This window comes from Streptomyces sp. NBC_00358 (assembly GCF_036099295.1).
In the GTDB taxonomy this organism is placed as follows: Bacteria; Actinomycetota; Actinomycetes; order Streptomycetales; family Streptomycetaceae; genus Streptomyces.
Window position 1 is genome coordinate 6547053 of record NZ_CP107976.1, and the last position, 115343, is coordinate 6662395.

Here is a 115343-nt window from a genome sequence, read left to right on the forward strand (position 1 = left end):
GAGCAGCGCCGCGACCAGGAACGCGGCGATCAGGACCGCGATGGAGAGCCACTTGCCGACGCTCGTCGCGAGGTTCGAGGCGGTCGACAGCGAGCCGGAGACGGTGCTCGCGAGGTCGGCGGAGGTGGTGACCGTCGTCCCGGAGATGTTCTTCTGGATGGTCGACTTGACCGTGGCGATCTGCTTCGAGTCGGTCGCCTTGACGTAGATCGTGGTGACCTTGTTCTTGGCGTCACCGAGCGTCTGGGCCTGCTTCAGCGGCAGGTAGACGTCGGTGGTCGACTCGCTGCTGTCGGGCGTCGCGATGCCGATGACCGTGTACTTGGTGCCGGAGATCTTGAAGGTCTTGCCGACCGTGTACTTGTTCTGCTTGGCGTACGACTTGCTGACCACGGCGACCTTCGCGCTGGTCTGCGCGGCCGTGAACGTCCTGCCTGTGGTGATCTTCGAGGTGGCCAGCGGGCCGAGGTCCTGGTGGGTCACGTCGACGCCGGCGACGGAGTAGGAGTTCACATCGAAGGAGGCGCCGCCGCCCTGCACCTGCGGCGCACCGGTGCCGCCGCTGCTCTGGCCGCCGGGTCCGCCCTGCTGGCCGGAGCCCGACGTCGTGGACTTCGCCTTGCCCTGGGTGAAGGAGCCGTTGACCTTGGTGACGTTCAGGCTGAGCGCGCCCACCGCGCTCGACACGCCCTTCTGCGCGGCGACCTCGGTGACGAGCGAGGACTTCAGGGACTGTCCGCCCTGGGTCATCACCCGGTCCGAGCTCTGTGTCTTGCTGCTGCTCGACTTGGCGTCGAAATCGAACTTCGGGCGGCCCGAGGAGTTGCCCGTCGGAGCGGTCCGGGCCTTGGTGACCGTCATGTCCGTGCCGAGCCCGTACAGCGACTTCAGGACCTTGCCCTGGGCCTGCTGCATGCCGGCCGACACCGAGTTGACGGTGATGACCAGCGCGATTCCGAGCGCCAGACCCAGGGCGATCACCAGCGCCGCCTTCTTGCGCCGGCTCAGCTCACGCTTGAGATAGATGCCAAACATCCCGTTCCTCAAAGGTTCTTGGCGCCCCAGTGGGCGCGGCCACAAGCTATGGAGAAACCTTTGAGCCGGGCTGAGCAAGAGATGTGTGAGGGCTGAGAATCCGGACCCCGGAATCAATATTGGGTCAGACAGCCCGTTCTCAGGCTTTCGAGGGCTCATTGCCAGGAAACGTCTGTTGGGTGGGCCCGCGGGGCAGAACGGCGGGCCCGCCTCGGCGCATCTCCCGGTGGGACGGTGGACGGTGTCCAGCGAGGCGGGCCCGTCCCCGCACGCCCTGTTTTGCCGCCGTTTTGGAATCGGCGTTCCTTCTCTTTATGACCCCGCTGTCAGGCTTCTCGGAGAGACTTTGTACGGTCCCGGGATGCGTGATTCTTCCGGGCTCTCCCGCCGTGCCGCTCTTGGCCTCGCCGCCGCCGTGCCCCTCGCCGCCACGACGGCCACGACCGCGTACGCCGCGACGACGATCGGCGGTGCGAGACTGGCCCGCGCCGGGATCCAGACGAACGGGGCGACGGGGCTGCCCAAACGGCTCACCGCCCGCTCCTGGGTGGTCGCGGACCACACCACCGGCGAGGTGCTCGCCTCGTACAACGCGCACCGGCGTCTCGCGCCCGCCTCCACCCTGAAGATGCTCTTCGCCGACGTCGTGCTGAAGAAGTTCGATCGCGCCGAGACGTACAAGGTGACCGACGCCGACCTCGCCGACGTTCCCTCGGGCTCCAGCCTCGTCGGTGTGAAGCCCGGCATCACGTACACCGTCGAGCAGTTGTGGCAGGGCGTCTTCCTGCGCTCCGGCAACGACGCGGTGCACGTGCTCAGCCACATGAACGGCGGCATCGCGGCCACGGTCGCCGAGATGCAGGCCCTGGCCAAGGACCTGCAGGCCCTGGACACCCATGTGATCAGCCCCGACGGCTTCGACCACAAAGGCCAGCTGTCGTCCGCGTACGACCTGACGCTCTTCGCCCGGCACGGTCTCGCGGACGCCGACTTCCGCGGCTACTGCTCGACGAAGACCGCGGACTTCCCGGCCGGGGGCAAGAAGACCTTCCAGATCCAGAACACCGACCGCCTGCTGACGGGCGCGTGGGGCGTGCGCCCGTACGACGGTCTCATCGGGGTGAAGAACGGCTACACCAGCCACGCCGGCAACACCTTCACCGGCGCCGCGACCCGCGACGGGCGGACCCTGCTCGTGACGGTGATGCACCCGAAGAGCGGCGGCAGCGGTGTCTACGAGGAGACGGCCCAGCTCTTCGACTGGGGCTTCGGGAAGGGAGCGCACGCCGAGCCGGTCGGCACGCTGGTCGATCCGCTGAGCGAGGGCGGCGCGAGCGCGAAGCCCACGCGGAAGGCGGCGAAGGCCGCGGCGGGAGCTCCGGCCGCGGCCTCGGCCACGAAGACGGACGGCCCGCCGTGGGGGCTGGTCGGCGGGGCGGGGGCGGCGGTCGCTCTCCTCGCGGGCGGCGCGCTGGCGCTGCGCAACCGCAGGAGGCGGTCCGCCCGGGAGGCCGTGGAGGAGCCGGTCGAGGCGGAAGGCCACCGCGGGCGCCGATGACGGGGACAGCCGCTCCGCGGTCCGGTGCACACCTCGCGTGCGAGGTCCGCCCCCACCCGGGCCACGGAGCGACTGCCACCTCCCCCTCGGTGTGGACCGTGGTCGTACCGAAGTCGTGTGCTCCAAGTGTGAAGCTCTGACGGGGGAGATGCCGAGCATAGGCGCATCAACGGCTTATATGGTCCGGAGATTCAGCTTCCGTTTGTGAGGGTTGAGCCGTTGACCAGTTCTTGGTGAACCACGGGCGCTCGCCGTACGTATCCGTCAGCCGCGTCCGACGTAGGGCATGGCCGTCGCCAGCACCGTCGCGAACTGCACGTTGGCCTCCAGCGGCAGCTCGGCCATGTGCCGCACCGTGCGCGCCACGTCGGCCACGTCCATCACCGGTTCGACCGCCAGCTCACCGTTCGCCTGGGGGGTTCCGGTCCGCATCCGCTCGGTCATGTCGGTGGCCGCGTTGCCGATGTCGATCTGCCCGCAGGCGATCCGGTACGGACGCCCGTCCAGGGACAGCGACTTGGTCAGGCCGGTCAGCGCGTGCTTGGTCGCGGTGTAGGCGATCGACCGGGGGCGGGGCGTGTGCGCCGAGATCGAGCCGTTGTTGATGATCCGGCCGCCCTGCGGGTCCTGCTCCTTCATCTGCCGGTACGCCGCCTGCGCGCACAGGAACGCGCCGTTCAGATTGGTGTCGACGACATGCCGCCAGGCCTCGTACGACAGCTCTTCGAGGGGCACACCACCGGGACCGAACGTTCCGGCGTTGTTGAACAGCAGGTCGAGGCGCCCGAACCGGTCGCGCGCGGCGGCGAAGAGGGCGGCCACCTCGTCGGGGCGCGACACGTCCGTGCGGACGGCGAGCGAGGGGGCCCCGGGCACCAGGGCCGCCGTCTCCTCCAGGGTCTGTGTCCGGCGCCCGGCGAGCACCACCGACCAGCCGGTGCGCAGCAGTTCGGCGGCGACCGCGCGGCCGATGCCGGAGCCCGCCCCGGTCACCGTCGCGATCTTCGTCTGCGGGGGATTCTTGGCGTTCATGCGCCCGCAGCGTAGGGGAGGGGAGCCGCCGCGTCCGGCATCGGACGCATCGGACGCGGCGGGGCCGGCGGAGGCCGGCGGGGGCCGCCGGGAAACGGCGGCCCGGACCGGTGCGCGTCCTACGCGTTCGCCTCGCCGGGGTAGCGGACGCCGATGCCGTCCCGGATCGCGTCGAGGGTCCGCATCACGGCGAGCGTGCCGTCGAGCGGGACGAGCGGGGACTCGGTCTCGCCTGCGCGCAGGGCCCGCATCACCTCGGCGGCCTCGTGCTTGAGGCTGTTGCGCGGACCCGAGGCGGGGTCGGCGCGGAAGGTCTCCGGCTCGCGGCCGTCGCGGTGCAGGACGAAGTGGTCCGGGAAGAAGAAGCCGTCCGGGAGGTCGATGCGGCCCGCGGAGCCCGTGACGGAGGCGGCGACGGGGGTGCCGCCGTTGATGGAGCAGTGCACCGAGGCGAGAGCGCCGCTCTCATAGGAGAGCAGTGCACCCGTCTGGAGATCGACGCCCTCGTCGGAGAGCACCGCTCTCGCGACGATGTCCGAGGGCTCCCCGAGCAGCAGTTGAGCGAACGACACCGGGTAGACGCCGAGATCGAGCAGCGCGCCGCCGCCCTGCGCCGGGTCCCGCAGCCGGTGCGAGGGCGGGAACGGTCCCGCGAGACCGAAGTCGGCCTGCACCGTGCGCACTTCACCGATCACACCGTCGTCGACGAGCGACTTCAGCCGCCCGACCAGTGGATTGCAGTACATCCACATGGCCTCCATCAGGAAGCGGTCGTGCCGCCGGGCGAGGGCGACCAGCTCCTCGGCCTCCCGCGCGTTCAGCGTGAACGCCTTCTCGCACAGCGCATGACGGCCCGCCTCCAGGCACATCCCGGCGGCCGCCCGGTGCGCCGAGTGCGGGGTGGCGACGTACACGATGTCGACGTCCTCGTCGGCGGCCAGCGACGCCCAGTCCCCGTACGCCCGCGGAATCCCGAACCGCTCCGCGAACGCCTTCGCCGAGGCGTCCGTCCGTGAGGCGACGGCCACCACCTCGGCGTCCGGCATGTCCACCAGATCCGCGGTGAACGCCGCGGCGATCCCGCCGGTCGCAAGAATTCCCCACCGCACGCGTTCGCGCTCGCCCGTCATGCCCGCCCCTTGATCCGTGACCCCGAACACGCTGTTCGAACTGAGAGCATAGGGGGCGCGTCTTCAGGAGAGGGGGGCACATGCCCGAGCGTGGCCGCATCACGCGGGACCAGGAAGGCCCGCGAGGGCACATACCGAACGCGGAAGCCGGCGACACCACGGCCGTGGTCGCCCGGACCGCGCGACCGGCCACCGAACCGGCATCCGCCACCACCCCGCGGCCGCGGGTCGCCGCCGCCGCACGGCCGGACGGTGCCGCGAGCCGACCGCAGCCCGGTGCCGCGACGGAGCCCGGTGCCGCGAGCCGACCGCAGCCCGGTGCCGTGACGGAGCCCGGTGCCGTGACACGGCCGGCGGCCGGCCCCGGTGCCCCGGGCCGCACCGGACTCCTCGTCACCCTCGTCCTCGGCGGGCTCACCGCCACACCCCCGCTCGCGATGGACATGTACCTCCCCTCGCTGCCGGAGGTCACCGGATCGCTGCACGCCCCCGCCGCCACCGTGCAGCTCACGCTCACCGCGTGCCTCGCGGGCATGGCCCTCGGACAGCTCGTCGTCGGGCCGATGAGCGACCGGTGGGGCCGCAGACGCCCGCTGCTCGCCGGTCTCGCCGTCTACGTCGTCGCCACCGTGCTGTGCGCCCTCGCGCCCGGCATCGGCCTGCTCGTCGCCTTCCGCCTGGTCCAGGGTCTCGCGGGAGCGGCCGGGATCGTGATCGCCCGAGCCGTCGTCCGCGACCTCTACGACGGCGTGGCGATGGCCCGCTTCTTCTCCACCCTCATGCTCATCTCCGGCGTCGCCCCCGTCGTCGCGCCGCTCATCGGCGGACAGATCCTGCGCGTCACCGACTGGCGGGGCGTGTTCGTGGTCCTCACCGCGGTGGGCATCGCGTTGACCGCGGTCGTCTGGGCGAAGCTGCCCGAGACCCTCCGGCCGGCGGACCGGCACGGCGGCGGCGTCGGCGAGGCGCTGCGGGCCATGCGCGGACTGCTCGCCGACCGCGCCTTCGCCGGGTACATGCTCGCGGGCGGCTTCACCTTCGCGGCCCTGTTCGCCTACATCTCCGCGTCCCCCTTCGTGATCCAGGACCTCTACGGCGCCTCCCCGCAGACCTTCAGCCTGCTCTTCGGCGTGAACTCCGTCGGCCTGGTCATCGCCGGACAGATCAACGGCAAGCTGCTGGTCGGCCGGGTCGCCCTCGAAAAGGTCCTCGCCGTCGGCCTTGCCCTCGTCGTCCTCGCCGCGAGCGCGCTGCTGGTCATGTCCACCGGCGTACTCGGCACGGTCGGGCTCGCGCCGGTGGCCGCCGCGCTGTTCGTGCTGATGTCGGCCATGGGACTCGCCCTGCCCAACACCCAGGCGCTCGCCCTCATGCGGGTGCGGCACGCGGCCGGTTCCGCCTCCGCGCTGCTCGGCACCTCCTCCTTCCTCATCGGCGCGGTCGCCTCGCCGCTCGTCGGCATCGCCGGGGAGCACACCGCCGTTCCGATGGCCGTCGTCCAGCTGGTGGCCGCACTGGTGGCCGTCGGCTGCTTCGTGGGACTGTGCCGTCCCCGGCGGACGGGACGTACTGCGAACGGAAAGGCGGCGGAAAGCTGAGCGCACCACGACTGCGGACCGGGACACCGGAGCGGGCCGGACTCGACCCCCGTGAACTGCGGCTGCTCGTCCACGAGGTCCGCGCCCTCACGCGGGGGGCCGACCCATGGGCGGCGGGCGTCGTGGTGGTCGCCGGGCGCGGTCCGGTCATCGCCGTCGAGGAGGCGGCGGGCTGGGCGGTGCGCTACGCGGCCCACGATGCGGAGAAGGGCACCGGGGTCGAACTGCCGCCGGACGCCCGGGTTCCGGCGACCGTGCGCACGCCCTTCGACCTGGCCTCCCTCACCAAGCTGTTCACGGCGGTCGCCGCCGTGCAGCAGTTGGAGAGGGGCACGCTGGGCATCGAGGCGCGGGTCGGCGCGTATCTGCCGGAGTTCCGCGCGGCCCGCGAGCACGGCATCACCGTACGGCAGCTCCTCACCCACACCTCCGGGCTGCGCCCCGAACTCCCGTTGTACGACTGCCCGGACGACACGGCCCGGCTGGCGATGCTGCGGGCGGAGGCCCCCTCGTCCGAACCGGGCGAGTACCGGTACTCCGACATCAACCTGATCCTGCTGCAGTACGTGCTGGAACGCGTCACCGGCCGGGGGCTCGACATCCTTGTCAGGGACGGCATCACCCGCCCGCTGGGCATGCACGACACCGCCTTCGGGCCCTGCCCCGGCGCGGCGGCCACGGAGGACCAGCGGCGGCCGTGGGCCAAGGCGGACCGGGGCATGCTGCGGGGTGTGGTCCACGACGAGAACGCCTGGGCGCTCGGCGGGGTCGCCGGTCACGCCGGGCTCTTCTCCACCGCCCGCGATCTGGCCGTGTTCTGCCGCACCCTGCTCGCGGGCGGCTCCTACGGTCCCGCGCGCATCCTCGGCCCCGACTTCGTCGAGCTCCTGCTCACCCCGCCCGGCCTCGGATTCGCCCTCGACCAGCCCTGGTTCATGGGCACCCTCGCGGGCCGCGGAGCGGCCGGGCACACCGGGTTCACCGGTACGTCCCTGGTCCTGGACCCGGCCACGGACACGTTCCTGGTGCTGCTCGCCAACACGGTCCACCCCCGGCGGCGTCCGGCGGACAACGCGCCCCGGGTGGCAGCGGCCACCCGGCTGAGGCGGGCGGTGCGCGGCACCTGAGAGAATCGGGCCGTGAACGCCCCCGTACCCCCCGCCGAGACCCTGCGCGGCGCCCTCGCCGGGCTCCTCGACGGTCTGCCGCCCAAGACCGCCGCGCAGGCGGTCGAGCGGCTGATCGTGAACTACCGGGGGACCACCCCGACGCACGCCCCGATCCTCCGGGACCGCTCGGACGTGGCCGCGTACGCCGCGTACCGGATGCCCGCGACGTTCGAGGCGGTGTGCGCGGCGCTGGAGGCGTTCGCGGACGCGGTGCCCGGCTGGGTGCCGGGCAGCCATGTGGACGTCGGCGGTGGCACCGGCGCGGCCACCTGGGCGGTGAACGCGACCTGGGCGGGCTCCCGTCCGGTGACCGTGCTCGACTGGGCCGAGCCCGCCCTCGCGCTCGGCCGGGAGATCGCCGCCGCCAACCCGGAGCTGACGGATGCCGCGTGGCAGCGCTCTCGCATCGGAGCGGCGCTCACCATCGAGAGCACTGATCTCGTCACCGTCTCCTACGTCCTCGGCGAGCTCACCGACGCCGACCGCGCCTCGGTCGTGGACGCCGCCGCGAGCGCCGCCCAGGCCGTCGTGATCATCGAGCCCGGCACACCCGACGGCTACACCCGCGTCCTCGCCGCCCGGGACCGGCTCGTCGGCGCCGGCTTCCACGTCGCGGCCCCCTGCCCGCACAGCGCGGCCTGCCCCATCGTCCCCGGCCAGGACTGGTGCCACTTCTCCGCGCGGGTCGCCCGTTCCTCGCTGCACCGCCAGGTCAAGGGCGGTTCGCTGCCCTACGAGGACGAGAAGTTCAGCTATGTCGCCGCGACCCGCTTCCCGCCCGTCCCGGCGCCCTCCCGCATCGTGCGCAAGCCGCAGATCCGCAAGGGACAGGTCCTGCTCGACCTGTGCGAGCCGGACGAGGCGCTGCGCCGCGAGACCGTGACCAAGCGCCTGGGACCGCTGTACAAGGCGGCCCGCGACGCGGAGTGGGGCGACGCCTGGCCGCCGCCCCAGGACGTCCCCGGCTCTCCCGCCTAACCTCTCAGCTCCTGAGTGCAGCACTTGACGCTTCCGCCGCCCTTGAGGAGCTCCCCGAGGTCGACACCGACGGGTACGAAGCCGCGCTCCCGGAGCGGGTCGAACAGGCCCGCCGCCTCCTGCGGCAACAGCACGTGCAGACCGTCCGAGACCGCGTTCAGGCCCAGCGCGGCGGCGTCCTCGGCCGTGGCGGTCAGCGCGTCCGGGAACAGCCGGCGCAGTACCTCGCGGCTGCCGGGGGAGAACGCCGGCGGGTAGTACATGACGTCGTCCGCGGTGTCGTCGAGGACGGCGAGGGCCGTGTCCAGGTGGTAGTAGCGGGGGTCGACCAGGTCCAGGCCGATCACCGGACGGCCGAAGAACTCCTGCGCCTCCCCGTGCGAGAGCGGGCTGGCCCGAAAGCCCCGGCCCGCGAGCAGATACGACCCCGTGACGACGAAGTCGCCCTCTCCCTCGTTGATGTGCGCCGCTTCGTGGATCTGCCCGAAGCCGCGGGCACGGAACCACTCCAGGTGCGCCGCCGCCTCCGGCTCGCGCTGCGGGTAGGCGAACCGGGCGCCCAGCACCCTGCCGTCCACGACCGTCGCGCCGTTCGCCGCGAAGACCATGTCCGGCAGGCCCGGACGGGGGGTGAGCTCCTCGACCGTGTGGCCGAGGGAGCGATAGCGGTCCCGGAGGTCCTCCCACTGGGCGAGGGCGAGCGGCACGTCGACCGGTTTGGCGGGGTCCATCCACGGGTTGATCGCGTATGTCACGTCGAAGTGCACCGGTGGGCACATGAGGTAACGCCGGGGCGTGGCACGGCGGAGAGGGTGCAAGGAAGGCTCCTTACGCAACCGCAGGGGCAGTTGATGCTCATGGTGCGGTGCGCGGGGCCCCGAAAGCGGGATCCGAAGAGGCCGTGTCCGCCAACCCACTCCGCCCGGCCTGGCCCGCCCGGCCTGGCCCGCCCCGCCCGTCCCGGCACGCCCCACCCCGCCCGTCCCGGCACGCCCTGGCCGTCCCCACCCGTCCCGGCACACCCGGCACGCCCTGTCCGGTCTGGCTCGTCCGGCCCGCCCGGCCCGGTCCGGCATGCTCGCCCCGCCTCGTCCGGGCTGGCACGTCCGGTCCGTCCGCCCGGTCCGTCCGGTCCAGCTCGACTGGTCCGGCCCGCTCGGTCTGGCCCGACCTGACCCGATCCGGCCCGACCTGGCCCGCCCGGCCTGGCACACCCGGCACGCCCTGTCCGGTCTGGCACGCTCGACTCAGCCCGTCCGGTCTGGCCGCTCGGCCTGGCCCGCCCGGTCCGGCCCGCCTGCCTGGTACGCCGGTCCGGCATGCCGGCCTGGTGTGCCCGTCCGTCGGCGTCGGCGGACGGCCTCCGTCGTCCCGTGCGACTACGCGGACACGTCCGTCGACTACGCGCTGCGAGGTCCCGCTCCCCGCCGGGGGTGAAGAAATCTCCTCACATCGCGTAATAACACCTGATCAGGGTCGGGCGAACGCATCGCCCCACCTACCCCGGTTGTCGGCTCCGGCCACCCGGGGCGCAGGATGGTGGGACGATGGGGCAAGGACGAGTGCACTACGGCGAGGCGAGGGGATAGATGAGCGCAGAGTTCGGCCGCCGCTCCGGCACGCGGGGCAGGATCTCCCAGTGGCTGCGCGGACGCCGGCCCAAGGCCCCCGCGGAGACCTCCGCCGGCGGGCGTGAGGCCCTGCTGCTCGCCGCCGCCGCCGCCGGGCTGCCGCTCGCGCAGGCCGCGTACCCCTCCGGCTACCGCTGTTCGTGTGACCGCGTCGGCTGCCCCACGCCCGCGCGCCACCCCGTCTCCTTCGCCTGGCAGACGCAGTCGACCACCGACCGCGCGCAGATCGAGCGCTGGGCCAGGCACCAGCCGAAGGCGAACTTCATCACCGCGACCGGCATGGTGCACGACGTCCTCGACGTGCCGCTGGACGCCGGGCGCGAGGCGCTGGCGCGGATGCTGGCCTCCGACATCGAGGTCGGCCCCGTCGCGGAGACCGGCGACGGCCGCATGCTCTTCTTCACCCTCACCCGCGGTACGCCCGAGGACGAGGACGAGTGGTGGCCCTGCGAGCTGGACTGCCACCCGGAGACGATGGACGAGCACCCCGGCTTCCGCTGGCACTGCCGCGGCTCGTACGTGCTCGTACCGCCTGCCCAGCTGCCGGGCGGCCTGAGCGTCGACTGGGTGCGCGGCCCCGAGCATCCGCTGCCGGACCCGCTCACGCTCCTGGAGATCCTGACCGACGAATGCGCCCGCTACGCCGGGGAGAACGGCGCGGACCAGCTCGCCGCCTGGCCCCACCGGGGCTGAGCCCCGCCGGCTCGGGCAGGTCGAGCGCGCGCCCCGGGAACGGGTGGGCGCACCCGGCGCGGGTAGCCACGCCGGGTCACTCGCCCTCGGCTCCCGTCAGCCCCTCGATCCGCCCGAGGACGGACACCTGAGGCTTGCCCGAACCCTTCAACGGGTCCAGGACGGCCTGGTTGGAGACGAACTCCAGGGTCAGGGACTGCTTGATCTCGCCGGTCGTCAGGGCCCGAACGTCCGCGCCGGGGGCGGGAATCCCGATGCCCGCGGCGGCGGTCTCCTTCTCGTAGCGGTGCGTGGCGAAGAACACCAGCGCCCCGCCGTCCGAGGTGCGCAGCCCCACCGGCGCGTAGTCGCCCGAGGTCAGCGGCTGATCGATGTACTGCCGGGCGAGGCCGGGCTTGCTGGCGGAACTCTCGCGCTGGGTCCGCCACTGCGAGGTGTGGATGCCCGGGGCGAAGGTGTCGCCACCGGCCTTCAGATAGGTCGCGTACGACCGGCCGAGCCTCGCCGGCTCGATCGCGAGCGCCGGGTCGTCGCCCGTGACCGGCTGCGCCCAGCCGCCCTCGTCCTTCGTGAACTTCGGTACGTCACCGGCCCCGAGGACCGTCAGATACGAGGCCTGCCAGAGCTCGTCGGCACTGCCCCGGGTGAAGACGAGCAGCCAACGGCTGCCCGGCGCGCCCTTGTTGGCCGCGGTGTTCGCCACGAACCAGCGCGGCCAGCCCGCCTTCGCGGGGATCGAGAAATCGGCGTCGCTGAACTCCAGCGCCGAATGCGCGGGATTCCCGGACGGGTTGTTCACCCGTCCGGCCTTCAGCTTGGCAGCGTCGATGGCCGCCAGCGGACCGGCCACCCGGTCCGCGTCCGCGGAACGGTCGTACGTCGCGTCCGCCTTGTTGTAGGCGGCGGTGAAGTCCTTGAGCGCGCGGGCGGCTTCGGTGCGGGTCGCGGCGGGGACGACCTCCCGCTCGCCGTGCACCACCACGCAGCCGCCCGCCGCGGACGACAGGACGGTCACCGTCACCGTCGCCAGGGCGAGACGGCCCAGGGCGAAGCGGATGGGACTACGAGGCCTTCGTGGGCTGCGACCCGTGCGAAGTCTGCTCATCAGGTGCCTTCACCTTCCCCTTCCCGGAGGCGAACCCTACCGGGGCGAGGAAGATCGTGAGCGTAGGGACCAAGTACAGCGCCCACACCGTGACCTGAAGGACGGTCGGGTCGGGCTGGAAGTTGAAGACACCCTTGAGCAGGGTGCCGTACCAGCTCGTCGGATCGATCGTGTTGCTGATGTCGAACGCGAGGTTCGTCAGGCCGGGGATGAAGTCGGCCTCCTGGAGGTCGTGGACGCCGTACGCGAGCACGCCCGCGGCGACGACGACCAGCATGCCGCCGGTCCAGGTGAAGAACTTGGCGAGGTTGATCTTCAGGGCGCCCCGGTAGAAGAGCCAGCCGAGGAGGACCGCGGTGGCCAGGCCCAGCGCCACACCGATCAGCGGGCGGGGGGTGCCGTCGCTGGCCGCGTGCACCGACGCCCACACGAACAGGGCCGTCTCCAGTCCTTCCCGGCCGACCGCCAGGAACGCCGTGGCGACCAGCGCGCCCGTTCCCATGGCGAGCGCCGCGTCCAGTTTGCCGTGCAGTTCGGACTTCAGGTGCCGGGCGGTGCGCCGCATCCAGAAGACCATCCACGTCACCAGACCCACGGCGAGGATCGACAGCGAACCGCCGAGCCCCTCCTGCGCCTGGAACGTCATCTCCTGGGAGCCGAATTCGAGGAGGCAGCCGAAGGCGAGCGCCACGGCGATGGCGACGCCGATGCCGATCCAGATCGGCTTCAGGGCGTCCCTGCGGTCCGTCTTCACCAGGTAGGCGATGAGGATGCAGACGACGAGGCTGGCCTCCAGGCCCTCGCGGAGACCGATCAGATAGTTGCTGAACACGGCTACGCCTCCTTGGAGAACAGCGTCCGGCCCCACCAGTCGTCCTTGTCCCGGACGCCGGGCGGGACGGCGAAGACCGCCGAACTCACGTGCTGGATGTACTCGTTGAGCGCGTCGGAACGCGACAGGCTGCGCTGCAGGGGGATGAACCCCTTGCGCACGTCGCGCTGGTACGCGAGGAAGAACAGGCCCGCTTCGAGCCGGCCGAGGCCGTCCGTGCCGTCCGTGAAGGAGTAGCCGCGGCGCAGGATCGTGATCCCGTCGTTGGAGTCGGGGTGCGCGAGCCGGACGTGGGCGTCGGGCTTCATGGCCTTCAGGAACGGCTTGTCGTGCTCCTTGGCCTTGCCGGCCGGAGCGCCCTCGCCCTTGTCGCGGCCGAAGACGTCCTCCTGCTCCTGGAGCGAAGTGCGGTCCCACGTCTCGATGTTCATCCGGATGCGCCGGGCGACGAGGTAGGAACCACCGGTCATCCAGGACGAGTTCGTGCCGCCGTCCTTCCCGTCGGCCCACACGAACTTGTCCAGCCGCGCGGTCTCGGTGCCCGCGATGTTGCGGGTGCCGTCCTTGAAGCCCATGAGGTTGCGCGGGGTCTGCGCGTCCGGGGTCGTCGACGAGGTCTTGCCGAAGCCGAGCTGCGACCAGCGGATGGCGACCTTGCCGAAGCCGATGCGGGCCAGGTTGCGGATGGCGTGCACCGCCACCTGCGGGTCGTCGGCGCAGGCCTGGACGCACAGGTCGCCGTTGCTGCGGGCCTTGTCGAGGTTGTCGCCCGGGAACTCCGGCAGGTCGACGAGCGCCTCCGGCCGCCGGTCCGCCAGACCGAACTTCTCGAACAGCGACGGACCGAAGCCGATCGTCAGCGTCAGCCGCGAGGGCTTGAGCCCCAGCGCCTCACCGGTGTCGTCCGGCGGTGCCTCGGCCAGACCGCCGTACGCGCCCTCGCCGACCGTGTGCCCGGCGGTCATCCGGGCGGCCGCCTGTGTCCAGTCCTTGAGGAGCTGGACGAACTCGGCGCGGTCGTCCGTCTTCACGTCGAACGCGGCGAAGTGCAGCCGGTCCTGGACCGCTGTCGCGATGCCCGCCTGGTGCGTGCCGTGGAAGGGGACGGCGGCGCCGGTGTCGGCGCCGGCCGGATCGACGTCGTTGCCGGCCCGGGTCATCGCGACGGCGCCGCCGGCCGCGGCGGCACCGAGCGCGAGCCCGGCACCGCCCCAGCCGATCAGGGAACGCCGGGTCGGCGCCGGGCCGGTATCGGCGGACCTGACGGCTCGCGTGCCGTCCGTGCCCTCCGTGCCGTCCGTGGCGTCCATGCTGTCCGAGGTGTCCGAAGTGTCCGTCATGGCGTTGCTCCTACTTCACGACGGCGGCGGCGAGCTTGGAAAGGGGCTCTGCGAGCGCGTTGACCGCGTCCGAGAGCTCCTTGCGGTCGGCCTTGCCGACCTTGTCGTACGACACGAAGCCGTCCGAGGTCTTGTCCGTCCGGTACTTGTCCAGCAGCTTGTTCAGCGCGGCGAACTGCTTGTCGAGCTCCGTCGTCAGCGCCGCGTCGTTCTCCGCGGCGACCGGCTTGAGCAGCTCGTACGCCTTCTGCGCGCCGTCGACGTTGCCCTTGAAGTCGCTGAGGTCGGTGTGCGAGTAGCGGTCCTCCTCGCCGGTGACCTTGCCGGTGGCGACCTCGTCGAGCAGTTCCTTGGCGCCGTTGGCCATGGAGGTCGGGGTGATCTCGGCCTTGCCGACGCGCTTCTGCCAGTCGGTCAGGTCGGTGACGAGCTGGTCGGCGAGGGTCTTCTGCTCGTCACCGATCTTCTTGTCCGCCCACAGCGCCTTCTCCAGCGCGTGCCAGCCGGTCCACTTCTGGCCCTTCTCCAGGCCGTCGGCGCGGGTGTCGGTCTTGGGGTCGATGTCACCGAACGACTCGGCGATCGGCTCGGTGCTCTCCCAGCCGACGCGCGAGGGGGCGTAGGCCTTCTTGGCCGCCTCCAGGTCGCCGGCCTTGACGGCGTCGGCGAACGTCTTCACCTTCGGCATGGTGGTGTCGGCCTCCGCCTGGGCCCAGGCGCGGTAATTGGCGACGGCCTTGTCCAGGCGCGGGTCCCGCTTGGCGACCTTGCCGCCGGTCACGGTGAGCTTCTGGCGGACGCCGCGGCCCTTCATCCCCGGGCGGCAGGCGATCTCGTACGCGCCGGCCTTCACCTCGGCGGTCAGCGTGTACTTGGTGCCGGGGCCGATGTTCTCCTTCTCGGAGACGATCCGGTCGTCGGGGAAGACGATCTCGACCTCGGTGGCCTGGGACCCCTTGTTCTCGATCTTCAGCGTCACCTGGCCGGACGGCACGGTCTTGGTCGAGGTGTCGCACTTGGAGTCCGCGGCCGTCACCTGGATCGCGTCGCCGTTCTTCGCGTCGCTCTTCTGGGTGCAACCCGTGACGGCGGCCAGAGTCGCCGCGGCGGCGGCAGCGGTGACAACGGAGAGTCGGACGGCTCGCATTCAGGCTCCAAGAGAAGTCGGACAAGCCGCACGGCAAGATCCGTTCGGCATGGTGAGGCTGGCCTAACTTATCTGAGGCTTGCCTCACTGATACCCAGTCGTACGGTGATTCAGCTCTCACAGATGCCGGACAGGAACGGCTTGATCACGGTGACTCAAATCGGATCCCATGGAATCGTCAAGGGATGGTCAAGCCTCGGCTTGGTGGTGAAGAGCGCGGCCCCGGTCCTGGGGTGTGGGAACACCTCGACCTGTTGTCGGTACACGTCCGTCAGCGGCCGGTCGGTGAAGACCTCGGCCGGTCCGCCGTGGGCCGCGACACGACCGGCGCACAGAAGCGCGACCCGGTGCGCGTAGGCGGCCGCCAGACCCGGATCGTGCGACACCACGACCACCGCGCCACCGGCGTGCGCCCTTTCGCGGCACACCCGTAGCGCCAACTCCTGGTCTCGCAGGCCGAGTGCGGCCGTCGGTTCGTCGAGCAGCAGCAGCGGGGCGCGCTGCGCGAGCACCCGGACCGGCGCCACCCGCGCCCGCTCCCAGCCGCTGGGCGCGCCGAACGAGCGCGCCGCGAACGCGGTGACCTCGGTGACCGCCTCGTCGTCCCCGTCGTCGCCCCGCGGGGCGTGGGCCCAGGGTGCCCGGCCCATCCGGACGACCTCCTCGACGGTGAACGGCAGTCATGGTCTCGACCTCACCTTCAGCGGCCCTCAGCGACGACGCCCAGTTGGCGGAGTCGGCGGGAACGGTGGAAACGGCGGCTCCGGCCGCCCGTTCACGACACCGTTCCCTGGACCAGTGGGCGTCCGGGGGCGGGCGGGGCAGGCGGGTCGGGCCTGCGGGGCACCGATCGCGCGGATGGTGTTTGAATGCCGGAGTGACTGACTACGACGTGCTGCGGGTCTTCTGCGGACCAGGCGGCGGGTATGGCAATGAGCTCGGTGTCGTGCGCGAGGGCTCCGTGATGCCGGACCGCGCGGAGCGGCAGGAGTTCGCCGCGAAGCTCGGCTTCAGCGAGACCGTGTTCGTCGACGACCCCGAGCGCGGGGTCATCGACATCTACACCCCGACGCTGCGGCTGCCGTTCGCCGGTCACCCCTGTGTCGGGGTGGGCTGGCTGCTCGACGTGCCCGAACTGGTCACGCCCGCCGGTGTGGTGGGAGTCCGGCTGGACGGCGAGTTCAGCTGGATCGAGGCACGGTCCGAGTGGGCGCCGCCGCGCACGCTCCGGCGGCACGGGTCCGCGGCCGAGGTCGAAGCGCTCGACGTGCCGCCGTCGGGGGAGTGGATCTACGCCTGGGCCTGGGAGGACGAGGCCGGCGGGCGGGTGCGGGCCCGTGCCTTTCCCGGCCGCAACGACGGCATCGAGGAGGACGAGGCCACCGGGGCGGCGGCACTGCTGCTGACCCAGCAACTCGGCCGGGCCCTCAACATCACCCAGGGCGTCGGCTCGCAGATCCTCACGGCCCCCCAGCCGAACGACTGGGTCGAGGTGGGCGGCCGGGTCCGCCTGGAACGCTGAGAGCGTCCGGACGCACGGAACCGAGCAACGGGCCCCGCACACGGACGTGACGGCCCCCGTGGGGGCGCGGGAAACCGCGCGGCCCGCCCCCACCGGTCCGCGACCGCGCGGACCGCGTTGCCCTCCCGGACGGTGATGGGGCAGGGGGCAGGGGGAACCCGGGCCCCGGAGCGGACGGTCACGCGGTCAGCGGGAACTCCTCGCCGAGGGCCCTGAACACCCCGGTGTTCAGGGCGAAAGCCCGCTTGCACTCCGCCACGATCCGCTGCTTCTCCAGGTCGTCGGCCGGGACACCGTCCAGCAGTTCGCGATAACCCCGCTTGAACGCGGCCGGGTTGGCGATGTCCTCGAACACGTAGAAGCGGACGCCGTCCCCCTTGCGGCTGAAGCCCCAGGTCTGTTCGGCCTTGCCGCGGATGATCTGGCCGCCGGACAGATCCCCGAGATACCGGGTGTAGTGGTGGGCGACATAGCCGCCCGGCCACTCGCGGGCGCACCGCGTGACCCGGTCCGCGTACGCGCGGGTCGCCGGCAGCGCGGTGAGCGTGTCACGCCAGTCGGGGCCTCGCAGATGGGCGAGGTCGCGTTCCAGGGCGGTGCGGCGCAGCAGTTCGGGGCGCAGGAAGGGCCCGGCCACCGGATCGGCGGCCAGCCGCCCGGCTTCCGCCTCCAACGCCTCGTACACGAACCACAACTGCTCCGTGTAGCGGGCGTACGCCTCGACGCCGAGCCGGCCGCCGAGCAGGTCGCCCATGAACGTCGAGGTCTCCGCCTCGGTGTGCTGCTCGTGCGACGCGGTGCGGATGAGCGTCGAGAAGGGTGTGCCCGCCGGGTTCGAGGCGGCGGGCGCGCTCATCGCGGCCGACGTGTCCGACGCGTTCATGGGGCCTCCGGAGCCGATGAGGAAGGGCGGGAGCGGTGCAAGATCAATCGCATCTTCTATAGTTAGGCTTACCTAAGTCAATAGCCTTCCCGACATCCTGTCGGTAAAACCGTACCCCGGTTCCCCGTCGCGTCCACATGAGAGAACCCGCCCTGTGGACAGGACGGGTTCAGGGGGCTCGGAGAGCCCGGGAACTCAAGGCCGCCGGGCGGCGCGGGGACTTTGGACGGCTACGGCAGGGTGAGGATCTCGGCGCCGCTCCCGGTGACGACGAGGGTGTGCTCGAACTGCGCCGTGCGCCTGCGGTCCTTCGTCACGACCGTCCACCCGTCGTCCCACATGTCGTACTCGTGCGTGCCGAGCGTGAGCATGGGCTCGATGGTGAAGGTCATCCCGGGCTGCATGACGGTGGCCGCGTTCGGGTTGTCGTAGTGCGGGACGATCAGACCGGAGTGGAACGAGGAGTTGATCCCGTGGCCGGTGAAGTCCCGGACGACCCCGTACCCGAAGCGCTTCGCGTACGACTCGATGACCCGCCCGATGATGTTGATCTGGCGCCCGGGCCTGACCGCCTTGATCGCGCGGTCGAGGGACTCCCGGGTCCGCTCGACCAGGAGCCTCGACTCCTCGTCGACGGCGCCGACCAGGTAGGTCGCGTTGTTGTCGCCGTGCACACCGCCGATGTACGCCGTGACGTCGAGGTTGATGATGTCGCCGTCACGCAGGACCGTGGAGTCGGGGATGCCGTGGCAGATGACCTCGTTGACCGAGGTGCACAGCGATTTGGGGAAGCCGCGGTAGCCGAGGGTCGACGGGTAGGCGCCGTGGTCGCACATGTAGGCGTGCGCGACCCGGTCCAGCTCGTCGGTCGTGACACCGGGCGCGATGAGCTTCGCGGCCTCGGCCATCGCCTGCGCGGCGATCCGCCCGGCGATCCGCATCGCCTCGATCGTCTCGGGTGTCTGCACCTCCGGTCCGGTGTACGGCGTGGGGGCGGGCTTTCCCACGTACTCGGGACGCCTGATGTTTCCCGGTACGGGACGGGTGGGAGAAAGCTCCCCTGGTACGAGCAGCGACTGGCCAGACATGGCAGCGAGTCTAACCAGCGGGCATGGGGGAACATGTCCTAGGCGAAAGGAGCTGGTGATGGCCCTGTTCAAGAAGCGGACGGTCGGCAAGCCCGGCGAGTGGTACTACTGCCTGGAGCACAAGAAGGTCGAGGAGGGCCCCGAGTGCCCGGCCAAGGACCGCTTCGGCCCGTACGCCACCCGCGCGGAGGCCGAACACGCGATGGACCTCGCGCGTGAGCGGAACCTGGAGTGGGAGACGGACCCGAAGTGGCACGACGCGTCGGGCAAGGCACCGGGCAGCGAGGACGGCTGAGGCACGGGGTTCCGGGGCCGGCCTTGGCGCCGGGTCCCGGTGCGTGACCGTACGGTCGGGCCAGGACGCCGTGACCGGGGGCGCCGGAGGGCGGTCCTCGGGCCGCGCGGAGCGCGTCCGCGGGGCGTGCTCGTTCGTGCGGCCGTCGTACGGCAGCGGCTTCGGGAGGCCGGCGGCGAGCGGCCCCACCGCTCCGACGTGAAGCGCGCCGCCGGCCCGGACCGGCGCCCGTACGTCTACCACCGGTACGACGGTGGGGCCGTCAGTTGGTCCGCGATGCGGGACAGGCGGTCGCGGAAGCGGTGCCGGCCCCGGGAGGAGGGCAGCGAGTTCTCCCCGGCCGCCGCGCCGACCAGATGCTGCACGGTGTCGAGGTCGAGCTCGGGATCCGGCGGCACCGCGAGCGACTCGTGGGCCAGCGCCGACAGCTCGCCCTCGCCCCCGGACAGGGCCATGACCGTCGCCCCGGCCCTGCGGGCGTCGTGCACCCGCTCCAGCAGCGCGGCCCCGGGCGCGTCAGGCGCCACCACCAGCAGCGTCTCCCCGCGCCTGGCCGCCTCGATCCGCCCGAGCCCCACCGCCAGATGAGCCGGATCGGACTCCCGAGCCCCGTGCCGCACCAGCGTCGGCGACAGCTCCGGCGTCCCCGACCACGCCGCCTCGTCCACCAGATGCGCCGCGAGGTGCCAGGGCTCGTACTCCTCCGAACCGACCAGCAGCAGCCCGCCGCCGTACGCCACCACCGATCCCCGCAGCGTTCCCCCGAACCGCCGTGTCGCCCCCAGCCATTCGGTCCCGGCGAGCACTTCACGCAGCAACGCGACCCGTACGGCATCCATGACCGCATCCTGCCGCAACCGGCCACTCGTGACCCGGAGTTCACCACGAATTCGCCCGAGTTGGGCAGAAACCCACACCACTGACCCCACCAGCAACCGCAGCAGGGAGCCCGGCCATGACACAGTCGAGCGCAGACCCCGGCACCGTTACGGACACCGGCGTGGAGACGAGCACGAGCACGGACACGGGTACGGACGCCGGCGTCGGGACGGGCGCGGCTGCCGGAGTGAGCGTTCCGTTCCGTGCCGGGCGCGAGGGGTACGCCAGCTTCCGCATCCCGGCCGTCGTCGCCACCCGGACCGGCACTCTGCTGGCCTTCTGCGAAGGCAGGGTCGGCTCCGCGAACGACCACGGACACATCGCCATCGTGCTCAAGCGCTCCGCGGACGGCGGCCGGACCTGGGGCCCGCTCCGGACCGTCGCGGACAACGGGGCCGACCTCGCCGGCAACCCCGCGCCCGTCGTCCTCGACACCGGCCGCGTCCTGCTCGTCCACGTCCGCAGCGCGGCGACCGCGTCCGAGGACGCCCTGCTGCGCGGCAAGGTGAAACCGGCCGACGGGCGGCGCGTGTGGGTGCAGCACAGCGACGACGACGGGCTCACCTGGTCGGCCCCGAAGGAGATCACCGCGCAGGTGAAGAAGGCGGCCTGGCGGTGGTACGCCACCACGCCGGGGCACGCCCTCCAACTGGGCTCCGGCCGGGTGGTGGTCCCCGGCAACCACACACTGCCGCCCACCGGGACGGACAACGGCACCGAGGCCAAGTACAACAGCGGCCACTGCCTGCTCAGCGACGACCGCGGCGCGACCTGGTACCTCGGCTACATCGACGAGAACACCAACGGCTACATCAACGCCAACGAGACCACCGCCGCCGAACTCCCGGACGGCCGCGTCTACTTCAACACCCGCAACGACTCCCCGTCGCCCGGCAACCGCGCCGACGCCCACTCCCTCGACGGCGGCAGAACCCTGGCCAGACCGTTCCGGCCGCAGGCCGGGCTCGTCACCCCGGTCGTCCAGGGCAGCCTGCTCCAGCTCCGCGACCCGGACCTGCTCCTGTACTCGGGGCCCGCGGACCCGGAGTACCGCGCCCTGATGACGGTCCGCGCCTCGGCCGACGGCGGCACCACCTGGCGTCCGGTGCACACGGTGGACGGGCTGCCCGCCGCGTACTCCGATCTCGTCCGCGTCGACACCACCACCGTCGGACTCCTCTACGAGACGGGCGACTTCGGGGCGTACGAGACGATCACCTTCCGTCGGGTTCCGCTGACCGCCCTCGGGTGACCGTCGTCACCCGGGACGCTCGGTCACCTCACGCGTGTTGCCGCGCCGAGCGCACGTAAAGTCGGCCCATGACCTCTACTGACAGTGCACAGAAGGCCCCCGCCAAGGACCCCTGGGACCTGCCCGACGTGTCCGGGCTCGTCGTCGGCGTGCTCGGTGGCACCGGTCCGCAGGGCAAGGGCCTCGCCCACCGCCTCGCCAGGGCGGGACAGAAGGTGATCATCGGCTCGCGCGCCGCGGACCGCGCGCAGGCCGCCGCCGAGGAGCTCGGCAACGGTGTGGAGGGAGCCGACAACGCGGAGACCGCGCGGCGCAGCGACATCGTGATCGTCGCCGTGCCGTGGGAGGGCCACGGCAAGACCCTCGAATCGCTGCGCGAGGAACTGGCCGGAAAACTGGTCGTCGACTGCGTCAACCCGCTCGGTTTCGACAAGCAGGGCGCGTACGCGCTGAAGCCGGAGGAGGGCAGCGCCGCCGAACAGGCCGCCGCCCTGCTGCCCGACTCCCGGGTCACCGCGGCCTTCCACCATCTCTCCGCCGTACTTCTCTCGGACCCGGAGATCGAGGAGATCGACACCGATGTGATGGTCCTCGGCGAGGAGCGGGCCGATGTGGAGATCGTCCAGGCGCTCGCGGGCCGCATCCCCGGCATGCGGGGCGTCTTCTCCGGCCGGCTGCGCAACGCCCATCAGGTCGAGGCACTCGTCGCCAACCTGATCTCGGTGAACCGGCGCTACAAGGCACACGCGGGCCTGCGGGTGACGGACGTCTGAGTCGCGTGGGGGACACTGGTGCGAAGCAGTGTCCCCCCGACAGGAGCCGACCCCATGCCCCGCCTCGCTCTCTACGCCCTCGCCGTCTGTGTCCTCTCCGTGGCCGCGGCCGTCGTCTCGTTCGTCCAGGGGAGCTGGCTGGGCGTCGTATGGGTGCTGTTGGCGGGCCTGTCGTCGAACATGACCTGGTACTACGCGCGGCGCGGCAGGGCGTAGCGTCCGGTCAGGACTTCAGGCAGATGTCGTTGTTCTCCTGCCAGAAGCGGTAGAGCCACTGTCCGCAGTCGGCGTCGCCGGTGCCGATGCCCAGACCGCGCAGGATGGCGTCGATCATGTCGAAGAACTCCCGGTTCACCGGCGCGAGCCACAGCAGCCCGAACACCGCGAGCAGACCGAACGGCGCGAACGGTTCGACCTGACGGCGCACGCCGTACGACAGCCAGGGCTCGATCACGCCGTAGCCGTCCAGGCCCGGGACGGGCAGGAAGTTCAGGATCGCGGCCGTGACCTGGAGCAGCGCGAGGAAGGCCAGCGCGTAGCGGAAGGCCGCCGGGACGCCGTCCACGGCGTGCAGCCAGAACGGCGCCGTGCACACGACGGCGAACAGGACGTTGGTCAGCGGGCCCGCCGCCGAGACCAGGCTGTGCTTCCAGCGGCCATGGATCCGGCCGCGTTCGATGAAGACCGCGCCACCCGGCAGACCGATCCCGCCCAAGATCACGAAGATCACCGGCAGCACGATGCTCAGCAGGGCGTGCGTGTACTTCAGAGGGTTCAGCGTCAGATAGCCCTTGGCGCCGATCGAGATGTCTCCGCTGTGCAGCGCGGTGCGCGCGTGCGCGTACTCGTGCAGGCAGAGGGAGACGACCCAGGCCGCTGTTACGAACAGGAAGACGGCCACGCCGGGCTGCTCGGCGAACCCGGTCCAGGTGGCCCAGCCGGCCACCGCCATGACGGCCACGATCCCGACGAAGACGGGACTGATCCTCCGGTCGCTGCGGCGGGTCGCGGCGGTGGTCATGGGACTCCCTGGACTGGCGGGGCTGGTACATGTGTGCTCGGGCCTGCCCGACCGTACCGGGCTCACGCCGAAAACGTCTCGCCATCGGGCATTGGTTCCGGGGAGGGTGGGGGGATGGGGCGATGGCGGGTGTTCTACGCGGACTGGCAGATGGAGTGCTGCGGCACCCCCTTCTCGGTCGGGGACCAGGTGACCTGGCTGCTGGTGCTGAACGACCCGGACGAGGTGCTCGGCGGCGGCTGGTCCGCGGAACTCGGCGAGATCACGGCGACGGTGGACCTGGTGCCCGGCGAGGACGGACCGGTCCGGCTGCTGCGCGCGGACGACGGCCTGGCCGCGGCCCTCGCCGCCGACCCGTGTGATCCCGACGCCCCCGACGCCCCCGACGCCCCCGACGCCCCCGACGCGGCGGGCGGCCAGGGTGGGCCGGGTGATTCCCGGGGCCCGGGCGGCTCTCGCGATGATCGCGGGAATCCGGGTGATCTCGGGGGACCGGGCGATGGCGATGGCGGGAACGTGGGTGAGGATGGGGCCGGGGCCGGGCTGGGGCGACGGGTTCGTCGGACCGGGCTGCTCACCGTCGAGCGGCACAGTTCCGGGTGGCCCGGGACGACGGGCATTGTCCGTACGATCCACCTGGTGCGCCGGGACGTCACGGACACCGCCCCCGGATCGCGTACCGGGGAACGGGCGCCCGCGACCCTCTCGTCGGAGGCCGTGGACCGCAGCCCCAAGTGGTTCGGCGAGGACGGCGCCGGAGTCCTGGCCGAACTCGACGTACCCGACCCCCGCACCTGACGTCACCGGAGACAATGGACCCCGTGCGCTATCGCATTCTCGGTACCACCCAGGCACTCCGCCCCGACGGCACGCCCGTCCCGGTCGGCGGGGCGCGGCTGCGTGCCCTGCTCACCGTTCTCGCGCTGCGGCCCGGACGGACCGTTTCCGCGGCGGTCCTGGTGGACGAGGTGTGGGACGGCGACCCGCCCGCGGACGCGCCCGGCGCGCTGCAGGCGCTGGTCGGGCGGCTGCGCAGGGCGCTCGGCGCCGACGCGGTGGAGTCGGTCGAGGGCGGCTACCGGCTGGCGGCGGCGGCCGACGACGTCGACCTGCACCGTTTCGAGCGGCTCGCGGGCGAGGGCACCCGCGCCCTCACCGACGGCGACCCCGCCAAAGCGGCCGCCGCCCTGGAGGACGCCCTCGCCCTGTGGCACGGACCGGCCCTCGCCGATCTCCCGGACCGCGCCGCCGAGTCGGCCCGTTGGGAGACCCGGCGTCTCGACGTGCGGCGCGCCCGCCTCGCCGCGGCCCTCGCCCTCGGCCACGCCGAACAGGCCCTGCCCGAGCTCACCGCCCTCTGCGATCTGCACCCGCTCGACGAGCCGCTGCACGTCCTGCGACTGCGTGCGCTGCGCGACGCGGGCCGGGCCGCCGAGGCCCTCGCCGCCTACGAATCCGTACGGGCGCTGCTCGCCGATCGCCTGGGTTCGGACCCGGGCTCCGAACTGCGCTCCCTGCACGCGGAACTGCTGACCGGTCCCGGACCCGGGGACCACCGGTCCGGAACCCGGAGCCCGGACGGTGCCCGGTCCGGGCTCGGATCGCCGGCCGCTGCCCCCGCCTCCACCGAAGGTCTCCTCGCCCCGGCCGGACACACCGGGACCGGGACCATGACCGCGGTCGGCCCCGCGAACGGGGCCGCGACAGGGACCCCGACAGGGACCCCGACCGGGACCGCGGCCGAGCGCGCCGGCGCGGGCGTCGGTACGGACGGCTCGGGTGTCCCGGGCACCGCCGCCCGCGCGGCCACCGGGCGGCAGCCCGCCCCGGCCACCGGTCACCCGGCTCCGGACGCCCCCGCCGGAACCTTCCAGGCCCCGGGACCGGCGTCCGCCTTCCACGACAACCGCCCCGCGCCACCGTCCCCCGGCAACCTCCGGGCCCGGCTCACGTCCTTCGTGGGACGGGAGAAGGACATCGATGCCATCCGGGGCGATCTCGCGGGGGCCCGGCTCGTGACGCTGCTCGGGCCGGGCGGGGCGGGCAAGACGCGGTTGTCGCAGGAGGCGGCCGAGGCGCTGGCCCCCACCCTGCGGGACGGGGTGTGGCTGGCCGAACTGGCCCCGGTGGACGACCCGAAGGCCGTGCCCGAGGCCGTGCTGACCGCCGTCGGCGCCCGCGAGACCGTGCTGCGCGGGGCCGGTGCCGAGGAGATGCGGGCCGTGGCCGACCGGCACGACGACCCGCTCACCCGGCTCGCCGAACACTGCGCCAAGCGCCGCATGCTGCTCGTCCTCGACAACTGCGAGCATGTCGTCGACGCCGCCGCGCGTCTCGCCGAGGCACTGCTGGAACGCTGCCCGGGACTGACCGTTCTGGCCACCAGCCGTGAACCTCTCGGCGTGCCGGGGGAGTTGCTGCGCCCGGTGGAGCCGCTGCCGGAGCCCGCCGCGCTGCGGCTGCTCGCCGACCGGGGAGCGGCCGCCCGGCCAGGCTTCCGTGTCGAGGACGACCCCGCGGCGGCCGCGGAGATCTGCCGGCGCCTCGACGGCCTGCCGCTCGCCATCGAACTCGCCGCCGCCCGGCTGCGGATGCTCACTCCGCGGCAGATCGCCGACCGGCTCGACGACCGGTTCCGACTGCTGACCTCGGGCAGCCGCACCGTACTGCCCCGGCAGCAGACCCTGCGAGCCGTCGTCGACTGGTCCTGGGACCTGCTCGACGAGGCCGAACGGGACGCCCTGCGGCGGCTGTCCGTGTTCGCGGGCGGCTGCGACCTCGCCGCCGCCGAGGCCGTCTGCGGTCCGGCCGCGCTGGACGTCCTCGGCTCGCTCGTCGACAAGTCCCTTGTCGTCGCGGCCCCTTCGGGCGAAGGTGAGGGCGAGCCGCGGATGCGCTACCGGCTCCTGGAGACCGTCGCCGAGTACGCGGGGGAACGTCTCGACGAGTCCGGTGCCCGGCACGCCACCGAGCGCGCCCATCTCAAGTACTACCGCGAACTCGCCCGCACCACCGACCCCGTTCTGCGCGGCCCCGGACAGCGTGCCGCGATCGATCTCATCGAGCGCGAGTACGAGAACCTCCGCACCGCTCTGCGGCGCGCGGTCACCGAACGCGACGAGCAGGAGGCGCTGTGCATGGTCCTCTCGCTGGCCTGGTACTGGCAGATCCGCGACCAGCGCGTCGACGCCCGTGCCTGGTCCATGGAGGTGATGGGTCTCGGCCCCGACCCCTTCGCACCGCCCGTGCGTCCGGCCGTCCCCCTGTACGAGCGCTGCACGGACTCGCCGCCGCCGATGCGCGAGGAGGTCCTCGAAGAGGCCCGGCGAGGCGTCCACCTCATCCATCTCGCCTATATGGACATGGACATGGGAGCCTGGCAGACCCCGGAGGCGCAGGCGAAACTCCGTGTCATCGGCGCGACCTACGAGCCCGGCATGCCGCAGATCTGCCGTACCCCCGGCTATCTCTGGTTCTACGCCGTGCTGCTGACCGGCACGATGGAACGCTTCACCGAGGTGATCAACGAGACGGTCAACACCTGCCGCGAACTCGGCTACGACTGGGAGCTGGCGACCGCGCTCCAGATGCGCGCCAACATCCTCGCCAACCGCACCGACATGGCGGGCGACGCCACCGTGGACGCCGACGAGGCGCTGGAGCTCTTCGGACGGATCGGTGACGCGTGGGGCGCCGCCGAATCGCTCTCCGCACGCGGCGAGGCCCATGAACGCAAGGGCGACTTCGAGGCCGCCGCCGCGGACTACAGGGAGGCGGGGAAGTACGCGGACCGGCTGGGGGCGCGCGCCCAGACGGCGGTGCTGAAGGTCCGGCTCGGCAGCATGTACCTGGAGCTGGGGGAACCCGAGCTCGGCGAGCGGATGATGCGCGAGGTCCTGGCGGACGGACACGGTGCCCACAACGAGGCCATGCCGGCGGCCCACCTCCTGCTCGCGACCTGGCTGGGCCGCAGTGGCCGGGTCGCCGAGGCCCGCGAGCAGATATGGCTGCTGCGCGAGGACTTCGGGGCCGGTTCCTTCGTCCTCTTCGACGGGTTCATGCTCGGCATCGAAGCGTGGCTGGACGCGATCGACGGGCAGAGCGAAAGCGCCCTGGACAAGGTGCGCGTGGCGCTGGAACGGTCCAGCGACCGGCTGTCGCGGATGATCGCGCCGCATATGCCCTCCGCCCATCTGACCACGGCCGCCATCGCCCTCACCGGTCTGGACGGCGGCCGTCGGGCCCGGGACGCGGCACGGCTGCTGGGTGCCGCGGACGCTCTGCTGCCGCCGGGCCACTTCGCCGGTCCCATGGAGGTGGAGGTGCGCAGGCAGGCCGAGACGGGCGTGCGGGCGCTGATCGGCGACGGGGTGTACGAGGCGGCGTACGCGGAGGGCGGCGGCCTCTCCGTGGAGGAGGCCGCCGCCCTCGTCTGAGGCGCGGACGCGAACCGGCGCCCGATGGTCCCGGTGCGCGGGACCCGGGCCGAACGTCAGCTCTTGGTACGGAACTTGTGAATGGCGACGGGTGCCATCACCAGGGTCAGGGCGAACGACCAGCCCAGCGTCACCCACAGGCCGTGCGCGACCGGGCCGCCCACCATCAGCCCGCGTGCGGCGTCGGCCAGGGCGGAGAGCGGGTTGTACGCGGTGAAGTTCTGCAGCCAGCCCGGCATCGACTTCGTCGGCGCGAAGATCGACGATCCGAACTGGAGCGGCATCAGCACCAGGAAGCCCATCGCCTGCACGGACTGCGCGCTCTTCATCATCACGCCGAGGGTGAGGAACACCCACATCAGGGCCGAGCCGAAGAGTGCGGACAGGCCCACGGAGGCGAACAGGCCGGGCCAGTTGGTGATGTCGAAGCCGACCAGGACGCCGACGACCATGAGGACCGCGGTCGCGATGAGCATCCGCATCACTTCCACCGCGATCTTGGCGAACAGCACCGAGCCGCGCCCGATCGGCAGGGACCGGAACCGGTCCATGACACCGGAGTTGAAGTCGGTGTTGAAGCCGGTGCCCACCCCCTGGGCCATGTTCATACCCATCATGGCCATCAGGCCGGGCACGACGTACTGCACGTAGGCCTGCTGCCCGCCACCGAGCGACTGCCCGATGGAGCCGCCGAAGACGTAGACGAACAGCAGCGTGAAGATGACCGGGAACAGGATGGCGTCGAACATCGACTCCGGGTCCTGGCGGATCCACAGCAGGTTGCGACGGATCAGCGCGCCGGTGTGGCGCAGATGGGAGCGCAGCGGGATCGGCGCGTCGGAGACGACGTCGGACGGGGTGACGGTGGCGGCGCTCATACGGCGACCTCCTCGCGGGAGTTGGCGGGCGTGGCGTCCTGCGGGGCACTGGCCTTGTGGCCGGTGAGGGAGAGGAACACCTCGTCCAGGCTGGGCAGTTCGGTGGAGATGGAGGCGATCGTGATGCCGCGCGCGGTGACCGCGCCCACCACGGCGGTGAGTTGCTCGTCGCTGAGGATCGGGACGAGCACGCTGCCGGTCTCGCTGTCCACGATCGTGGTGGCGAGGCCGGTGAGCCCCATCTCGTCGAACATGGAGGCCAGCGGGCGCAGTTGCAGCGGGTCCACCGGGCGGATCCGCAGCGTCCGGCCGCCGACGCGTGCCTTCAGCTCGTCGATCCGGCCGCTGGCGATGACCTTGCCGCGGTCGATGACCGTCAGCTCGGAGGCCAGTTGCTCGGCCTCCTCCATGTACTGGGTGGTGAGCAGCACGGTGACACCGTCGGCGACCATGCGCTTGACCTCCTGCCACACCTCGTTGCGGGTGCGCGGGTCGAGACCGGTCGTCGGCTCGTCCAGGAACAGCACGGTCGGGCTGCCGATCATCGAGGCGGCGAGGTCGAGCCGGCGGCGCATACCGCCGGAGTACGTCGACGTCGGGCGCTTGGCGGCCTCGGTGAGGGAGAAGCGCTCCAGGAGTTCGTCGGCCCGCAGGCGGGCGTCCTTGCGGGACAGGTCGAGCAGCCGCCCGATCATGTAGAGGTTCTCCCAGCCGGGGAGCTTCTCGTCGACCGAGGCGTACTGGCCGGTGAGGCCTATCACCCGGCGGAGCTGCCGGGGCTGCCTCAGTACGTCGTAACCGGCGACCGTGGCCTGTCCGGCGTCGGGGGTGATGAGGGTGGACAGGCAGCGGACGAGGGTGGTCTTGCCGGCGCCGTTGGGACCCAGTACCCCGAGGACCGTGCCCTCGCGCACCTCCAGGTCGACACCGTCCAGTGCCTTGGTCTCGCCGTAGTGCTTGACCAGCCCCCGTACGGTGACGGCGCTGCGGCCGCTCGCAGCTTGTCGGGGCGTGTTGTCGATTCGCGTCATGTCCATCAAGATGCCAGCCGCCACCGACAAACGACCGACAGGACGCCTACAGGTCCCGACTGCTACCGATAGGTCGCCGACAGGACGCCGACGGGACGTGGAAAGGCGCGGAAAGGGCAGAGGGCGGACCCGGAACGGCGACAACCCGCCGACGGGGGAAGATCGGCGGGTTGTCCCTGGTGCCGCAGTGGCTCGGGGGTTGTCGTGGCTCAGGGGCCGGGATGGCTCCGAGGCCCTGGTGGCCGCGATGGCGCCGGGGTCCCGGGGACTTCGGTGGCCTCGGTGGACGCGGGACCTAGTGGACGGAGTGCTCCTCCAGCGGGAACGTCCCGCCGACCACGTCCTCGGCGAACGCCTTGGCCGCGTCGCCCATGACGCGCCGCAGGTCGGCGTACTGCTTGACGAACTTCGGCATCTTGCCGCCGGTCAGGCCGAGCATGTCGGTCCACACCAGGACCTGCGCGTCGGTCTCGGGTCCCGCGCCGATGCCGACGGTCGGGATGTGCAGGGTGCGCGTGACCTCGGCGGCGAGCTCCGCCGGAACCAGTTCGAGGACGACGGCGAAGGCGCCCGCGTCCTGGACCGCCTTGGCGTCCCGCAGCAGCTGCTGCGCGGCCTCCTCGCCCCGGCCCTGCACGCGGTAGCCCATGGCGTTCACCGACTGCGGGGTCAGGCCGATGTGCGCCATCACCGGGATGCCGGACTCCACCAGCAGCTCGATCTGACGGTGCGAGCGCTCGCCGCCCTCCAGCTTCACCGCGCCCACGCCGGCCTCCTTGACCAGCCGGGTCGCCGAGCGCAGGGCCTGCACCGGACCCTCCTGGTAGGAGCCGAAGGGCAGGTCGCCGACGATCAGGGCGCGGCTGGTACCCCGTACGACCGCGGCGGAGAGCATGGTCATCTCGTCCATGGTGACGGGGACCGTGGTCTCGTACCCCAGGTGGCAGTTGCCCGCCGAGTCGCCGACCAGCATGACCGGGATGCCGGCCTCGTCGAAGACGGACGCGGTCATCGCGTCGTAGGCGGTGAGCATGGGCCACTTCTCGCCGCGCTCCTTGGCGGCGGTGATGTCGCGCACCGTGATACGGCGGGTGATCTTGCCTCCGTACAGCGCCTTGCTGCTGTCGGTGGCCTTGAGGGCACCCGGCGCAGGCTGCTTCTGGGCAGCAGAGAGCTGCGTCATCGCAACGGCTCCTTCTGTCATCTCGAGGCACCCTGACGGCGTCCCCGGATCACCTCCATGGTGGCACTTCGTGCTACGCGCGGCTAGACCGGCCCCCGAGGACCGGATGTAGTTCACACCACGCCCGCCCCTCGGCGCCGGGCGTCTCCTACCGGAGACCTAGGTCCCTTCGTAAGGTCTGCGTAAAGCCTTTCCGATACGAGACGGTGTCGTATCGAAACCACCTTAGGGTGGTTGCCATGACAACTTCCGCTCCTCCGCTCGACCGACGGGTACCCGAGGCGGTGCACCGGCGCCGCTGGGCGATCCTCGGCGCGCTCATGCTCAGCCTGCTCATCGTGGTGCTCGACAACTCCATCCTGAACGTCGCGATCAAGACGATCTCGACCCCCGCGCCCACCGGGCTCGGTGCCACCCAGGGTGAGCTGGAGTGGGCCATCAACGCCTACACCCTCGTCTTCGCCGGGCTCCTGTTCACCGCGGGCCTCCTCGGTGACCGGCTCGGCCGCAAGAAGGTGCTGCTCGCCGGTCTCGCCGTCTTCGGCATCGGGTCCGCGCTGGCCGCCGAGTCCGGCTCGCCGGCCCAGCTCATCGCGTTCCGCGCGCTGATGGGTCTCGGCGCCGCCTTCGTCATGCCCGCGACGCTCGCCGTCCTGATGAACGTCTTCGAGCGCGACGAGCAGCCCAAGGCCATCGGCATCTGGGCCGGCGGTGTCGGCCTCGCCATCGCGATCGGCCCGATCACCGGCGGCGTCCTGCTCGACCACTTCTGGTGGGGCTCGGTCTTCCTGATCAACGTGCCCATCGTGATCCTCGCGATCGGTCTGATGATCTGGCTGGTCCCCGACTCCCGCGACCCGAACCCGGGCCGCCTCGACCCGGTCGGCGTGGTCCTCTCGATCATCGGCCTGGTCCTGCTGGTCTACGGCATCATCAAGGGCGGCCAGCTCGCCGACTTCACCGACGCCCGGGTCCTCGCGACCATCGGTGCCGGTGTCGCCGTCCTCGTCGCCTTCGTGGTGTTCGAGATGCGCAGCGACCACCCGTCCATCGACGTGACCTACTTCAAGAACAAGGTCTTCTCGTCGGCGATGTCGGCCATCGCGCTGGTCTTCTTCGCGCTGATGGGCGTGACCTTCTTCTCGGTCTTCTACACCCAGAGCGTGCGGGGCTACTCGCCGCTGCAGACCGGTCTGCTGATGCTGCCGCTGGCCGTGGCCCAGCTCATCTTCGCGCCGCGCGCCCGGCTCGTCGTCGACCGCTTCGGCAACCGCGCCACCTGCACGGCGGCCATGCTGCTCATCGCCGCGATGCTGGCCGCGTTCGCCACGCTGGAGGCGGACACCCCGATCTGGATCCTGGAGGTCATCTTCTTCCTGATGGGCGCCGGCATGGCGCACATCATGACCCCGACCAGCGTCGTCATCATGCAGGCGCTGCCGCGTGAGAAGGCCGGCTCCGCGTCCGCGCTGAGCAACACCTTCCGCCAGGTCGGCGGCGCCCTCGGCATCGCCGTCCTCGGCTCCGTGCTCTCCACGGCCTACCGCAACGGCATCGACGGCAAGCTCGGCCTCGTCCCGGCCCCGCTGCGGCACACCGCGGGCGAGTCCATCGAGGCCACGCTCGGCGTCGCCGCCAAGCTCGGCCCCCAGGGCAAGGCTCTCGTCACCCCGGCGAACGACGCCTTCCTGCACGCCATGCACGTCACCTCGCTGTGCGGGGCGGGTGTCGCGGTCATCGGCGCCGTGGTCGTCGCGCTGTTCCTGCCGGGCCGTCCGGCGGCCCCGCAGAAGGGCGAGGACGAGGCCGAGTTGGTGACCGCCGACGCCGCACAGGACTGACGCCAGCGGACGGGACCCGCGCCGGCGAAGGAGACCCGCGCCGGCGCGGGAGATCGCGGGCACCCCTCACCGGGCGCCCGCGGTCACCGTGCACCAGGGAGAATGACACAAGGTCAACCATGGGAACGGAGTTCGACGTGAGGCTCGCGGACAGCCGAGACAGGCAGGGGTGCCCGGGCCGGGGACGTCCTCGCAGCGAGGCGGTGGAGCGCGCCATCGTCGAGGGAGTGATGAAGCTCCTGGAGGACGGGGTTCCGCTCGCCGACATCTCCATCGAGCGGCTGGCGCGCACCGCCGGGGTCGGCAAGGCGACGATCTACCGCCGCTGGAGCGGCAAGGAAGAACTCTTCGTCGACGTGCTGCGCGGCGCCGAGCCCGCGGACCCCGAACTCCCCGGCGTCTCCATGCGCGACGACCTCGTCGCCCTGCTGGAATCGCTGCGCAGGCGCGGACTGGTCAGCCGCTCCTCGGCGATCCTGCACAACGTGTACGCGCAGATGAAGAGCAGTCCCAAGCTGTGGGCCGCGTACGACGCCACGGTCATAGCCCCCAGACGCCAACTGGGCTTCGACGTACTGCGCCGCGGACAGGAGAACGGCGAACTCCGCGACGACATCGACATCGAGCTGCTCAACGACATGTTCGTCGGCCCGATGCTGGTCCGGTCCGTCATGCGCCCGGACACCGAACTTCCCGAGGGTCTCGCCGAACAGATCGTCGACACGTTGCTGGAGGGGCTGCGCCCCGACCGGCCGTGACAGGAGCTGTTCCTGACGGGGTGAATGTGCGCGTTTCGTCACAGAGGGCGCACCTCCCGCCCGGATCCGGAACTCCGGGCGCGAAGTAGTTCGTCTCCTTGCCTGTACGGCCGTCATGGACGGCGAGAACGACACCGGACATCCCCTAGGGTCGTAGTCGAGGGGCAGACGGTGCGCACGGCAGGTTGTGAGGCGACGGTATGGCGCAGGCGTATATGACGGAGACGGGCAGCGACGGCCAGGGGCCGGACCGCAGAGAGCCCCGGCTCCGGCGCCTGCTCGACGGCTGGCGCGGCGACCGCGGCATCTGGCGGCGCGGGCTGGTCCTCGCCGCCGTCGCGCTCGTACTCGCGCTGGTGATGCTGACGCACGGGCGGATCCCGAACCGGATCGGCAACCTCGGCAGCCTCACCGAGACGTTCCTGCCGTGGCTCGGGGTGTTCATCCCCGTCCTGCTGGTTCTCGCCTTCGTGCGGAAGTCCGCCACCGCCCTCATCGCGGTGCTGCTGACCGGCGCGGTCTGGCTGAACTTCTTCGGCGGACTGCTCACGGACAAGACCGGCGGCAGCGGCGATCTGACCGTCGCCACCCACAACGTGAACGCCGAGAACCCGGACCCGTCCGGCACCGCCCGTGACGTGGCCGCCTCCGGTGCCGACGTGCTGGCCCTGGAGGAGCTGACGGCCTCGGCGGTGCCGGTGTACGAGAGGGCGCTCGCGTCGACGTACAGGTACCACTCGGTGCAGGGAACCGTCGGGCTCTGGAGCAAGTACCCGCTCAGCGACATCCGGCCCGTGGACATCAGGCTGGGCTGGACGCGTGCCATGCGGGCGACCGTGTCGGCGCCGGCCGGCCGGGTCGCGGTGTACGTGGCCCATCTGCCCTCGGTGCGCGTGAAGATGGAGGCCGGGTTCACCGCCCGGCAGCGCGACAAGAGCGCGGACGCGCTGGGTGAGGCGATCGCCGACGAACCCCTCAAGCAGGTCGTCCTGCTCGGTGACCTCAACGGCACGATGAACGACCGCGCCCTGAACGCGGTCACCGCGCAGATGCGTTCCACGCAGGGCGCGGCGGGCAACGGGTTCGGGTTCAGCTGGCCGTCGTCGTTCCCGATGGCCCGGATCGACCAGATCATGGTCAGGGGCGTCGAGCCCGTGACCTCGTGGACCCTGCCGAGGACGGGCAGCGACCACCTTCCGATCGCGGCCCGCGTCAAGGTGGACGCGGTCACTTCTTAACCGCGTGGAATCGCGCGTTCATCTCCTGGAATACTGGGCCCGGCAGACTTTGTTCAGCAGCTAAACTTATTACTCGACCGACCCGTGATCCGCGAACCCGCGCACATCGCCGTGCGCGGGCGCGGCCGTGCCCGCGCGTGTTCCCGCATGCCCGCCCGAGCCCGTACGGAGCCCCGCGCGTCCCCGCTCCCCGAAAGGCCCCTCATGCCTCTGGCCCTGCTCGCCCTCGCCGTGGGCGCCTTCGGCATCGGCACCACCGAGTTCGCCATGATGGGCCTGCTGCCCGACGTCGCGGACGACCTGCACATATCCGTCCCGGCCGCCGGACACCTGGTCTCCGCGTACGCGCTCGGCGTCGTCATCGGCGCCCCGCTGCTCGCCGCGGCCACCGCCCGGATGTCCCGCCGCAAGGTCCTCATCGCCCTGATGGGCCTCTTCGTCGCGGGCAACGCGCTCTCCGCCCTCGCCCCCGACCAGAACTGGCTGCTCGCCGCCCGCTTCCTGAGCGGTCTGCCGCACGGCGCCTTCTTCGGCGTCGGCGCCGTCGTCGCCACCGGCCTGGTCGCCCCCGAGCGCAAGGCCCGCTCGGTGTCGCTGATGTTCCTCGGACTGACCGTCGCGAACATCGCCGGTGTCCCGGCCGCCACCCTCGTGGGGCAGCACCTGGGCTGGCGGGCCACCTTCCTCGGGGTGAGCGTGATCGGCGTGGCCGCCATCGCCTCGCTGTTCCTGCTGATCCCGCGGACCCCCGCGCAGGCCCCGGCCGGCGGTCTGCGCGGCGAACTCGCCGCCCTGCGCCCGCTGCCCGTCTGGCTCGCCCTCGGGACGACGGTCGCCGGGTTCGGCGCCCTGTTCTCCGCGTACAGCTACATCACGCCGATGCTCACGGACGCCGCCGGATACACCGAGGGGAGCGTCACGCTGCTGCTGGCGCTCTTCGGGGTCGGCGCGACGGTGGGCAACCTGCTCGGCGGCCGACTCGCGGACCACGCGATGCGCCGCACACTGGTCGGCGGCCTGGCCTCGCTGGTGGTCGTGCTGGCCGCCTTCCCGGTGCTGATGCGGACGGAGTGGAGCGCGGCGGCGGGGGTGGTGCTGCTCGGCATCGCCGCCTTCGTCACGGGCTCGCCCCTCCAGCTGATGGTCATGGAGAAGGCCGCCGCCGCGCCCTCCCTGGCCTCCTCCGCCAACCAGGCAGCGTTCAACCTCGCCAACGCGGGCGGCGCCTGGATCGGCGGGCTCGCCCTGGCGGCGGGCTTCGGGGCGACGGCGCCGGCGGTCGCCGGGGCCGCCCTCGCCATGCTCGGCCTGGGGGTCGCCGCGGCGGCGTACTCGGTCGACCGACGCCGCGCGGCGGCGGTCGCGGGAGCACCCGGCCGCCTCGTCGCCACCCACCTGCCCGCGCCCGTGGAACACGCGCACCGGTGAGGACGCCTGACGGCGGTGTCCGACGGCGGTGTCCCCGGGCGGCGCGCCGCCCGGCCGGATGCGGCACCCCCGAGGAGCCGCCGCACCGGCCCGCCCCGCGCGGCCGGTAGCACGTAGCACCGGCCGCGGGCCGCACCCGTGAGGCCGGCAGTTCCCGGGGAAGGTCGGGCGTGCCGGGGAAGCCGGCCTCTCCGGGGAATGCCGGCCGTCCCCCCGCGGGAGGTCAGGCCTCGGTCTCCGGGGGGTCGAAGCGGGCCAGGTCCCGCAGCCAGGTGCGGGCCGAACTGTCGGACGGCGCACGCCAGTCGCCGCGCGGCGAGAGCGAACCGCCGGCCGAGACCTTCGGTCCGTTCGGCATGGCCGAGCGCTTGAACTGCGCGAACCCGAAGAAGCGGCGGCAGAACACCTCCAGCCAGCGCCGGATCTCCGGCAGGTCGTACGCGACCCGTTCGGCCGCGGGGAAGCCCGGCGGCCAGGCGCCCACGTCCGGGTCGTGCCACGCGTGCCAGGCCAGGAAGGCGATCTTCGACGGCCGGAAGCCGTAGCGCAGCACGTGGAACAGGGTGAAGTCGTGCAGTGCGTACGGGCCGATCTTCGACTCGGTGGACTGCATCTCCTCGCCCGGTACGAGCTCCGGGCTGATCTCCGTGTCGAGGATCGCGGCGAGGGTCCGGTCGGTGTCCTCGCCGAACTGGCCGCTGCCGATGACCCAGCGGATCAGATGCTGGATCAGCGTCTTCGGCACACCCGAGTTGACGTTGTAGTGGCTCATCTGGTCGCCCACGCCGTACGTGGACCAGCCGAGCGCCAGCTCCGACAGGTCACCGGTCCCGAGCACGATGCCGCCGCGCTGGTTGGCGAGCCGGAACAGGTAGTCGGTGCGCAGACCCGCCTGCACGTTCTCGAACGTCACGTCGTACACCGGCTCGCCGGAGGCGAAGGGGTGGTCCATCTCCTTCAGCATCAGCCGGGCGGTCGGCGTGATGTCCAGTTCGGCCGCGGTGACGCCGAGGGAGCGCATCAGCTCGTGCGCGTTGCCCTTGGTGTGGTCGCTGGTGGCGAAACCCGGCAGGGTGAAGGCCAGGATGTCGCCGCGCGGGCGGCCCGCCCGGTCCATCGCGCGGGCCGCGACGATCAGCGCGTGCGTGGAGTCGAGGCCGCCGGACACCCCGATGACCACCTTCGGGCCACCGATCGCCGCGAGCCGCTGCTGGAGCCCCGCGACCTGGATGTTGTACGCCTCGTAGCAGTCCTGGGCCAGCCGGTCGGGATCCGCGGGCACGAACGGGAAACGCTCGATACGGCGCCGCAGGCCCAGGTCGCCGGCCGGCGGGTCGAGCCGGAAGGACAGGGTCCGGAAATCGGTGGTGCGGGCGGTGTGGGTACGCCGGTTGTCGTCGAAGCTGCCCGTCCGGCTCCGCTCCTGCCGCAGCAGGTCGAGGTCGACGTCCGCCACGGCGAACTGGTCGTCGAGCGGGAAGCGGTCGGACTCGGCCAGCAGCGCCCCGTTCTCGTAGATCATGGTCTGACCGTCCCAGGACAGGTCGGTCGTCGACTCGCCCAGTCCGGCCGCCGCGTAGACGTACGCGGCGATACAGCGTGAGGACGCCGAGCGGCACATCAGTTTGCGGTCCTCGGCCCGGCCCACGGTGATCGGGCTGCCGGAGAGGTTGGCGAGGACGGTGGCGCCCGCCAGGGCCGCCTCGGCGCTCGGTGGCACCGGCACCCACATGTCCTCGCAGATCTCCGCGTGCAGCACCAGGCCCGGGACGTCCTCGGCGGCGAACAGCAGGTCCACGCCGAACGGCACGGACTCACCGCCGACCCGGATCGTGCCGCCGCGCTCGTCGTCGCCCGCGGCGATCTGTCGGCGTTCGTAGAACTCCCGGTAGTTCGGCGGGTACGACTTGGGCACGACACCGAGGACCCGGCCCCGGTGCACGACCACCGCGCAGTTGTAGACCCGGTTGCGGTGGCGCAGCGGGGCGCCCACCACCAGGACCGGCAGGAGTCCCGCCGACCCCGTCACCACCGTGTCGAGCGCCTCCTCGACCTGGTCGAGCAACGCGTCCTGGAGCAGCAGGTCCTCGATCGAGTAGCCGCACAACCCCATCTCCGGGAAGACGGCGACGGCGACACCCTCCGCGGCACACCCGCGCGCCTGGCGCAGGACCGCCTCGGCGTTGGCGTGCGGGTCCGCGATGACGGTGTGGCCCGTGCAGGCGGCGACGCGTGCGAAGCCGTGCTGATAGAGCGACCGGAAGTTCAGAGGAGGCACCCGGCCAGTGTAATCGTCAGTGCGACGCGATGTGGTGGCGAGGTGTGTGTGGCGGACCACCCTCCACGGCGGACGTCACGTGCGAGGGAAGTCGTGCGGATCCCGGAGAACGCACGACGCGCCCGCCTCCACTGGGGAGGCGGGCGCGTCGTCCGTCAAACGCCGGTCAGCGGCGGCTGAACGAGTCGACGTAGCCCGGGGCGGGGGAACCCACACCGGTGACGTCGTCGTAGCCCTTCACGGCCGACAGCGAGCTGTCCTTGCCGAGGCTGCGGACGGAGATGGCCTGACCGCCCGAGGCATCGAAGCCGTTCACGAAGTCGACGCGCGCCACGGCGAGTCCGGAGCCCGTGGGGTTGTCCGTGACGTCGTGGTACGCCTTCGAGCCGAACTTGGAGTAGATCGACGGGTTGGCGAAACCGATCGCCTTGCCGCCGCGCGCCTCCTGGGCGAGCGCCTGGACGGCCGCGATCACCGGAGCGGCCAGCGAAGTGCCGCCGATCCGGTACTCGCTGTACTGCTCCGACCCGTCCGGGAAGGTCTGCGTCTGGCCGACCTTGAAACCGGTGTTGGGGTCCGCGATCGCCGAGATGTCCGGGACGACCCGGTTACCCGCGGCGTTGTTGGCCTTGGCCAGCGCGTTCGGGACGACACCCTTCTGGTAGAAGGGCTCCGCCACGGTCTTGCTGGTGCCACCGCCCGCACCCGAGGTGAACGCGCCCGGGAACCCGGTCCAGCTCTTGCCGTCCGTGGACAGCGTGGCCTTCTCGGTGCCCCAGCCGGTCTCCCACAGGTACTTGTCGCCCTTGCCGACCGCCAGCGAGGTACCGCCGACCGCCGTCACCCACGCCGAGTTGGCCGGGGTGTCGACCTGCTTCGTGCCGGTGTTGGCGACCTCGTCGCCGTTGTCACCGGAGGAGAAGTAGAAGCCGATGCCCTCGACCGCGCCGAACTGGAAGGTCTGGTCGTAGGCGGCCGCGAGGTCGGGGGTCTGGTTGGCCTCGATGTCGCCCCAGGAGTTGGAGACGATGTCGGCCAGGTGCCCGTCGACGATCTTGTTGAGCGAGGCGAGCAGATCGTCGTCGTAGCAGGAGGCGGCACCCACGTACGTGATGCTCGCGCCCGGCGCGACCGCGTGCACGGCCTCGACGTCGAGGGTCTCCTCGCCGTACCAGCCGGACGCCCCGCACTCTTCGGTCTTCGTGTACGTGTCGGGCAGCACCTGACGGAGCTGACCGCTGGTGTACGCGGCATCGCCGTGCTTGCCGGCGTAGGTGGCCGCGTCGAAGGCGATGGTCGGCGAGGCGAACGCGTCCGTGATGGCGACGCGCACGTTCTTGCCGGTGCGCTTGCCCGCACCGTACGCCGCACGCAGCTGCTTGCCCGTGTACCCCTGGATCGCGTACGGGATCTTCTTCCCGTAGGCGTTCGGAAGGGTGGTCGCGGTGTTCGAGCCGTAGTACGAGGAGAACGGCCCGGAGTTCTTGAACACCGCGTCCGGACCCGGCAGTTGATCCGCGTGCTGCGCCTTGTGCGGTGCGTTGTCCAGGCCGGTGACGGTCAGGACGGCGCCGTTCAGGGCGGCGGGCGCGGAAGCCGTCTTCGACGGCGCCCGGTAAGTCTTCTTGCCCTTGGTGTAGTTGTGCAGCTGAGTGCCGAACGCCTTCTCGGCGGCGGACACGTCGCCCGTCACCGAGACGTAGTGCTGCGTCGTTCCGGTGACCTTCAGGCCCGCCGACTTCAGCCAGGAGGTCACCGCGGCGACCTGGGCCTTGCTGGCGCCGAAACGGGCCTGCGCCTTCTTGGCACTGAGGTATTTCCCGTACGAAGCCGAGTGCGGGTCGGACACGGACCTGGCGTATGCCGCCAGTCCCTTGGCGTCCCGGCCGGCGAAGTACACCTTGGCCGAGACCTGGGAGCTGTCGGACGCCGCTCCCTTGTCCGCCTTCGCGGTCGCCCACGCGGGCCTGGTGCCCACGAGGGTGTCCCGGCTCGGGCCGTCCGTGGCGTGGGCCGCGGGTATGCCGAGCGCCAGCGCACCGGCGAGCAGTGGCAGTGTCGCCGCCAGACTCACTCCGGCACGCGCGGTGGCGCGGTTGGATCTCATAGAACCCCCTGCGATGCGGTTCGTCGCATGTAGTGGTTGGTCGGTGATCCACGTGAAAGCCGCACGCCCTGTCGGAGCGTGAGGAATGGATCACAGATGGGGGTCACTCTTTCGGTGAACTGTTCATGCCAGGGGAATGAAAAAGCCAAGGAAAGACCAAGTGGCCGCGATTGGCGATCATTTGGGATGGTTTGGAGTAGACCCTCGCCCACATTCGAGGGTTTTCCCTCTGTCTCCCCTCGGGCTCTGTAAAGAGGCGCCCGGTTTCCGTAAGCGGATCGAGTCCCTGGAGCGTGTCGGGGGTGTGAAGCAGCTGGAGTTCGAAGAGTTCTACCGGAGCGGTCGGGACGTCTGCCTGCGGGCGGTCCTCGCCGCGGTGGGCGACCGTCAGCTGGCCGAGGACCTCGTGGCCGAGGCGTTCGCCAGGGCCTGGGCGGGATGGCCCCGGGTCCGCGACCATCCCGCACCCCGCGCGTGGATCGTCCGGACGGCGCTCAACACCCGTATCTCGTGGTGGCGCAGGCGTCGGCACGAGGTCGCGCTCGGCGACCACGACGGCCGGGACGGCGCGGCGACCGGGTCCGGCGGCGCCGGGCTCGACCCCGCGCTACTGGCCCTGCTGCGCGAACTGCCGCGCAGACAACGGGAGGTCGTCGCCCTGCGGGTCTTCCTCGACCTCGACACGGCGACCACGGCGAAGACCCTCGGGATCGCTCCCGGAACCGTCACCGCCCATCTGGCACGGGCCGTCGGGACACTCCGCGGCCACCTCGTCACCCTCGACACACCGGAGGCAGGACCATGAACGGAACCGACGACGACAGGGACGTCCTGGACGCCCTCAGGGGCTCCCTCGACGACATCGCCATGGCGGTGCCCGTCGAGCGGATCGTGGCCGAGGGCCGCGCGGTACGGCGGCGGCGCCGCCGGGTGGCCGTCGCGGCCGTGGGGGTCACCGCGGCCGCGGGACTCGCGCTCGGCGCGCCGGTCTACGGCCACCCGTCCACCGCCCCGCCCACGGGCGGGAACACCGAGGCCGTCGCCTTCACCGTCGCCAAGCGGCCGGACGGCAAGGTCGCGGTGACCTGGACCAAGGAGCAGTACTTCAAGAACCCGGCCGGACTCCAGAAGGCGCTGCGCCGGGCGGGATTCCCGGTCCTCGTGAAGACCGGGGTGTTCTGCAAGGGCCCCGACGACCACACCCAGGTCGACAGGCACGGCTCGGGAACGGGGGTCGACAAGGTCGTGAAGCGGGAGCGGCGCGGCGACGGCACCGTCGTCTTCGTCTACGACCCGGCGGCCATGCCCGCTCACACCGAGCTCTTCATCGGCTACCTGGACCAGGCCCAGCTCGCCGTCACCCACGGCCGGCCCGGCTCGGTGGAACGCCTCGTCCCGACCGGCGTCACCCTGAAGTGCGGTACGGACTGGCGCGGCTGACCATACGGCGGAGGGGGTGGACGGGTGCGGGGCATCGCCCCGGACCCGTTCCGCGTCCCGGCAGGTGCGCGTGCCGCACCCCGCGTTCCAGCACGCGGACCGGACAGGTTCCCGGTCGCGCCGGTCGCGTCCGTCGCGCTAGTCGCGTGCCTTGGCGCCCCGCTCCTTCAGCATGTCGGCCATCAGCTTGATCTCCGACTGCTGGGCGTCGACCATGCCCTGCGCGAGCCGTTTCTCCACGCCGACCGTGCACTTGGCGACGCAGCCCTCGGCCATGTGGATACCGCCCTTGTGGTGGTCGGTCATCAACTGGAGGTAGAAGATCTCGGCCTGTTTCCCGTCGAGCGTGCCGAGCCGCTTCATCTCGGTGTTCGTGGCCATGCCCGGCATCAGCGAGCCGTCCTTGCCGGAGGCCATGTCACCCATGCCCATCCAGGTCATCGGCGCGTCCGCGGACACCTTCGGCAGCTCCCACAGGTCGAGCCAGCCGAGCAGCATGCCGCGCTGATTGGCCTGCGTCTGCGCGATGTCGTACGCGAGACGCCGTACCTCCACGTCCTTGGTGCGGTCCCGCACGATGTACGACATCTCGACGGCCTGCTGGTGGTGGACCGCCATGTCCCGCGCGAAGCCCGCGTCCGCGGAGTCGGCGGCGGGTGTCCGCGTCCCGGAGCCGGAGCTGGAGGCGTCGCCGTCGGCGACCGCGTACGTGATCGCCCCGGCCGCGACGAGCACGGTCGCCGCGGCGCCCGCGATCCACCCGGCGTGCCTCACTGGGACAGGCCGTTGGTGCACGCCGCGCCCGGCTCCGGCGTCTGCTTGCCCTGCACGAACTCCGAGAAGAACGCGTCGACGTTCTTGTCGCTCGCACCGGTCACCGTGCGCTGCTTGCCCCAGGCACTCATCATGATCGGGTCCTTCTGGTCCTCGACCGGGCTCATCAGTGTGTACGGGGTCTTCTTGACCTTCGCGGCGAGAGCCTTCACATCGGCGTCGGACGCCTTGCTGTTGTACGTCACCCAGACCGCGCCGTGCTCCAGGGAGTGGACGGCGTTCATGTTGTTGACCGGCTTGGTGTAGACGTCGCCGTTGCAGTTCATCCAGACCTGGTTGTGGTCACCGCCGACCGGCGGCTCCATCGGGTACGTCACGGTCTTCGCGACGTGGTTGCGCGTCAGCGTGCCCTTCCAGGTCTTCACCCCGTCCGTGCCCGTGACGAAGTGCCCCGACGCGGACTTCGAGTCGCTCGCCGTGTCCTTCTTGGAGTCGTCCGACTGTGAGCGGACGAGCACGACACCACCGGCGACGAGACCGGCGACGACGACCGTACTGGCGGCTATCACGAGGATCCGGTTGCGCCGCTCACGGGAGCGCTCGGCACGGCGCAGCTCCTCGATGCGTGCCTTGCGCGTTCCGGTGCTGGTGTTCTTGGCGGAACCCATGGTGAGTCCTTATGAGGATGGGACGGTCGGGTCCGCCGATCGTAATCGGGAAGGGTGGGGCGTCGGCAGGGAGGGCACGGGATTGGCCGAAGAAGGGGGTGGGCGGGGGAGGGGGCGCGCGGTCACGGCGGTCGGCGGGGGAGGGCGCCGGGCAGGACGACGGAGAGAAAATTTGAACCGGAGATGCGCATTACCTACCCTGTCGGGTATGCGGCTGTTGAGATCCACCGACCTGGCCCTGCGCGTCCTGATGCGACTGGCGGTCGTCGGCGACTCCACGCCCACCACGCGTGAGGTCGCGGACGACATGAAGGTCCCGTACACGCACGCGGCCAAGGTCGTCGCCGAACTCCAGCACCTCGGACTGCTCGATGCCCGGCGCGGCAGGGGCGGCGGTCTCGCGCTCACCGAGAAGGGGCGCGCGGCGTCCGTCGGCGCGATCGTGCGTTCCTTCGAGGGGGACGGCGACGTCGTCGAGTGCGAGGGGGCCACGCCGTGCCCGCTCGTCTCCGGGTGCCGGCTGCGGGGTGCGCTGCGGCGGGCCCAGGAGGCCTTCTACGCCTCACTGGACCCGCTGACCGTCGCCGACGTCGTCGCCGATCCGACCGGGCCGATCCTGCTCGGCATCACCCGCAGGCACTGAGGGCTGTCCCGGCGGGCCCGTCCGGTCAGGACCGGGTGCCCAGGACCAGGACCAGGTGTCGGTCAGGGCCGGGTGTCGGTCAGGACCGGGTGTCCGCGGTCTTCATCGAGGCGACGGCGTCCGCGATCGTGCTCCGGTACAGGCCCAGCTTCGGCTTGAGCACGAGCGCGCCCGGGCCGAGCGGGAAGTCGTGGGTCTCGGCGTCGGGCATGTGGTCGCCGTCGGCCAGGACGTTCAGCTCGTCGACACCGGCGACGGTGCCGGTCGTCGCCCCGCTGGGGTCGAGGTCGATGACGGCGTAGGCGGTCCGCCCGGCGTACACCGGGACGGCGGGGGCCCCGCCGAGCCCGCTCGGGACCAGCGGCTTGACGATCTTGCCGCTGGTCTTCGCGCCGTCGAGGTAGACCTGCGGGAGGTGGCTCAGCCCGCAGGAGTTCGCACCGTTGTTGCGGACGGCGATCACGCGCCGGCCGGCCGCGCCGGCCCCGGTGGTGACGTTCACCGAGACCTGCGAGCCCGAGCAGGGGTGCTTGTAGGCGTAGCTGTCGCTGTTCGCGTTGCCGCCGCCACCGCTGCCCGCGGTGGTCCCCGAGCCCGAGCCCGACTTCGTGCCCGAGCCGGCCGAGTTCTTGGAACCGGCCGAACCGCCCGTGCTGCCGGTGCCCTTCGCGGCGGCGGCGTTCCGCGCGGAAGCCGTCGCAGAGGCGGCCTGCTGGGTGCCGCCGCTCTGCGGGCCGGACGACTTCGTGCCGGATCCGCCCGGCCCGCAGGCGGTGAGGGCCAGGGCGAGCAGAGCCGTGCCGGTGGCGGCGAGGAGCGTGGTGCGGTTACGGATGGTGTTCACGAAGGATCCCCCGAAGGTGTGCGCGGCGAACGCCGGGTCGTCTGGCGCGCCGTCCCTGAACTGCTGACATGCATCAGTCTCGGGTCCGCCGCTCACGTCGCGCTGACGTCGCGCTGCCGTGTCGCTGACGTCCGCGTCGTGACCGTACGCACACGGCCGGGGTGTCCGTCAGGACCGGGCCAGCCAGAGGTCCGGCCCGAAGACCTCGTAGTGGATGTCGGAGGCGGGCACGCCCTTTTCGAGGAGCTGGGTCCGTACCGCGCGCATGAAGGGCAGCGGACCGCACAGGTAGGCGTGCGTGCCCGGCCGTACGGTGACTCCGGAGAGGTCGACCAGACCGGTCCGCTCGGCCGGGTGGCCCGGCTCGGCCCGCTCGTACCAGAAGTGGGTCTCCGCGTCGGCGAGTTCGCCCGCGAACGCCTCGTGCTCGGCGCGCAGCGCGTGCTCGGCGGGGGAGCGGTCGGCGTGCACCACCGTGACGGGGGCCTTGTGGCCGGTGATCGCAAGCTGCTCCAGCATGGAGATCACCGGGGTGACGCCGATGCCCGCGGACGCGAGGAGGAGCGGGGCGTCCGTGTCGTCGAGGACCAGGTCGCCGTACGGCGCGGAGACCTCCAGGACGCTGCCCTCGCGGACGTGCGCGTGCAGATGGCTGGAGACCTCGCCCTCGGGGCTCGCGACACCGGCGTTCTCGTCCGCGCGCACCCGCTTGACGCTGATCCGGCGCACCGGGGAGCCGGGCGCGCCGGAGAGGCTGTACTGGCGTATCTGGCGGGCGCCGTCCGGGAGTTCGACACCGACGGAGACGTACTGGCCGGCCCGGAAGTCCGGCAGGGCTCCGCCGTCGGCCGGGCGGATCAGGAAGGTGGCGACGTCGGCGGTCTCCTCGACGCGCCCGGTGACCACCCAGGGGTGCAGGGCCCCGTCGTCCGCGTTCTCTTCGTAGAGGCGCTTCTCGATGGCGATCAGGGCGTTCGCCATGAGCCAGTAGACCTCGTCCCAGGCGGCGGCGACCTCCGCGGTGACCGCGTCGCCGAGCACCTCGACGATGGCGGCGAAGAGGTGCTCGTGCACGACCTTGTACTGCTCGGGCGCGACACCCAGGGAGGCGTGCTTGTGGGCGATGCGGCTCAGCATCGCGTCGGGCCGCTCGTCGGGGTGGTCGACCAGGTAGGTCGCGAAGGCGGCGATGGATCCCGCGAGGGCCTGACGCTGGGTGCCCGCGGCCTGGTTGCCGCGGTTGAACAGGTCGCGGAGCAGTTCGGGGTGGGCGGTGAACAGTCCGGCGTAGAAGCGCTCGGTGATCTCGCCGATGGCGGCGCCGACCACGGGGAGGGTCGCGCGGACGGTGGAGGCGGATTGTTCGGACAGCATCAGGACTCCTCAAAGCCGGGGCGGGAACGGCGGGTTGCGCGCCCCTCGGTGCCCCGCACACTAGTAAAACTTGCATCTGAGATGCAAATTAAAGCCCGTGAGGAGAGAGAGTGCCGGTCGGCACTTACGGGTGCGCGTGTGAGCAGGCAGTATGGGCGTCAGAGCAGGACACCTGCCGTACGCGAGGCGTTCAGACCGAGGTCGCCCGGCCGATCATGGTCCGCAACGCGCATGAAATGGTGTTGTGGTGGGATGCTCAGGTGCGCCGATCGTCTTCGAGGCGTGGGAGCAGGCGGCCTGACCAGCAAGGATGGGTGGAAGCGGAAGATGGACAAGCAGCAGGAGTTCGTGCTCCGGACACTGGAGGAGCGTGACATCCGGTTCGTACGTCTGTGGTTCACGGACGTACTCGGCTTCCTCAAGTCGGTGGCCGTGGCCCCGGCGGAGCTGGAACAGGCCTTCGACGAGGGCATCGGCTTCGACGGCTCGGCCATCGAGGGCTTCGCCCGCGTGTACGAGTCCGACATGATCGCCAAGCCGGACCCGTCCACCTTCCAGGTGCTGCCCTGGCGCGCCGAGGCCCCCGGTACGGCCCGGATGTTCTGCGACATCCTGATGCCGGACGGGTCGCCGTCCTTCGCGGACCCGCGCTATGTCCTCAAGCGCGCCCTCAACAAGACCTCGGACCTGGGTTTCACCTTCTACACCCACCCCGAGATCGAGTTCTTCCTGCTGAAGGACCGCCCGCTGGACGGCTCGCGCCCCACCCCCGCCGACAACTCCGGCTACTTCGACCACACCCCGCAGAACGTCGGCCAGGACTTCCGGCGCCAGGCCATCACGATGCTGGAGTCGATGGGCATCTCGGTCGAGTTCAGCCACCACGAGGGCGCCCCCGGCCAGCAGGAGATCGACCTGCGCTACGCCGACGCGCTCTCCACGGCGGACAACATCATGACCTTCCGGCTGATCATGAAGCAGGTCGCGCTGGAGCAGGGTGTCCAGGCCACCTTCATGCCGAAGCCGTTCTCGGAGTACCCGGGCAGCGGTATGCACACGCACCTCTCGCTCTTCGAGGGCGACCGCAACGCGTTCTACGAGTCCGGCTCGGAGTACCAGCTCTCCAAGGTCGGCCGCTCCTTCATCGCCGGCCTCCTGAAGCACGCGGCGGAGATCTCCGCCGTCACCAACCAGTGGGTCAACTCCTACAAGCGCATCTGGGGCGGCTCCGAGCGCACCGCGGGCGCCGGCGGCGAGGCCCCCTCGTACATCTGCTGGGGCCACAACAACCGCTCCGCCCTCGTCCGCGTGCCCATGTACAAGCCCGGCAAGACCGGTTCGGCGCGGGTCGAGGTCCGCTCGATCGACTCCGGCGCGAACCCGTACCTGGCGTACGCGCTGCTCCTGGCCGCGGGCCTGAAGGGCATCGAGGAGGGGTACGAGCTCCCGCCGGGCGCCGACGACGACGTCTGGGCCCTCTCCGACGCCGAGCGCCGTGCCATGGGCATCGAGCCTCTCCCGCAGAACCTCGGCGAGGCGCTGACCCTCATGCAGCGCAGCGAACTCGTCGCCGAGACCCTCGGCGAGCACGTCTTCGACTTCTTCCTGCGCAACAAGAAGGCGGAGTGGGAGGAGTACCGCTCCGAGGTCACCGCCTTCGAGCTGCGGAAGAACCTGCCGGTGCTGTAAGCGCAGGTCAGCGGCGCTTTTCGTGACGCGGAACGCGGGGCCCCCGGTCGATGACCGGGGGCCCCGCGGCCGTCCTCGCCGCCCCTGGCTCGTCCGTGGGCCGCCCGCCCAGCAACCGCCGCCCTCGCCCACGCTGTCCCGCTGCCCTCCGCGCTGTCCTTCGCGCGCAGCCACGGCAGGTGGACCTCCGGAACCAGGCCGCCACCCAACTACCCTCTTGTGCCAACTGGTTTGTATTGCAAAGATAACTGCATGGCAGATATGTCGGCGTCTTCAGCGAGCACACCTCAAGAGCTTCTGGCCACCGCCCGTGAGCTCACCCGCCGGGTACGCCAAGCCCACCGCGGCACCTGGTTCCCGCTTCTCCTGCTCGGTCTCGCGCACCTCGCGGCCATCCCCTTCTACCGCTACGGCCCCCACCCCATGGCGTGCAGGCCGGAGGTGCGGGCAGGGGACTCGGGCATCACGTTCTGCACCAGCTACGCCACCTGGTCCTTCATCTACTGGCCGGTCGCTCTCCTGCTGGTGTACGCGGCGATCTGCGGCTTCTACGTGAGCCGGTCGCGGCGGCGCGGCATCGGAACCCGGGTCCGGTCCTACGTATGCGCGGGGACCGTCCTCGGCCTGTTCCTCTCCGGCGCTTCGCTGTGGGCGGTGCACCACCCGCTGGTCCAGGAAGGAAGCCTCAACGGCATCCACGTCGCAGGGAGCGCCGTGAGCGTCAACTTCCTGTACCGCGCGGCGACTCCGGCCGTCGCCATCGGACTGGGCTTGCTGGTACTGGCCCGGGTGGAGCGGAGTTGGTTGCTGACGGTCTTCGCGCTCGGCTACCTGACGGTCGTACTGCTGCCGCGTGACCTCGGCCAGTTCGTCACGGCTCCGTCGGTGTGGATCAACCTGCCGCATCTCGTCATCAACAGCGGTGTGCTGCTGGTCGGCGCCGCCGGATTCGCCCTTTCCGGGCGGAGGACAAGGTGAACCATCCCGCCAACGGACTCGACGACGTCGTTCACCAGAGGGTCAGGCTGGGCATCCTGGCGATCGCTCACGAGGCTCGACGCGTGGAATTCGGCTTTCTGCGGAGCACCCTCGACCTGACCGCCGGCAATCTCAGCCAGCATCTGGCCGTACTCGAGAAGGCCGGACTCGTAGAGATCGAGAAGGGTTACGAGGGGAAACGCGGCCGCACCTGGGTCCACCTCACCGCCGCCGGCGAGAAGGCCCTCCGTAACGAGATCAACCAGCTCAAGCGGCTCATCCACCAAGTCGAGCACAGCGAGCACAGCTCTGATCGGAGCGGCGACCTCCCCACCTGATCTCGACAGGCCGCGGGCCCGGACCGCTCGTCAGCGGTCCGGGCCCGCGGGCTGCGTGTCGTTCGGTGCCGTCAGACGGCGGGGGTCGCGTTGGGGTCCCGGACCTCGGACAGCGCCTTCTTGATGGTGACCTTCGCGATGTAGCCGGCGCCGAAGAATATGCACTGGACGACGTACCAGAACTTCTCGGCTCCGGTCATCTCGACCAGCCCGTACTCGCTCAGCGCCTTCTTGACCGGGACCTTCTGGAAGTAGGCGGCACCGAAGTAGATGCAACCGAGGATGTACCAGAACTTCTCCGCCGAGGTGGTGGAGCCCTGTCCGAGGTACTGACGTTCTGCCATGACGTTCTGCCTTCCGATGACCGTGGGACCCGGGGAAACGCGCCGATCCGGTCCCTTGCGGGCAGCCTCGGACGGCAGCCGCGCACAGGCGCGGACGCCTGACGGCATGCCGAAGCACGAGTTGAGATGGCGTGGGTGATGCGCACGTGTCACGGTGCCGGTCGTCATGACGACCGGCCGCCCCCCGGATGTGCAAGCCGCAGCATAGGGCAAATGACCTTGCTCGTCACCCCTGGGTGCACCGAGATCGGGAGGGCGGCGGACCCGCGCCCTCCGCCCGGTTCTCCGCGGCCTTCCGGGCGCGTGCTCCGCGGACCGGCGGGGCGCGGAGCGTGACGCTCTTCTCGGACGGCCGTACAACCCTCGACGCTCCGCAGGTGTCCACAAGTTGACCGGACGGCAGACCTCCGGTCGCCGTGCTTCCTGTCCCGACGAGGAGACCCATCCGTGCGCCAGCGCATCCGCCCCTCGCACCTCCGCCGGTCGGCGGCCCTCGTGGCCGCCGTCGCGACCGTCGCGGCCGTCCCCGTGGTCGGCGCCTCCTCGGCCTACGCCGACCAGGGCGAGCCCTCACTGGTGGTCTCGACCCTGCCGACCGCGTCGCCCGAGCCCGGCGAGGTGTACGACAAGTCCGTCGTCGTCACCAACAACGGCACCGCGGCCGCGGACGGTTTCACCTTCGGGGTCCGGCTGAGCCGGGGGCTCGACTTCCCCGAGGCCGTGCCGGGCTGCACCTACTCGACCGTCAAGGACCAGGTCGGGCAGGCACTTTGCAAGCTCGACACCGTCATCGAGCCCGGTGCCTCCGTCGAGACGCACGTGCGGTTCAAGGCGCTGCCCAAGGCGCTGATGGAGGAGGTCGAGTACGGCACCTCGCCCACCGGTGAGGCTCCGGGGGACGAGTTCGGCGACAGTTTCCGACGGCTGACCCTGACCGCCGACAGCTCGGCCGACCTCGTCGCCGTCGGTGAGGACACCGAGGCCCTCGCGGGCGGGCAGCAGTCCATCTTCGTGGGACTCCGCAACGACGGCCCCGGCTGGATCCGGAACCAGACGAGCGACGACCAGCCGGCGCTCATGGTGCGGATACCGAAGGGCACGACCGCCATCAAGGTTCCCCACGACTGCCAGCCGTTCGGGATCGACGGCCCGAACGCGCCCGGAGGGACGCCGGGCAGGGCCGTGTACGTCTGCACGCCCGACGACCACACCATCGAGGTAGGCCAGACCCTCACGTACGCCTTCACGCTGGACGTCGCGAAGGGCACGAAGACCACCGACGGCGAGGTGAAGGCGACCTCCGTCTACGACATCCACCCGGACTTCGACAAGAACCCCGCCAACGACACGGCCAAGATCCACGTCGCCATCCCCACCGACAACGAGGAGGACCCCCAGCCGTCGGCATCCGCCACCTCCCCTGGCTCCTCCGGCGGCGGTGACGGCAACGACCCCGAGGGGCAGTCCACCGGCGGCTCCGGCAGCACGGGCGGCACCGGCTCCACGTCGGCCGGCTCCACGACCGGCGGCTCCACCACCGGTTCCGTCGGCGGCACCCTGGCGAGCACCGGCTCCGACGGCACCCCGACGCTCGCCGGCGCCGCGGCCGCCGCGGCCGTCCTCGGCGGAGGCCTGGTCCTGGCCGTCCGCCGTCGCCGTACCGCCGCGGAGTCCTGACGGCGCACGGATCCCGCCGGCCCCGGGCCTCGGGCGTGCCCCCGGGACCACGGTCCGGCGGCGTCCGTCAGCGCACGTACGCGGGAGAGACCGCCGCGGTGCTGACGCGCCGCGGCGCTCCCGTGCCGTCGGCCGGGAGCGTCCAGAGATCGGCTCCGTAGTCGCCGGGGAGGGCGTAGACGAGGGTGCGGTCGTCGCGCCAGACCACCTGGTCGTCGACGCTGCGGGGCTCGGCGAGCGGGGTCTCGCGCCCGGTGCGCAGATCGAGGACGTACAGATGCCACGGGGCGTCCTTGGGAAGGCCCTTGACGCGCTTCTTGAACGCGATACGGGTGCCGTCGGGGGACAGGGACGGGCATTCGACGTTCGCGCGCAGGGTGGTGACGGTGCGGGCGGTCAGGTCGCCGCGGACCAGGTGGGTCGTGCCGTGCGTGGCCATGGTGGCGTAGAACGTGCGGTCGTCGGCCGCGAACGTCACGCCCCAGAAGTTGACGTCGGCCGCGTGGTAGGTCCTGCCGTCCTTCACCACGCGGTACTCCTCCAGGGACGGCGTCAGCCTCCCGGTGCGGGTGTCGACGATCGCCGCCCGCGTCGAGAAGTTCGTGCCCGCGTACGAGTCGCCGCCCACGAACGCCGTCCAGGCCGCGTACCGTCCGCTGGGCGAGACGCGCGCGCGGGACGGGATGCCGGGCACCTCGTAGCGGGCCCTCACCCGCAGACCGGCGTCGAGGATCACCGCCCGGTAGGTGTCCCGCATCGCTCCGTGCACCGCCTGGAGACACACTCCCGTGCCCGAAGCGGCGTAGAAGCGCAGGCACTTGACCCTGGCCGCGGTGCGCGGGCCCGACGGGTCGGAGGCCGCCACGGACGTCAGCTCGTCGCGGTGCGGGCCCCAGGCCATGTTGCGGAACACCAGCCGCCGGGAGTCGGTCAGGGAGACGGGTCCCGCGGTGATCCGCGGGCCCCCCGGCCGGGCCTGGTTCCGGCGCTCCGCGCGGGCCGAGGCGTGCAGCACGGAGGCCGTCGCGACGCCCGCCAGGACGACCAGGGCGCAGACCAGGACCAGGATGCGGGTTCGCAGCGTCATACCGTGCCTTCCGGGGGAGTACGGCGGGCCGGGCGCAGGCTCAGCGCGAACAGGGCGCACAGGGCGAGCGCCACGGCCGACCCCGTGAGCGCCGTCCGGTCGCCCCAGGCGGTCCAGGCCGCGCCGAAACCGAGCGAGCAGACGAACCGGGCCAGCGCCTGACCCGTCTGGACCAGCGCGAGCCCGGACGACCGCAGTTCCGCCGGCACGCTGTCCGAGGCCGCGGCCATGAGCACGCCGTCCGTCGCCGCGTAGAAGCCGCCGTGCAGGAACAGCACCGCGAACGGCAGCGCCGTACCGTGCCAGGACGTGAGCATCAGGGCGTACGCGAGGAGCAGGGCGCCGTGGCCGGCCAGGAACACCCGCCACCGGCCGGCCCGGTCCGCGAGCCGGCCGAGCGGGACGGCCAGCAGCAGGAACGCGCCGGCCGTGCCGACGGGCAGCAGCGCGAACCAGCGGTCCGGCACCCCGAGCCTGTGCTGGAGCAGCAGGAACATGAACGAGTCGCTGACCGTGGCGAGGCCGAGCAGCAGCGCGCAGAGCGCGATGCCGCGCAGCTCCGGCCGGCGCAGGAGGGCGAGGGCGACGCGCAGCGTGGGGCGCGGAGCCGCGGGAGTTGTGGAGGCGGTGGGAGCCGCGGGCGTGGTGGTGCCGTCGGTCGTCGTACGCGGGGCCCGCGCGGCCGGGCCTCCCGGTACGAACAGCACCAGGACCAGTACGCCCACCACGGCCACGCAGAAGCTCACCATGAACACCGCGTCGTAGCCGTCCACGGTCGCCCGCAGGATCAGGAAGGCGGCCAGCGGGCCCAGCAGGGCGCCCGCCGTGTCCATGGCGCGATGGACGCCGAAGGCGCGGCCGCGGGTCTCCGGGGTGCTCGACAGGGAGATCAGGGCGTCGCGCGGGGCGGTGCGCAGCCCCTTGCCGGTGCGGTCGGCGGCGAGGACCAGGCCGATCGGGGTCAGCGTCCGCGCCACCAGGAGCAGCGGTTTGCAGGCGGCCGAGAGGGCGTAGCCCGCTCCCGCCACCCACTTGTGGCGGCCGCCGCCCCGGTCGGCGAGATGTCCCCCGACCAGGCGGACCAGCGCCGAGAAGCCGTTGTAGACACCGTCGAGGAGCCCGAAGCCGAGAGGGGACAGGCCGAGGCCCGCCACCAGGTACAGGGGCAGCACGGCCGTCACCATCTCCGAGGAGACGTCGGTGATCAGGCTGACCGTGCCGAGGGCCAGCACCGTGGGCGCGACCGCGGCGAGGCGCCGCCCCGCTCGTGGCGGGGCGGCGCTCTCCGCGGACGCCGCCGCGGCCTCCGGTGCACCGGCGCGGCTGTCCGCTAGGTACATGTCAGGACGTCCAGATGCCCGTGATGTCCTTGCCGGAGGCCGCGTTGCCCGCGTGCGACGTGAGGCCCTGCATGTCCTCCAGCGTGCGCAGCAGGTCGTAGTGGTTGTAGGTGGTGGCGGACGACGACCCCGGGGTCACCTGCTGGCCGTACAGCACGGTCGGGATCTTGTTGCCGGCGAGCCGGTTGTCCTCGTCGAAGGTGACGACGAGCAGGCTGTTGTGGGTCTTGGCCCAGGTGGCGTACGCGCTCAGGTTGGTGTTCAGCCAGGTGTCACCGGTGGACACCGAGCAGTCGTGCATGTCGCTGCACAGGTTCGGGGTGACGAAGGAGACCTGCGGGAGCGTCGTGTAGTCCGTCGGGAACTGGGCGAACGTCTTCGCGCTGGACGTCGGTACGTTGCTGAAGCCGAACCAGGGGTTGTGCTTGCGGGCGTAGTTCCCGCTGCTGCACGTGGTCGAACCCTGGCTGGGCAGCGTCTCGTTGTAGCTGCCCCAGGTCCGGCCAGCGGCGATCAGCTCGGAGGCGAGGTTGGGCGCCGAGGAGAACCCGGGCGTGTAGCAGCTGTCGTCCGTGATGCCCTGGGTGGCACCGGAGAACAGGGCGAAGTAGTTGGGCTGGCTCGGGTGCGTCTCGGCGTACGACTGGGAGAGGTTGGCCCCGCCGGTCTTGAGCGAGTTGATGTACGGGGCGCTGGAGGAGCCGATCACCTGGCTGTACGCGTGGTTCTCGAAGACCACGACGACGACGTGGTCCGGGGTCGGGACGGCGGCCGCGGCGTGCGCGGGGGCCGAACCGGCGAATCCGGTCCACAGCCCGACCGCGGCGGCGGTGAAGGCGATGGCCGACGCCACGAGGGCACGGCCGCGGATGTACACGTTTCTGCCGGACACTTCAGACCTCCGGTGGGGGGAGAGGCGACGGTGGCGGTGCAGACAGAGCATGCACACGCCAACATTCCCCGGACTCACATCCCTCAACCGGCCGGATGAAGACCCGGTGAACTCAAGCCTCCACGTCCTTTCTACCGCCCCGCACGGCCGTCGGCACGGGGCGCCACCTTGCGGACCGGGGTTACGCTCGGGCACGTACGACCTTGATCGGACCGGATGTACGGGACGGGACCAGATGTACGGGACGGGACCAGGTGTGCTGGAGGGGACCGGGCCTACGACGTCGATCGACAGGAGGCCGGAATGACGGCGCCGGGGCGCAGGAGCAGTACGTTCACACGGCTGCTGCGGCACGGCTTCACCGATCCCTCGGCGGCCGAGCGACTCCTGGAGGGGCCCGAACTGGCCCCCATACGGTCGGACCCGGTCCTCCTCGACGCACTGGGCGCCACCGCCGACCCGGACCTCGCGCTGCTCGGGCTCGTCCGGCTCGTCGAGGCCCAGGACGGGCACACCGCCCAGCGGGAGCTCCTCGACACGCTGATCGCGGCCAAGCCGCTGCGGGACCGGCTGCTCGGCGTGCTCGGCGCATCCGCCGCGCTCGGCGACCACCTCGCCCGCCACCCGCACGACTGGCAGGCCCTCGTCACCTACGAGGCGCGGGACCTGCACCCCGGGGTCCGGGAGTTCGAACGGGGGCTCGCGGGCGCCACGGACCCCGTCTCGCTGCGCGTCGCCTACCGCCGCTGCCTGCTCTCCATCGCCGCGCGCGACGTCTGCGGCACCACCGACCTCGCCCAGACCGCCGCCGAACTCGCCGACCTCGCCACCGCGACCCTGCGCGCCGCCCTCGCCATCGCCGGGGCCGCCGCGCCCGACGACGCCGCCCTGTGCCGGCTCGCCGTCGTCGCGATGGGCAAATGCGGGGGACACGAGCTGAACTACGTGTCCGACGTCGACGTGATCTTCGTCGGGGAGGCCGTCGAAGGGGCAGACGAGGGCAAGGCCGTACAGGCGGCCGCCCGGCTCGCCTCGCACCTGATGCGGATCTGTTCCGAGACGACCGTCGAGGGCAGCATCTGGCCGGTCGACGCCAATCTGCGCCCCGAGGGCCGCAACGGTCCCCTCGTGCGCACGCTCAGCAGTCATCTCGCCTACTACCAGCGGTGGGCCAAGACCTGGGAGTTCCAGGCGCTGCTCAAGGCCCGCCCGGTGGCCGGGGACCTGGAGCTGGGCGAGGAGTACGTCGCCACCCTGGCCCCGCTCGTGTGGCACGCCGCCGAGCGGGAGAACTTCGTCGCCGATGTGCAGAAGATGCGGCGCCGGGTCGTCGAGAACATTCCGGCCGCCGAGATCGAACGGGAGCTGAAGCTCGGTCCCGGAGGGCTCCGGGACGTCGAATTCGCGGTACAGCTCCTGCAGTTGGTGCACGGCCGGGCCGACAACTCCCTGCGCAGCGGCACCACCCTGGACGCCCTGAAAGCACTGGCCGCGGGTGGATACGTGGGGCGCGCCGACGCCGTGCAGCTCGACGACGCCTACCGCTTCCTGCGGTCGATGGAGCACCGCATCCAGCTCTTCCGGCTGCGGCGCACCCATCTGGTACCGGAGGGCGAGGCCGATCTGCGGCGGATCGGCCGGTCGATGGGGCTGCGCGTCGACCCGGTCAAGGAGCTGAACCGGGAGTGGAAGCGGCACGCGTCCATGGTGCGGCGGCTGCACGAGAAGCTGTTCTACCGGCCGCTGCTCGACGCCGTCGCCCAACTGGCGCCGGGCGAGACCCGGTTGAGCCCCGACGCGGCCCGGGAGCGGCTCGTCGCACTCGGGTACGCCGATCCGGCGGCCGCACGGCGCCACCTGGAGGCACTGGCGTCCGGGGTCAGCCGCAAGGCCGCCATCCAACGGACCCTGCTGCCCGTGCTGCTGGGGTGGTTCGCGGACTCCGCCGATCCCGACGCCGGCCTGCTCAACTTCCGGAAGGTCTCGGACGCGCTCGGCAAGACCCCTTGGTATCTGCGGCTGTTGAGGGACGAGGGCGCCGCCGCCGAGAACCTCGCGCGGGTGCTCTCGGCGGGCCGGCTCGCCCCCGACCTGCTGATGCGCGCGCCGGAGGCCGTGGCCCTGCTGGGCGACGGGGAGGGCGGCGGACTCGAACCGCGCGGCCGTGCCCAGCTTGAGCAGGAGATCCTCGCCGCGGTGCGCCGGGCGGACGGCGGCGAGCAGGCCGTGACCGCCGTCCGCGGCGTGCGGCGCCGCGAGCTCTTCCGTACCGCCGCGACGGACATCGTCGCCTCCTACGGAACCGAGGAGACGCCGGCCGTCGCCGATCAGGGGGCGCTGGTCGACCTCGTCGGCGGAGCGGTCTCGGATCTGACGGCGGCGACACTCGCGGGAACGCTGCGGGCCGTGGTGCGGGACGGCTGGGGCGACACCCTGCCCACCCGGTTCACGGTGATCGGGATGGGCCGCTTCGGGGGCCACGAGCTCGGCTACGGCTCCGACGCGGACGTGCTCTTCGTGCACGAGCCCCGCGAGGGCGTCGACGAGCAGGAGGCGTCACGGGCCGCGAACGCCGTGGTGTCCGAGATGCGGCGGCTGCTCCAGCTCCCCAGCGCCGATCCGCCGCTGCTGATCGACGCGGACCTGCGGCCCGAGGGCAAGTCCGGGCCACTGGTGCGCACGCTGAAGTCGTACGAGGCGTACTACCGGCGCTGGTCGCTGGTGTGGGAGTCGCAGGCCCTGCTGCGCGCGGAGGTCGTGGCGGGCGACGCCGACCTCGGCGGCCGGTTCATGGAGCTCGTCGATCCGCTGCGGTATCCGGCGGAGGGGCTGGGCGAGGACGCCGTACGGGAGATCCGGCGGCTGAAGGCCCGGATGGAGTCGGAGCGGATGCCGCGCGGCGCCGACCCCACGCTGCACGCCAAGCTCGGGCGCGGCGGTCTCTCGGACGTGGAGTGGACGGTCCAGCTCATCCAGCTCCGGCACGGCTGGGCGGAGCCTGGACTGCGGACGACCCGGACCCGGGAGGCGCTGGCGGCCGCGCGCGCGGCGGAGCTGCTGACCACGGACGAAGCGGCGACGCTGGACGAGGCGTGGGTGCTGGCCACCCGGGTGCGCAACGCCGTGATGCTGGTGCGGGGCAGGGCCGGGGACACCTTCCCCTCGGACGGGCGTGAGCTCGCCGCCGTGGGCCGCTACCTGGGATACGACCCGGGGCACGTCGGGGACATGCTCGACGACTACCGGCGCACCACCCGGCGGGCGCGGGCCGTGGTGGACGAACTGTTCTACGGCGCGTGAGCGGATCGTGAGCGGACCCCTGTGAGGGCGACGGCATGACGGGGACCGCGTGAAAGGGACCGTGTGTGGGGGCGCGTGAAAGGGGCCGGCCGTCACCGAAGGTGACGGCCGGATGCGGCTCAGGTCTTCACCGGTGGCGGGGTCGGCGCCCCGCGTGTCCCCGGTGCCCATTGCGGCAGCGCGTACGGCAGCGATCCGTACCACAGGCGGGCCACCAGGAAGCCGAAGCAGAGGCAGAGCAGGCCGCCCACCGCGTCCAGCCAGAAGTGGTTGGCGGTGGCGACGATGACCAGGAGGGTGGCCGCCGGGTAGAGGACGCCGAGGATGCGCGCCCAGGGGGCCTTGGCCAGCGCGAGGACGGTCAGGCCGCACCACAGGGACCAGCCGATGTGCATCGACGGCATCGCGGCGTACTGGTTGGACATGTGTTTGAGATCGCCGGAGGCCATCGAGCCCCAGGTCTCGTGGACCATGACCGTGTCGACGAAGTTCCCGCCGGGCAACAGACGCGGTGGCGCGAGCGGGAAGAAGTAGTAGCCGAGGAGGGCCACCGCCGTGGTGGCGAAGAGCGCGAGACGGGCCGCCGCGTAGCGGCCGGGATGACAGCGGTACAGCCAGACCAGGACACTCAGCGTCACCACGAAGTGCAGGGTCGCGTAGTAGTAGTTCATCCCGATGATCAGCCAGCCGACCGAGTTCACCGCGTGGTTGACGGACTCCTCGACGGCGACCCCGAGATGGTGCTCCATCCGCCAGATCCAGTCCGCGTTGCGCAGCGCTTCGCGTCTCTGCTCCGGCACGGCGTTGCGGATCAGCGAGTACGTCCAGTAGCTCATGGCGATGAGCAGGACTTCGAACCAGAGGCGGGGGCGACGCGGGGCCCGCATACGACGCAGGAGTCTGTTCCCCGCCTTCTCCTCCGCGACGGGTTGTGGAGTGGCCTGGTCCCGGCCTTCCAGTGTCGTCACGGTCGAATCACCCATAGGCACAGAGTCTGCCAGAAAAGCCTTCCCTCACCGATGATGCTCTGGTCGGGTCCTGGCCGCACTTTCTACGCCTGTGGGAGTGCTTCGCCCCCTTTGTCGTCCTGCTCAGGGACGATTTCGGTCCCCAGGGGCAGAAGCGGTCGAACCCCGCACCACGAGTTCCGGCATGAACACGAACTCACTGTGCGGCGCGGGCGTCCCGCCGATCTCCTCCAGCAACGTGCGCACCGCGGCCTGGCCCATCGCCGGTACCGGCTTGCGGACGGTCGTGAGCGGCGGGTCGGTGAAGGCGATCAGCGGCGAATCGTCGAAGCCCACGACCGAGATGTCCGTGGGAACCTCCAGGCCGCGCTGACGCGCCGCCCGTATCGCGCCGAGCGCCATCATGTCGCTGGCGCAGACGATCGCCGTGCAGCCGCGGTCCATGAGCGCGCTCGCGGCGGCCTGGCCGCCCTCCAGCGTGTACAGCGAGTGCTGGATCAGTCGCTCCTCGACGTCCGCCGGGCTCAGGTTCAGCTGATCCTGCATCGTGCGCACGAAGCCCTCGATCTTGCGCTGCACCGGCACGAACCGCTTGGGGCCGAGGGCGAGACCGATGCTGGTGTGCCCGAGCGAGGCGAGGTGGGTGACCGCGAGGGCCATCGCCGCGCGGTCGTCCGGAGAGATGAACGGCGCCTGCACCTTGGGCGAAAAGCCGTCGACCAGGACGAACGGGACACCTCGGCCACGCAGTTGCTCGTACCGCTGCATGTCGGCCGAGGTGTCGGCGTGCAGGCCGGAGACGAAGATGATGCCGGCGACGCCGCGGTCGACCAGCATCTCGGTCAGCTCGTCCTCGGTCGAGCCGCCCGGGGTCTGGGTCGCGAGGACGGGGGTGTAGCCCTGGCGCGTCAGGGCCTGCCCGATGACCTGCGCGAGGGCAGGGAATATCGGGTTCTCCAGCTCGGGGGTTATGAGGCCCACCAGACCCTCGCTGCGCTGGCGCAGACGCACCGGGCGTTCGTAGCCCAGCACGTCGAGGGCGGCCAGGACTGACTGGCGGGTGGTCGCGGCGACGCCCGGCTTCCCGTTCAGGACGCGACTGACGGTCGCCTCACTGACCCCCGCCTGGGCTGCGATGTCGGCAAGCCGTGTGGTCACAGGATTGGACTGTACCGGTCGCATCTCACCCTGCCCACCAACCAGACGCCGTGTGCGGGCGGTTGACCGCCCCGCTCCGGGCTGCTGCGTCATCGCGCTCCCTCGTGTTCTGGTCGGCTCGGTGTCCCGTGCGTGCGCCGCGCGGGAAGGGGTGGCTCCTGCAAGGCGCTGACGGGCCGATGATCCCCGTACGCGACATCCATGGCAAGAGCTTGCAGAGTCTTGCACAGAGGTCCGGATGTCTGCTGATCGGCCTGGTAACCGGGTTTCGGGACGGCTGCCGCGAGGTCACGGGGGCGTAACTGTCGCCAGTTCTTGCACTTTTTTGCTGCAAGGTCTTTCGCGCCGCTTACAACGCTGTTACGTTCACGTCGCCCGGCGGACGCAACGGCGCAGTCGGCAAGTCGGCAGGGGAATCGGGCGGGACCGATTCTCCGCCCACTCGGGCTTTCACCCTCAAGGAGAACTCATGCGGCGTGGCATAGCGGCCAGTGCGCTGGTGGCGTCTTTCGCCCTCGCGGCGACGGCCTGCGGCGGCAGCGGCAGTGACAGCAGCGACAAGGCCAGTGGGCCCGTCACCATCACGTGGTGGGACACGTCCAACGCCACCAATGAGGCGCCGACGTACCAGGCCTTGGTCAAGCAGTTCGAGGCCGCCAACAAGAACATCAAGGTCAAGTACGTCAACGTGCCCTTCGACCAGGCGCAGAACAAGTTCGACACGGCCGCCGGTGCCTCCGGCGCCCCGGACATCCTGCGCTCCGAGGTCGGCTGGACCCCCGCCTTCGCCAAGAAGGGCTACTTCCTGCCCCTGGACGGCACCGCCGCCCTCGCGGACCAGGCCAAGTTCAAGCCCAACCTGATCGAGCAGGCCAAGTACGACGGCAAGACGTACGGTGTGCCGCTCGTCACGGACACCCTGGCGCTCGTCTACAACAAGGCGCTGTTCCAGAAGGCCGGCATCACCGAGGCGCCCAAGACCTGGAGCGACCTGAAGAAGGACGCGGCCACCATCAAGGGCAAGACCGGCGTCGACGGCTACTGGGGCTCCACCCAGGCCTACTACGCGCAGAACTTCCTCTACGGCGAGGGCACCGACACCGTCGACGCCGCCGCCAAGAAGATCACGGTCAACTCTCCCGCCGCGAAGAAGGCGTACGGCACCTGGCTGGGCCTGTTCGCCGGCAAGGGCCTGCACAAGGCGGACACCACCGCCGACGCCTACGCCCACATCCAGGACGCGTTCGTCAACGGCAAGGTCGCCGCGATCGTCCAGGGTCCCTGGGAGATCACGAACTTCTACAAGGGTTCGGCGTTCTCGGACAAGGCGAACCTCGGTATCGCCACCGTCCCGGCCGGCTCCACCGGCAAGGCGGGCGCCCCGACCGGCGGTCACAACCTCTCGGTCTACGCCGGCTCGGACAAGGCCCACCAGGCCGCGTCGCTGAAGTTCGTCAACTTCATGACCTCGGCGAAGTCCCAGGCCACCATCGCGCTGAAGAACTCCACGCTGCCGACGCGTGACGACGCCTACACCGACGCCGTCAAGGCCGACCCGGGCATCGCCGGCTACGGCACGGTCCTCTCCGCCGCCCAGCCGCGCCCGGCACTGCCCGAGTACAGCTCGCTGTGGGGCCCGCTGGACACCGAGCTGCCCAAGATCGCTGGTGGCAAGGAGTCCCTGGACAAGGGTCTGAGCAACGTCGAGCTGGCCATCGCCAAGCTGGTGCCGGACTTCAGCAAGTGAGCCCGTGTGGCCGCCGGATCCTTCCCCGGCCCGACTTCGGTCGGGCCGGGGGGACCCCCGACAGGGGAAACGGAACCGGCGGCCACCGGCTGTGTGCGCCCAACTCCTGATCTTGCAGAAGGTGTCGAACCATGACAGTCGCCATCGACCGCGCGACCGGCAAGCGCCGCGGTGACCGAGCACCGCGTCCCGGCCGGATGCAGCGTCTCAAGCACTCGTACCAGAAGTACTGGTACGCGTACGCGATGATCGCCCCGGTCGTCGTCGTACTCGGCGGATTGGTGCTCTATCCGCTGGTTCGGGGCCTCTATCTGACGCTCACGGACGCCAACAGCCTCAACTCGGCCCGCACGATCGGCGTCAACCACATCGACGCCACCTACAAGTTCATCGGCCTGGACAACTACAAGGACATCCTGTGGGGTCCGACGTCGTACGACCGCTTCTGGTCGCACTTCATCTGGACCATCGCCTGGACCGTCATCTGTGTCGCCCTGCACTACTGCATCGGCCTGGGTCTCGCGCTGCTGCTCAACCAGAAGCTGTGCGGCCGTACGTTCTACCGGCTGATCCTGGTGCTGCCCTGGGCCGTGCCGACCTTCGTGACCGTCTTCGGCTGGCGCTTCATGCTCGCGGACGGCGGGATCATCGACTCCATGCTCCACGCGGTGCACCTGCCGGCCCCGGCGTGGCTGGAGGACACCTTCTGGCAGCGCTTCGCCGCCATCATGGTCAACACCTGGTGCGGTGTGCCGTTCATGATGGTCTCGCTGCTCGGGGGACTCCAGTCCATCGACGGCACGCTGTACGAGGCCGCCGAGATGGACGGCGCGAACGCCTGGCAGCAGTTCCGCTACGTGACCCTCCCGGGCCTGCGTTCGGTCAGCTCCACCGTCGTGCTCCTCGGCATCATCTGGACCTTCAACCAGTTCGCCGTGATCTTCCTGCTGTTCGGCAACACCGCGCCGGACGCGCAGATCCTCGTCACCTGGGCCTACTACCTCGGCTTCGGACAGCAGCCGCGTGACTTCGCCCAGTCGGCGGCCTACGGCATGCTGCTGCTGGCCATCCTGATCGTCTTCACCTCCTTCTACCGCCGCTGGCTGAACCGCAATGACCAGCAGCTCGCGATCTGAGGCAGGAGTCTCCATGAGCACCACCACACTTCAGACGCCTCCGGCCGAGCAGGCTCCCGGTAACGACGAGCCGCCCCGCCCGGCGCGCAAGCGCGGCCGGCGCGGCCTCGCAGGCAGCCTCGCCTCGCACGGCATCCTGACCTTCGCGAGCCTGGTCGCGCTGTTCCCGATCGCCTGGCTCGTCTTCCTGTCCCTGGGACCGGGCGAGGACGACTACCTGCACCCCGGACGCATCTGGCACACGATGACGTTCGGCAACTACTCCTTCGTGCTCCAGCACACGAACTTCTTCGAGTGGATGAAGAGTTCGCTCATCGTGTCGCTCGGCACCACGGTCATCGGCGTGATGGTCGCCGCCACCACCGGCTACGCGGTCTCACGCATGCGCTTCCCCGGCTACAAGAAGTTCATGTGGGTCCTGCTGGTCACCCAGATGTTCCCGATCGCCGTGCTGATCGTGCCGATGTACCAGATCCTCTCGGACCTCCAGCTCATCGACTCGTACTTCGGCCTGATCCTCGTCTACTGCTCGACGGCGGTGCCCTACAGCGCCTGGCTGCTCAAGGGCTACTTCGACACCATCCCGTTCGAGATCGACGAGGCCGGCCGCGTCGACGGACTGAGCCCCTTCGGCACCTTCTTCCGGCTGATCCTGCCGCTCGCCAAGCCGGGCCTCGCGGTGGCCGCCTTCTACAACTTCATCACCGCGTTCGGTGAGGTCGCCTTCGCCTCGACGTTCATGCTGGACGACTCGAAGTACACCTTCGCCGTCGGACTCCAGAGCTTCGTCAGCGAGCACGACGCGCAGCGCAACCTCATGGCGGCCACCGCCGTGCTGGTCGCGATACCCGTCTCCCTCTTCTTCTACCTGGTGCAGAAGAACCTGGTGACCGGACTCACCGCGGGCGGCACGAAGGGCTGATCCGTAAGGACGCCCCCAGAACGCCCGAAGACTCCCGCGCGCTCCAAGCGCGCGGGTGGCGGCTGCGGTGCCCATCCGACCCCGCCGGTACCGCGGCCGCCTCATTCCTCTGCCCCGACACCCCTCGCCCCGAAGCCTCTCGCCCCGTGCTCCCGGCCTCGCGTGAGCAGGGGTCTGCCCCCACAGCCGAATTCCTCCCCACGCCCGACCGCGCTCGGACACGGGGACCCTCATCGCATCAAGGACGCCATGAGCCAGCACTCCGCCGACCAGGCCCCGAACTCCGTTCTCGCCACCGTCGCCGCGCATCGCGACTGGTGGCGCGACGCGGTGATCTACCAGGTCTATCCGCGCAGCTTCGCCGACAGCAACGGCGACGGCATGGGCGACCTGGAGGGCGTACGTTCCCGACTCCCGTACCTGCGCGACCTCGGCGTCGACGCCGTGTGGCTCAGCCCCTTCTACGCCTCGCCGCAGGCCGACGCCGGCTACGACGTGGCGGACTACCGGGCCGTCGACCCGATGTTCGGCAACCTGCTGGACGCCGACGCGCTGATCCGCGACGCCCACGGCCTGGGCCTGCGGATCATCGTCGACCTCGTGCCCAACCACTCCTCGGACCAGCACGAGTGGTTCAAGCGCGCGCTGCGCGAGGGCCCCGGCTCCTCACTGCGCGACCGCTACCACTTCAAGCCGGGCAAGGGCGAGAACGGCGAACTGCCGCCCAACGACTGGGAGTCCATCTTCGGCGGCCCGGCCTGGACCCGGGTCACCGAGCCGGACGGCACCGCGGGCGAGTGGTACCTGCACCTCTTCGCGCCCGAGCAGCCCGACTTCAACTGGGAACACCCGGCCGTGGGTGACGAGTTCCGCTCGATCCTGCGGTTCTGGCTGGACATGGGCGTCGACGGCTTCCGTATCGACGTCGCGCACGGCATGGTCAAGGCGGAGGGTCTGCCCGACCTCGGCGACCACGACCAGCTGAAACTGCTGGGCAACGATGTCATGCCGTTCTTCGACCAGGACGGCGTGCACGACATCTACCGGCAGTGGCGCACGATCCTCGACGAGTACTCGGGCGAGCGTATCTTCGTCGCCGAGGCGTGGACGCCCACGATCGAGCGCACCGCCAACTACGTGCGCCCCGACGAGCTGCACCAGGCCTTCAACTTCCAGTACCTGGGCACCCATTGGGACGCGGCGGAGCTGCGCTCCGTGATCGACCGCACGCTCGACGCGATGCGCCCGGTCGGCGCCCCCTCCACCTGGGTGCTGTCCAACCACGATGTGACCCGGCACGCCACCCGGTTCGCCAACGAGGCCGGCCTCGGCACCCAGATCCGCACCGCGGGCGACCGGGAGCTCGGTCTGCGCCGGGCCCGCGCGGCGAGCCTGCTGATGCTGGCCCTGCCCGGCTCCGCCTACGTCTACCAGGGCGAGGAGCTCGGCCTGCCCGACGTCGTCGACCTGCCGGACGAGGCGCGCCAGGACCCCGCCTTCTTCCGGGGCGCGGGACAGGACGGCTTCCGTGACGGCTGCCGGGTGCCGATCCCGTGGACCCGCGCCGGCTCGTCGTACGGCTTCGGCGACGGCGGAAGCTGGCTGCCGCAGCCCGCCGAGTGGGCCGAGCTGAGTGTCGAGGCCCAGACCGGCGTGGCGGGTTCCACCCTGGAGCTGTACCGCGACGCGCTCGCCGTCCGGCGCGAGCGCGCCGACCTCGGCGCGGGCGACACCGTCACCTGGCTGACGGCCCCGGAGGGCGTTCTCGCCTTCCGGCGCGGCGAGTTCGTCTGCACCGCGAACACCGGGAGCGAGGCCGTGACCGTCCCCGCCCACGGCCGGGTGCTCGTCGCCAGCGGCGAGGTGACCCTGTCGCAGGACGGCGAGGCGAAGCTGCCCGCCGACACGACCGTGTGGTGGGCGGTCTGACCCACACGTGAGCGGTGCTCCGGTCCTGACCACCGGAGCACCGCTCGCCTGCCGGGCGTCCCGGCCTTGGCGTGAGTGGTGCTCCGGTCCTGACCGCCGGAGCACCCTTCACCTGTTGGCCGGCCCGACCCGTGCGAGAGCGGTGCTCCGGGACCTGACGGCCGGAGCACCGCTTCCGTGTGCGGCCCCTTACTTCCAGGTGTCGCCGACCGAGTACGCGGCGCCCGAGCCGGTGGTGTAGGCCCGGTTGTCCCCGGACTCCCAGGTCACCGCGCCCGAGGCGTCCTTCTTGATGTACTTGTACGTGAACGACGTCGACTTGGGCACGATCACCGGCCGGCCCCAGTACGGGTACGACGCCGAGGACAGCGGGATCGCGTCGGCGGTGTTCCAGGAGCCGAGCGAGGGGACCGACCCGACGACGTACACGTTGGTGCCGTAGACGGTGGTCGCGGTCACTCCGAAGGTCAGGTCCGTCGCGTCGGCGTCGGCCACGTTCCAGGAGTTGTCGGCCGCGACGGCCGCCGTGCCGGTGGTGAGGGTCCGGTTGGCGTTGGACTCCCAGGTGACGTTCCCCGAGGAGTCCTTCTTGATGTACTTGTACGTGATCGTGCTGTTCGCCGGCACCGGGACGTCCGTCTTCCAGACCGGATAGCCGGACGAGGACAGCTTCACCGCGCTCGCCGTGTTCCAGCCGCCCAGCGCGGCCACCGAACCGACCACGTACACGTTCGTTCCGGAGCCGGTCGACGCGTACTCGCCGAACGTGGCCGTGACCGTGCCCGGATCGGTGCCGCCACCGCCGCCGCCACCGCAGTCGACGGTGCAGACGTAGGCCGGGTCGTAGAACGCGACGGCGCCCTTGGCGGGCACGGTCAGTGAGGCCTTGCCGCCGGTGACCGTGACCGAGGTGGCACCGCCGTCGATCACGTTCGGGTAGGTGCCGTCGGCGAGACCGGTCGTGTACGTGTACGTGTTGGCGCCCGAGCTGTTGTTGATGGCCACGAACCCGGCGCCGCCCCGGCCGAAGCCGATCACATTGGACGCGGGGGACTGCCAGTTGGCCACGGAGTACCCGGCGGCCGCGTTGTGCCAGCCGATCATGCCGGAGACCGCGGTGTCGCGGTCCAGGCAGTACCAGCCGGAGGCGCAGTCGGTGTCGGTGACGAAGCCGCCGCCCGAGTTCGGCGGGGCCTGGTCGCTCTGGCTGAAGGTCCAGCCGGCGTAGACGGACGGCCTGCCGTAACCGCGCGCCAGCTGGAAGACGTTGGCGAGCACGGCGGTGGCGCCGTCCTTGTAGCTGAGGGAGTAGCCGTTGCGCTCGGTGTCGTGGTTGGTGACGAAGGTGTTGGAGTTCGCCTCGGCGGCCAGTCCCCAACTGCTCCCGAAGCTCGACAGGTTGGTGATGTCGCCCTGGAACTGGGCCTTGATCTGCGAGGCGAAGGTGAAGTCGAGGACGTCACCGGTGCCGTAGTACTCGTCGGTCGAGGGCGGGGTGCCGGGGTAGACCTCTTGGGTGATGTACGGCGCCGAGCCCGAGGTCGTGGTGTGCAGTCCGGCGACGATGGCGCTCAGGTCGGCGGCCTCGATGTGCTTGGCCGCGTCGATCCGGAAGCCGTCGACGCCCAGGTCGATCTGCTGGTTCAGAAATCCGGTGATCTTCGTGCGGACGCCGCTCTCGGCGGTGTCCAGGTCGGGCAGGCCGAGCAGTTCGCAGTGCTGGACCTGGTAGCGGTTGGTCCAGTCGGTGATCGTCGTGGTGCAGTCGTCGCTGTCGGCCGGGTCGTAGTCCGGGGTGTCGTACTTGTTGGTGATGACCGTTCCGTTGTAGCCGGTGCCGGTCTGCGCGGCGGTGTGGTTGATCACCGCGTCGGTGTAGACCTTGATGCCGGCCGCGTGACACGTGTCGACCATGGCCTTGAAGCCCGCCGCCGTGCCGAAGCGGCTGTTCAGGTTGTAGGAGTAGGGCTGATAGACGTCCCACCAGTAGTAGTTGGACTGCTTCAGCGACTCGGCGGGCGGGGCCACCTGGACCGCTCCGTACCCGGCCGGGTCGAGGACGTTCGTACACTCGGACGCGACCGACTTCCAGTTCCATTCCCACAGGTTGGCGATCACATCGCCGTTGGCTACACCGGTGTCCGCCGCCGCTGCCTGCTGGGCGGGCAGCGCGGCCAGTCCGCCGAGCGCCAGCGCGACGGTCACCAGCAGTCGGGAAACCCTTCTTCGTCGTAAAGCCATCGGGGGTTCGGCTCCTCTCCGGATCCGGTCGGCACGTCCGCGGGGCGCGGCGAGCCGACCCGTGTGGAGCGTGGGACCCCTGAAGGGGGCGCGTCAATAAGGGAGTTGGAAGTTCTTTCGACATCTTGCTGAAACTTGATTGCAAGCGGTACGTTCCGATCCCCCCACCCGCACGACGAAGTGCAGGAGTACCCACACATGGCAAGGAAAACGCTTGCCGCCTCGTTCGCCCTCGTGGCGGGCCTGGCGGTCTCGGTGACCGTTCCCCCCGGCTCGGCGGCGGCCTCGCCGCCCGGCACCAAGGACGTCACCGCCGTCCTGTTCGAGTGGAAATTCGACTCGGTCGCCAAGGAATGCACCAGCACGCTGGGCCCCGCCGGATACGGCTACGTCCAGGTGTCCCCGCCCGCCGAGCACATACAGGGCTCGCAGTGGTGGACCTCGTACCAGCCCGTGAGCTACAAGATCGCCGGCCGGCTCGGCGACGCCACCTCCTTCAAGAACATGGTCAGCACCTGTCACGCGGCCGGTGTGAAGGTCGTGACGGACACCGTCATCAACCACATGTCCGCCGGATCCGGCACCGGCACCGGCGGCTCTTCGTACACGAAGTACAACTACCCGGGCCTCTACTCGTCCGCCGACATGGACGACTGCACGGCCACCATCAGCGACTACACCAACCGCGCCAACGTCCAGAACTGCGAACTCGTCGGTCTCGCCGACCTGGACACCGGTGAGGAGTACGTCCGGGCGACCATCGCCGGCTACATGAACACCCTCCTCGGCTACGGCGTCGACGGGTTCCGCATCGACGCCGCCAAGCACATCCCTGCGGCCGACCTGGCCAACATCAAGTCCCGGCTGAGCAATCCGTCCGTCTACTGGAAGCAGGAGGTCATCTACGGCTCGGGCGAGGCCGTCCAGCCCACCGAGTACACCGGCAACGGCGACGTCCAGGAGTTCCGCTATGCCTACGACCTCAAGCGGGTCTTCAACAACGAGAACCTCGCCTACCTGAAGAACTACGGCGAGGGCTGGGGCTACATGAGCAGCTCGGTCGCGGCCGTCTTCGTCGACAACCACGACACCGAGCGCAACGGCTCGACGCTCAACTACAAGGACGGGGCGAACTACACGCTCGCCAACGTCTTCATGCTCGCGTACCCCTACGGCGCCCCCGACATCAACTCCGGCTACGAGTGGTCCGACGCGGACGCCGGACCGCCCAACGGCGGTACCGTCAATGCCTGTTGGCAGGACGGGTGGAAGTGCCAGCACGCCTGGCCGGAGATCAAGTCGATGGTCGCCTTCCGCAACGCCACCCGCGGGCAGGCCCTCAGCAACTGGTGGGACAACGGCGGTGACGCCATCGCCTTCGGCCGTGGCAGCCAGGGCTTCGTGGCCATCAACCACGAGACGTCCTCGCTGAGCCGGACGTATAGCACCTCGCTCGCCGCGGGGACCTACTGCAACGTCCAGAACAACACCAGTGTCACGGTGAACAGTTCAGGCCAGTTCACGGCGACGCTGGGTGCCAACACGGCCCTTGCCATCTACGCGGGCAAGTCCAGCTGCTGAAAAGTCTTTCCGCACGTTGCAAGACTCTTGCTGTAAACCTTGCGTGAGCGATACGGTCACGCGGGCGTTCGGCATCGTGGCCGAAACGCTGCGCGGGGTCGGACCCGAGTACGCCGTAATCGCTAGGAGTTCACAGCTGTGGACCTGATACCGAGAGGGGCGGCGAGCCGCATCGGCCGCCCCAGGCTGCGCGCAGCCGTCCTCGCCGCCGCACTGGCCGTATCGCTTGCGCAACCCATCGCGGCGCGGGCCCAGACCCCGCCCGCACCGCCGTCGGACGCGAAGCTCGCCGCCGAGCCGACGCGGCACGACTCCACCCGTGACCAGTTCTACTTCGTGATGCCGGACCGCTTCGCCAACGGCGACACGTCCAACGACGAGGGCGGACTGACCGGTTCCCGCCTGTCGACCGGCTACGACCCCACCGACAAGGGCTTCTACCAGGGCGGTGACCTCAAGGGCCTGACGAAGCGGCTCGACTACATCAAGGGCCTCGGCACCACCGCCATCTGGATGGCGCCGATCTTCAAGAACCAGCCGGTCCAGGGCACCGGCAAGGACGCCTCGGCCGGCTACCACGGCTACTGGATCACGGACTTCACCAAGGTCGACCCGCACTTCGGCACCAACAAGGACCTGTCGACCCTGATCTCCAAGGCCCACGCCAAGGGCATGAAGGTCTTCTTCGACGTCATCACCAACCACACGGCCGATGTCGTCGACTACAAGGAGCAGTCCTACAACTACCTCTCCAAGGGCGCCTTCCCGTATCTCACCAAGGACGGGAAGCCGTTCGACGACGCGGACTACGCCGACGGCAGCCGCTCGTTCCCCTCCGTGGGCACCGGCTCCTTCCCCCGGACGCCGACGGTTCCCGCCGCGAAGAAGAACGTGAAGGTCCCGTCGTGGCTCAACGACACGACGATGTACTCCAACCGCGGAGACTCCACCTACGCCGGTGAGTCCACCACGTACGGCGACTTCTCCGGCCTCGACGACCTGTGGACCGAGCGTCCCGAGGTCGTCAGCGGCATGGAGAAGATCTACGAGCGGTGGGTGAAGGACTTCGGCATCGACGGCTTCCGGATCGACACCGTGAAGCACGTGAACATGGAGTTCTGGACGCAGTGGGCGACCGCCCTCGACGCGTACGCCGCCAAGCACGGGCGCAGGAACTTCTTCATGTTCGGCGAGGTCTACTCCGCCGACACGTCGATCACCTCGCCGTACGTCACGCAGGGCCGCCTCGACGCCACCCTCGACTTCCCCTTCCAGGACGCGGCCCGCACGTACGCCTCGCAGGGCGGCAGCGCGCAGAAGCTCGCGTCCCTGTTCGCGGACGACTACAAGTACACGACCGACAAGGCCAACGCCTACGAGCAGGTCACCTTCCTCGGCAACCACGACATGGGCCGCATCGGGTACTTCCTGAACCAGGACAACCCCAAGGCGACCGACGCCCAGTTGCTGAAGAAGGACAAGCTGGCCAACGAGCTGATGTTCCTCAGCCGCGGCAACCCCGTCGTCTACTACGGCGACGAGCAGGGCTTCACCGGTTCCGGCGGTGACAAGGACGCCCGCCAGACGATGTTCGCCTCCAAGGTCGCCGACTACCTCGACGACGACGAGATCGGCACCGACCGGACGCACGCCAGCGACGCGTACGACACGAGCGCACCGCTCTACGACGAGATCAGCGCTCTCTCCAAGCTGCGCAAGGAGAACCCGGCCCTCGCCGACGGAGTCCAGACCGAGCGGTACGCCGCGGACGGCGCCGGTGTGTACGCCTTCTCCCGCACGGACGCGAAGACCGGCACCGAGTACGTCGTCGCCCTGAACAACGCCGACGAGGCGAAGTCGGCCACGTTCGCGACGGGTTCGGCGGACATGGACTTCCGCGCCGTATACGGAACGTCCGCCTCGGTGAAGAGCGACGCGGACAAGAAGGTCACCGTCACCGTCCCGGCCGGTTCGGCGATCGTCCTCAAGGCCGCGGGCCGGCTCGCCGCCCCCGCGACCAAGCCGACGCTGACGCTGAAGGCCCCCGCCGCGGGCGCCACCGGCACCGTCGAGCTGTCGGCGGACGTCACCGGCGGACAGCTCGACCGGGTCGTCTTCGCCGCCCAGACCGGCAACGGCACCTGGCACACCCTCGGCTCCGCCGACCACGCCCCGTACAAGGTCACCCAGGCCATCGGCAAGGACGTACCGGCCGGAACCGCCCTGCGCTACAAGGCCGTCGTCATCGACTCGGCCGGTCACACGGCGAGCGCGACGGCGGAGTCCACCACCGGCACCGTCCCCGCCGCGGAGATCCCGGCCGCCTCCTCCCGCGACTACGCGGTCGTCCACTACAAGCGGACCGACGGCGACTACACCGACTGGCGCCTGTACGCCTGGGGCGACATCGCCGACGGCGAGTCCACCACCTGGCCGGCCGGACACGACTTCGTCGGCCGGGACGCCTACGGCGCCTTCGCCTACGTGAAGCTGAAGCCCGGAGCCTCCAGCGTGGGCTTCCTGGTCATCGACAAGGACGGCAACAAGGACGTCGCGAGCGACCGCACGATCGACGTCACGAAGACCGGCGAGGTCTGGGTCGAGCAGGGCAAGGACACCGTCCTCACCGAGCAGCCCGACCTGCCCGCCCAGGACAAGACCAAGGCCGTCGTCCACTACCACCGTGCCGACGGCGACTACGCCGGCTGGGGTCTGCACGTGTGGACCGGGGCCGCGACGCCCACGGACTGGACGAAGCCCCTGGAGCCGGTGCGGACCGACGCCTACGGCGCCGTCTACGAGGTGCCGCTCGCCGAGGGCGCGACCAGCCTCAGCTACATCCTCCACAAGGGCGACGACAAGGACCTGCCCACCGACCAGTCGCTGGACCTCACGGCGAACGGCCACGAGGTGTGGCTGCTGAACGGCCAGGAGAAGTACCTGTTGCCGCAGCCCGCGGGCAGCGCGGCCGCGCTCGACCTGACCACCTCCAAGGCGGTCTGGATCGACCGGGACACGGTCGCCTGGAACGGCTCCGACGCCGCCGTGTCCACCCAGCTCCTCTCCTCCCACGACGGCTCCATCGCCGTCAAGGACGGCGGCCTCACCAGCGACGACGAGCGCTGGCTGCGGCTGGAGAAGACCACCCTCACCGACGCCCAGAAGGCGAAGTTCCCCTACCTGAAGACGTACACCGCCTGGTCCGTCGACCCGCGCGACCGCGCCCGGGTGCGCTCGGCACTCGGCGGCCAGCTCGTCGCCTCGCAACGTGCCGCGAACGGCGCCGTGCTCGCGGCGACCGGCGTGCAGATCGCCGGCGTCCTCGACGACCTGTACCCCGCGACGAAGGCGCACCTCGGGCCGGTCTTCCACCACGGCGTTCCCACCCTGTCCGTGTGGGCCCCGACCGCCCAGTCGGTGCACCTCGACCTCGACGGCTCCACCGTCGCCATGCGGCGCGACGACGCCACCGGCGTCTGGTCCGTGACCGGCAAGAAGTCCTGGACGAACAAGCCCTACCGCTACGTCGTCAAGGTGTGGGCGCCGACCGTCCGGAAGATCGTCACCAACAAGGTGACCGACCCGTACTCGGTGGCCCTGACCGCGAACTCGGAGCGCAGCCTGGTCGTCGACCTGGATGCCAAGTCCCTCGCCCCGTCCGGCTGGTCCTCGCTCAAGAAGCCCGAGGCCGTACCGCTGCGGGACGCGCAGATCCAGGAACTGCACATCCGGGACTTCTCGGTGGCGGACAAGACCGTCCCCGCGAAGGACCAGGGCACCTACCTCGCCTTCACCGACAAGAACAGCGACGGCTCGAAGCACCTGAGGAAGCTGGCCGCGTCCGGCACCTCGTACGTGCACCTGCTGCCCGCGTTCGACATCGCCACCATCCCCGAGAAGAAGGCCGACCAGCAGCGCACCGACTGCGATCTCGCCTCCTACGCCGCCGACTCCCAGAAGCAGCAGGAGTGCGTGGCGAAGACCGCCGCCAAGGACGCCTACAACTGGGGCTACGACCCGTACCACTACACGGTTCCCGAGGGCTCCTACGCCACCGACCCCGACGGCACCGGGCGCACGGTCGAGTTCCGCAAGATGGTCAAGTCCCTGAACCAGGACGGCCTTCGCGTCGTCATGGACGTGGTCTACAACCACACCGCCGCGAGCGGCCAGGCCGACACCAGCGTCCTCGACAAGGTCGTCCCCGGCTACTACCAGCGGCTGCTCGCCGACGGCAGCGTGGCCAACTCCACCTGCTGCTCCAACACGGCCACCGAGAACGCCATGATGGGCAAGCTGGTGGTGGACTCGATCGTCACCTGGGCCAAGGAGTACAAGGTCGACGGCTTCCGCTTCGACCTCATGGGGCACCAGCCCAAGGCCAACATCCTCGCGGTCAGGAAGGCCCTCGACGGGCTCACCCCCGCGAAGGACGGCGTCGACGGCAAGAAGATCATCCTGTACGGCGAGGGCTGGAACTTCGGCGAGGTCGCCGACGACGCCCGGTTCGTCCAGGCCACCCAGAAGAACATGGCCGGGACGGGGATCGCGACCTTCTCCGACCGATCCCGCGACGCCGTCCGCGGCGGCAGCCCCTTCGACTCCGACCCCGGCGTCCAGGGCTTCGCCTCGGGCCTGTACACCGACCCCAACTCCTCGACCGCCAACGGCACTCCGGCCGAGCAGAAGGCCCGGCTGCTGCACTACCAGGACCTCATCGAGGTCGGCCTGAGCGGCAACCTGGCCGCGTTCCACTTCACCGACTCCGCCGGCAAGGAGGTCAAGGGCTCCGAGGTCGACTACAACGGCCAGCCCGCCGGCTACGCGGCCGCGCCGGGTGACGCGCTCGCGTACGCCGACGCGCACGACAACGAGTCCCTGTACGACGCGCTGACGTACAAGCTGCCCGCGACGACGAGCGCCGCCGACCGGGCCCGGATGCAGGTCCTGGCGATGGCGACGGCCACCCTCTCGCAGGGTCCGTCCCTCTCCCAGGCCGGCTCCGACCTGCTGCGCTCCAAGTCCCTCGACCGCAACTCCTTCGACAGCGGTGACTGGTTCAACGCCATCCACTGGAACTGCCAGGACGGGAACGGATTCGGGCGCGGGCTGCCCATGGCCGCCGACAACACCTCCAAGTGGCCTTACGCCACACCGCTGCTGACCTCGGTCAAGGTGGGCTGCAACCAGATCGACGGCACCTCGGCCGCCTTCCAGGACCTCCAGCGGATCCGTACGAGCGAGAAGGTCTTCTCGCTCTCCACGGCTGGGCAGGTGCAGTCGAAGCTCTCCTTCCCGCTGTCGGGGAAGGAGGAGACCCCCGGGGTGATCACCCTGCGTCTCGGTGATCTCGTGATCGTCTTCAACGCGACCCCCGAGAAGCAGGAGCAGACCGTCGGTTCCCTGGCCGGGACCGCCTACAAGCTGCACCCGGTGCAGGCGAAGGGCTCGGACTCCGTCGTCAAGTCCTCCTCCTACGCGAAGGGGACGGGCTCGTTCACCGTTCCGGCCCGCACGGTGGCGGTGTTCACCCGGACCCCGTGACAGTGGGCCGGTAGTACCAGGGCGGGACCGGAGACCGGGAGCGACAGCCGGTCCCCGGTCCCGCCCTCACCGGTGTCCGGGCGCAGGGCAGGGGTCCGGGCGGCCGCGGCTGCGGTTAGGGTGATCACGATCGTCCCCGGAACAGGGAGTACCCATGCCGCAGATCACCGTCGACTACTCCGCACCGCTCGAAGACGCCTTCGACCGGCAGGGGTTCGCCCTGGCCCTGCACGCGGAGGTGGTCGGGACGGCCGCCGCGAGGATCGGCGCGTGCAAGACGCAGTTCCGCCGGACCGAGGACACCGTCGTCGGCGCGGACACAGCCGGACACGCCGTCGTCCATGTCACCCTCGGCCTGCTCGCCGGGCGGACCGAGGCGGTCAAGGTGAAGCTGACCGAGGCCGTACTCGAGCTGCTGAAGACCCATGTGAAGCAGGCCGAAGGGCTGGAGCTGCACGCCTCGGCCGAGGTGCGCGACCTCGACCCGTCGTACCGCAAGTTCGAGGCGTAGTCCCAAGGCTCCGGTCCGGGTCCGGGGCGCGCCCGGCCGGGCGCGCGGCAGAACCCCACGCCCGTTCCTGCGACGCCTACGACGTGGGCGGTGAGGCGAGCGCGAGCAGCCGGACGACGAGATCGGTGAACGGACCGTCGCCCGGCTCGTCGCTGAGGCCCTTGCGCAGCAGCTCGGCGACCTCCGGGTCGTAGGCGGCGCTCACCGCCGCCAGGGCCGCGAAGTCGTGCACGAGCTGCACCTCCAGCTCACCGCGCGGAATCCGCCGCCCGTCGAGCCAGATCAGCGCGGTCGACTCGACGAGCGAGATCCAGGAACGGATCACCAGCTCCAGCCGGGCGGGCGGGTTCTCGACGTCCAGATGCGACACGATCTGGAGGTACGCCGCCTGCCGTACGGCGTCGACGAGCGCGTTGGTGGTCGACGAGCCGACGGCGGGGCCGCCCCGCATCAACGCGGCGAAACCGGGCCCGTGGTCGTCCACGAAATCGAAGAAGCGGCGCATCACCCGCAGCAGCCGAGCTCCCAGCGGCCCCTCGCGGGACTCCACGAACCGGCCCGCGAGATCGTCGGCGGCCCGCTGCAACGCGGCTTCGTACAGGCTGAGTTTGCCGGGGAAGTAGTGGTAGACGAGCGGTCGCGAGATACCCGCGGCCGAGGCTATCTCGTCGATGGAGACCTCGTCGGGCGAGCGTCGGCTGAACAGGTCGAGGGCGACGCCGATCAACTGCTGCCGTCGCTCCTCGACGCCCATCCTGCGGCGTACCCCGGTTGTCATGCGAACACCTTACCGATCGGATCCGGCCCAGAACGGGCCGGTCCGGCGGCCGGACGTTCACAGGTCCAGCACGATTCGTCCACCCCTCGTCCGCGAGACACAGATCAGCATCGAGTCGTCACGCTCCGCGTCCGTCAGCAGTTCGTCCCGGTGCTCGATCTCCCCCTCCAGCACCCGCTGTTGGCAGGTCCCGCAGAATCCCTGCTCGCAGGAGTACAGCGTGTCGGGCAGTTCCGCGCGCACCGCCGCGAGGACCGAGGTGCCGGCGGGTACGGTCACCGTGCGCCCGCTGCGCCGCAGTTCGACCTCGAAGGAGGCGTCGTCCGCGCCGGACGCCGGGGCGGTGAACCGCTCCAGGTGCACCGTGCGGCCCCGTGGAACCCGCGCCTCGACCGCCGCCATGAGCCCGTCCGGACCGCAGCAGTAGACCGCCGTGTCCGGGGCGAGACCGGCGAACAGCGCGTCCAGGTCGGGCAGACCGTCCTCGTCCCGCGCGACGACGGTGACCCTCGCGCGGTCCAGCTTCTCGATCTCCTCCAGGAACGGCATCGAGGCGCGCGTCCGACCGCCGTACAGCAGCCGCCAGTCGGCGCCCTCGGGCAGGGCCCGCAGCATCGGCAGGACCGGGGTGATCCCGATACCGCCCGCGACGAAGACGTACGCCGGGGCGGCGACGAGCGGGAAGCGGTTGCGCGGCCCGCGCACCTCGACCTCCATGCCCTCCCGGAGGCGCTCGTGCACCTCGCGCGACCCGCCCCGCCCGTCCTCGACCAGCCGGGTCGCGACGGTGTACGACGAGGTGTCCTCCGGGTCCCCGCACAGCGAGTACTGCCGGACGAGCCCCGAGGGCAGCACCAGATCGAGATGGGCGCCCGGCTCCCAGCGCGGCAGGTCCATGCCCTCCAGGCGCAGTTGGACCACCCCGTCGGCGACGCGCTCGTGCCGGGCGACCGGCAGCCGCAGGGCCCGTGGGCGGGGCCGCCCGGAGACGGGGACCTCCAGGGCGGGCAGCGGCCACAGCGGTGACACCTCGATCCGGCGGCGCAGGGCACGCCGGACGAGCACGGCCGCCCCGGCGACGGCGACGGCGACAACGGTCCGCGGTCCGGGCATCACGCGGCACCCACTCCCGTCCCGGCGTCCGGGACGGTGCCGGTTCCTGTGCTTGAGGTGCTTCCTGCGGCTGCCAGGGCCGGCGAGGCGGCGGTGGCGGCCGGCGAGGAGGCCAGGTAGGCGACCGCCTGCGCGGTGGAGCCCTCCCGCGAAGGGTGATACGTGCGGCTGAGATAGCGCGGGACGGACCTGAGCAGGTCCCCGGTGGGCGGCAGCACGCCCCGCTTCCCGCCGGCGTGGAAGTCCTTGAAGCTCGCCCTGCCGTCGGTCAGCGTGGGGTCGTTCTCCATGAAGAACCGGGTTCCGCGCTGCCACAGGAAGACGAGCGCGGTGAACGCGGTCGCCCAGGTCCGCGCGCGCCGGCGGTAGCTGCCGTCGACGTGCTGGAACAGCTCGAACGCCACCGAGCGGTGCTCGACCTCCTCGGCGCCGTGCCAGCGCAGCAGGTCCAGCATGGTCGGATCGGCGCCGAGCCGGTCCAGTTCCCCGGCGTTCAGGACCCAGTCGCCGAGGAAGGCGGTGTAGTGCTCGATCGCCGCGATCAGGGCGACCCGCTCCAGCAGCCACCACGTGCGCGCCCGGCCCGGGGGGAGCGTCCGGTCGCCGAGCAGCTTCTCGAAGAACCAGTCGACCTGCGCGGTGTACGGCGTCGGGTCGAGCCCCAGCTCCTTGAGGCGGGGCAGCACCTCGTCGTGCGCCTGCGAGTGCGTCGCCTCCTGCCCGATGAACCCGATGACGTCGGCGCGCAGCCGCTCGTCGCGGACGAGGGGCAGCACCTGCCGGTACACGTGCACGAACCACCGCTCGCCGGCCGGCAGCAGCAGATGCAGCACGTTGATGGTGTGCGTGGCGAACGGATCGCCCGGTATCCAGTGCAGGGGTGTGTCCTCCCAGGAGAACGACACCTTCCGCGCCTGGAGCGCCGTCCGCTCGGACTCGACCGGCCGGGGCGACCGGGCCTGCGTGTTAGACATGGCGTCAATGTACTGACGGGTAGGCGCACGGGAGAAGCCCTCTGCGCCTACTTGTTTACATCCGTGTCAGCAATGCCGTGTCAGCAGTGCAGGGTCAGCAGTGCAGAGTCAGCAATGCCGTGCCGGCGATGCGCCGGGCGCCCGGGGCGGGCCGTTCTCAGCGCAGCCCGTTGATGCCCCGGCCGTCCGTCAGGGTTCCCTTCAGCTGGGCCTGCGTCCCCTGTCGCGCTCGTACGGTGAGCAGAGCGCCCGGGGCCGACCCCCGCACCCCGCCGGTCGCCCGGACCGACGCCGTGTCCTTGCTGCCGGCCGCGAGGAGGTACCACGCCCCCGCCCCCGACTTCCACAGCACGCCGGCCAGCACATGCGGATCGCGGGAGCCGCACGCCGGGGAGTTCTCGGCCTGGGCGACGACCGCCCCGTACGTCCCGCCCGGGGTGCGGAACTGGGCCAGCACCCGGGTGCCGCCGCCCCGCCAGGTGTCGGCGCGGGTGCACACCCACGAGGCCGGTCCGCTCCCGTCGGGCAGCGGCTGCTGCGCGTACTGCCAGGCGTTCACGGAGCGCACCCCCTGCGAGCGCATGGAGGCCAGCGAGCACGCGAACGGCGCCCACTCCCGCAGGTTCGCGGCGCCCGCCGCCTCCTGGGGCGCGGCGGGCCGGCCCGAGGTGAGATGGGCCGGGATCAGCTCGCCGAGGTCGGTCAGCAGCCGGGTTCCGGAACGGTCCTGGATACGGAGCACGTTCCACGAGGTGCACGCGCCGGTCTGCGGCGGTCCTGCCAGCGGAGAAGTGGAGCCGTCCGCGGACAGGGTGAGGTCCATCGTCCCGGTGGAGGGCTTCAGCAGGTCGAGCTCGGTGGCCTTGGTCACCCAGGGAGCGGTCAGATAGCGGACGTTGCCGTCGGCCCGGCCCAGTACCACCGCGCTCGCCTCGGCCCCGCCCGCCCCGTCGGTCCGCGCGAAGTCGAGGGCCGCGCCGCGCGTGCCGTCCTTCGGCTCGGCATAGCGCACGACGCGCAGACCGTCGTAGAGGAGCACCACGCGCGCCTGGTCGACCTCGCCCGCGTACAGGAGCTGGGGCGGTCCGGGCGGGGGGCCGGAGGGGGTCTCGGGCGCCGCGGCGACGTGTACGGACTCGCCGGGCCGGGCCCAGACGGCGAGCGCGCGCCGCAGCAGCGCGGTGTCCTTGACGAGGCCGCCGCGCGCGGGCCACACGGAGAAGTCGGTGCGCGGGGAGGACTCCCAGGCCGTGGCCGGCACCCGCTCCAGCCGGGCCGGGTCGAGGGCGGCCTCGGCGGCCGGGTTCTGCGCGTAGGAGGGGGCCGCGGCACCGTCCGGACCCCAGCCGTCGCCCGGCAGCCAGAGCAGAGCGCCGCACACGGCCGCGGCGGCGGTGGCGGCGAGCGCGGCCCTCAGGTGCTGCCTGCGCCGCATCAGGTCGGTGGGCCGGGCGTGCAGCGAACAGGGGTCGAACTCGGGGGAGTCGAGCAGCGTGTCCCGCGCCTCGACGCCCGCGGCCTCCTTCAGCGCCGCGGCCGGGTTCTCGACACCCGCCGCCGTCAGCACCTTGCGCAGATGCGCGTCGGACAGCTTCTCCAGACCGCGCAGCACATACGCGGCCCGGGCCGGCCCGGAGAGCGCGGACAGCCGCTGGTCCAGGGCAAGTTCGTCGGCGCCGCCGGAGCGCGGGAAGAGCCGCAGACCCCACACGTGGGGGAGCAGGGGCGGTAGCTGGGACCGCTTGGGCCACGCCCTGCGCCGCAGCGGCAGACCTGCCTCCAGCGCCGTACGCACCACCTGGAGGCGCACGAATCGGTAGCCCGGGTCGCCGTCACGGCCGCCGCTGCTCTGCTGGGCCGGGATGGCCGACGTGTCGCCCGACGCCCGGCCGCGCGGCAGCGCGCGCTGGGTGAGGGCGTGCGCGGTGAGCACCCTGCGGTTGCGGCCGAGACTCGGCGGAAGCATCAGATAGGCGAGCCGGACCAGCCGCGGGTAGTGCTCGACGAGCGCGGCCTCGGCCTGCTCGACGTCGACGACCGCTCCGGAGGAGGGTGCGGGGCGCGGGGCTACATCCTGTGACTGCACGTTCAGCAAAACGAGCGAATCGGTGGATGGTCACCGGCCCCGCGAAGCGCTCAGTCCCCGGAGCCCCCGGGCTCCACGAGCAGACGCGCGTAGTTCGCCATCGACCGCTGGTAGCGCGGCAGATGGGGGGCCAGGGCGCCGATCACCAGAGCCAGGCCCTCGCGTTCGCGTCCGAGGTCGGCGAGGCAGAGCGCCAGACAGGCCCGCACCGCGTCGTCCAGCTCGTCGGACGGCGCTACCAGTTCGGGCGTGAGGAGTTTGACGCCCTCGTCCGCCTGTCCGATGTTGCGCAGCGAACTGGAGAGCTGGATCCTCGCGCGCCGGCCCTTGTAGCCGCTCAAACCGCGGGCCAGCGCCTCCCGGTACAGCGGCACGGCCTTGTCGGAATGGCCCGTCGAGTCCCAGGCACAGGCCTGCTCGAAGGGGCCGAGGGGGCTGTCCGCGGGCAGCTCGGCGACCAGCGCGTCGATCACCGCCCGGAAGTCCGCCGCCCGCTCTTCCTCGTAGTCGTCGAAGCCGGCCCAGGCCGCCGCCGTACGCTCTTCCCAGTCTTCGTTCACGGGTGCCACCCTCGCACAGCGGTACCCGTGGCGGTACCGGGTTCCCACCCGTGACGGCGGCCCGATTGAGCACAGGGCCGCCGGGAGCCGTATCGAAGGCAGAGCCCTGGCCGGGGCTCTCCTCGGCGTGAACGCCGACAGGTACCGGAGGAACGTATGAGGTTGACACGCGGGAAGCTTCTGACCGGGGCGGTCGTGGCCGCTCTGCTGGCACTGACCGGCTGCGGCGGCGGATCGGACGGCAAGGGCGTGGCGGCGAAGGAGACCGTCCCGCCCACGGCGACCGGCAGCCTGGAGGATCTGGCCGCCGAGGTGAAGTGCAAGCCGAGCATCCAGACCGACGCGGACGAGATCCGTCAGGGTGTCTGCAAGATCAGCACCGGCCGGTTCATCCTGGCGACCTTCGCCACCGACCGCGGCCAGCGCGAGTGGCTCAACGGGGCCAAGGACTACGGCGGTTCGTACCTCGTGGGCGCGAAGTGGGTCGCCGTGGGGGACCAGAAGATGGTCACGACGCTGCGCGGCCGGCTCGGCGGGACCCTCGAAGAAGGCGCCTCGCACGCCGGTCACGCCGGTCACGAGCAGAGCGGCTGACCGCGCGAGGGACGCGGGGCCGAGCGAGCGGGCCCCGGACGCCGGGACACAGAAGAAAGCCGGTGGCGGGGAATTCCCCGCCACCGGCTTTCTTCTGAGGGCCTACCTACAACGCTTGCCGCTGTTGATGCAGGTGACCATCTTGGTCATCAGGGCGTCGTCGAAGACGTTGATGAAGTCGTCGTGGTCGGTAGCCGGCTTGTGAAGCTGCTCCGGGAATCCGTCCACCGCGTAGGCGTTCTTGATCTGCCCGTTGGTGAGGGTCGGGGCCCGGAAGTTGTAGACCAGGCGCATCGTCAGCTGCGGGATCGCCTTGAACCCGTTGGCGCAGTTGCCCTGGGCGTCGGCGAAGGCCACGTGCGTGCGGTGGTTCGCGCTGTCGGCGTTCACCCCGTCCCAGCAGCTCTGGAAGGCGAAGGTGCGGACCACGGTGCTGCCCCGCGGGCAGATCGGGTACTGCTGCGTCAGCTGCACCTTGTTCTCGAAGCCGGTGCAGCTCCAGTGCGCGTTGGCGTTGCCGAGACCGTTGGTCGTGGTCTTGGCGTCACCGGTGATGATGCGCAGGAACTTCGGCATCGCGACGACCTTGCTGGTCGGGCTGCCGACGAACTTGATCTGCGCCTGCTTCACCTGCTGGATCTGGCCGACGTTGCCTTCCTTGCCGCCGCCCAGGTTGTTCTGGTCGAAGTCCTGCGTACCGTTCTGGATACGCACGACCGGCCAGTAGTACGTCGACTTGTCGCCCTGATTGGCGCAGGTCGTCTGGGCCGCCGCGAGCGTGTCGTTGGTGGCGAAGGCGTCGTTCGACTGGTTGCCGACGTAGTCGTGCAGGTGGTGCGCACCATTGGTGACACCGGGCGCCACGATCACGTTGTCCGTGTTGAACTTCTTGTTCGCGTTGACACCGCAGGCCGTCGTGAACATGCCGGACGAACCGGCCGCCCCGGTCCTGGCCTTGGCGGCGACGTTCGGCTGGACCTTCGTGATGTCGACGAAGTCCGTCGCCAGCGGGCCGTTTCCGCCCTGCCCGCCGTTGCCCGCCGCCGCACCACCGGCAGGGGCGCTGGCACTGGCACTCGCGGACGCACCGGCACCGGCGCCTGCGCCCGCACCGGCTGTGGCACTCGCGGACGGGCTGGCGGCGGCGCCGCCGCCGTTGTTCTGTCCGCCGGCGTTCGTCTGGTCAGCGGGCTGCCCCGTGCAGGTGGAGAGACCGTCGAGCCAGCCGGGAACCTTTCCGCCGACGCGGCTGATCTCCAGCTTGATCCGGTCGATGATCACCGAGCGGTTGTTCTTCAGCGGGCCGAGGATGGAGTTCTGGACGAAGCTCGCGTCCCTCGTCTGCGCGTCCCTGGTGGTGGCGAGCCGCTGGTAGGCGGCGGTGATCTGCTGGTCGAGCGTCGCCAGCTCTCCGTCGACCTGGCCCCGCGCCTGGTTCGGAACGCTGGTCAGCTTCTGACCGACGTCCGGACAGGTGATGGTCGCGACCTGTGCGGTGGCGGCCTTGGTGGTGTTGTGAGCCGAGTTGCTCTCGTGCGCCGAGGCGTAGAAATTCGCCCAGACCAGCCCACCCCCACCGATCGCGAGCGCTGCCGACGCGGCAACGGCGCGAACCGCCAGCGGCGAACGGCGTTTTCGAATGTTGCGTCCCATGGAACTCCTCTGACTTCCTTGCGGGGCAGCGAGGCGCCCGACAGGAGTGAAGCGGCTCCTTTCCATACGCAGGAGGGGCGTGAGGTGTTCAGGAGTCTCGAAAGAAACTTAGAACTCTGTGAGATCAATTCGGGCACAATGGGCTCAGAAGCCCGCGAATTCACTGGAGTTGATCTCTCCATTCAGGTTTGAGGGCGCTATTTTGACTGATATTCAGTAAGCGTCCTGGTTCGAATGGGCCCTCGCCGTACGGCACCGTGATGCATCGCGGCGCGATCCACGGCCGAACACAACTCCCCCGGAGTACGGCCGAGTTCGGGACGCCCCCGATCGCCCGCGGCGATCTCGCACGGGCAGGCCCGAAGAGCCCGACCGTACCGGCGCGGACCAAGAAGAGATCCAACGATTCATCGGCGCCGGTCACCGGACCGAATCCGCGTACGGTCGCGCGGACTCCTCGCGGCGGTGGGGGCGTCCGGGCCTGGAATTCCCGGCGATTCAGATTCCGAGCACCTTCGCCTCCACCACGGGATCGAGTCCCACCGCCGGCCGGTCGGCGCGCCGCGGCGCCGGCCCGCCGAGCGAACCGAGCCAGTCCCAGGTGCCGGCCACGGTCTCCCGGACGGGCCGGCACCGCAGCCCCGTCCGCAGGGCGCGGGAGACGTCCATCGAGTACATGGCGGCATGACCCTCGCTCCCGGCCGGTACCCACAGCGGCAACTGCGTCCACGGCTCGATCCCGGCGCCGAGCACGGCCTCGGGGTCCGTCCAGCGGAGCTCGGCCCGCGCCCCGGTCGCCTCCACGCACGCGTCGAGCAGTGCCCCCATCGTGCTGTGCCCCGTAGGACCGGCCAGGTTGTACGCCCCGCCGAGTTCCGCCTCCACCGCTCCGAGCGTCCACTCCGCGAGGTCGCGGACGTCGACGTACTGGAGCGGCAGATCGCGCGGTCCGGGAGCGAGCACGGGGCCGCCCGCCGCGATCCGGTTCAGCCACCACGGCAGCCGCCCGATGTTCTCGTACGGTCCGAGGATCAGTCCGGACCGCACGAGCAGCGAGCGTTCCGGGCCGAAGGCCTCGACGGCGGCCAGCTCCCCGCCCCGCTTGTCCCGGGCGTAGTCGGTCGCGTCCGCGCCGGCCGAGGCCCCGTCCACCAGTGGGGTGTCCTCGGTGTACCCGGCCGGGCGGGGCCACGTGTACACCGAGCAGCTCGACACATACACATGGCGGGACACCCGCCCGGCCAGCAGACGGGCCGCGTCCCGGACGGGCCGCGGCCCCGCCGACCAGGTGTCGACGACGGCGTCCCAGGTGTCCGCGGTGCCGGCGAGCGCCGCGAGCCCGTCCGGAACGGTGCGGTCGCCGAGCAACGACCGCACTCCGGCGGGGGGTTCGTGCCGTCCGCGGTGGAGGACGGTCACCTCCCACCCCCGGACGAGCGCCGCCTCCACGACGGCGCGCCCCACGAACTCCGTACCGCCCAGCATCAGAAGTCTCCGCGTCATGCGGAGGACTCTGCCCGGACCGGCCGTCCGACGGAACGCGGATCTGCTGACAGAAGATTCGCGGAGAGGGTCAACGGCCGGTCGGAGGGGTGTACTTGTACCCCACCCGGCGCACCGTCTGGATCGCCAGGCGGTGCTGGGCGCCGAGCTTGCGGCGCAGTCGGGCCACGTGGACGTCGACGGTCCGTCCGTCGCCGACGTGCCCGTAGCCCCACACCGTGGAGACCAACTGGTCGCGGGTGTGCACCCGGTGCGGGTTCTGCACCAGATGCGCGAGCAGCTCGAACTCCAGGTAGGTGAGGTCCAGCACCTGCCCGTCGACCTCGGCGGTGCGCTGCACGGTGTCGATGCGCACCAGGGGATCGGCGCCGTCGTCGGTGGCGGTCCGCTGCTCGGTACGGCCCGTCAGGCCGACCGGCAGCAGGGGCTGCTGGTCCGCCGGCACGAGGACCAGGTAGCCGATCATCGGCGGCTGTCCCGGCAGGACCGGCAGAGCGTGCTGGGGGGCGGGCAGCCAGGTGGCGCCCGGCGGCAGGAACTCGGCGACGTCCAGCACCTCGTCCCGGTCGACGGCACGCAGCCGGTGCCGTCCGGGAGTGGTGGAAGGGGTGGAGGCCGTCGCGACGGAGGAGAAGGAACGAGTGGTCGCCATGAGAGGTCAGCTCTTTCGCGCGAGAAGTTCGTCGGGAGGGTCGGCGACCGCGAGTTCGTGGTCGGGCCGCCGGGACGTACGTCGGGCGCGCTGGCCGAAGGCCGGGGGTGTACGGCTTTAGAGGGCCGGCGCGTTCGTCGCGCGGCAACACTCCCGGTCGAAGTCGTGATGCTGACGAGAGGGCCAGAAGGGCTCGAGGTCATGGCGACCCGTCGCATCGCACTTCTGGAAGTTGGCCATGAACCCATTGAAGCAGACGCGGCCCCGTGACAGGAGCCCTCTCTCACTGCTCGGACGCTTCCTGGCGTGAAGGCGACGGCACCCGCGGATCAACCCGTGAGGCGTTTGCGCCAGATCAGGGGTTTCACCTCGATCGCCTTGTCCGGATCGCCGCCCCAGGTCGCGGACAGTCCGGCGCCGGCGAGGGCGGAGACGACCTCGTGTCCGATGTCCGTCGTGGTCCGCGCCGAGCCGTCGAACCCGCCGTAGTGCAGGCTCAGTCCGTGCCCCTCGGCGGCGAATTCCGTGACCTGCCGGTGGAAGAAGACGAAACCGCGCGCGTCCTCCCGCTCGGCGCCGATCTCCGCCGTGCCGCAGCCGTGGCAGCAGGTGAAGTGCTCGCGGGCCGTGATGCCGTTTTCCTCCAGGGCCTCGAAGGCGAGCGTCAGCCGCTCGGGGTCGGTGACCCCCTCCCAGGTCTCCTGCTCGGCCAGCCGTTCCCGCCACAGCCGGTCCGTCAACCGCCGGGCCTGCGCCTTCGACACCGGCCGCTCCTTCCCCGTGACCAGGAAGTCCTCGGCGGTCTCCGCCAACATCCTGCGGGAGTCGTAGCCGCAGCGCAGCGACAGCCGCACCCGCTCCTCGACCTTCTCGCGCACCTCGTCCGGCAGTTCGGGCACCTCCTCGCGCGGCCCGAGGTCCACCGGCTCCCAGTCCACGCCCGCGTCCCAGCCCTCGCGGCTGAGCGCCCAGCCGGTCAGGAGGTCCGCCACCCGTTCCCGGTCCGTGAGGTCCGTACCGGAGAACTCCTCCTCGCCGCGCCGGTGTTCCAGCCGGTAGTCACCGCCCCCGTCCCCGTCGTCCTCGTGCCAGACCTGGGCGAACACGTCAGGGACGTCGGGTATCCGCTGCACGACCAGGAACCGGTCGCCCCGGCCGCCGATCCGCTCCACCAGCGCGCGCAGGGCTGACGCCGGGATCCGGGTGTGCGTCTGCCCGTTCTCCGTCTCGGCCTTGACGGCCAGGGTCTCGTCGATCTCCATTCCTCCACTGTGACACCCCCCACCGACAACACGAGGGGGCGCCCACCGTGACGGTGGACGCCCCCTCGGGACAACCGGGCGGGATCAGACCTGGCCGGCCTTCTCCAGGGCGGTGCAGCAGGTGTCGACGATGAGACGCGTCACGACGTACGGGTCGACGTTCGCGTTCGGACGGCGGTCCTCGATGTAGCCCTTGCCGTCCTTCTCGACCTGCCACGGGATGCGGACCGAGGCGCCGCGGTCGGAGACGCCGTAGCTGTACTCGTTCCACGGGGCGGTCTCGTGCAGGCCCGTCAGGCGGTCGTCGATGCCGGCGCCGTAGTTCTTGACGTGGTCCATCGGCTTGGAGCCCTCGCCGAGCGACTCGCACGCGGTGATGATCGCGTCGTAGCCCTCGCGCATGGCCTTGGTGGAGAAGTTGGTGTGCGCGCCCGCGCCGTTCCAGTCGCCCTTCACCGGCTTCGGGTCCAGCGTCGCGGAGACACCGAAGTCCTCGGCGGTGCGGTAGAGCAGCCAGCGGGCGACCCAGAGCTGGTCCGAGACCTCCAGCGGCGCCAGCGGGCCGACCTGGAACTCCCACTGACCGGGCATGACCTCGGCGTTGATGCCGGAGATGCCGAGGCCCGCCTTGAGGCAGTTGTCCAGGTGCGCCTCGACGACGTCACGGCCGAAGATCTCGTCCGCGCCGACACCGCAGTAGTAGCCGCCCTGCGCGGCCGGGAAGCCGCCCTCGGGGAAGCCGAGCGGGCGCGCACCCTTGAAGAAGGTGTACTCCTGCTCGATGCCGAAGATCGACTCCTGCGCGGCGAACTTCTCCGCGACCTCGGCCAGCGCGGCACGGGTGTTGGACTCGTGCGGCGTCATGTCGATGTTGAGGACCTCGCACATGACGAGGATGTCGTCGCCGCCGCGGATCGGGTCCGGGAAGCTGGCCACGGGCTTGAGTACGCGGTCCGAGGCGTGACCCTCGGCCTGGTTCGTCGAGGAGCCGTCGAAGCCCCAGATCGGCAGCTCGGCACCCTTGGCGTCGTCGGCCAGGATCTTCGTCTTGGAACGGAGCTTGGCCGTCGGCTCGGTGCCGTCGATCCAGATGTACTCAGCCTTGAAGCTCACGGGCCACATCCTTCGGGGTGGGTCTTGATCGCACTTGCGGGTGCTGCGGCGCTGCGGCACTGGGGCGCCGCCGGGGATGTCCGGAAGCCTGTCAACCAGCGATTTCCCGATCATTGCCCGAATGTGAACCCCGTGTTACCTGAGCTGTGTGTGCCCGGTCTCACACGACGCCCGCTGTCGCGGATGTTCGCGGGTGATCGTTCGCGACCGCGATCGGTCGGAGTGCCGCCGGGACGGGTTCCGCGGGTCCGGCGCGGGGCGGCTCGTATGCGATGCGCGTGGAAGCGGTACGGGGGATGTGGCCCGGTTCCGCCCCCGTTGCCTGTCCGGCCGGACCGCGGCCCGTTCATGCGAAAGCCCTGCCGCTTCCGACCGGGAGGGGATCGGCGACGGCAGGGCTTTCGGTATGGTGTGCCCGTTATCCGACCTTCTCGATCCGGGCCCTGCGGATGAGGAACTTGCCCGGCTCGCGGACCTGCTCGAAGGCCGCGTTGTTCAGCAGCACACAGCTGCCGGACACCGAGGTGACCTGAACGGTCGTGGACTTGTTGTTGTCCAGGTTGGTGACCTTCAGCTTCGTTCCGGCCGGGAACTGGTTGCTGGACGCGGCCGGTGCGCCCGCCTCGCCGGAGAGCGTGACGGTCGAACCGGTGCAGACCTGCTGGCCGGTGGCGGCGCCGGCGCCCGCGTTGTTCGCGGGGGCGGTCTTCGCCGGAGCCGCCGGGGTGGTCGCGGCCTTGGCGGGTGCGGACTGGGCCGGCTGCTGGGCGGTCTGGGAGTCCTGAGCCGATTCCCCGACAGCGCAGCCGGAAGCCTGCTGCTGAACCCTGATCTGCGCGATGACGGCCTGGCGGTTGGCGATCCTGGCCGCCGACTGCGAGTCCGGGTGCGCCTGCTGGTCCGCGATGAACTGCTGGTTGTTGCCGAGCGCGTTGGCCAGGCCCTTGCACGCGATCGAGGTCTGCGCGGTCTGCACCGACGCCGCGTTCGAGTTGGCGGCCAGGGCGAAGGCGCCGCCGCCCGCCACGGTCGCCGCGCTGACCAGCAGGGCGATCTTCTTCTTGGTGCTGAGAGTCCTTCTCCTACGCGACATGCGCGCCTCCAGAGCGGTGGGGGGCGTTACGCCGCTATGTACGAGATGCCGAACGCGGTTACTCAATGGTTACGGTATTCACTTAAGTAACCTGGATCACACGGGAGTTGGGCGGGCGGGGTGCCGACCGTGCGGGGCCCGCTACCGGGAGAGGGCGTCCCGTACCGCTTCTTCCGTGCGGCCCACCAGCGCCGTCCCGTCGGCGGCGGTGATGATCGGCCGCTGGATGAGCTTGGGGTGCTCGGACAGCGCCTTGATCCACCGGTCCCGTGAACCGGCGTCCCGCGCCCACTCCTTGAGCCCCAGCTCCTTGGCGTCGGCCTCCTGGGTGCGCGTGATGTCCCACGGTTCGAGGCCGAGACGGTCGAGGACTGCCCGGATCTCGTCCTCGCCGGGCACGTCCTCCAGGTAGCGGCGGACGGTGTATTCGGCCCCCTCCGCGTCGAGCAGGCTGATCGCGCTGCGGCACTTCGAACAGGCCGGATTGATCCAGATCTCCATGCCGCACACGGTACGCGAGACACCCTCGTGCTCCGCTGTCACGGCGCCCCCAAAGCCTCTGTGGCCAGCGGCTTTTGTCAGTGCCCGGCGGTAGAATAGAAGCAGTGTTCGAGGGTGTCGCCGGGCGGTCCGGACGGCGCCCCGACCGCGACAGGAGGATGCCTGTGCCCGCTGCCGCACTGAAGCCGCTGCCCACTCAGTCCACATCCAAGAGGGCGGTCCCGCTGGACCTGCCGTACGACCCGGTCGAGAAGCGCCCGCTGCCGCCGGGGCGCCCCCGCGACTGGTACGTCACGCACAACCGCCGGCTCAAGGCGATGCGACTCGCCATAGCCCTGCTCGACTCCGGTGTGTACGTGCCGAACCAGGCCCGCAACGAGAAGATCCGCAGTACCGCGGAGCTCATCGGCGTCCATTCGCCGTCCGACACCACGTGCCACATGGTGCGTGCGCTGATGAGGTACGCGCGCTGAGGAGTTGAGCGCGCCGATCCACCGGGTGCCGGGTGCCTCCGCCCGCCGCGGGGCCACCCGGCACCACCCCGGCCCCGGCACCCGGGCCGACCTCGTGGTGCGCCCCGGCGTCGGGGCCGACCTCGTGGTGCCCCCTGGCGTCGGGTCCGACCTCGTGGTGCCTCCGGGGGCGGCCCCGGCGTCAGCTCCAGTACCCCGTCCGGCTCCGGCGTCGGCCCAGTCCTCGTCCCCGGCCGGGCGGCGGCGTTGCGACCGCTCCCCGCTCCCCGCTCCCTGCTCCCGTCCGGCCCCGGACCAGGGTCCGTCGGCGACTCCCCTTTCGATAAGGGCAGTCACTCCGTCGACAGTTCCTTCTCCAGGGGGGTCCGGAAGCGTGGGGTGACCCGGGTCGGGCCGATCCACGACTGAAGACGTCCGGCCTCCGCCGCGATCGCGTCCCGCGCCTCACGGCCGACACCCCCGGTGTCCAGCAGCCGCCAGACCACCTCACCGTCGGGCCGCTGCGCCCACCCCCCGACCACCCGGCCGTCCCACCACACCGTCGGCCCGACATTGCCGCTGCGGTCGAAGAGGGCGGCCCGCAGGGACGGGTCGAGATACCAGTCCCGCTCCTGCCGGCTCATCGGCGTCGGATCGAGGCCGGGCAGCAGGGCCGCCCAGGGTGCGGACAGCCCGTCCACCGGACCCTCGTCGCCCGCCGCCACGTACCCCGTATCCCCGCCGTCGAGCGAGACGGCCACCGCCCCGATCGCGGTCAGCGTCCGCCGTACGTCGGTGACCTTCCAGCCCGTCCACCACTTCAGGTCCGCCTCCGTGGCGGGCCCGCACGCCGTCAGCCACCGGCTCAGCAGCTCGGACCGGGCCTCGGCCGGCGGGAGGTGCGGATGGGGCGGCGCGACCGCCCAGCGGAACTGGCTCGACGTCCACGAGCCGAGCGGGCGCCCCCGCACCACCCGGCCCTCGACGCCCAGCACCCGCATCAGCCGGGACGACACGGTCTGCGGACTCTCGTAACTCTTCCCGGCCCCGTAGACGAACTGCTCCTTCAACCGCGGTTCGTCCCGGGTGAGTTCGTTCACCGTCGCCTGCCCGCGCCGGGCCAGCGCGGCGAGTGCGGACGCCTCGATCTCGTCGAGCCACTCCTCGGTCAGCCGCCCGTCGCTCCCGGTGGCGAGGTCCTTGACGAGTCCGGCACGGGCCTTCGCGGCGATGTCGAGCCCCGTCGAGGCATGCACGACGGCGGCCAGGCCGGTGGGGAACACGAACACGGTGTGCCGCATGCCGTGCATCCGTACGAGTGACCTGTCCTCGTACAGTGCCCGGTCGACCTGAGTCACGGTCTCCCCGGCGTCCGCGAGACGGGCCCCCACCGCGAGGTACACCGTCGCCGGGTCGGTGCCGTGCAGCGCGACCAGCGAATCCGCGACCTCCTCGGCTGTCGCCGCCCGCGCGGCCCGCACGAGCCGCTGCCGCAGCCCGAGCCGTGCCCGCCGCTCCGCCACCCCGATGTGCCGCGGCTTCCCCGTCACGTCGCCTCCGTCCGCTCGCCCCGTGCTCCGTGCCTCTTTCTCCGTGCTCCTCATCCTCTCGGACAACGGCCGGTCCCAGGACGCGGCTCACCCGTTCGACGTAGCCGGGCATGCGGCGGCCCGGCCCGCGGCCTTGACTGGGGCCACCGCGAGGAAGCGGGATCCGGAGGCGAACCAGGACCACGTGGGGAGAGACGATGCATCAGAGGAACGGCATACGAGGACCGGTCCGACTGATCCTGGCCGCGTTCGTGGTGGCGGCCCTGGCCACGCAACTGACCGCCTGCTCGGACGACAGCAGCCCTTCCGGCACCGCCTCCAAGGCCGCGTCCGCCGCTTCCCGGGCGGCCTCCGCCGTCTCGCAGGCCGCGTCCGCCGCCACCCAGGCGGGTGATGCCCTCGCCTCCGCGACCGCCGAGGCCGGCCGCAGGTTCGACGACTTCAAGAACGGCGTGGACGCCAAGGACGAGGTGAAGCTCGACGGGAGCGCGAGCGCCGACTCCGACGGCCGCGCCACGGTCGAGCTGACCGTCACCAACCCCACCTCCTCGGCGAAGTCGTACGTCGTCCAGGTCGACTTCCGCGACCAGAGCGGCAACCTCCTCGACACGACGGTCGTGACGGTGAACGACGTCGCCGGGGGCGCCTCCAAGAACGCCACCGCCCGCAGCAACCGTTCCCTCACCGGCGACGTGAAGACCGGCGTGGCCCGCGCCGTAAGGCACTGACGGCCGTGCTCCGCAACAGCGTCACGGCCACCTCGGCGGACCGGACCGCCCGGGGCCGGGCCGCCCGCAAGCGGGTCTCCCGTTCCGCGCACGGCACCTGGATCCCCGCCGCCGACCGCCCGGACCCGGTCGGAGTCCTGCAGAAGCAGGGCAGGGACCGGCTTCCGGAGCTCCTGCCGATCCGGTACGCGCGGATGTCGGCGTCACCGCTCGCGTTCCTGCGCGGGGCCGCGGCCGTCATGGCGGCCGACCTGGCCGCCCAGCCGAACACCGGGCTCACCGTCCAACTGTGCGGCGACGCACACCTGTTGAACTTCGGCCTGTACGCCTCCCCGGAGCGCTCCCTGCTCTTCGACCTCAACGACTTCGACGAGACCTTCCCCGGCCCCTTCGAGTGGGACGTCAAAAGGCTCGCGGCCAGCGTCGCGGTCGCGGCCCGCGAGAACGGGCACAAGGAGGAGCACGTGTTCGGCGCGGCACGAGCGGCCGCCGGGCAGTACCGGGAGGTCATGCGACGGCTGGCCCGGCAGGGCGAACTGACCGTCTGGTACCAGCACATCGACGCCGATCTGCTGCTCCCCCTGGTCCGCTCCGGACGCAGGCGCCGGCGCGCCGAGGCGACCCTCACCCGCGCCCGCCGCCGCACCAGCCTGCAGGCGCTCGGCAAACTCACCGAGACCGTCGAGGGGCGCCGCCGCATCGTCCACGACCCGCCCCTGCTGGAACCGGTCGGATCCCTGGACAAGGCCTCGCTCCGCAAGATCTTCAGCGACTACCGCTCCACGCTCCCCGAGGAACGCCGCCTGCTCCTCGACCGCTACCGGTTCGTCGACGCGGCCCGCAAGGTCGTCGGCGTGGGCAGCGTCGGCACCCGCTGCTTCATCGTGCTGCTCGCCGGGCGCGACGCCGACGACCCGCTGTTCCTGCAGATCAAGCAGGCCGGACCGTCCGTACTCGAAGACCATCTCCCCGGCGGCCCGTACGTCCATCCCGGCCGCCGGGTCGTCGCGGGGCAGCGGCTGATGCAGGCCGCCGGCGACATCTTCCTGGGCTGGACCACCGGCCCCGAGGGGCGGGCGTTCTACTGGCGCCAACTGCACGACATGAAGGGGGCCGCCGACATCGCCGGCATGAGTCCGGGCGAACTGCGCGCCTACGCCCGGCTCTGCGGCACCGCCCTGGCCCGCGCGCACGCCCGCTCCGGCGACCGCGTCGCGATCTCCGCCTACCTCGGCGGCGCCGACACGTTCGACCGGGCCGTCGCGGACTTCGCGCTGCGCTACACGGACCGCAACGCCACCGACCACGCGGCGCTCGGCGCGGCGGTGATCGCCGGAGTGGTCCCGGCGGCCCCGGGTGTGTGAGACCGCGCGGACGTTCAGGCGCCGACGGCCGTCCGGACCGGATCGCCGAGTCCGGCGAGGGCGAGGTCCACGAGCCGCCGCCGGTCCTCGGGGTGGTCGCGGAACCAGAGGCCCAGCAGGTGATCGGCGTCGGGCAGCTCGAAGCGGGTGAAGCGGGCGCGGGCGGTGAGCGCGTCCGCGACGGCCCGCGTCACGGCGGGCGGGATGACCGCGTCCACGGCGGGTACGGCGAGCACCGCCCGCCCCTCGTAGGCCCGCAGTACGTCGAGCGCGGGAGACCGCCGCCAGCTGTCCGGGGTACGGATGATCCGGCTGAAGCGGCTCGGTACCGTCCCGGCGCCGTCCTGCGGGGAGACGCCGCTCCCGCTCTTCGCGTCCTCGAACGGAATCGGCCAGGCCTCGGCGGCGTACACCGCGGGCGCGCACAGCACGAGAGCCACCACGCGTTCCCCGTAGTGCCGCGCGAGATCGGCCGCCGTCTGCCCGCTCATGCTGAAACCGGCGAGGATCAGCGGGGCGCCCGCCGGAACCGTCGCGTCGATCACCGACACGGCCTGCTCGAAACGCCGTCGCAGGCTCAACTCGCCCAGCGCGCCGGTGCTTTCACCGTGTCCGGAGAAGTCGAAGGCGAGCCCCGCGCAGCCGCGGGCGGCGAAGTCGTCCAGCAGCGGGAGCAGTCGCTCCTTGCTGCCGTTGCCCGCGCCGTGCAGGAGGACGGCGGTGGGCGCGGCGCCGCCGGAGTCGTCCGCGTCGTCCCCGTCGCTGCCGACGCAGCTCAGTCGTTCACCGTCGTGGTCGTGTGTGAAGGGAGAGGGCATCCCCCATTTACGCACGCGGGTCGCGCCGCTCCCGAGGTGGGTGCGGCGTGCCGGACATCTCCCGGGTGACCGGAGAGACGGGCGTAATCCCTTTCCGGGAAGGGGGTTGACGGAGCGGGACCGTCGGCTCAGGAGGAGCCGGGCGGGCCGCTCGCGTCCGGCTCGGTGGTGCTGACCGTCGGCGCCGCGGCCGCGTTCCCGGACCACGGACACGATCCGTGCCGCCCGGACGCGGAGCGAACGCGGGCAACCCGGGGGTACCTCCCACGCCAGTGAGGCAGTGGGGGAGCCCAGCACCGTCCGGGGCGTTCGACCGAGCACGAGTCCTGGCACCAGGACCCACTCCCGCTCGGTCTCCAGGAACGGTGCAGTCGGGAGAAGACCAGATGCGGACGGGCGGTCACGCTCCCGGCGCCGAAGTGGTGTTCCGGAGCGGCAGAGCACCGCTTTCCGCCGTACGGGCATCAGGTGGCGGTCTCGGGGCTACTCTCTACGCACCGATGGACGGCCGCCGCCCCCAGCGCCCCGTCGGCACATCCAGAAAGCCGTCAAGGCCTTTTCACTCACGCATACAAGGAGTCCCGTCATGGGCACCTTGATCTTCTCCGCGACCGCGATCCTGGTCGTCATGGGTTTCTCCGACCACACCCTGTGGCTCGCGGCGATCGTCCTGCTCTTCCTGTACGTCCGCTACGGCCGCACCGGGGAGAGGGCGTCCGCCGCGGGGTCCTCGGGCGCCGCCTCGCCGGGCTCCGGTGGATCCGCGGGCCGCGCGGACTCCAGCTACCGGGCGTACCGTGACCGCCGTGACCGCCAGGCCAGGTGGGAGCGCCGCTACCGGCGTGAGCGCCCGCTCCAGACGCGCCGCCAGGAACGCCAGAAGTAGGACCTGCCCCGACCCGGCGCCGGGGCGGTCACAGTCCCGGGGCACCCCAGATCGGGAACCAGCGGGCGAGATCCTGCTCGATACGCAGGTCGTCGCCGAGCGCCGCCTTGATCTGGAGCTCCAGCGCGTTGTCGCGCCGCTCGGCCTCGCCGGCGAGCGGCGCGAAGGGGAAGAAGGTTCCGCGTTTGTACAGATAGACGAGGTCGAGCCGGCGCTGTCCGCCGTCCCGGAAACCCACCACGGAACAGAGCAGCTGAGGCCCGAAGCCGGTGCCCTCCAGCGCGGTGTTGACCGCGTGCAGATCGCTCACCAGCGCGGGCAGGTCGTCGGGCTCACGGCGGGAGACGAGCCACGAGTATCCGTACTCGTCCCTGCTGAGTTCCACCGGGGAACCCGTCCGCTCGGAGTCCGCGTCGAGCAGGGCCTGCGCCTCCTGCTGCGCCCCGGCGAAGGCCGCGCCCTCGACGGACGCGAAGCACACCGCGCCCGTGCCGGTCGGGACGAACCCGGCCGCCGCCTGGAGCGTCACCGCCGCCGACGGAAGCCCGAAGAGCTGGTCGAGATCCGGCGCTGCGGGCTTGCTGCGGCCGAGCAGGATGTCCAGGAACCCCATACGGTCAGACGGCCTCTCCGCTAGTGGGGGCGTTCGCGTCCGGGGTCGCCGGTTCGCCCAGCTCGACGGAGATGCGGGCCAGTTGCGCGAGCCGCTGCTCCAGGCTCGGGTGGGTGGAGAAGAGGTTGGCGATGCCGGGCTGGGCGCCGAGCGCGGGGGTGAAGTAGAAGGCGTTGAAGGCCTGCGCGGTCCGCAGGTCCTTCGTCGGGATCCGGCCGATGTCCCCGGTCACCTTGGTCAGCGCGGACGCCAGCGCCGAGGGGCGGCCGGTGAGCAGGGCGGCGGAGCGGTCGGCGGCCAGCTCGCGGTACCGGGACAGGGCCCTGATCAGCATGAAGCTGATGGCGTACACGGCCGCGGACACCGCCATCACCGCCATGAAGATGGCGACGGTGTTCTGGTCCTTGCGGCCCCGCCCGCCGAAGAGCTGCGAGTAGAACGCGAACCGCACGATCAGCCCGGCGAGCACTCCGAGGAACGACGCCACGGTGATCACGGCGACGTCCTTGTGCGCCACGTGCGACAGCTCGTGCGCGAGGACGCCTTCGAGTTCGTCGGGCTCCAGGCGGCGCAGCAGCCCGGTGGTGACGCACAGCACCGCGTGATCGGCGTTGCGTCCCGTGGCGAACGCGTTCGGCATGTCGATGTCCGACACGGCGACGAGCGGCTTGGGCATGTCGGCCACGGCGCACAGCCGGTCGACCACGCCGTGCAGCTGGGGATACTCCTCGCGTTCCACGATCCGCCCGTGCATGGCGTACAGCGCGATCCGGTCCGAGAACCAGTACTGCGCGATGAGCACCCCGGCCGCGATCACGACGACCAGCACCCACGACTTCAGCAACACGATCAGCGCGGCGACGAAGGCCACGTACAGCAATCCGAGCAGGAACAGCGTGACCGTCATCCGCACGGTCAGCTGCCGATCGTTCCGGAATCGGCTCTGCATCTCGCACCACCCCGCAGTCAGGCACTCGTCCCGCTTTCCATTGTGCGCCCGCGGTTCCCCATGAACAGGTGCCGATCGGCCCCGCGGTGGGCAAAGAACTCCCCCCTTCCCCCTGGAATGCCCCCGCCGGGCAAAACACACCGGCCGTGCCCTCCCGGAGGAAGGGCACGGCCGGTGGCGTACGGCTGGAGCGACGGGCTTACACGTCGAAGTACAGCTCGAACTCGTGCGGGTGCGGACGGAGCTGGAGCGGCGCGATCTCGTTCGTGCGCTTGTAGTCGATCCACGTCTCGATCAGGTCGGACGTGAAGACGTCGCCCGCGAGCAGGAACTCGTGGTCGGCCTCCAGGCGGTCGAGGACGGCCGGGAGCGAGGTCGGGACCTGGGCGACGCCCGCGTGCTCCTCGGGAGCCAGCTCGTACAGGTCCTTGTCGATCGGCTCGGCCGGCTCGATCTTGTTCTTGACACCGTCGAGGCCGGCCATCAGCAGGGCCGCGAACGCCAGGTACGGGTTGCCGGAGGAGTCGGGCGCGCGGAACTCGACGCGCTTGGCCTTCGGGTTCGAGCCCGTGATCGGGATACGCATGGCCGCGGAGCGGTTGCGCTGCGAGTACACGAGGTTGACCGGGGCCTCGAAGCCCGGGACCAGGCGGTGGTAGGAGTTCACCGTCGGGTTGGTGAAGGCCAGCAGCGACGGGGCGTGCTTGAGGATGCCGCCGATGTAGTAGCGGGCCATGTCCGACAGGCCCGCGTAGCCGGCCTCGTCGTAGAACAGCGGCGAGCCGTTGCTCCACAGGGACTGGTGGACGTGCATGCCCGAGCCGTTGTCACCGAAGATCGGCTTCGGCATGAAGGTCGCGGTCTTGCCGTTGCGCCAGGCGACGTTCTTCACGATGTACTTGAAGAGCTGGAGGTCGTCGGCCGCGGCGAGCAGCGTGTTGAACTTGTAGTTGATCTCGGCCTGGCCGGCGGTGCCCACCTCGTGGTGCTGGCGCTCGACCTGGAGGCCGGACGCGGCCAGCTCCAGGGAGATCTCCGCACGCAGGTCGGCGAAGTGGTCGACCGGCGGGGTCGGGAAGTAGCCGCCCTTGTAGCGGACCTTGTAACCGCGGTTGTCCTCGACCGCACCGGTGTTCCAGGCGCCGGCCTCGGAGTCGATGTGGTAGAAGGACTCGTTCTCGGCGGTCTTGAAGCGCACGCTGTCGAAGACGTAGAACTCGGCCTCGGGGCCGAAGTACGCGGTGTCCGCGATACCGGTCGACGCGAGGTAGGCCTCGGCCTTCTTGGCCACGTTGCGCGGGTCACGGGAGTACTGCTCGCCCGTGATCGGGTCGTGGATGAAGAAGTTGATGTTGACCGTCTTGTCGCGGCGGAAGGGGTCGACGCGCGCGGTGGACAGGTCGGCGCGGAGCGCCATGTCGGACTCGTGGATGGCCTGGAAGCCGCGGATGGAGGACCCGTCGAACGCGAGCTCCTCGGTCGGGTCGAAGGCCTCGGCCGGAATCGTGAAGTGCTGCATCACACCCGGCAGGTCGCAGAAGCGGACATCGACGAACTTGACGTCCTCGTCCGCGATGTACTTCTTGGCCTCGTCGGCGTTCTGGAACATCCAGCTCCTCCTACTCCCGCCCACTGTGGACCGGGGTGGTAGTTCGTTCGTGCGGCCAGTGCGGTGGCACACGCTGGAGCCGACCATAGGGACGGGGGATTTCTCAAGCGTGACCCATTTGTTTCGCCCAAGTTAACCGACCTGGGTCCACCCGGCCCCTCCTGTCCGTATGGCAGAACGGGCCCAGTACCTTGGACGGGTGGACAACAGGCAAGCAATCGGATCGTGGCTCTCCGGTCCCCGCGCGGCGGCGGAGGACGCCGGTGTCGATTTCGGGTACCGGGGTGAGCAACTCGGTCTTCCCGAGCACGGACCGGGCTCGATCGCCCGCCCCGGCCGCCGCCTGGGCGCCCTCGCCGTCGACTGGGGCCTGTGCCTCTTGATCGCATACGGGCTGCTCACCGACGGCTACGACCAGGCGACGGGCAACTGGGCCCTGCTCGTCTTCTTCGTTCTCGGCCTGCTCACGGTCGGTACCGTCGGCTTCACCCCGGGCAAGCGCCTGTTCGGTCTGCGCGTCGTCCCCGAGGGCGGCGGCCGGCTGAACCCGCTGCGCGCCCTGCTGCGCACCGCGCTCCTGTGCGTGGCCGTCCCGGCGCTGATCTGGGACCGCGACGGCCGCGGCCTGCACGACCGCCTGGCCCGCACGATCGAGGTCCGTATCTGACACCCGTCCCGTCCCGGGCCCCGGGACGGGACGATCCCGCTACGCCGATGGGGCGCCCGGAGAATCTCCGGGCGCCCCATCGGCGTAGAACTGCTTGGTACTGCTCGGAACCGCCCGGTCCTCGTGGAAGGGGAACCGGAGCGGGCGGGAGGGTCAGCGCTTGGGACCGCCGCGCGGCATCCGCATGCCCTTGGGCATCGGGCCCTTCGGCAGCGGCATGTTGCTCATCAGGTCGCCCATGGCGCGCAGCCGGTCGTTGGTCGCGGTGACCTGGGGGCCGGCGAGCACGCGCGGCAGCTTCAGCATCGTCGTGCGGACCTTCTTCAGCTCCACCTGGCCTTCGCCCTTGCCCACGAGGATGTCGTGCACCGGGACGTCCGCGACGATCCGGGCCATCTTCTTCTTCTCGGCGGCCAGCAGGCCCTTCACCCGGTTCGGGTTGCCCTCGGCCACCAGCACGATGCCGGCCTTGCCGACCGCGCGGTGCACCACGTCCTGGCTGCGGTTCATCGCCACCGCCGGGGTCGTGGTCCAGCCTCGGCCGATGTTGTCGAGCACCGCCGCGGCCGCGCCCGGCTGTCCCTCCATCTGCCCGAAGGCGGCCCGCTCGGCCCTGCGTCCGAAGACGATCGCCGTCGCGAGGAAGGCGAACAGGAGTCCGGGAACACCGAGATAGACCGGGTGGCCGATCAAGAATCCGATCGCGAGGAAGACACCAAAGGTGAGAATTCCGACAGCCGCGAGTACAAGACCGATCTTGGAATCGGCCTTGCGGGTCATTTTGTACGTCTGAGCGATCTGCTTGAGTCGCCCGGGGTTCGCAGCGTCCGCTGCGGGTTCCTTCCTCGCCATGCCACGAGTCTACGTGGCCCGCGAGGCGCCGACGACGGCAGTACCGGCGGGGCGGGACCGCTGCACCGGGGGAGCGGCGGTCGCGAGTGCGTCGATCAGGAGTGCGAGACGGATTCCAGCACGCGCTGCGCCTCGAACCGGTCCTTGGCCCGGCGACGGTCCTCCAGGACCGAGGTCCAGGCGTTGCGGCGAGCGGTGCGCTGCCCGCTGCTCATGAGGATCGACTCGACGGCACGGAGTGCATCGGTGAACGAAGGAATCGCGGTGGCGCGTACGGGCGCGGCCTGCATGATGGAGGTCCCCCCTAGGGATCGGCGGCTCGGACGGGGCGGTGCGTGACGTAGGACCAGGGTCACTGATTGGTGTTACCAGGGCGTGACCGACCGGTCAAACACCAGTGAAGCCTTGATGCGGCGGGTCTTCTTCCTGGACTGGGCCGTACGGTGTCTTCAACTGCGCGGATGCCGCGGGGGATGTGAAAGGCCCCTTGTGAAAGCAAGGCCGCTTGTGCCCGGATTCACACAAAAGCGGTGGCACTCGGTGCCACCGCTTTCGTTTCGCAACGTGATCCGTTCGGCGTATCAGACCGCCTGCGAGGCGACGTACGCTCCGCGCTTCTCGACGGCCATCTGGTACAGCCGGCCGGCCCGGTAGGAGGAGCGGACCAGCGGGCCCGACATGACGCCGGAGAAGCCGATCTCCTCGGCCTCCTCCTTGAGCTCCACGAACTCGTGCGGCTTGACCCAGCGCTCCACGGGGTGGTGGCGCAGGGAGGGGCGCAGGTACTGCGTGATCGTGATGAGCTCGCAGCCCGCGTCGTGCAGCTGCTGGAGCGCCTCGCTGATCTCTTCACGGGTCTCGCCCATGCCGAGGATCAGGTTCGATTTCGTGACCAGACCGTAGTCGCGGGCCTCGGTGATGACCTTGAGCGAGCGCTCGTAACGGAAGCCCGGACGGATGCGCTTGAAGATCCGCGGGACCGTCTCGACGTTGTGCGCGAAGACCTCGGGGCGCGAGGAGAAGACCTCCGCGAGCTGCTCGGGCTCGGCGTTGAAGTCCGGGGCGAGCAGTTCGACCTTGGTGCGGCCGGCCTCGCGGCCCGCCGTCTGCGCGTGGATCTGGCGGACCGTCTCGGCGTACAGCCAGGCCCCGCCGTCCTCCAGGTCGTCGCGGGCGACGCCGGTGATGGTGGCGTAGTTCAGGTCCATCGTGACGACGGACTCACCGACACGGCGCGGCTCGTCGCGATCCAGCGCCTCCGGCTTGCCGGTGTCGATCTGGCAGAAGTCGCAGCGCCGGGTGCACTGGTCACCGCCGATGAGGAAGGTGGCCTCGCGGTCCTCCCAGCATTCGTAGATGTTGGGACAGCCCGCCTCCTGGCAGACGGTGTGCAGGCCCTCGCTCTTCACGAGCGCCTGCATCTTCGTGTACTCGGGGCCCATCTTCGCCCGGGTCTTGATCCACTCGGGCTTGCGCTCGATGGGGGTCTGGCTGTTCCGGACCTCCAGGCGCAGCATCTTGCGTCCGTCGGGTGCGACTGCGGACACATCGGCTCCCTGTAACTTCGATTCTTCGGCGTACACCAGGGTACGCCCGTGCGGTTCTCGGCCCCCGAGGTGGGCAACCTTCGGGAGCGGGGGTGCATTCCCGGCGGCTTCCCGCGGTGGGGGTGAGGGTTCTAGGCCGTCGCTCTTTCGACGGCGCGCGGCTTCAGGTCCGCGTTCGCCAGGATGTCCCCGAGGTGCCTCTCGGCCACCGGGAGGACCTCGGCGATGGTCACGTCGCGGCCCAGCTCGCCCGCGAGGGAGGCGACCCCCGCGTCGCGGATGCCGCACGGGATGATCCGGTCGAACCAGGCGTTGTCCGGGTTCACGTTCAGGGCGAAGCCGTGCATCGTGACGCCCTTCGCCACGCGGATGCCGATCGCGGCGATCTTGCGGTCCTCGCGGCGCTGACCGGCGTTGGACGGGGCGTACTCCGGGCCGTCGAGCCGCGGGTCGAACTCCTCGTCCTGGAGCCGGGGGTCGAAGTCGAGGGAGAGGCCGCCGAGCGCGCCGGACCGGTCGGCGGGGTCCTTGGCGTCACCGAGGACCCAGACGCCGCTGCGGCCCTCGACCCGGCTCGTCTCCAGGCCGAACTCCGCACACGTACGGATGAGAGCCTCTTCCAGGCGGCGTACGTGTGCTACGACGTCCACCGGGCGCGGGAGCTTCTGGATCGGGTAGCCGACCAACTGGCCCGGACCGTGCCAGGTGATCTTGCCGCCGCGGTCCACGTCGATGACGGGCGTGCCGTCCAGGGGCCGCTCGTTGTCCGCCGTGCGCCGGCCCGCGGTGTAGACCGGCGGGTGCTCCAGGAGCAGACAGGTGTCGGGGATCTCGTCCAGGAACCGGGCCGCGTGCACGCGACGCTGCTCGTCCCACGCCTCCTGGTACTCGACGGCCTCGGCACCGAATCCCATGCGGACGAACCGCAACTCACTCACGGAAAGCGCCTCCCTAGAAGCTTCCTCGGGCACGTGGTGGTCCCCGTGCGGGGCGCGCGGAGGAACCTTTCGTCAGGTCCGTCGTGCGCCCACGCCACTGTACGTCCGTCCGATCCGCGTCAGCCCGACAGCTAATCCTCACACGATCGGATGAATGAATGTCGATATGTGCGATGCGGTGCTTACGCTCCGCTACATTCGCGCCGTTCACGAGGCCATAAGGGCTGCTCACAGGCAATCCGGGCACAAGGAGTCCTCGGGGGAGGCGCAAGCACGTTCCACGCCGCCCCGCGGCCCCTTGGGGACCCGAAGGCAGGAGACCGCACCGCAGATGACGGAACGACCCGCGCAGCGCACTCCCAATCGACAACTCGCCGCGCTCATCGCAGAAGCGGGGTTCTCCAACGCAGGTCTCGCCCGTCGCGTGGACCAGCTCGGGCTCGAACACGGACTGGACCTGAGATACGACAAGACATCCGTGACCCGGTGGCTGCGGGGCCAGCAGCCGCGCGGGACCACTCCCGCGCTCATCGCCGAGGTCTTCACCCGCCGCCTCGGCCGGCGCCTGAGCGCACAGGACCTCGGGCTCGACGCCTGCGCTCCCGTGTACGCGGGGCTGGAGTTCGCCGCGACCCCCGAGGAGGCCGTCGACATCGTCAGCGGCCTGTGGCGCAAGGACTCCGGCAGCCACGCCGAGCTCCGGAAGATCGCCTTCACCCCGGCCGGACTCGTCGTGCCCAGCCGGGACTGGCTGATCGGCCGGGCCGACGACCGGGTCTCCCGCGGCGAGCAGCCCTCCCGGGTGCCCGCCCAGGGCCGCCCGGCGTCGCCCAAGCTCACGGCACCGCCCGAGCAGGGGGGACCCTCGGCCCGGCAGCGCGGCCGGACCGAGCGGGGCCCCGGCCAGCGGGTCAGCGGCGGGGACATCGCCGCGCTCCGCTCGGTCGGCGAGCTCTTCCGCGCCCTGGACCACGCCTACGGCGGCGGCCACGCCCGCCAGGCACTGGTCCGCTATCTGGAGCACGAGGCCGAGCCGATGCTGCGCGGCACCTACGGGGAGCAGACCGGCCGGCACCTGTTCGCCGCCGCCGCCGACCTCACCCGGCTCGCCGGCTGGACGTCGTACGACATCGGCGCGCACGGACTCGCCCAGCGGTACTTCGTCCAGGCGCTGCGCCTGGCGCAGGCCGCGGGCGACCGGGTGTACGGCTCGTACGTGCTCATCACGATGAGCCGGCAGGCCGTCTACCTCGGGCACGGGCGGGAGGCCGTGCAGCTCGCGCGGGTCGCCCAGCAGGGCCTCGGCTCGGGGGGCCCGCACGTGGTGCAGGCGCTGCTGCACGCCGTCGAGGCGCGCGGCCACGGGGTGCTCGGCGAGGTGCGGGCCTGCACGGCCTCCCTGGTCCGGGCCGAACGCGCGCTGGAGACGTCCCGGACCGGCGACGAAGTCCCGCAGTGGGCCCGGTACTTCGACGAGGCGCAGCTCGCCGACGAGTTCGGGCACTGCCACCGGGACCTCCAGCAGTTCCGGGCCGCCGCGCAGCACGCCGAACGCTCGCTGCAACTGCGGGCGCCCGGTTACGCGCGCAGCCGGCTGTTCTGCCGGGTGGTGCTGGCGACGGCTCGGCTCGGGCTCGGCGAGCTCGACCAGGCCTGTCTGCTGGGCGCCGAGGCGGCGGGGCAGGCCGCGGAGATGCGGTCGGCGCGGGCCGTCGAGTACGTACGGGACTTCGAGAAGCGCCTCGAACCGTACCGGGACGCCGCACCGGTGCGCGGCTACCGCGACAAGGTGGCCGCCCTGAGCTGAGCGGACGGCCGGGTCGTCCCCGGTCTCCGGCCTGGGGTGCCGGAGACCGGGGAGCTCGTCTCCCCCGCAGGGTTGCGGTCCGCCGGCCGGGAGGCCGGCCGGCCGCTCCTCGGGGGCGGTGACGGCGGTCCCCGGGCCCTGGGCCCGGGGACCGGACGTCAGGCTGCCGCGGACTCCAGGTGTTCCGCTAACGGGGCCGGGCGGACGTCCAGGTCCGTCAGGAGGGCGTGGACGGCCCGCCGGGCGGAGTGCAGCGCGCCCTGCACGGTGCTGGTGTCCCGGTGGTCGCCGCACACGTACAGGCCCGCGAGCAGCCGTACCGGGCGGCGCGGGTCGTGCGGGGGAGGCATCGCCGGAACGGCCTCGGGGTCGTGATGGACCGCCAGCAGTTCCCAGCGGTTCGTCGACGTGCCGTAGAGGCGGGCCAGTTGGGCGCGCACCGTCGCGTCGAGGTGGGCCGCGGCGGGCGGGGTGCCCAGCACGGTCGAGGAGATCAGGGCGCGGCCCGCGGGGGCCCGGGTGGGGTCGACCTGGCTGACGACCGCCGTGTGTGCCACCGGACCGCTCCGGTCGGCGTCCAGGAGCAGCGCCGGATCGGTGAGCGGGGGCTCGTCCGTGGTGTGGTGCAGGACGGTCACCGGATGGAAGCCGGGGACGTGCAGTCCGGGCAGGAAGTGGGCGGCGGCGCGGGCCCCGGTCGCCAACAGGATGGCCCGGCAGCGGAGTTCGCCGTGGTCCTTCGTCGTCACACGGGTCGTGGAGACGGCGGTGACCTCGACGCCCGTATGCACCGTGCCCGGTGGAAGGGCGGCCGCGAGCAGCTCGGGGAGCGCGTCCGCGCCGCCCTCCGGCAGACACAGCCGGCCCGTCGCGAAGGAGTGCAGCGCGAGGTCGGCGCACCGGCTCGACGTCCGGAGCTCCGGGTCGCACAGCAGGGCCGCGAGGAGGGGGCGCAGAAAGGTGTCGACCGTACGGGCCGGGAGGCCCCGGGCGGTCAGCGCCCGCGCCGCGGTGAGGTCGGGGCGGGCGAGCAGACGCTCCGGCGGAGTGGCGGCGAGTCGCGCGAGGGCCGTGCCGAGACGGGACTGGTCGAGGGGGCCGCCGAGCGGTCCGGGACGCGTGGTGCCGCGCGCGGGCCGGGCCAGCGGAAGCCGGGGGGCGCTCGCCAGGGCGCGCGCCGTGGTGAGTGCGCCCCTCGCGCTCCGGGGAGTGCCGGGGGCGCCCGCCTGATGGTGGTGACCGTCGCTGTGCAGCAGCACGCCCGGGGAGAACGGGCGCAGCACCAGGGCGTCCAGGCCCGGGGTGTGGCGCAGTTCCGGGTACGAGGTGGACAGGAGCCGGCCGAGCCGGTCCAGCCGGAAACCGTCGACCTTCTCCGTGGACATGCGCCCGCCCACATCCGGGGCGGCCTCCAGGACGGCGGTCCTCAGCCCCGCCCCGGTCAGATGCCGTGCGGCCGTGAGGCCGGCGACACCGGCTCCCACGACGACGACGTCCACGTCTTCCGCGATCTCCGCCGTGTGCGCTTTCTGGCGTGCGGGCTCTAGCACGTGCCCCTCCTCGAGGTTGCGCGGCCGGTGGGGACGTCATGCCCCCAACACGCTTCTGGGATACCCGAGTTCGGATCCGAGGGTGCGAGGTGCGGGCGCCCGGGGGAAGTGGCGCGACGGCCGTGCACGGGGGCATGGGGGGTGCATGTGGCCGCCCGGCGGGGGAGGCCGGGCCCTCCGGAGTCAGTCCAGCGCCGCTCGCAGCGCCCCCTCGATCGAGGGGAACGCGAAGGTGAAGCCCGACTCCAGGAGGCGGGTGGGCAGGACGCGCTGGCTGCCCAGGATGTCCTCGGCCATGTCGCCGAGGGTGAGGCGGAGGAGCGGGGCGGGGGTGGCGAGGAGGGTCGGGCGGCGCAGTACGCGGCCCATGGCCTCGGTGATCTCGCCGTTGGTGAGCGGGTCGGGGGCGGTCAGGTTCACCGGCCCCGACAAGGACTCCGTGTCGATGAGGTGCCGGATCGCGGCCACCTCGTCGTGCAGGGCGATGTAGCTCCAGTACTGGCGCCCGTTCCCCATCCGCCCCCCGACGCCCGCCCGGAACAACGGGATCAGCTTGGCCCAGGCCCCGCCCGCGCGGGCCACCACGAGCCCGGTCCTGGGCAGCACCGTGCGCACCCCCGCCTCCTGCGCGGGGGCGGTCGCCTCCTCCCACTCCACGCAGACGGAGGGCAGGAACCCGTCCCCGGGCGGGGCCGACTCGTCGACCGCGCGGTCGCCCGTGTCCCCGTAGAACCCGATCGCGCTCCCGTTCACGAACACCCGCGGCGGTTCGTCGAGCGAGGCCACGGCCTCCGCGAGCGTCGCCGTCCCGAGCACCCGGCTGTCCCGGATCATGCGTTTGTACGTCCGGGTCCAGGGGCGCCCGGCGACCGGGGCCCCCGCCAGATTGACCACGGCGGTACAACCGATGAGCCCGACGGCGTCGATCCGCTGCCGCTGCGGATCCCACCGGAGCTCGTCCGGCGAGCGCGGTTCACGGCGCACCAGCCGGACCACCTCGTGCCCCTCGGAGCGCAGGGAGCGCGCCAGCGCGGAGCCGATGAGGCCGGACGCGCCGGCGATCACGATGCGGGAACCCGGGGACAGCGGTGAGTCGCTCATGGGTCCATCCTGCCCGCGCGGCGGCCGACTTCGCGGAACGGGCCCCAGCGCGGCGCCCGTACAGTGACCGGTATGTCTGCTGCTCCTCTGATACGTACAGCCACCCTCGACGACGAGGACGCGCTCGGCCGGCTCGACCGCGACACCTGGTCCACGCTGCACGCCGTCATGCCGCGCCCCCGGCCGCCGTACGAACCCTTCTACAGCGAGCGGTTCGGTCCCCGGGACCATCTCGTCGCCGAGCTGGACGGCCTGCCGGTGGGGTACATCCGGCTCGGTTTCCCGACCCCGCTGGCCTGCAACGCGCATGTCCGCCAGATCCTCGGACTGGCCGTCGCCGAAGAGGCGCGCGGCGCCGGGGTGGGCCGCGCGCTGCTGCGGGCCGTGCGGGAGGAGGCCCGCCGTCAGGGCGCCCGCCGCATCACCCTGCGCGTGCTCGGCCACAACACCCCGGCGCGGCGGCTGTACGAGTCCGAGGGGTTCGTCGTCGAGGGCGTGCTGCCCGGGGAGTTCCTGCTGGACGGTGCGTACGTGGACGACATCCTGATGGGGTGCGCACTCTGAACCACCGCCGCTGATCAGCCCGTTGGGCCTCTCAGCCGTCCAGGCCGCCCCGGTCCGCCCCGGTCCGCCTCGGTCCTCCCGGTCCTCCCGGGCCGCTCAGTGCTCGTCGGACGAGGGCGACGGGCGTGGGACGCCCATGAGTTGACGCAGGCACCGGACCGCCAGCGCGGCGGGCGAGTCCGGGCCGTCGGCCGTCGCGTCCGTGGCCGCCCAGGTCTCCAGGGCGATCCGGATCGCGGCGGTGGCGGCCGCGGCGGCCAGCCGGGTCTCCAGCGGGTCCGCACCGGCGCCCGCCAACCGGGCCGCCACCGGGATCAGCCGCTCCTCGGACTCCTGGTTCACCCGGTACCAGACGGCGCGCAGCGCCGGATCGCCGACGGCCGCCCGCAGCAGCGCACGGGTCTGCTCCAGCCTCTCGGCCGCGTGCGCGTCCGGGGCGGACAGAGACTCCCTGATCGCCCGCTCCAGCGCCCGGGGCAGCGCCGTGCCGGGCTCCTCCGCCGCGAGCAGGGCGCGCCGGTGGTCGCCCCCGGCGGCCAGCAGCGGCCCGACCGCGTCCTGTTTGTTGCGGAAGTAGCGGTAGAAGGTGCGCAGCGCCACCCCGGCCCGGCGGGCGATGTCCTCGGCCGTGGTGCCGTCCGGACCGTACTCCGTGAAGAGCTCCGCCGCCGCCCGGGCGATGTCGAGCTGGGTGGCCGCCTTGCGGCGCTCGGTCAGCGAGAGGGCGGGGGCTTCGGGCGCGGGGGACGGCTGGCTGCTCACGCGGAAATCGTACGCCGGGAAAGTGGCCGCGGGCATATTTCGCCGACACGGCAAAGCATGCCACGCCGGTCCCGTGGACACGGCGGGGCCGGAGCCCCGCACCGGCACGGCCGCGCCCCCGGCCGGGCCCGACCGCGGCCGGGGTCAGGACGTGACGAGGGCCCCCGTGTCCACGCGCGCCGTCGCGTGCGCCCCCTTGCGGGCGTCGCTCGCGACCTCGTGCGCCGTCAGGACGTAACCCGTCTCGTTGTCCGAGGTCGAACGGGCGAAGACCACGCCGTACACCTTGCCGTCGGTGGTCAGGAGCGGACCGCCGGAGTTGCCCGGACGGACGGTCGAGCGGATCGAGTAGATCTCGCGGGTGACCGTGCCGGAGTTGTAGATGTTCTGGCCCGTCGCGTTGATGCGATTCGCGACCGTGGCCGCCTGGAGGTCGAGACCGCCGTCCTGCGGGTAGCCGGCGACCACCGCGGAGTCGCCGCGCGAGGCGACCCCGTCGAAGTGGACGACAGGAGCGCGCAGCCCCGGCACGTACAGCACGGCGACGTCCTTCTGCGGGTCGAAGAGCACCACCCGCGCCGGAAGGGGACGGCCGACCCCGCCCACCCGCACGGTCGGCCGGTCGATGCCCGCCACCACGTGCGCGTTGGTCATCACGTGCCGGGAGGAGTAGACGAAACCGCTGCCCTCCCGGCCCTGGTTGCCCGAGACGCCCTCGACCTTCACCGTGCTCAGCTTGGCGGCGTTCGTCGCGGACGGCGTCACGTTGTCCCCGGAGGGCTTGGCGACACCGGCCGTCGGTTCGTTCTCGAACGGGTTGAAGACCTGGGGGAAGCCCGCCTCCGTGAGCGCCGAGGTGGCGCGCGAGAACCAGGTCGGCGTGGTCTCCGGCATCGTCTTCTGCACGGCGCCCAGCAGTGCCGAGTTGCGGATCGACTGCGTCACCACCGTCGACGAGGACGCGCCCAGGACGCTCGCCGCCACCCAGGCCACCAGCAGCACGGCCAGCGTGTTCGCCGCGGCCCCGCCGATCCCGTCGGCCACCCGCAACGGCCCCTGGTCCAGCTCCCGGCGCAGCTTCAGGGCCAGCCGCCCGGCCAGCTCGTGTCCCACCACCGCGGGCAGCAGCACCGTGAACACGGCCGTCACCGTCGCCGCCGGGGTCCCCGGCGTGACCAGTTCCATGATCCACGGCAGCAGCCATACGCCGATCACGGCGCCGCCCACGAAACCGGCCAGCGAGACGCAGCCGGCCACCAGCCCGCGGCGGTACCCGGACGCCGCGTAGACCAGGATCACCAGCATCAGCAGGAGGTCGAGCACGTCCACGGAGCCGCCTTTCTCTAGGGCCCCTTAGTACGCGTCGGGCGGGCCCAGTGATCAGCCACGCGCGTTCGATGCCGCGGAAACGGCCACACACCCGTGGACCTGTAGAAACGTCCCGGACACGCCTGATGGTTCCACCAGGTGGCACACCACACATCGCGGCCCGCGAGGATCCGGGTCAGGGTGGCTCCATGCGTGTCTTCCGGAAGCCGCGGGGGCCTCGAATACGGAGTGGGACCCGAGGGTCCCACTCCGAGCGTCAGGGCCGCCGCGGGCGTCATGGACGCCCGGCGCACCGGGCCCCTGAGGCGGACCCGGGCGCGGGGCGAGAACCCCGTGCCCCGGATCCGTCCGCCCCGCACCGGCGGGTGCCGGGGAGGCTGCCTCGACCGGCCCTCGTGCTGCTCGGGTGCGTCCCCGGGCTGCTCGCCGTCGTGGCGCTGGTGATGTGCGCGGCGGGCGTGGACCGCAGGGCGGCCCGCGCCACCGCCCCGCCCTCGGTCGCGGCCCGGCTCACCGTGCCCCGCCCCGTCGCCCGGCCGCCCATCGTCCCGCGGTCGAAGTGGCTCGACGCCACGACCGCCCGAGAGCAGCCGCCGCCCCGCTACGACGACCGTGTCGTCGCCGTCTTCGTCCACCACACCGACTCGCCGAACGGCTACGACTGCGCCGACGTGCCCCGGATCATCCGCGACGTCTACACGGGCCAGACCGGCGCCAAGCAGTGGGACGACATCGGCTACAACTTCCTCGTCGACCGCTGCGGCACGATCTACGAGGGCCGCGCGGGCGGCGTCGACCGGCCGGTCACCGGGGCGCACACACAGGGCTTCAACCACCGCTCCGCCGGGATCGCCGCGATCGGCACCTTCACCGGGTCATCGCCGGTGCCGAAGGCGATGACCGACGCGATAGCCCGCCTCGTGGCCTGGAAACTGGGGCTCGCCGGCGTCGACCCGCGGGGCACGGTCCGCCTCGTCTCCAGCAACAGCCTCAGCCGCTACGCCACGGGCACCGCCGCCGTGCTCTCCACCGTCTCCGGCCACAACGCCGCCTTCATGACCACCTGCCCCGGCGCGGCCCTGACCGCCCGCCTCCCCGAGATCCGCGCTCTGGCGGCCCGCTACCAGGGCCGCTGACCGGCGGGCCGAGCCCCGCGCCCACAGTCACAGGTACGCCCCGGGCCGCTCACAGACTCCCCAGAGCGGTGCGTCCTACCTTCGGCGTACGCACTGACCGGAGGTGGGGATCATGAGGATCAGTCGGACGGAGAGCGCGCGGCACGCGGGGCGCGTCACGGGCGGGCAGGGCGCGCGAAGCGCGGAACCGGCGGGCGGCTGGGTGAAGGCCGCGCGGGGGCCCTGGACGGTGGTCAGCGCGGTGGCGACGGTCGTGCTGGGCCCGGCGGCGTTCACGGCCTCCGCGCTGGACCGGGCCAACGCGGCCCCGATGCACCAGCCGGTGCGCGCCGGACAACAGCGGGCGTACCTCCCCTCGGACCTCGCCCGCACCGACCTCACCCCCCGGGGGAGGGCGGCCTAGAGACCCGGAGCCCGCCGACGGGCGGCGGCCCAGCGGCCCAGAGGCCCGGAGGCCGCCGAGGGCGGCGGCCTGCGGTCGGGGCCGTCAGTCCTCCCGGAAGCGCTCCCAGAGCTTGGGGTAGCGGTCCGCGATGACCGACTCGTTCTCGAAGTCGAGCGGAGTGCCCTCGGGCTCTCCGGCCGCGGCCGGGATGCCCAGCGCGGGCGCGACGGCACCGGTCAGCTGCTCGTAGGCCTCGTCGGCCGCGTACCCCAGCTCCTCGCCGTCCCCGTCGATCTCCTCGTCGAAGTCGTCCAGGAGCTCGGCGAGGGTGTCGGGGTCGTGCATCGCGCCCTCGAAGACCTCCCGGCCCTGGCCGATCAGCCAGCACCGGAAGAAGTCGAAGGCGTCGTCGCTGGCCCCGTCGAGCAGCACCCAGGCGGCGCCCCACAGATCCCAGCGGTAGGCGCGGTTGTAGCGCGACTCGAAGTGCCGGGCGAAGTCCAGGACGGAGATCGGGTCCAACTGGACGAGCCGCTCGACGAGCAGGTCGGCCTGTTCCTCGGGGTCGCCCTCGGCAGTCTCGCGGGTCGCGTCCACCAGCTGCCAGAACTCCGTCTCGTCCATCACGGGTCCAGCATCGGGCCTGGGCGGGAGGGACGCACGTGGAGTGGCGCAGATTGTTATGCATGCACATGCCGAAGGTAAAACCGCCGGTTTCGTACGGATTTCAATCGGCCGTTCGCGGAGCGACTCCGCCGGCCCGGCGATCACCGGTAGAGCGCCGCCGACCCGGCCGCGTCCTCGGCGCAACGTGCCCGCAGCGACGCCGGAGCGAGCACCTCCACCTCGGGCCCGAGCCCCCGCAGCTGCACGCGGGCGACCTCCTCGGACTCGACCGGCAGGGTGAGGGTCACCCAGTCCTGTCCACCGGGGGTGCCGGATGTCGGCAGCGCCTCCTTCGCGGACGCGGGATCAAGGACGTACGGCAGTCGGCGTACGCCCTCCGGGGACAGCCGTACGACCACCTCGGCCCGCAGGACGGACCGCGCGAACTCCTCGGCCCGCTCCTCCCAGAACCCGGGCAGATCGAATCCCTCGTCCCGCCGGAACCGCTCCGCGCCGAGGTCGACGGCGGTGAACCGGTCGATCCGGTACACCCGGAAGGTCTCCGCGTCCGCCACCCGGGCGCACAGGTACCAGAGGCCCGCCTTCAGGACGAGTCCGTACGGTTCGAGCGTCCGCTCCACCTCCGCCTCGCCCCGCCGGTAGCGCGCGCTGACCGGGCGGTCGTCCCACACCGCGTCAGCGACCGCCGGCAGCAGCTCCGGCGTCCGGGGCTCGCTGAACCAGGCGGGCGCGTCCAGATGGAACCGCTGCGCCGCCGAGCGCGAGGCGTCCCGTACGGAAGGCAGCAGCGCGGCCGACACCTTCAGCCGGGCCGCCGAAGCGGTGTCCTGGAGGCCCATCTCGCGCAGCGCCCCCGGCACCCCGCTCAGGAACAGCGCCTCCGCCTCGCTGCGCGCGAGACCCGTCAGCCGCGTCCGGTACCCGCCGACCAGGCGGTAGCCGCCGGTCCGGCCCCGGTCCGCGTACACCGGGACACCCGCCTCCGAGAGCGCCTGGGCGTCCCGTGTGATCGTGCGCTCGGACACCTCCAGCTCCCGCGCCAGCTCGGCGGCGGTCATCGACGCACGGGTCTGGAGCAGCAGCACCATCTTGATCAGACGAGCGGCACGCATGGATTCATCATGCCGGGCACCACTGACAACGCGGGGACGGGCAGCTGACCCCGCGAGGCCGCCGCGCGAGGGCGCGGGGAAAAGCAGTGAAGGGGTACGGCGGTCGCCGTACCCCTTCACCGGGTTCACACCCCGAGCACTACAGGCCGTAGCGCTCCCGGGCCTCCTTCACCGCGGACGCCTTGACCTCACCGCGGCGGGCGAGCTGCGCCAGCGCCGCGACGACGATCGACTGGGCGTCCACGCCGAAGTGACGGCGGGCCGCCGCACGCGTGTCGGAGAGACCGAAGCCGTCGGCGCCGAGCGAGGACCAGTCCTGCTCGACCCACTGCGCGATCTGGTCCGGGACCTGGCGCATGTAGTCGGAGACCGCGAGCACCGGGCCCTCGGCGCCCTGCAGCGCCTGGCGGACGAACGGCACCCTCTCCTCGCCGCGCAGCAGGGCCTCGTCGGCCTCCAGCGCGTCGCGGCGCAGCTCGGTCCAGGAGGTCGCGGACCACACGTCGGCGGCCACGCCCCACTCCTCGGCGAGCAGCCGCTGAGCCTCCAGCGTCCAGTGGATCGCCGTGCCGGAGCCGAGAAGCTGGATGCGCGGGGCGTTCGCCGCGGCCACGTTCAGGCCCGCCGACTCCGCCGTGTTGAAGCGGTACAGACCCTTGAGGATGCCCTCGTCGACACCGGCCGGCTTGGCGGGCTGCGGCATCGGCTCGTTGTAGACGGTCAGGTAGTAGAAGACGTCCTGGTCCTCGCCCGGGGCCGCCTCGCCGTACATCCGGCGCAGACCGTCCTTGACGATCGCCGCGATCTCGTACGCGAACGCCGGGTCGTAGGACAGCGCCGCCGGGTTGGTCGCCGCGATGACGGGGGAGTGGCCGTCCGCGTGCTGGAGACCCTCACCGGTCAGCGTCGTACGGCCCGCCGTGGCACCGACCAGGAAGCCGCGGCCGAGCTGGTCGCCGAGCTGCCACATCTGGTCGGCGGTGCGCTGCCAGCCGAACATCGAGTAGAAGATGTAGAAGGGGATCATCGTTTCGCCGTGCGTGGAGTACGCGGTCGACGCGGCGATGAAGTCCGCCATGGAACCGGCCTCGGTGATCCCCTCGTTGAGGATCTGGCCGTCCTTGGCCTCCTTGTAGTACATCAGCTGGTCGCGGTCGACCGGCTCGTACGTCTGGCCCTTGGGCGAGTAGATGCCCAGCGACGGGAAGAGCGACTCCATACCGAAGGTACGGGCCTCGTCCGGGACGATCGGTACCCAGCGCCGGCCGGTCTGCTTGTCGCGGACCAGGTCCTTGACCAGCCGGACGAAGGCCATCGTCGTCGCCAGGTTCTGCGTGCCGGATCCCTTGTCGAAGGCCGCGAACGTCTTGTCGGCGGAGGCCGGCAGCGGGGCCACGGCGTGCGTACGGCGGGCCGGGGCCGGGCCGCCGAGCGCCGCGCGGCGCTCCTGGAGGTAGCGGACCTCGGGGGAATCGGCGCCCGGGTGGCCGTAGGGCACCACGCCGTCGATGAACTGGCTGTCGGAGATGGGCAGTTCGAGCAGGTCACGCATCTGCTTGAACTCGTCCGTCGACAGCTTCTTCATCTGGTGGTTGGCGTTCTTCGACGCGAAGCCCTCACCGAGGGTGTGGCCCTTGACCGTCTGGGCCAGGATCACCGTCGGCGCGCCCTTGTGGGCGAGGGCGGCGCGGTAGGCCGCGTACACCTTGCGGGCCTCGTGACCGCCGCGCGAGAGGTGGAAGCACTCGAAGATCTTGTCGTCGCTCAGCAGCTTCGCCATCTCGACGAGCGCCGGGTCGGAGCCGAAGAAGTCCTGGCGGATGTAGGCGGCGTCGCGGGTCTGGTACGTCTGCACCTGCGCGTCGGGTACCTGGCGCAGGCGGCGGACGAGCGCGCCCGTGGTGTCGAGCCGGAACAGCTCGTCCCAGGCCGAGCCCCACAGCGACTTCACGACGTTCCAGCCGGCGCCGCGGAACTGGGCCTCCAGCTCCTGCACGATCTTGAAGTTCGCGCGGACCGGGCCGTCGAGGCGCTGCAGGTTGCAGTTGATGACGAAGGTCAGGTTGTCCAGACCCTCGCGGGAGGCGAGTGCGAGTGCCGCCGTCGACTCCGGCTCGTCCATCTCGCCGTCACCGAGGAACGCCCACACGTGGGACGCCGAGACGTCCTTGATGCCGCGGTTGGTGAGGTAGCGGTTGAAGCGGGCCTGGTAGATCGCCGACAGCGGGCCGAGACCCATGGAGACGGTCGGGAACTCCCACAGCCAGGGCAGCCGGCGCGGGTGCGGGTACGACGGGAGGCCGTTGCCGCCCGCCTCCTGGCGGAAGTTGTCCAGGTGCTGCTCGGACAGACGCCCGTCGAGGAAGGCGCGGGCGTAGATGCCGGGGGAGGCGTGGCCCTGGATGTAGAGCTGGTCGCCGGACCCGTCACCCTCCTTGCCCTTGAAGAAGTGGTTGAAGCCGGTCTCGTAGAGCCAGGCCGCGGAGGCGAAGGTGGCGATGTGGCCGCCGACGCCGTGCTTCGCGCCCCGGGTCACCATCGCGGCCGCGTTCCAGCGGTTCCACGCGGTGATCCTGGACTCCGTCGCCTCGTCGCCGTCCACGGTGGGCTCGGCGGCGGTGGGGATGGTGTTGACGTAGTCGGTCTCGAGCAGCTTGGGCAGCGCGAGACCGTTGCCCTCGGCGCGCTCCAGCGTGCGGCGCATCAGGTACGCGGCACGGTGCGGCCCGGCCGCCTGGGTGACGGCGTCCAGGGAGGCCTGCCACTCGGCGGTCTCCTCGGGGTCGCGGTCCGGGAGCTGGTCGAGCTCGCTCGGCTGGATTGCGGTGGGGTCGGTCATTGCGCCGCCTTC

The 115343-nt window shown here is 71.2% G+C and carries 96 protein-coding genes and 2 pseudogenes (1 of these 98 only partly in view); 41 read left to right on the plus strand and 57 right to left on the minus strand.

Annotated features, from left to right (window positions below; genetic code table 11):
- Window positions 1–1035 carry the 5' portion of an ABC transporter permease gene (locus OHT01_RS27865; protein ID WP_328555849.1) on the minus strand. Its footprint begins 432 nt before the window's first position, so 1035 of the gene's 1467 nt are visible here — the first part of the coding sequence; the start codon lies at window positions 1033–1035; its stop codon lies off the left edge, out of view.
- Window positions 1036–1396: 361 nt separating this feature from the next.
- On the opposite strand from OHT01_RS27865, the gene OHT01_RS27870 reads away from it, so the two are divergent.
- A complete protein-coding gene (locus tag OHT01_RS27870; protein WP_328555850.1) occupies window positions 1397–2593 on the plus strand; it encodes a D-alanyl-D-alanine carboxypeptidase family protein in 1197 nt (398 codons plus the stop codon).
- Window positions 2594–2857: 264 nt separating this feature from the next.
- On the opposite strand, the gene OHT01_RS27875 is transcribed toward OHT01_RS27870, so the two are convergent.
- Together OHT01_RS27875 and OHT01_RS27880 are read right to left on the minus strand one after the other, a co-directional pair.
- Entirely contained in the window at window positions 2858–3625 is a 768-nt protein-coding gene (locus OHT01_RS27875; RefSeq protein ID WP_328555851.1) for an SDR family oxidoreductase, read from the minus strand.
- Window positions 3626–3744: 119 nt separating this feature from the next.
- Window positions 3745–4755, minus strand: coding sequence for a Gfo/Idh/MocA family protein (locus OHT01_RS27880; RefSeq protein ID WP_328555852.1), 1011 nt, complete (start codon window positions 4753–4755; stop codon window positions 3745–3747).
- Window positions 4756–4835: 80 nt separating this feature from the next.
- On the opposite strand from OHT01_RS27880, the gene OHT01_RS27885 reads away from it, so the two are divergent.
- Genes OHT01_RS27885 through OHT01_RS27895 form a run of 3 tightly spaced genes read left to right on the plus strand, consistent with a single transcriptional unit; the run spans window position 4836 to window position 8500 of the window.
- Complete coding sequence (locus OHT01_RS27885) at window positions 4836–6353, plus strand: multidrug effflux MFS transporter (RefSeq protein ID WP_328555853.1); 1518 nt, start codon at window positions 4836–4838, stop codon at window positions 6351–6353.
- Entirely contained in the window at window positions 6299–7480 is a 1182-nt protein-coding gene (locus tag OHT01_RS27890) for a serine hydrolase domain-containing protein (RefSeq protein WP_328555854.1), read from the plus strand. The genes OHT01_RS27885 and OHT01_RS27890 overlap by 55 nt, the downstream gene beginning before the upstream one ends.
- 12 nt (window positions 7481–7492) lie before the next feature.
- Window positions 7493–8500, plus strand: coding sequence for a small ribosomal subunit Rsm22 family protein (locus OHT01_RS27895; RefSeq protein ID WP_328555855.1), 1008 nt, complete (start codon window positions 7493–7495; stop codon window positions 8498–8500).
- Here the strand turns inward: OHT01_RS27895 and ddaH are convergent.
- Window positions 8497–9318 (minus strand): dimethylargininase, encoded by an 822-nt coding sequence (gene ddaH, locus OHT01_RS27900; RefSeq protein ID WP_405917285.1) that lies wholly within the window; start codon window positions 9316–9318, stop codon window positions 8497–8499. The two genes, OHT01_RS27895 and ddaH, sit on opposite strands and share 4 nt — an antisense overlap.
- 771 nt (window positions 9319–10089) lie before the next feature.
- On the opposite strand from ddaH, the gene OHT01_RS27905 reads away from it, so the two are divergent.
- The gene (locus OHT01_RS27905; protein WP_328555856.1) at window positions 10090–10824 is read left to right on the plus strand and encodes a bifunctional DNA primase/polymerase; all 735 of its coding nucleotides are present in this window, start codon (window positions 10090–10092) and stop codon (window positions 10822–10824) included.
- A gap of 76 nt (window positions 10825–10900) precedes the next feature.
- Here the strand turns inward: OHT01_RS27905 and OHT01_RS27910 are convergent, their stop codons facing one another.
- The 5 genes and pseudogenes from OHT01_RS27910 to OHT01_RS27930 all read right to left on the minus strand — a co-directional run.
- Window positions 10901–11929, minus strand: a complete 1029-nt coding sequence (locus OHT01_RS27910) for a hypothetical protein (RefSeq protein WP_328555857.1) — start codon at window positions 11927–11929, stop codon at window positions 10901–10903.
- A complete protein-coding gene (gene efeU / locus OHT01_RS27915; RefSeq protein ID WP_328555858.1) occupies window positions 11886–12761 on the minus strand; it encodes an iron uptake transporter permease EfeU in 876 nt (291 codons plus the stop codon). The genes OHT01_RS27910 and efeU overlap by 44 nt, the downstream gene beginning before the upstream one ends.
- A 2-nt stretch (window positions 12762–12763) precedes the next feature.
- Window positions 12764–14101: an iron uptake transporter deferrochelatase/peroxidase subunit gene (gene efeB, locus OHT01_RS27920; RefSeq protein WP_328555859.1), complete on the minus strand. Its 1338-nt coding sequence runs from the start codon at window positions 14099–14101 to the stop codon at window positions 12764–12766.
- 10 nt (window positions 14102–14111) lie between these two features.
- Window positions 14112–15248: an iron uptake system protein EfeO gene (efeO, locus tag OHT01_RS27925; protein ID WP_328555860.1), complete on the minus strand. Its 1137-nt coding sequence runs from the start codon at window positions 15246–15248 to the stop codon at window positions 14112–14114.
- A 155-nt stretch (window positions 15249–15403) separates the two neighbouring features.
- A pseudogene (locus tag OHT01_RS27930) lies at window positions 15404–15925 on the minus strand (hemin ABC transporter ATP-binding protein); the annotation flags it as partial.
- Window positions 15926–16125: 200 nt separating this feature from the next.
- Between OHT01_RS27930 and OHT01_RS27935 the strand changes: the two are divergent.
- Window positions 16126–16770 (plus strand): PhzF family phenazine biosynthesis protein, encoded by a 645-nt coding sequence (locus OHT01_RS27935; protein ID WP_328555861.1) that lies wholly within the window; start codon window positions 16126–16128, stop codon window positions 16768–16770.
- Window positions 16771–16948: 178 nt separating this feature from the next.
- Here OHT01_RS27935 and OHT01_RS27940 read toward each other — a convergent pair whose 3' ends face one another.
- Together OHT01_RS27940 and map are read right to left on the minus strand one after the other, a co-directional pair.
- Window positions 16949–17626, minus strand: a complete 678-nt coding sequence (locus OHT01_RS27940; protein ID WP_328558297.1) for a biliverdin-producing heme oxygenase — start codon at window positions 17624–17626, stop codon at window positions 16949–16951.
- A gap of 257 nt (window positions 17627–17883) precedes the next feature.
- Complete coding sequence (gene map, locus OHT01_RS27945; RefSeq protein WP_328555862.1) at window positions 17884–18741, minus strand: type I methionyl aminopeptidase; 858 nt, start codon at window positions 18739–18741, stop codon at window positions 17884–17886.
- A gap of 58 nt (window positions 18742–18799) precedes the next feature.
- Between map and OHT01_RS27950 the strand changes: the two genes are divergently transcribed.
- Complete coding sequence (locus OHT01_RS27950) at window positions 18800–19036, plus strand: hypothetical protein (RefSeq protein ID WP_328555863.1); 237 nt, start codon at window positions 18800–18802, stop codon at window positions 19034–19036.
- Between the two features lie 236 nt (window positions 19037–19272).
- Here OHT01_RS27950 and OHT01_RS27955 read toward each other — a convergent pair whose 3' ends face one another.
- On the minus strand, window positions 19273–19875 hold the full coding sequence (locus OHT01_RS27955; protein ID WP_328555864.1) for a hypothetical protein: 603 nt from the start codon (window positions 19873–19875) through the stop codon (window positions 19273–19275).
- A gap of 116 nt (window positions 19876–19991) precedes the next feature.
- On the opposite strand from OHT01_RS27955, the gene OHT01_RS27960 reads away from it, so the two are divergent.
- The 3 genes from OHT01_RS27960 to OHT01_RS27970 all read left to right on the plus strand — a co-directional run bounded on the left by OHT01_RS27960 (window position 19992) and on the right by OHT01_RS27970 (window position 22156).
- Window positions 19992–21167 carry a sialidase family protein gene (locus OHT01_RS27960; protein WP_328555865.1) on the plus strand — a complete coding sequence of 392 codons (1176 nt, stop codon included), beginning with the start codon at window positions 19992–19994 and terminating at the stop codon, window positions 21165–21167.
- 68 nt (window positions 21168–21235) lie between these two features.
- A complete protein-coding gene (gene npdG, locus OHT01_RS27965; RefSeq protein ID WP_328555866.1) occupies window positions 21236–21940 on the plus strand; it encodes an NADPH-dependent F420 reductase in 705 nt (234 codons plus the stop codon).
- Between the two features lie 54 nt (window positions 21941–21994).
- Complete coding sequence (locus OHT01_RS27970; protein ID WP_167347425.1) at window positions 21995–22156, plus strand: hypothetical protein; 162 nt, start codon at window positions 21995–21997, stop codon at window positions 22154–22156.
- Window positions 22157–22163: 7 nt separating this feature from the next.
- On the opposite strand, the gene OHT01_RS27975 is transcribed toward OHT01_RS27970, so the two are convergent.
- Entirely contained in the window at window positions 22164–22961 is a 798-nt protein-coding gene (locus OHT01_RS27975; RefSeq protein ID WP_328555867.1) for a site-2 protease family protein, read from the minus strand.
- A gap of 114 nt (window positions 22962–23075) precedes the next feature.
- On the opposite strand from OHT01_RS27975, the gene OHT01_RS27980 reads away from it, so the two are divergent.
- A complete protein-coding gene (locus OHT01_RS27980; RefSeq protein WP_328555868.1) occupies window positions 23076–23759 on the plus strand; it encodes a DUF6578 domain-containing protein in 684 nt (227 codons plus the stop codon).
- 14 nt (window positions 23760–23773) lie between these two features.
- Window positions 23774–27397: an AfsR/SARP family transcriptional regulator gene (locus tag OHT01_RS27985; RefSeq protein ID WP_328555869.1), complete on the plus strand. Its 3624-nt coding sequence runs from the start codon at window positions 23774–23776 to the stop codon at window positions 27395–27397.
- A gap of 56 nt (window positions 27398–27453) precedes the next feature.
- Here the strand turns inward: OHT01_RS27985 and OHT01_RS27990 are convergent, their stop codons facing one another.
- The 3 genes from OHT01_RS27990 to panB form a co-directional block, all read right to left on the minus strand.
- The gene (locus OHT01_RS27990) at window positions 27454–28275 is read right to left on the minus strand and encodes an ABC transporter permease (protein ID WP_328555870.1); all 822 of its coding nucleotides are present in this window, start codon (window positions 28273–28275) and stop codon (window positions 27454–27456) included.
- Complete coding sequence (locus tag OHT01_RS27995; protein WP_328555871.1) at window positions 28272–29306, minus strand: ATP-binding cassette domain-containing protein; 1035 nt, start codon at window positions 29304–29306, stop codon at window positions 28272–28274. The genes OHT01_RS27990 and OHT01_RS27995 overlap by 4 nt, the downstream gene beginning before the upstream one ends.
- Before the next feature lie 295 nt (window positions 29307–29601).
- Complete coding sequence (gene panB / locus OHT01_RS28000) at window positions 29602–30489, minus strand: 3-methyl-2-oxobutanoate hydroxymethyltransferase (protein WP_328555872.1); 888 nt, start codon at window positions 30487–30489, stop codon at window positions 29602–29604.
- A gap of 239 nt (window positions 30490–30728) precedes the next feature.
- Here panB and OHT01_RS28005 point away from each other — a divergent pair, with 239 nt between their 5' ends.
- From OHT01_RS28005 to OHT01_RS28020, 4 genes are all read left to right on the plus strand, one after another.
- Window positions 30729–32330 carry an MFS transporter gene (locus tag OHT01_RS28005; RefSeq protein WP_328555873.1) on the plus strand — a complete coding sequence of 534 codons (1602 nt, stop codon included), beginning with the start codon at window positions 30729–30731 and terminating at the stop codon, window positions 32328–32330.
- 137 nt (window positions 32331–32467) lie between these two features.
- Entirely contained in the window at window positions 32468–33088 is a 621-nt protein-coding gene (locus OHT01_RS28010) for a TetR/AcrR family transcriptional regulator (RefSeq protein WP_443043552.1), read from the plus strand.
- A gap of 200 nt (window positions 33089–33288) precedes the next feature.
- Complete coding sequence (locus OHT01_RS28015) at window positions 33289–34326, plus strand: endonuclease/exonuclease/phosphatase family protein (RefSeq protein WP_328555875.1); 1038 nt, start codon at window positions 33289–33291, stop codon at window positions 34324–34326.
- Window positions 34327–34530: 204 nt separating this feature from the next.
- Entirely contained in the window at window positions 34531–35754 is a 1224-nt protein-coding gene (locus OHT01_RS28020) for an MFS transporter (RefSeq protein WP_328555876.1), read from the plus strand.
- Between the two features lie 223 nt (window positions 35755–35977).
- On the opposite strand, the gene OHT01_RS28025 is transcribed toward OHT01_RS28020, so the two are convergent.
- Entirely contained in the window at window positions 35978–38023 is a 2046-nt protein-coding gene (locus OHT01_RS28025) for an NAD(+) synthase (RefSeq protein ID WP_443043553.1), read from the minus strand.
- Between the two features lie 175 nt (window positions 38024–38198).
- On the minus strand, window positions 38199–40139 hold the full coding sequence (locus OHT01_RS28030; RefSeq protein WP_328555878.1) for a S53 family peptidase: 1941 nt from the start codon (window positions 40137–40139) through the stop codon (window positions 38199–38201).
- A gap of 304 nt (window positions 40140–40443) precedes the next feature.
- Here OHT01_RS28030 and OHT01_RS28035 point away from each other — a divergent pair, with 304 nt between their 5' ends.
- A complete protein-coding gene (locus tag OHT01_RS28035) occupies window positions 40444–40944 on the plus strand; it encodes a SigE family RNA polymerase sigma factor (RefSeq protein ID WP_328555879.1) in 501 nt (166 codons plus the stop codon).
- Window positions 40941–41579 carry a hypothetical protein gene (locus OHT01_RS28040; RefSeq protein WP_328555880.1) on the plus strand — a complete coding sequence of 213 codons (639 nt, stop codon included), beginning with the start codon at window positions 40941–40943 and terminating at the stop codon, window positions 41577–41579. Before OHT01_RS28035 ends, OHT01_RS28040 begins: the two co-directional genes overlap by 4 nt.
- 138 nt (window positions 41580–41717) lie before the next feature.
- On the opposite strand, the gene OHT01_RS28045 is transcribed toward OHT01_RS28040, so the two are convergent.
- Together OHT01_RS28045 and OHT01_RS28050 are read right to left on the minus strand one after the other, a co-directional pair.
- Window positions 41718–42353 carry a DUF305 domain-containing protein gene (locus OHT01_RS28045; protein ID WP_328555881.1) on the minus strand — a complete coding sequence of 212 codons (636 nt, stop codon included), beginning with the start codon at window positions 42351–42353 and terminating at the stop codon, window positions 41718–41720.
- Window positions 42350–43021 carry a DUF3105 domain-containing protein gene (locus OHT01_RS28050; protein ID WP_328555882.1) on the minus strand — a complete coding sequence of 224 codons (672 nt, stop codon included), beginning with the start codon at window positions 43019–43021 and terminating at the stop codon, window positions 42350–42352. Before OHT01_RS28050 ends, OHT01_RS28045 begins: the two co-directional genes overlap by 4 nt.
- Window positions 43022–43229: 208 nt before the next feature.
- On the opposite strand from OHT01_RS28050, the gene OHT01_RS28055 reads away from it, so the two are divergent.
- Window positions 43230–43664: an RrF2 family transcriptional regulator gene (locus OHT01_RS28055; protein ID WP_328555883.1), complete on the plus strand. Its 435-nt coding sequence runs from the start codon at window positions 43230–43232 to the stop codon at window positions 43662–43664.
- Window positions 43665–43743: 79 nt separating this feature from the next.
- Here the strand turns inward: OHT01_RS28055 and OHT01_RS28060 are convergent, their stop codons facing one another.
- Window positions 43744–44508, minus strand: a complete 765-nt coding sequence (locus OHT01_RS28060) for a DUF4232 domain-containing protein (protein WP_328555884.1) — start codon at window positions 44506–44508, stop codon at window positions 43744–43746.
- Between the two features lie 168 nt (window positions 44509–44676).
- On the minus strand, window positions 44677–45882 hold the full coding sequence (locus tag OHT01_RS28065) for a globin domain-containing protein (RefSeq protein ID WP_328555885.1): 1206 nt from the start codon (window positions 45880–45882) through the stop codon (window positions 44677–44679).
- 327 nt (window positions 45883–46209) lie between these two features.
- Here OHT01_RS28065 and glnA (OHT01_RS28070) point away from each other — a divergent pair, with 327 nt between their 5' ends.
- From glnA (OHT01_RS28070) to OHT01_RS28080, 3 genes are all read left to right on the plus strand, one after another.
- Window positions 46210–47571, plus strand: a complete 1362-nt coding sequence (gene glnA, locus OHT01_RS28070) for a type I glutamate--ammonia ligase (RefSeq protein ID WP_328555886.1) — start codon at window positions 46210–46212, stop codon at window positions 47569–47571.
- Window positions 47572–47823: 252 nt separating this feature from the next.
- On the plus strand, window positions 47824–48549 hold the full coding sequence (locus tag OHT01_RS28075; protein ID WP_328555887.1) for a hypothetical protein: 726 nt from the start codon (window positions 47824–47826) through the stop codon (window positions 48547–48549).
- Complete coding sequence (locus OHT01_RS28080; RefSeq protein WP_328555888.1) at window positions 48546–48887, plus strand: transcriptional regulator; 342 nt, start codon at window positions 48546–48548, stop codon at window positions 48885–48887. The genes OHT01_RS28075 and OHT01_RS28080 overlap by 4 nt, the downstream gene beginning before the upstream one ends.
- Before the next feature lie 71 nt (window positions 48888–48958).
- On the opposite strand, the gene OHT01_RS28085 is transcribed toward OHT01_RS28080, so the two are convergent.
- A complete protein-coding gene (locus OHT01_RS28085; RefSeq protein ID WP_328555889.1) occupies window positions 48959–49399 on the minus strand; it encodes a hypothetical protein in 441 nt (146 codons plus the stop codon).
- A gap of 279 nt (window positions 49400–49678) precedes the next feature.
- Between OHT01_RS28085 and OHT01_RS28090 the strand changes: the two genes are divergently transcribed.
- Window positions 49679–50908, plus strand: a complete 1230-nt coding sequence (locus OHT01_RS28090; protein WP_328555890.1) for an LPXTG cell wall anchor domain-containing protein — start codon at window positions 49679–49681, stop codon at window positions 50906–50908.
- A 67-nt stretch (window positions 50909–50975) separates the two neighbouring features.
- On the opposite strand, the gene OHT01_RS28095 is transcribed toward OHT01_RS28090, so the two are convergent.
- From OHT01_RS28095 to OHT01_RS28105, 3 genes are read right to left on the minus strand one after another with little or no spacing between them, the layout of a single operon-like run.
- Complete coding sequence (locus OHT01_RS28095) at window positions 50976–51995, minus strand: TolB family protein (protein WP_328555891.1); 1020 nt, start codon at window positions 51993–51995, stop codon at window positions 50976–50978.
- Window positions 51992–53335, minus strand: a complete 1344-nt coding sequence (locus OHT01_RS28100) for an MFS transporter (RefSeq protein ID WP_328555892.1) — start codon at window positions 53333–53335, stop codon at window positions 51992–51994. Before OHT01_RS28100 ends, OHT01_RS28095 begins: the two co-directional genes overlap by 4 nt.
- A gap of 1 nt (window position 53336) precedes the next feature.
- Window positions 53337–54227 carry an alkaline phosphatase family protein gene (locus OHT01_RS28105; RefSeq protein WP_328555893.1) on the minus strand — a complete coding sequence of 297 codons (891 nt, stop codon included), beginning with the start codon at window positions 54225–54227 and terminating at the stop codon, window positions 53337–53339.
- Window positions 54228–54530: 303 nt separating this feature from the next.
- Between OHT01_RS28105 and OHT01_RS28110 the strand changes: the two genes are divergently transcribed.
- On the plus strand, window positions 54531–57527 hold the full coding sequence (locus tag OHT01_RS28110; protein WP_328555894.1) for a bifunctional [glutamine synthetase] adenylyltransferase/[glutamine synthetase]-adenylyl-L-tyrosine phosphorylase: 2997 nt from the start codon (window positions 54531–54533) through the stop codon (window positions 57525–57527).
- 119 nt (window positions 57528–57646) lie between these two features.
- On the opposite strand, the gene OHT01_RS28115 is transcribed toward OHT01_RS28110, so the two are convergent.
- Both OHT01_RS28115 and OHT01_RS28120 read right to left on the minus strand, forming a co-directional pair.
- The gene (locus OHT01_RS28115; RefSeq protein WP_328555895.1) at window positions 57647–58510 is read right to left on the minus strand and encodes a phosphatase PAP2 family protein; all 864 of its coding nucleotides are present in this window, start codon (window positions 58508–58510) and stop codon (window positions 57647–57649) included.
- A 108-nt stretch (window positions 58511–58618) separates the two neighbouring features.
- Window positions 58619–59653 (minus strand): LacI family DNA-binding transcriptional regulator, encoded by a 1035-nt coding sequence (locus OHT01_RS28120; protein WP_328555896.1) that lies wholly within the window; start codon window positions 59651–59653, stop codon window positions 58619–58621.
- Between the two features lie 469 nt (window positions 59654–60122).
- Here OHT01_RS28120 and OHT01_RS28125 point away from each other — a divergent pair, with 469 nt between their 5' ends.
- The 4 genes from OHT01_RS28125 to OHT01_RS28140 all read left to right on the plus strand — a co-directional run bounded on the left by OHT01_RS28125 (window position 60123) and on the right by OHT01_RS28140 (window position 65387).
- Window positions 60123–61400 carry an extracellular solute-binding protein gene (locus OHT01_RS28125; protein WP_328555897.1) on the plus strand — a complete coding sequence of 426 codons (1278 nt, stop codon included), beginning with the start codon at window positions 60123–60125 and terminating at the stop codon, window positions 61398–61400.
- Between the two features lie 131 nt (window positions 61401–61531).
- Window positions 61532–62536, plus strand: coding sequence for a carbohydrate ABC transporter permease (locus OHT01_RS28130; RefSeq protein ID WP_328555898.1), 1005 nt, complete (start codon window positions 61532–61534; stop codon window positions 62534–62536).
- Window positions 62537–62549: 13 nt separating this feature from the next.
- Window positions 62550–63458, plus strand: a complete 909-nt coding sequence (locus OHT01_RS28135; protein ID WP_328555899.1) for a sugar ABC transporter permease — start codon at window positions 62550–62552, stop codon at window positions 63456–63458.
- A gap of 249 nt (window positions 63459–63707) precedes the next feature.
- On the plus strand, window positions 63708–65387 hold the full coding sequence (locus tag OHT01_RS28140) for a glycoside hydrolase family 13 protein (RefSeq protein WP_328555900.1): 1680 nt from the start codon (window positions 63708–63710) through the stop codon (window positions 65385–65387).
- A gap of 189 nt (window positions 65388–65576) precedes the next feature.
- Here OHT01_RS28140 and OHT01_RS28145 read toward each other — a convergent pair whose 3' ends face one another.
- A complete protein-coding gene (locus OHT01_RS28145) occupies window positions 65577–67628 on the minus strand; it encodes a carbohydrate-binding module family 20 domain-containing protein (RefSeq protein ID WP_328555901.1) in 2052 nt (683 codons plus the stop codon).
- A 198-nt stretch (window positions 67629–67826) separates the two neighbouring features.
- On the opposite strand from OHT01_RS28145, the gene OHT01_RS28150 reads away from it, so the two are divergent.
- The 3 genes from OHT01_RS28150 (at window position 67827) to OHT01_RS28160 (ending at window position 75264) form a co-directional block, all read left to right on the plus strand.
- Complete coding sequence (locus OHT01_RS28150; RefSeq protein WP_328555902.1) at window positions 67827–69209, plus strand: alpha-amylase; 1383 nt, start codon at window positions 67827–67829, stop codon at window positions 69207–69209.
- Between the two features lie 144 nt (window positions 69210–69353).
- On the plus strand, window positions 69354–74753 hold the full coding sequence (gene pulA / locus OHT01_RS28155; protein ID WP_443043554.1) for a pullulanase-type alpha-1,6-glucosidase: 5400 nt from the start codon (window positions 69354–69356) through the stop codon (window positions 74751–74753).
- A 154-nt stretch (window positions 74754–74907) separates the two neighbouring features.
- The gene (locus OHT01_RS28160; RefSeq protein ID WP_328555904.1) at window positions 74908–75264 is read left to right on the plus strand and encodes a 5-carboxymethyl-2-hydroxymuconate Delta-isomerase; all 357 of its coding nucleotides are present in this window, start codon (window positions 74908–74910) and stop codon (window positions 75262–75264) included.
- A gap of 76 nt (window positions 75265–75340) precedes the next feature.
- Here the strand turns inward: OHT01_RS28160 and OHT01_RS28165 are convergent, their stop codons facing one another.
- From OHT01_RS28165 to OHT01_RS28185, 5 genes are all read right to left on the minus strand, one after another.
- Window positions 75341–76042 (minus strand): TetR/AcrR family transcriptional regulator, encoded by a 702-nt coding sequence (locus tag OHT01_RS28165; RefSeq protein WP_328555905.1) that lies wholly within the window; start codon window positions 76040–76042, stop codon window positions 75341–75343.
- Between the two features lie 57 nt (window positions 76043–76099).
- Window positions 76100–77155: a PDR/VanB family oxidoreductase gene (locus OHT01_RS28170; RefSeq protein WP_328555906.1), complete on the minus strand. Its 1056-nt coding sequence runs from the start codon at window positions 77153–77155 to the stop codon at window positions 76100–76102.
- Window positions 77155–78129 carry a metal-dependent hydrolase gene (locus OHT01_RS28175; RefSeq protein ID WP_328555907.1) on the minus strand — a complete coding sequence of 325 codons (975 nt, stop codon included), beginning with the start codon at window positions 78127–78129 and terminating at the stop codon, window positions 77155–77157. Before OHT01_RS28175 ends, OHT01_RS28170 begins: the two co-directional genes overlap by 1 nt.
- A 157-nt stretch (window positions 78130–78286) precedes the next feature.
- A complete protein-coding gene (locus tag OHT01_RS28180) occupies window positions 78287–80215 on the minus strand; it encodes a hypothetical protein (protein WP_328555908.1) in 1929 nt (642 codons plus the stop codon).
- 50 nt (window positions 80216–80265) lie between these two features.
- On the minus strand, window positions 80266–80775 hold the full coding sequence (locus OHT01_RS28185; protein ID WP_328555909.1) for a tetratricopeptide repeat protein: 510 nt from the start codon (window positions 80773–80775) through the stop codon (window positions 80266–80268).
- A gap of 156 nt (window positions 80776–80931) precedes the next feature.
- Between OHT01_RS28185 and OHT01_RS28190 the strand changes: the two genes are divergently transcribed.
- Entirely contained in the window at window positions 80932–81369 is a 438-nt protein-coding gene (locus tag OHT01_RS28190) for a hypothetical protein (RefSeq protein WP_328555910.1), read from the plus strand.
- A 102-nt stretch (window positions 81370–81471) separates the two neighbouring features.
- Here the strand turns inward: OHT01_RS28190 and OHT01_RS28195 are convergent, their stop codons facing one another.
- From OHT01_RS28195 to OHT01_RS28225, 7 genes are all read right to left on the minus strand, one after another.
- Entirely contained in the window at window positions 81472–83022 is a 1551-nt protein-coding gene (locus OHT01_RS28195; RefSeq protein WP_328555911.1) for a DUF1996 domain-containing protein, read from the minus strand.
- Window positions 83023–83520: 498 nt separating this feature from the next.
- Window positions 83521–84507 carry an NAD-dependent epimerase/dehydratase family protein gene (locus tag OHT01_RS28200; RefSeq protein WP_328558298.1) on the minus strand — a complete coding sequence of 329 codons (987 nt, stop codon included), beginning with the start codon at window positions 84505–84507 and terminating at the stop codon, window positions 83521–83523.
- Between the two features lie 88 nt (window positions 84508–84595).
- Entirely contained in the window at window positions 84596–85177 is a 582-nt protein-coding gene (locus OHT01_RS28205) for a winged helix-turn-helix domain-containing protein (protein WP_328555912.1), read from the minus strand.
- Between the two features lie 329 nt (window positions 85178–85506).
- The gene (locus OHT01_RS28210) at window positions 85507–86439 is read right to left on the minus strand and encodes a DUF6891 domain-containing protein (protein WP_328555913.1); all 933 of its coding nucleotides are present in this window, start codon (window positions 86437–86439) and stop codon (window positions 85507–85509) included.
- An 84-nt stretch (window positions 86440–86523) separates the two neighbouring features.
- Window positions 86524–87552: a glutamine synthetase gene (gene glnII / locus OHT01_RS28215; protein WP_326788189.1), complete on the minus strand. Its 1029-nt coding sequence runs from the start codon at window positions 87550–87552 to the stop codon at window positions 86524–86526.
- 418 nt (window positions 87553–87970) lie between these two features.
- Window positions 87971–88645, minus strand: a complete 675-nt coding sequence (locus OHT01_RS28220; protein WP_328555914.1) for a hypothetical protein — start codon at window positions 88643–88645, stop codon at window positions 87971–87973.
- A gap of 141 nt (window positions 88646–88786) precedes the next feature.
- A complete protein-coding gene (locus OHT01_RS28225) occupies window positions 88787–89146 on the minus strand; it encodes an arsenate reductase family protein (protein ID WP_328555915.1) in 360 nt (119 codons plus the stop codon).
- A 164-nt stretch (window positions 89147–89310) separates the two neighbouring features.
- Here OHT01_RS28225 and OHT01_RS28230 point away from each other — a divergent pair, with 164 nt between their 5' ends.
- On the plus strand, window positions 89311–89619 hold the full coding sequence (locus OHT01_RS28230) for a hypothetical protein (protein ID WP_328555916.1): 309 nt from the start codon (window positions 89311–89313) through the stop codon (window positions 89617–89619).
- Between the two features lie 332 nt (window positions 89620–89951).
- On the opposite strand, the gene OHT01_RS28235 is transcribed toward OHT01_RS28230, so the two are convergent.
- Window positions 89952–91148 (minus strand): winged helix DNA-binding domain-containing protein, encoded by a 1197-nt coding sequence (locus OHT01_RS28235; protein ID WP_328555917.1) that lies wholly within the window; start codon window positions 91146–91148, stop codon window positions 89952–89954.
- A gap of 197 nt (window positions 91149–91345) precedes the next feature.
- Between OHT01_RS28235 and OHT01_RS28240 the strand changes: the two genes are divergently transcribed.
- Together OHT01_RS28240 and OHT01_RS28245 are read left to right on the plus strand one after the other, a co-directional pair.
- Complete coding sequence (locus OHT01_RS28240; RefSeq protein ID WP_328555918.1) at window positions 91346–91876, plus strand: FxLYD domain-containing protein; 531 nt, start codon at window positions 91346–91348, stop codon at window positions 91874–91876.
- 5 nt (window positions 91877–91881) lie between these two features.
- Window positions 91882–93240: a DUF2252 domain-containing protein gene (locus OHT01_RS28245; protein ID WP_328555919.1), complete on the plus strand. Its 1359-nt coding sequence runs from the start codon at window positions 91882–91884 to the stop codon at window positions 93238–93240.
- A gap of 17 nt (window positions 93241–93257) precedes the next feature.
- On the opposite strand, the pseudogene OHT01_RS28250 reads toward OHT01_RS28245, so the two are convergent.
- Window positions 93258–94058: pseudogene (locus OHT01_RS28250) on the minus strand (alpha/beta hydrolase); the annotation flags it as partial.
- 586 nt (window positions 94059–94644) lie between these two features.
- Between OHT01_RS28250 and OHT01_RS28255 the strand changes: the two are divergent.
- Window positions 94645–94944 carry a hypothetical protein gene (locus tag OHT01_RS28255; protein WP_328555920.1) on the plus strand — a complete coding sequence of 100 codons (300 nt, stop codon included), beginning with the start codon at window positions 94645–94647 and terminating at the stop codon, window positions 94942–94944.
- A 28-nt stretch (window positions 94945–94972) separates the two neighbouring features.
- Here the strand turns inward: OHT01_RS28255 and pspAB are convergent, their stop codons facing one another.
- The 3 genes from pspAB to glnA (OHT01_RS28270) form a co-directional block, all read right to left on the minus strand.
- Entirely contained in the window at window positions 94973–95557 is a 585-nt protein-coding gene (gene pspAB, locus OHT01_RS28260; RefSeq protein WP_328555921.1) for a PspA-associated protein PspAB, read from the minus strand.
- 4 nt (window positions 95558–95561) lie between these two features.
- Window positions 95562–96506 carry a zinc metalloprotease HtpX gene (gene htpX, locus OHT01_RS28265; protein ID WP_328555922.1) on the minus strand — a complete coding sequence of 315 codons (945 nt, stop codon included), beginning with the start codon at window positions 96504–96506 and terminating at the stop codon, window positions 95562–95564.
- Between the two features lie 199 nt (window positions 96507–96705).
- On the minus strand, window positions 96706–98115 hold the full coding sequence (gene glnA, locus OHT01_RS28270) for a type I glutamate--ammonia ligase (protein WP_328555923.1): 1410 nt from the start codon (window positions 98113–98115) through the stop codon (window positions 96706–96708).
- A 199-nt stretch (window positions 98116–98314) separates the two neighbouring features.
- Here glnA (OHT01_RS28270) and OHT01_RS28275 point away from each other — a divergent pair, with 199 nt between their 5' ends.
- Complete coding sequence (locus OHT01_RS28275; protein WP_328555924.1) at window positions 98315–98782, plus strand: RDD family protein; 468 nt, start codon at window positions 98315–98317, stop codon at window positions 98780–98782.
- A gap of 153 nt (window positions 98783–98935) precedes the next feature.
- On the opposite strand, the gene OHT01_RS28280 is transcribed toward OHT01_RS28275, so the two are convergent.
- The 4 genes from OHT01_RS28280 to lipB form a co-directional block, all read right to left on the minus strand.
- On the minus strand, window positions 98936–99634 hold the full coding sequence (locus tag OHT01_RS28280; RefSeq protein ID WP_328555925.1) for a DUF4191 domain-containing protein: 699 nt from the start codon (window positions 99632–99634) through the stop codon (window positions 98936–98938).
- A 95-nt stretch (window positions 99635–99729) separates the two neighbouring features.
- Window positions 99730–99924 carry an SCO2195 family GlnR-regulated protein gene (locus tag OHT01_RS28285; RefSeq protein ID WP_328555926.1) on the minus strand — a complete coding sequence of 65 codons (195 nt, stop codon included), beginning with the start codon at window positions 99922–99924 and terminating at the stop codon, window positions 99730–99732.
- 291 nt (window positions 99925–100215) lie between these two features.
- Window positions 100216–101181, minus strand: coding sequence for a lipoyl synthase (gene lipA / locus OHT01_RS28290; RefSeq protein ID WP_328555927.1), 966 nt, complete (start codon window positions 101179–101181; stop codon window positions 100216–100218).
- Window positions 101182–101312: 131 nt separating this feature from the next.
- Window positions 101313–102119, minus strand: a complete 807-nt coding sequence (lipB, locus tag OHT01_RS28295) for a lipoyl(octanoyl) transferase LipB (RefSeq protein ID WP_328555928.1) — start codon at window positions 102117–102119, stop codon at window positions 101313–101315.
- Between the two features lie 331 nt (window positions 102120–102450).
- Between lipB and OHT01_RS28300 the strand changes: the two genes are divergently transcribed.
- Window positions 102451–103926 carry a regulator gene (locus OHT01_RS28300; protein ID WP_328555929.1) on the plus strand — a complete coding sequence of 492 codons (1476 nt, stop codon included), beginning with the start codon at window positions 102451–102453 and terminating at the stop codon, window positions 103924–103926.
- Window positions 103927–104084: 158 nt separating this feature from the next.
- On the opposite strand, the gene OHT01_RS28305 is transcribed toward OHT01_RS28300, so the two are convergent.
- Entirely contained in the window at window positions 104085–105476 is a 1392-nt protein-coding gene (locus OHT01_RS28305) for an NAD(P)/FAD-dependent oxidoreductase (RefSeq protein ID WP_328555930.1), read from the minus strand.
- 183 nt (window positions 105477–105659) lie between these two features.
- Window positions 105660–106577: a TIGR01777 family oxidoreductase gene (locus OHT01_RS28310; RefSeq protein WP_328555931.1), complete on the minus strand. Its 918-nt coding sequence runs from the start codon at window positions 106575–106577 to the stop codon at window positions 105660–105662.
- 72 nt (window positions 106578–106649) lie between these two features.
- Here OHT01_RS28310 and OHT01_RS28315 point away from each other — a divergent pair, with 72 nt between their 5' ends.
- Window positions 106650–107141, plus strand: a complete 492-nt coding sequence (locus OHT01_RS28315) for a GNAT family N-acetyltransferase (RefSeq protein ID WP_328555932.1) — start codon at window positions 106650–106652, stop codon at window positions 107139–107141.
- A gap of 96 nt (window positions 107142–107237) precedes the next feature.
- Here the strand turns inward: OHT01_RS28315 and OHT01_RS28320 are convergent, their stop codons facing one another.
- Both OHT01_RS28320 and OHT01_RS28325 read right to left on the minus strand, forming a co-directional pair.
- A complete protein-coding gene (locus tag OHT01_RS28320) occupies window positions 107238–107903 on the minus strand; it encodes a TetR/AcrR family transcriptional regulator (RefSeq protein WP_328555933.1) in 666 nt (221 codons plus the stop codon).
- A 144-nt stretch (window positions 107904–108047) separates the two neighbouring features.
- On the minus strand, window positions 108048–109232 hold the full coding sequence (locus OHT01_RS28325; RefSeq protein ID WP_328555934.1) for a MarP family serine protease: 1185 nt from the start codon (window positions 109230–109232) through the stop codon (window positions 108048–108050).
- A 395-nt stretch (window positions 109233–109627) separates the two neighbouring features.
- Between OHT01_RS28325 and OHT01_RS28330 the strand changes: the two genes are divergently transcribed.
- Together OHT01_RS28330 and OHT01_RS28335 are read left to right on the plus strand one after the other, a co-directional pair.
- Window positions 109628–110368, plus strand: coding sequence for a peptidoglycan recognition protein family protein (locus tag OHT01_RS28330; RefSeq protein WP_405917318.1), 741 nt, complete (start codon window positions 109628–109630; stop codon window positions 110366–110368).
- Window positions 110369–110480: 112 nt separating this feature from the next.
- Window positions 110481–110771, plus strand: a complete 291-nt coding sequence (locus OHT01_RS28335; RefSeq protein WP_328555935.1) for a hypothetical protein — start codon at window positions 110481–110483, stop codon at window positions 110769–110771.
- An 84-nt stretch (window positions 110772–110855) separates the two neighbouring features.
- Here OHT01_RS28335 and OHT01_RS28340 read toward each other — a convergent pair whose 3' ends face one another.
- From OHT01_RS28340 to aceE, 3 genes are all read right to left on the minus strand, one after another.
- Window positions 110856–111377, minus strand: a complete 522-nt coding sequence (locus OHT01_RS28340) for a DUF4240 domain-containing protein (protein ID WP_328558300.1) — start codon at window positions 111375–111377, stop codon at window positions 110856–110858.
- 143 nt (window positions 111378–111520) lie between these two features.
- Window positions 111521–112492 (minus strand): helix-turn-helix transcriptional regulator, encoded by a 972-nt coding sequence (locus OHT01_RS28345; RefSeq protein WP_328555936.1) that lies wholly within the window; start codon window positions 112490–112492, stop codon window positions 111521–111523.
- Between the two features lie 139 nt (window positions 112493–112631).
- The gene (gene aceE / locus OHT01_RS28350; RefSeq protein WP_328555937.1) at window positions 112632–115331 is read right to left on the minus strand and encodes a pyruvate dehydrogenase (acetyl-transferring), homodimeric type; all 2700 of its coding nucleotides are present in this window, start codon (window positions 115329–115331) and stop codon (window positions 112632–112634) included.
- Window positions 115332–115343 lie beyond the last annotated feature (12 nt).

Bases quoted from the DNA above. Each gene is read 5' to 3' on its own strand.
- OHT01_RS27870 (WP_328555850.1), top strand. From the start codon at position 1,397: ATGCGTGATTCTTCCGGGCTCTCCCGCCGTGCCGCTCTTGGCCTCGCC.
- OHT01_RS27875 (WP_328555851.1), bottom strand. From the start codon at position 3,625: ATGAACGCCAAGAATCCCCCGCAGACGAAGATCGCGACGGTGACCGGG.
- OHT01_RS27880 (WP_328555852.1), bottom strand. From the start codon at position 4,755: ATGACGGGCGAGCGCGAACGCGTGCGGTGGGGAATTCTTGCGACCGGC.
- OHT01_RS27885 (WP_328555853.1), top strand. From the start codon at position 4,836: ATGCCCGAGCGTGGCCGCATCACGCGGGACCAGGAAGGCCCGCGAGGG.
- OHT01_RS27905 (WP_328555856.1), top strand. From the start codon at position 10,090: ATGAGCGCAGAGTTCGGCCGCCGCTCCGGCACGCGGGGCAGGATCTCC.
- OHT01_RS27910 (WP_328555857.1), bottom strand. From the start codon at position 11,929: ATGAGCAGACTTCGCACGGGTCGCAGCCCACGAAGGCCTCGTAGTCCC.
- efeB (WP_328555859.1), bottom strand. From the start codon at position 14,101: ATGACGGACACTTCGGACACCTCGGACAGCATGGACGCCACGGACGGC.
- efeO (WP_328555860.1), bottom strand. From the start codon at position 15,248: ATGCGAGCCGTCCGACTCTCCGTTGTCACCGCTGCCGCCGCCGCGGCG.
- OHT01_RS27940 (WP_328558297.1), bottom strand. From the start codon at position 17,626: ATGAGCGCGCCCGCCGCCTCGAACCCGGCGGGCACACCCTTCTCGACG.
- map (WP_328555862.1), bottom strand. From the start codon at position 18,741: ATGTCTGGCCAGTCGCTGCTCGTACCAGGGGAGCTTTCTCCCACCCGT.
- OHT01_RS27950 (WP_328555863.1), top strand. From the start codon at position 18,800: ATGGCCCTGTTCAAGAAGCGGACGGTCGGCAAGCCCGGCGAGTGGTAC.
- OHT01_RS27955 (WP_328555864.1), bottom strand. From the start codon at position 19,875: ATGGATGCCGTACGGGTCGCGTTGCTGCGTGAAGTGCTCGCCGGGACC.
- OHT01_RS27960 (WP_328555865.1), top strand. From the start codon at position 19,992: ATGACACAGTCGAGCGCAGACCCCGGCACCGTTACGGACACCGGCGTG.
- npdG (WP_328555866.1), top strand. From the start codon at position 21,236: ATGACCTCTACTGACAGTGCACAGAAGGCCCCCGCCAAGGACCCCTGG.
- OHT01_RS27970 (WP_167347425.1), top strand. From the start codon at position 21,995: ATGCCCCGCCTCGCTCTCTACGCCCTCGCCGTCTGTGTCCTCTCCGTG.
- OHT01_RS27975 (WP_328555867.1), bottom strand. From the start codon at position 22,961: ATGACCACCGCCGCGACCCGCCGCAGCGACCGGAGGATCAGTCCCGTC.
- OHT01_RS27980 (WP_328555868.1), top strand. From the start codon at position 23,076: ATGGGGCGATGGCGGGTGTTCTACGCGGACTGGCAGATGGAGTGCTGC.
- OHT01_RS27985 (WP_328555869.1), top strand. From the start codon at position 23,774: ATGGACCCCGTGCGCTATCGCATTCTCGGTACCACCCAGGCACTCCGC.
- OHT01_RS27990 (WP_328555870.1), bottom strand. From the start codon at position 28,275: ATGAGCGCCGCCACCGTCACCCCGTCCGACGTCGTCTCCGACGCGCCG.
- OHT01_RS27995 (WP_328555871.1), bottom strand. From the start codon at position 29,306: ATGACGCGAATCGACAACACGCCCCGACAAGCTGCGAGCGGCCGCAGC.
- panB (WP_328555872.1), bottom strand. From the start codon at position 30,489: ATGACGCAGCTCTCTGCTGCCCAGAAGCAGCCTGCGCCGGGTGCCCTC.
- OHT01_RS28005 (WP_328555873.1), top strand. From the start codon at position 30,729: ATGACAACTTCCGCTCCTCCGCTCGACCGACGGGTACCCGAGGCGGTG.
- OHT01_RS28015 (WP_328555875.1), top strand. From the start codon at position 33,289: ATGGCGCAGGCGTATATGACGGAGACGGGCAGCGACGGCCAGGGGCCG.
- OHT01_RS28020 (WP_328555876.1), top strand. From the start codon at position 34,531: ATGCCTCTGGCCCTGCTCGCCCTCGCCGTGGGCGCCTTCGGCATCGGC.
- OHT01_RS28030 (WP_328555878.1), bottom strand. From the start codon at position 40,139: ATGAGATCCAACCGCGCCACCGCGCGTGCCGGAGTGAGTCTGGCGGCG.
- OHT01_RS28040 (WP_328555880.1), top strand. From the start codon at position 40,941: ATGAACGGAACCGACGACGACAGGGACGTCCTGGACGCCCTCAGGGGC.
- OHT01_RS28050 (WP_328555882.1), bottom strand. From the start codon at position 43,021: ATGGGTTCCGCCAAGAACACCAGCACCGGAACGCGCAAGGCACGCATC.
- OHT01_RS28055 (WP_328555883.1), top strand. From the start codon at position 43,230: ATGCGGCTGTTGAGATCCACCGACCTGGCCCTGCGCGTCCTGATGCGA.
- OHT01_RS28065 (WP_328555885.1), bottom strand. From the start codon at position 45,882: ATGCTGTCCGAACAATCCGCCTCCACCGTCCGCGCGACCCTCCCCGTG.
- glnA (WP_328555886.1), top strand. From the start codon at position 46,210: ATGGACAAGCAGCAGGAGTTCGTGCTCCGGACACTGGAGGAGCGTGAC.
- OHT01_RS28075 (WP_328555887.1), top strand. From the start codon at position 47,824: ATGGCAGATATGTCGGCGTCTTCAGCGAGCACACCTCAAGAGCTTCTG.
- OHT01_RS28085 (WP_328555889.1), bottom strand. From the start codon at position 49,399: ATGACGACCGGCACCGTGACACGTGCGCATCACCCACGCCATCTCAAC.
- OHT01_RS28095 (WP_328555891.1), bottom strand. From the start codon at position 51,995: ATGACGCTGCGAACCCGCATCCTGGTCCTGGTCTGCGCCCTGGTCGTC.
- OHT01_RS28100 (WP_328555892.1), bottom strand. From the start codon at position 53,335: ATGTACCTAGCGGACAGCCGCGCCGGTGCACCGGAGGCCGCGGCGGCG.
- OHT01_RS28110 (WP_328555894.1), top strand. From the start codon at position 54,531: ATGACGGCGCCGGGGCGCAGGAGCAGTACGTTCACACGGCTGCTGCGG.
- OHT01_RS28115 (WP_328555895.1), bottom strand. From the start codon at position 58,510: ATGGGTGATTCGACCGTGACGACACTGGAAGGCCGGGACCAGGCCACT.
- OHT01_RS28125 (WP_328555897.1), top strand. From the start codon at position 60,123: ATGCGGCGTGGCATAGCGGCCAGTGCGCTGGTGGCGTCTTTCGCCCTC.
- OHT01_RS28130 (WP_328555898.1), top strand. From the start codon at position 61,532: ATGACAGTCGCCATCGACCGCGCGACCGGCAAGCGCCGCGGTGACCGA.
- OHT01_RS28135 (WP_328555899.1), top strand. From the start codon at position 62,550: ATGAGCACCACCACACTTCAGACGCCTCCGGCCGAGCAGGCTCCCGGT.
- OHT01_RS28140 (WP_328555900.1), top strand. From the start codon at position 63,708: ATGAGCCAGCACTCCGCCGACCAGGCCCCGAACTCCGTTCTCGCCACC.
- OHT01_RS28145 (WP_328555901.1), bottom strand. From the start codon at position 67,628: ATGGCTTTACGACGAAGAAGGGTTTCCCGACTGCTGGTGACCGTCGCG.
- OHT01_RS28150 (WP_328555902.1), top strand. From the start codon at position 67,827: ATGGCAAGGAAAACGCTTGCCGCCTCGTTCGCCCTCGTGGCGGGCCTG.
- OHT01_RS28160 (WP_328555904.1), top strand. From the start codon at position 74,908: ATGCCGCAGATCACCGTCGACTACTCCGCACCGCTCGAAGACGCCTTC.
- OHT01_RS28165 (WP_328555905.1), bottom strand. From the start codon at position 76,042: ATGACAACCGGGGTACGCCGCAGGATGGGCGTCGAGGAGCGACGGCAG.
- OHT01_RS28170 (WP_328555906.1), bottom strand. From the start codon at position 77,155: ATGCCCGGACCGCGGACCGTTGTCGCCGTCGCCGTCGCCGGGGCGGCC.
- OHT01_RS28175 (WP_328555907.1), bottom strand. From the start codon at position 78,129: ATGTCTAACACGCAGGCCCGGTCGCCCCGGCCGGTCGAGTCCGAGCGG.
- OHT01_RS28190 (WP_328555910.1), top strand. From the start codon at position 80,932: ATGAGGTTGACACGCGGGAAGCTTCTGACCGGGGCGGTCGTGGCCGCT.
- OHT01_RS28195 (WP_328555911.1), bottom strand. From the start codon at position 83,022: ATGGGACGCAACATTCGAAAACGCCGTTCGCCGCTGGCGGTTCGCGCC.
- OHT01_RS28200 (WP_328558298.1), bottom strand. From the start codon at position 84,507: ATGCTGGGCGGTACGGAGTTCGTGGGGCGCGCCGTCGTGGAGGCGGCG.
- OHT01_RS28205 (WP_328555912.1), bottom strand. From the start codon at position 85,177: ATGGCGACCACTCGTTCCTTCTCCTCCGTCGCGACGGCCTCCACCCCT.
- OHT01_RS28210 (WP_328555913.1), bottom strand. From the start codon at position 86,439: ATGGAGATCGACGAGACCCTGGCCGTCAAGGCCGAGACGGAGAACGGG.
- OHT01_RS28220 (WP_328555914.1), bottom strand. From the start codon at position 88,645: ATGTCGCGTAGGAGAAGGACTCTCAGCACCAAGAAGAAGATCGCCCTG.
- OHT01_RS28225 (WP_328555915.1), bottom strand. From the start codon at position 89,146: ATGGAGATCTGGATCAATCCGGCCTGTTCGAAGTGCCGCAGCGCGATC.
- OHT01_RS28240 (WP_328555918.1), top strand. From the start codon at position 91,346: ATGCATCAGAGGAACGGCATACGAGGACCGGTCCGACTGATCCTGGCC.
- OHT01_RS28255 (WP_328555920.1), top strand. From the start codon at position 94,645: ATGGGCACCTTGATCTTCTCCGCGACCGCGATCCTGGTCGTCATGGGT.
- pspAB (WP_328555921.1), bottom strand. From the start codon at position 95,557: ATGGGGTTCCTGGACATCCTGCTCGGCCGCAGCAAGCCCGCAGCGCCG.
- htpX (WP_328555922.1), bottom strand. From the start codon at position 96,506: ATGCAGAGCCGATTCCGGAACGATCGGCAGCTGACCGTGCGGATGACG.
- glnA (WP_328555923.1), bottom strand. From the start codon at position 98,115: ATGTTCCAGAACGCCGACGAGGCCAAGAAGTACATCGCGGACGAGGAC.
- OHT01_RS28280 (WP_328555925.1), bottom strand. From the start codon at position 99,634: ATGGCGAGGAAGGAACCCGCAGCGGACGCTGCGAACCCCGGGCGACTC.
- OHT01_RS28285 (WP_328555926.1), bottom strand. From the start codon at position 99,924: ATGCAGGCCGCGCCCGTACGCGCCACCGCGATTCCTTCGTTCACCGAT.
- OHT01_RS28300 (WP_328555929.1), top strand. From the start codon at position 102,451: ATGACGGAACGACCCGCGCAGCGCACTCCCAATCGACAACTCGCCGCG.
- OHT01_RS28310 (WP_328555931.1), bottom strand. From the start codon at position 106,577: ATGAGCGACTCACCGCTGTCCCCGGGTTCCCGCATCGTGATCGCCGGC.
- OHT01_RS28315 (WP_328555932.1), top strand. From the start codon at position 106,650: ATGTCTGCTGCTCCTCTGATACGTACAGCCACCCTCGACGACGAGGAC.
- OHT01_RS28335 (WP_328555935.1), top strand. From the start codon at position 110,481: ATGAGGATCAGTCGGACGGAGAGCGCGCGGCACGCGGGGCGCGTCACG.
- OHT01_RS28340 (WP_328558300.1), bottom strand. From the start codon at position 111,377: ATGGACGAGACGGAGTTCTGGCAGCTGGTGGACGCGACCCGCGAGACT.
- OHT01_RS28345 (WP_328555936.1), bottom strand. From the start codon at position 112,492: ATGCGTGCCGCTCGTCTGATCAAGATGGTGCTGCTGCTCCAGACCCGT.
- aceE (WP_328555937.1), bottom strand. From the start codon at position 115,331: ATGACCGACCCCACCGCAATCCAGCCGAGCGAGCTCGACCAGCTCCCG.